Source organism: Ruegeria sp. K5 (assembly GCF_056531805.1).
The window spans coordinates 952,565-1,065,025 of record NZ_JBQFML010000001.1 but is presented as its reverse complement, the minus strand read 5'-3'; the positions used below and the strand labels follow the sequence as shown (position 1 = coordinate 1,065,025).

General features: G+C 59.7%; 113 protein-coding genes, 1 tRNA gene and 1 riboswitch (2 of these 115 only partly in view). Of the genes, 67 read left to right on the top strand and 47 right to left on the bottom strand.

Annotated features, from left to right (window positions below; genetic code table 11):
- The 5 genes from hflK to ACR0MO_RS05335 form a co-directional block, all read left to right on the top strand.
- Positions 1-353, top strand: the 3' end of a protein-coding gene (gene hflK / locus ACR0MO_RS05355) for an FtsH protease activity modulator HflK (RefSeq protein ID WP_170517826.1). It extends 790 nt beyond the left edge of the window; the window shows 353 of its 1,143 coding nt (coding positions 791-1,143); its start codon lies off the left edge, out of view; its stop codon occupies positions 351-353.
- Positions 353-1,231 (top strand): protease modulator HflC, encoded by an 879-nt coding sequence (hflC, locus tag ACR0MO_RS05350; protein WP_170451499.1) that lies wholly within the window; start codon positions 353-355, stop codon positions 1,229-1,231. Before hflK ends, hflC begins: the two co-directional genes overlap by 1 nt.
- Positions 1,231-1,425: a DUF2065 domain-containing protein gene (locus ACR0MO_RS05345; protein WP_170330952.1), complete on the top strand. Its 195-nt coding sequence runs from the start codon at positions 1,231-1,233 to the stop codon at positions 1,423-1,425. Before hflC ends, ACR0MO_RS05345 begins: the two co-directional genes overlap by 1 nt.
- Positions 1,426-1,557: 132 nt before the next feature.
- On the top strand, positions 1,558-3,054 hold the full coding sequence (locus ACR0MO_RS05340) for a Do family serine endopeptidase (protein ID WP_480581682.1): 1,497 nt from the start codon (positions 1,558-1,560) through the stop codon (positions 3,052-3,054).
- Positions 3,055-3,215: 161 nt separating this feature from the next.
- The gene (locus ACR0MO_RS05335; protein ID WP_480871676.1) at positions 3,216-4,202 is read left to right on the top strand and encodes a DMT family transporter; all 987 of its coding nucleotides are present in this window, start codon (positions 3,216-3,218) and stop codon (positions 4,200-4,202) included.
- A 191-nt stretch (positions 4,203-4,393) separates the two neighbouring features.
- Here the strand turns inward: ACR0MO_RS05335 and ACR0MO_RS05330 are convergent, their stop codons facing one another.
- The 5 genes from ACR0MO_RS05330 to ACR0MO_RS05310 form a co-directional block, all read right to left on the bottom strand.
- Entirely contained in the window at positions 4,394-5,062 is a 669-nt protein-coding gene (locus tag ACR0MO_RS05330) for a Crp/Fnr family transcriptional regulator (RefSeq protein ID WP_170451495.1), read from the bottom strand.
- A gap of 136 nt (positions 5,063-5,198) precedes the next feature.
- Entirely contained in the window at positions 5,199-5,804 is a 606-nt protein-coding gene (locus tag ACR0MO_RS05325; RefSeq protein WP_170517835.1) for an inner membrane-spanning protein YciB, read from the bottom strand.
- A gap of 16 nt (positions 5,805-5,820) precedes the next feature.
- Complete coding sequence (locus ACR0MO_RS05320; protein WP_170517838.1) at positions 5,821-6,723, bottom strand: DMT family transporter; 903 nt, start codon at positions 6,721-6,723, stop codon at positions 5,821-5,823.
- An 87-nt stretch (positions 6,724-6,810) separates the two neighbouring features.
- Positions 6,811-7,950, bottom strand: a complete 1,140-nt coding sequence (gene ftsY / locus ACR0MO_RS05315) for a signal recognition particle-docking protein FtsY (protein ID WP_170517841.1) — start codon at positions 7,948-7,950, stop codon at positions 6,811-6,813.
- Positions 7,951-8,009: 59 nt separating this feature from the next.
- Positions 8,010-8,645 carry a lysoplasmalogenase family protein gene (locus tag ACR0MO_RS05310; protein WP_480890041.1) on the bottom strand — a complete coding sequence of 212 codons (636 nt, stop codon included), beginning with the start codon at positions 8,643-8,645 and terminating at the stop codon, positions 8,010-8,012.
- 131 nt (positions 8,646-8,776) lie between these two features.
- On the opposite strand from ACR0MO_RS05310, the gene ACR0MO_RS05305 reads away from it, so the two are divergent.
- Positions 8,777-9,172: a hypothetical protein gene (locus ACR0MO_RS05305; RefSeq protein ID WP_170621598.1), complete on the top strand. Its 396-nt coding sequence runs from the start codon at positions 8,777-8,779 to the stop codon at positions 9,170-9,172.
- A gap of 2 nt (positions 9,173-9,174) precedes the next feature.
- Here the strand turns inward: ACR0MO_RS05305 and ACR0MO_RS05300 are convergent, their stop codons facing one another.
- Positions 9,175-9,816, bottom strand: a complete 642-nt coding sequence (locus tag ACR0MO_RS05300; protein WP_170621599.1) for a glutathione S-transferase family protein — start codon at positions 9,814-9,816, stop codon at positions 9,175-9,177.
- Positions 9,817-9,819: 3 nt separating this feature from the next.
- A complete protein-coding gene (gene xseA, locus ACR0MO_RS05295) occupies positions 9,820-11,304 on the bottom strand; it encodes an exodeoxyribonuclease VII large subunit (RefSeq protein ID WP_170621600.1) in 1,485 nt (494 codons plus the stop codon).
- A gap of 76 nt (positions 11,305-11,380) precedes the next feature.
- On the opposite strand from xseA, the gene purD reads away from it, so the two are divergent.
- Entirely contained in the window at positions 11,381-12,643 is a 1,263-nt protein-coding gene (gene purD, locus ACR0MO_RS05290) for a phosphoribosylamine--glycine ligase (protein WP_170517853.1), read from the top strand.
- A gap of 92 nt (positions 12,644-12,735) precedes the next feature.
- On the opposite strand, the gene ACR0MO_RS05285 is transcribed toward purD, so the two are convergent.
- Positions 12,736-13,404, bottom strand: a complete 669-nt coding sequence (locus ACR0MO_RS05285; RefSeq protein ID WP_480890038.1) for an FG-GAP repeat domain-containing protein — start codon at positions 13,402-13,404, stop codon at positions 12,736-12,738.
- Between the two features lie 95 nt (positions 13,405-13,499).
- Positions 13,500-13,823, bottom strand: coding sequence for a 2Fe-2S iron-sulfur cluster-binding protein (locus ACR0MO_RS05280; RefSeq protein WP_039534845.1), 324 nt, complete (start codon positions 13,821-13,823; stop codon positions 13,500-13,502).
- A gap of 127 nt (positions 13,824-13,950) precedes the next feature.
- On the opposite strand from ACR0MO_RS05280, the gene ACR0MO_RS05275 reads away from it, so the two are divergent.
- Together ACR0MO_RS05275 and ACR0MO_RS05270 are read left to right on the top strand one after the other, a co-directional pair.
- Positions 13,951-14,316 carry an OB-fold nucleic acid binding domain-containing protein gene (locus ACR0MO_RS05275; RefSeq protein ID WP_170451479.1) on the top strand — a complete coding sequence of 122 codons (366 nt, stop codon included), beginning with the start codon at positions 13,951-13,953 and terminating at the stop codon, positions 14,314-14,316.
- 84 nt (positions 14,317-14,400) lie between these two features.
- Entirely contained in the window at positions 14,401-15,429 is a 1,029-nt protein-coding gene (locus ACR0MO_RS05270) for a VOC family protein (protein ID WP_480890036.1), read from the top strand.
- A 31-nt stretch (positions 15,430-15,460) separates the two neighbouring features.
- Here the strand turns inward: ACR0MO_RS05270 and ACR0MO_RS05265 are convergent, their stop codons facing one another.
- Together ACR0MO_RS05265 and ACR0MO_RS05260 are read right to left on the bottom strand one after the other, a co-directional pair.
- Entirely contained in the window at positions 15,461-16,150 is a 690-nt protein-coding gene (locus ACR0MO_RS05265) for a glutathione S-transferase N-terminal domain-containing protein (protein WP_480890033.1), read from the bottom strand.
- A 23-nt stretch (positions 16,151-16,173) separates the two neighbouring features.
- Positions 16,174-17,109, bottom strand: a complete 936-nt coding sequence (locus ACR0MO_RS05260) for a DUF726 domain-containing protein (protein WP_480890031.1) — start codon at positions 17,107-17,109, stop codon at positions 16,174-16,176.
- Positions 17,110-17,242: 133 nt separating this feature from the next.
- Positions 17,243-17,320: riboswitch (SAM riboswitch) on the top strand.
- 65 nt (positions 17,321-17,385) lie between these two features.
- Between ACR0MO_RS05260 and metZ the strand changes: the two genes are divergently transcribed.
- The 5 genes from metZ (at position 17,386) to ACR0MO_RS05235 (ending at position 23,953) form a co-directional block, all read left to right on the top strand.
- On the top strand, positions 17,386-18,576 hold the full coding sequence (gene metZ / locus ACR0MO_RS05255; RefSeq protein ID WP_480890029.1) for an O-succinylhomoserine sulfhydrylase: 1,191 nt from the start codon (positions 17,386-17,388) through the stop codon (positions 18,574-18,576).
- 205 nt (positions 18,577-18,781) lie between these two features.
- Positions 18,782-19,882: a GTP cyclohydrolase FolE2 gene (gene folE2 / locus ACR0MO_RS05250; RefSeq protein ID WP_170451469.1), complete on the top strand. Its 1,101-nt coding sequence runs from the start codon at positions 18,782-18,784 to the stop codon at positions 19,880-19,882.
- Positions 19,883-20,167: 285 nt separating this feature from the next.
- Entirely contained in the window at positions 20,168-20,875 is a 708-nt protein-coding gene (locus ACR0MO_RS05245) for a hypothetical protein (protein WP_170451467.1), read from the top strand.
- A 52-nt stretch (positions 20,876-20,927) separates the two neighbouring features.
- A complete protein-coding gene (locus ACR0MO_RS05240; protein ID WP_170451465.1) occupies positions 20,928-22,376 on the top strand; it encodes a TrkH family potassium uptake protein in 1,449 nt (482 codons plus the stop codon).
- Positions 22,376-23,953: a 5-guanidino-2-oxopentanoate decarboxylase gene (locus ACR0MO_RS05235; RefSeq protein ID WP_480890026.1), complete on the top strand. Its 1,578-nt coding sequence runs from the start codon at positions 22,376-22,378 to the stop codon at positions 23,951-23,953. The genes ACR0MO_RS05240 and ACR0MO_RS05235 overlap by 1 nt, the downstream gene beginning before the upstream one ends.
- A 52-nt stretch (positions 23,954-24,005) precedes the next feature.
- Here the strand turns inward: ACR0MO_RS05235 and ACR0MO_RS05230 are convergent, their stop codons facing one another.
- On the bottom strand, positions 24,006-25,748 hold the full coding sequence (locus ACR0MO_RS05230) for a serine protease (RefSeq protein WP_480890024.1): 1,743 nt from the start codon (positions 25,746-25,748) through the stop codon (positions 24,006-24,008).
- 206 nt (positions 25,749-25,954) lie between these two features.
- Here ACR0MO_RS05230 and ACR0MO_RS05225 point away from each other — a divergent pair, with 206 nt between their 5' ends.
- The 10 genes from ACR0MO_RS05225 to glmM all read left to right on the top strand — a co-directional run bounded on the left by ACR0MO_RS05225 (position 25,955) and on the right by glmM (position 39,379).
- On the top strand, positions 25,955-26,884 hold the full coding sequence (locus ACR0MO_RS05225; RefSeq protein ID WP_480890021.1) for a glycine--tRNA ligase subunit alpha: 930 nt from the start codon (positions 25,955-25,957) through the stop codon (positions 26,882-26,884).
- A 155-nt stretch (positions 26,885-27,039) separates the two neighbouring features.
- Positions 27,040-27,564, top strand: coding sequence for a DUF6446 family protein (locus tag ACR0MO_RS05220; protein ID WP_170451459.1), 525 nt, complete (start codon positions 27,040-27,042; stop codon positions 27,562-27,564).
- 6 nt (positions 27,565-27,570) lie between these two features.
- Positions 27,571-28,785: a sodium/glutamate symporter gene (gene gltS / locus ACR0MO_RS05215; RefSeq protein WP_480890019.1), complete on the top strand. Its 1,215-nt coding sequence runs from the start codon at positions 27,571-27,573 to the stop codon at positions 28,783-28,785.
- A 9-nt stretch (positions 28,786-28,794) separates the two neighbouring features.
- Positions 28,795-31,080, top strand: coding sequence for a glycine--tRNA ligase subunit beta (glyS, locus tag ACR0MO_RS05210; RefSeq protein ID WP_480890016.1), 2,286 nt, complete (start codon positions 28,795-28,797; stop codon positions 31,078-31,080).
- A gap of 68 nt (positions 31,081-31,148) precedes the next feature.
- Positions 31,149-33,710, top strand: a complete 2,562-nt coding sequence (locus ACR0MO_RS05205; RefSeq protein WP_480890014.1) for a putative PEP-binding protein — start codon at positions 31,149-31,151, stop codon at positions 33,708-33,710.
- Between the two features lie 186 nt (positions 33,711-33,896).
- A complete protein-coding gene (locus ACR0MO_RS05200) occupies positions 33,897-34,538 on the top strand; it encodes a cell wall hydrolase (RefSeq protein ID WP_170621610.1) in 642 nt (213 codons plus the stop codon).
- Between the two features lie 73 nt (positions 34,539-34,611).
- Positions 34,612-35,985, top strand: coding sequence for a multicopper oxidase family protein (locus tag ACR0MO_RS05195; protein ID WP_480890010.1), 1,374 nt, complete (start codon positions 34,612-34,614; stop codon positions 35,983-35,985).
- A gap of 101 nt (positions 35,986-36,086) precedes the next feature.
- Entirely contained in the window at positions 36,087-37,007 is a 921-nt protein-coding gene (locus tag ACR0MO_RS05190) for a dihydroneopterin aldolase (protein WP_170517894.1), read from the top strand.
- On the top strand, positions 37,004-38,002 hold the full coding sequence (folP, locus tag ACR0MO_RS05185; protein ID WP_170451448.1) for a dihydropteroate synthase: 999 nt from the start codon (positions 37,004-37,006) through the stop codon (positions 38,000-38,002). The genes ACR0MO_RS05190 and folP overlap by 4 nt, the downstream gene beginning before the upstream one ends.
- A 33-nt stretch (positions 38,003-38,035) precedes the next feature.
- Positions 38,036-39,379 (top strand): phosphoglucosamine mutase, encoded by a 1,344-nt coding sequence (gene glmM, locus ACR0MO_RS05180; protein WP_170451446.1) that lies wholly within the window; start codon positions 38,036-38,038, stop codon positions 39,377-39,379.
- Here the strand turns inward: glmM and ACR0MO_RS05175 are convergent.
- A complete protein-coding gene (locus tag ACR0MO_RS05175; RefSeq protein WP_170621613.1) occupies positions 39,376-40,278 on the bottom strand; it encodes a DMT family transporter in 903 nt (300 codons plus the stop codon). The genes glmM and ACR0MO_RS05175 overlap by 4 nt on opposite strands.
- Before the next feature lie 79 nt (positions 40,279-40,357).
- Here ACR0MO_RS05175 and ACR0MO_RS05170 point away from each other — a divergent pair, with 79 nt between their 5' ends.
- Together ACR0MO_RS05170 and ACR0MO_RS05165 are read left to right on the top strand one after the other, a co-directional pair.
- The gene (locus ACR0MO_RS05170) at positions 40,358-40,669 is read left to right on the top strand and encodes a metalloregulator ArsR/SmtB family transcription factor (RefSeq protein ID WP_170451442.1); all 312 of its coding nucleotides are present in this window, start codon (positions 40,358-40,360) and stop codon (positions 40,667-40,669) included.
- Positions 40,666-41,121 carry an SRPBCC domain-containing protein gene (locus tag ACR0MO_RS05165; RefSeq protein WP_170451441.1) on the top strand — a complete coding sequence of 152 codons (456 nt, stop codon included), beginning with the start codon at positions 40,666-40,668 and terminating at the stop codon, positions 41,119-41,121. The genes ACR0MO_RS05170 and ACR0MO_RS05165 overlap by 4 nt, the downstream gene beginning before the upstream one ends.
- A 48-nt stretch (positions 41,122-41,169) precedes the next feature.
- Here ACR0MO_RS05165 and ilvC read toward each other — a convergent pair whose 3' ends face one another.
- On the bottom strand, positions 41,170-42,192 hold the full coding sequence (ilvC, locus tag ACR0MO_RS05160; protein WP_170451439.1) for a ketol-acid reductoisomerase: 1,023 nt from the start codon (positions 42,190-42,192) through the stop codon (positions 41,170-41,172).
- Between the two features lie 131 nt (positions 42,193-42,323).
- On the opposite strand from ilvC, the gene ACR0MO_RS05155 reads away from it, so the two are divergent.
- Together ACR0MO_RS05155 and ACR0MO_RS05150 are read left to right on the top strand one after the other, a co-directional pair.
- Positions 42,324-42,779, top strand: coding sequence for an Lrp/AsnC family transcriptional regulator (locus tag ACR0MO_RS05155; RefSeq protein ID WP_170517910.1), 456 nt, complete (start codon positions 42,324-42,326; stop codon positions 42,777-42,779).
- A complete protein-coding gene (locus ACR0MO_RS05150; protein ID WP_170621615.1) occupies positions 42,776-43,234 on the top strand; it encodes an Lrp/AsnC family transcriptional regulator in 459 nt (152 codons plus the stop codon). The genes ACR0MO_RS05155 and ACR0MO_RS05150 overlap by 4 nt, the downstream gene beginning before the upstream one ends.
- Before the next feature lie 6 nt (positions 43,235-43,240).
- Here the strand turns inward: ACR0MO_RS05150 and ACR0MO_RS05145 are convergent, their stop codons facing one another.
- Positions 43,241-43,942 (bottom strand): GntR family transcriptional regulator, encoded by a 702-nt coding sequence (locus ACR0MO_RS05145; RefSeq protein ID WP_480708042.1) that lies wholly within the window; start codon positions 43,940-43,942, stop codon positions 43,241-43,243.
- Positions 43,943-44,174: 232 nt separating this feature from the next.
- On the opposite strand from ACR0MO_RS05145, the gene ACR0MO_RS05140 reads away from it, so the two are divergent.
- Positions 44,175-45,302, top strand: coding sequence for an aminotransferase class V-fold PLP-dependent enzyme (locus ACR0MO_RS05140; protein WP_480625877.1), 1,128 nt, complete (start codon positions 44,175-44,177; stop codon positions 45,300-45,302).
- A gap of 31 nt (positions 45,303-45,333) precedes the next feature.
- On the opposite strand, the gene ACR0MO_RS05135 is transcribed toward ACR0MO_RS05140, so the two are convergent.
- From ACR0MO_RS05135 to ACR0MO_RS05125, 3 genes are all read right to left on the bottom strand, one after another.
- On the bottom strand, positions 45,334-46,530 hold the full coding sequence (locus ACR0MO_RS05135) for a UbiH/UbiF family hydroxylase (protein ID WP_480780443.1): 1,197 nt from the start codon (positions 46,528-46,530) through the stop codon (positions 45,334-45,336).
- 74 nt (positions 46,531-46,604) lie between these two features.
- Positions 46,605-46,853 carry a hypothetical protein gene (locus tag ACR0MO_RS05130; RefSeq protein ID WP_170451428.1) on the bottom strand — a complete coding sequence of 83 codons (249 nt, stop codon included), beginning with the start codon at positions 46,851-46,853 and terminating at the stop codon, positions 46,605-46,607.
- A gap of 86 nt (positions 46,854-46,939) precedes the next feature.
- Complete coding sequence (locus ACR0MO_RS05125; protein WP_480780444.1) at positions 46,940-47,584, bottom strand: pyrimidine 5'-nucleotidase; 645 nt, start codon at positions 47,582-47,584, stop codon at positions 46,940-46,942.
- 100 nt (positions 47,585-47,684) lie between these two features.
- Here ACR0MO_RS05125 and ACR0MO_RS05120 point away from each other — a divergent pair, with 100 nt between their 5' ends.
- Positions 47,685-48,332 carry a GntR family transcriptional regulator gene (locus ACR0MO_RS05120; RefSeq protein ID WP_170451424.1) on the top strand — a complete coding sequence of 216 codons (648 nt, stop codon included), beginning with the start codon at positions 47,685-47,687 and terminating at the stop codon, positions 48,330-48,332.
- A 3-nt stretch (positions 48,333-48,335) separates the two neighbouring features.
- Here ACR0MO_RS05120 and ACR0MO_RS05115 read toward each other — a convergent pair whose 3' ends face one another.
- Positions 48,336-50,216 (bottom strand): glycosyltransferase, encoded by a 1,881-nt coding sequence (locus ACR0MO_RS05115; protein ID WP_480890005.1) that lies wholly within the window; start codon positions 50,214-50,216, stop codon positions 48,336-48,338.
- 83 nt (positions 50,217-50,299) lie between these two features.
- Positions 50,300-51,466, bottom strand: a complete 1,167-nt coding sequence (carA, locus tag ACR0MO_RS05110; RefSeq protein ID WP_170517926.1) for a glutamine-hydrolyzing carbamoyl-phosphate synthase small subunit — start codon at positions 51,464-51,466, stop codon at positions 50,300-50,302.
- A 183-nt stretch (positions 51,467-51,649) separates the two neighbouring features.
- On the opposite strand from carA, the gene ACR0MO_RS05105 reads away from it, so the two are divergent.
- Positions 51,650-52,135 carry a GatB/YqeY domain-containing protein gene (locus ACR0MO_RS05105; protein WP_170517930.1) on the top strand — a complete coding sequence of 162 codons (486 nt, stop codon included), beginning with the start codon at positions 51,650-51,652 and terminating at the stop codon, positions 52,133-52,135.
- Positions 52,136-52,158: 23 nt separating this feature from the next.
- Here the strand turns inward: ACR0MO_RS05105 and ACR0MO_RS05100 are convergent, their stop codons facing one another.
- From ACR0MO_RS05100 to ctaD, 3 genes are all read right to left on the bottom strand, one after another.
- The gene (locus ACR0MO_RS05100; protein WP_170517933.1) at positions 52,159-52,650 is read right to left on the bottom strand and encodes a DUF2244 domain-containing protein; all 492 of its coding nucleotides are present in this window, start codon (positions 52,648-52,650) and stop codon (positions 52,159-52,161) included.
- 44 nt (positions 52,651-52,694) lie between these two features.
- Complete coding sequence (locus ACR0MO_RS05095; protein ID WP_170451414.1) at positions 52,695-53,294, bottom strand: 2-hydroxychromene-2-carboxylate isomerase; 600 nt, start codon at positions 53,292-53,294, stop codon at positions 52,695-52,697.
- A 143-nt stretch (positions 53,295-53,437) separates the two neighbouring features.
- Positions 53,438-55,096 (bottom strand): cytochrome c oxidase subunit I, encoded by a 1,659-nt coding sequence (gene ctaD, locus ACR0MO_RS05090; protein WP_170451412.1) that lies wholly within the window; start codon positions 55,094-55,096, stop codon positions 53,438-53,440.
- A gap of 294 nt (positions 55,097-55,390) precedes the next feature.
- Here ctaD and ACR0MO_RS05085 point away from each other — a divergent pair, with 294 nt between their 5' ends.
- Positions 55,391-55,807: an HIT family protein gene (locus ACR0MO_RS05085; RefSeq protein ID WP_170451410.1), complete on the top strand. Its 417-nt coding sequence runs from the start codon at positions 55,391-55,393 to the stop codon at positions 55,805-55,807.
- A gap of 459 nt (positions 55,808-56,266) precedes the next feature.
- Here ACR0MO_RS05085 and lipB read toward each other — a convergent pair whose 3' ends face one another.
- Together lipB and ACR0MO_RS05075 are read right to left on the bottom strand one after the other, a co-directional pair.
- A complete protein-coding gene (gene lipB / locus ACR0MO_RS05080; RefSeq protein ID WP_170451408.1) occupies positions 56,267-56,923 on the bottom strand; it encodes a lipoyl(octanoyl) transferase LipB in 657 nt (218 codons plus the stop codon).
- A gap of 39 nt (positions 56,924-56,962) precedes the next feature.
- Positions 56,963-57,622: a DsbA family oxidoreductase gene (locus ACR0MO_RS05075; RefSeq protein ID WP_480890000.1), complete on the bottom strand. Its 660-nt coding sequence runs from the start codon at positions 57,620-57,622 to the stop codon at positions 56,963-56,965.
- A gap of 141 nt (positions 57,623-57,763) precedes the next feature.
- Between ACR0MO_RS05075 and ACR0MO_RS05070 the strand changes: the two genes are divergently transcribed.
- Positions 57,764-57,850 (top strand) — tRNA-Leu (locus tag ACR0MO_RS05070).
- A gap of 126 nt (positions 57,851-57,976) precedes the next feature.
- On the opposite strand, the gene ACR0MO_RS05065 is transcribed toward ACR0MO_RS05070, so the two are convergent.
- On the bottom strand, positions 57,977-58,759 hold the full coding sequence (locus ACR0MO_RS05065; protein ID WP_170451405.1) for an FkbM family methyltransferase: 783 nt from the start codon (positions 58,757-58,759) through the stop codon (positions 57,977-57,979).
- Positions 58,746-59,852, bottom strand: a complete 1,107-nt coding sequence (locus ACR0MO_RS05060) for a glycosyltransferase family 4 protein (RefSeq protein ID WP_170621634.1) — start codon at positions 59,850-59,852, stop codon at positions 58,746-58,748. Before ACR0MO_RS05060 ends, ACR0MO_RS05065 begins: the two co-directional genes overlap by 14 nt.
- A 401-nt stretch (positions 59,853-60,253) precedes the next feature.
- On the opposite strand from ACR0MO_RS05060, the gene ACR0MO_RS05055 reads away from it, so the two are divergent.
- From ACR0MO_RS05055 to ACR0MO_RS05040, 4 genes are all read left to right on the top strand, one after another.
- A complete protein-coding gene (locus tag ACR0MO_RS05055; RefSeq protein ID WP_480708051.1) occupies positions 60,254-62,116 on the top strand; it encodes a glycosyltransferase family 2 protein in 1,863 nt (620 codons plus the stop codon).
- Between the two features lie 62 nt (positions 62,117-62,178).
- Entirely contained in the window at positions 62,179-62,874 is a 696-nt protein-coding gene (locus ACR0MO_RS05050) for a class I SAM-dependent methyltransferase (protein WP_480889996.1), read from the top strand.
- Between the two features lie 31 nt (positions 62,875-62,905).
- On the top strand, positions 62,906-63,961 hold the full coding sequence (locus ACR0MO_RS05045) for a glycosyltransferase family 2 protein (RefSeq protein WP_480889994.1): 1,056 nt from the start codon (positions 62,906-62,908) through the stop codon (positions 63,959-63,961).
- A gap of 58 nt (positions 63,962-64,019) precedes the next feature.
- The gene (locus tag ACR0MO_RS05040; protein WP_480889991.1) at positions 64,020-65,894 is read left to right on the top strand and encodes an ATP-grasp fold amidoligase family protein; all 1,875 of its coding nucleotides are present in this window, start codon (positions 64,020-64,022) and stop codon (positions 65,892-65,894) included.
- A 10-nt stretch (positions 65,895-65,904) separates the two neighbouring features.
- Here the strand turns inward: ACR0MO_RS05040 and ACR0MO_RS05035 are convergent, their stop codons facing one another.
- Positions 65,905-66,210, bottom strand: a complete 306-nt coding sequence (locus ACR0MO_RS05035; RefSeq protein WP_480889988.1) for a DUF6476 family protein — start codon at positions 66,208-66,210, stop codon at positions 65,905-65,907.
- On the opposite strand from ACR0MO_RS05035, the gene ACR0MO_RS05030 reads away from it, so the two are divergent.
- The 4 genes from ACR0MO_RS05030 to ACR0MO_RS05015 all read left to right on the top strand — a co-directional run bounded on the left by ACR0MO_RS05030 (position 66,209) and on the right by ACR0MO_RS05015 (position 69,744).
- Entirely contained in the window at positions 66,209-67,243 is a 1,035-nt protein-coding gene (locus tag ACR0MO_RS05030) for an RluA family pseudouridine synthase (RefSeq protein ID WP_480889985.1), read from the top strand. The genes ACR0MO_RS05035 and ACR0MO_RS05030 overlap by 2 nt on opposite strands.
- Before the next feature lie 146 nt (positions 67,244-67,389).
- Complete coding sequence (gene rpoH, locus ACR0MO_RS05025; protein WP_170451393.1) at positions 67,390-68,286, top strand: RNA polymerase sigma factor RpoH; 897 nt, start codon at positions 67,390-67,392, stop codon at positions 68,284-68,286.
- A 144-nt stretch (positions 68,287-68,430) separates the two neighbouring features.
- The gene (locus ACR0MO_RS05020; RefSeq protein WP_170621639.1) at positions 68,431-69,405 is read left to right on the top strand and encodes a Gfo/Idh/MocA family protein; all 975 of its coding nucleotides are present in this window, start codon (positions 68,431-68,433) and stop codon (positions 69,403-69,405) included.
- A gap of 69 nt (positions 69,406-69,474) precedes the next feature.
- Positions 69,475-69,744, top strand: a complete 270-nt coding sequence (locus tag ACR0MO_RS05015; RefSeq protein ID WP_170451390.1) for a DksA/TraR family C4-type zinc finger protein — start codon at positions 69,475-69,477, stop codon at positions 69,742-69,744.
- Between the two features lie 80 nt (positions 69,745-69,824).
- On the opposite strand, the gene ACR0MO_RS05010 is transcribed toward ACR0MO_RS05015, so the two are convergent.
- Positions 69,825-70,214 (bottom strand): ectoine synthase, encoded by a 390-nt coding sequence (locus ACR0MO_RS05010; protein WP_170451388.1) that lies wholly within the window; start codon positions 70,212-70,214, stop codon positions 69,825-69,827.
- Positions 70,215-70,231: 17 nt separating this feature from the next.
- Positions 70,232-70,981, bottom strand: coding sequence for an SDR family oxidoreductase (locus ACR0MO_RS05005; protein ID WP_170621640.1), 750 nt, complete (start codon positions 70,979-70,981; stop codon positions 70,232-70,234).
- A gap of 116 nt (positions 70,982-71,097) precedes the next feature.
- On the opposite strand from ACR0MO_RS05005, the gene ACR0MO_RS05000 reads away from it, so the two are divergent.
- A complete protein-coding gene (locus tag ACR0MO_RS05000; RefSeq protein WP_170451384.1) occupies positions 71,098-71,976 on the top strand; it encodes a LysR substrate-binding domain-containing protein in 879 nt (292 codons plus the stop codon).
- Positions 71,977-72,065: 89 nt separating this feature from the next.
- Here the strand turns inward: ACR0MO_RS05000 and ACR0MO_RS04995 are convergent, their stop codons facing one another.
- The 3 genes from ACR0MO_RS04995 to ACR0MO_RS04985 all read right to left on the bottom strand — a co-directional run bounded on the left by ACR0MO_RS04995 (position 72,066) and on the right by ACR0MO_RS04985 (position 75,234).
- On the bottom strand, positions 72,066-73,886 hold the full coding sequence (locus ACR0MO_RS04995; RefSeq protein ID WP_480889980.1) for a M3 family oligoendopeptidase: 1,821 nt from the start codon (positions 73,884-73,886) through the stop codon (positions 72,066-72,068).
- 98 nt (positions 73,887-73,984) lie between these two features.
- A complete protein-coding gene (locus ACR0MO_RS04990) occupies positions 73,985-74,944 on the bottom strand; it encodes an alpha/beta hydrolase (RefSeq protein WP_480889977.1) in 960 nt (319 codons plus the stop codon).
- The gene (locus ACR0MO_RS04985) at positions 74,944-75,234 is read right to left on the bottom strand and encodes an SCP2 sterol-binding domain-containing protein (RefSeq protein WP_170451378.1); all 291 of its coding nucleotides are present in this window, start codon (positions 75,232-75,234) and stop codon (positions 74,944-74,946) included. Before ACR0MO_RS04985 ends, ACR0MO_RS04990 begins: the two co-directional genes overlap by 1 nt.
- Before the next feature lie 30 nt (positions 75,235-75,264).
- Between ACR0MO_RS04985 and ACR0MO_RS04980 the strand changes: the two genes are divergently transcribed.
- The 8 genes from ACR0MO_RS04980 to ACR0MO_RS04945 all read left to right on the top strand — a co-directional run bounded on the left by ACR0MO_RS04980 (position 75,265) and on the right by ACR0MO_RS04945 (position 81,765).
- Positions 75,265-75,873: a tetratricopeptide repeat protein gene (locus ACR0MO_RS04980; protein WP_480889975.1), complete on the top strand. Its 609-nt coding sequence runs from the start codon at positions 75,265-75,267 to the stop codon at positions 75,871-75,873.
- 22 nt (positions 75,874-75,895) lie between these two features.
- Positions 75,896-78,709, top strand: a complete 2,814-nt coding sequence (locus ACR0MO_RS04975) for a helicase-related protein (RefSeq protein WP_480889973.1) — start codon at positions 75,896-75,898, stop codon at positions 78,707-78,709.
- 90 nt (positions 78,710-78,799) lie between these two features.
- Positions 78,800-78,991, top strand: coding sequence for a hypothetical protein (locus ACR0MO_RS04970; RefSeq protein WP_170451372.1), 192 nt, complete (start codon positions 78,800-78,802; stop codon positions 78,989-78,991).
- A 6-nt stretch (positions 78,992-78,997) separates the two neighbouring features.
- Positions 78,998-79,303 (top strand): hypothetical protein, encoded by a 306-nt coding sequence (locus ACR0MO_RS04965; RefSeq protein WP_170451370.1) that lies wholly within the window; start codon positions 78,998-79,000, stop codon positions 79,301-79,303.
- Between the two features lie 8 nt (positions 79,304-79,311).
- Positions 79,312-79,680 (top strand): RNA-binding S4 domain-containing protein, encoded by a 369-nt coding sequence (locus ACR0MO_RS04960; protein WP_170451368.1) that lies wholly within the window; start codon positions 79,312-79,314, stop codon positions 79,678-79,680.
- 66 nt (positions 79,681-79,746) lie between these two features.
- Positions 79,747-80,085 carry a ferredoxin FdxA gene (fdxA, locus tag ACR0MO_RS04955; RefSeq protein ID WP_480889970.1) on the top strand — a complete coding sequence of 113 codons (339 nt, stop codon included), beginning with the start codon at positions 79,747-79,749 and terminating at the stop codon, positions 80,083-80,085.
- A 284-nt stretch (positions 80,086-80,369) separates the two neighbouring features.
- Positions 80,370-80,885 (top strand): CarD family transcriptional regulator, encoded by a 516-nt coding sequence (locus ACR0MO_RS04950; protein WP_170451364.1) that lies wholly within the window; start codon positions 80,370-80,372, stop codon positions 80,883-80,885.
- A gap of 118 nt (positions 80,886-81,003) precedes the next feature.
- Positions 81,004-81,765: a potassium channel family protein gene (locus ACR0MO_RS04945; RefSeq protein WP_170451362.1), complete on the top strand. Its 762-nt coding sequence runs from the start codon at positions 81,004-81,006 to the stop codon at positions 81,763-81,765.
- Here the strand turns inward: ACR0MO_RS04945 and cobS are convergent.
- A complete protein-coding gene (cobS, locus tag ACR0MO_RS04940; RefSeq protein ID WP_480889967.1) occupies positions 81,762-82,526 on the bottom strand; it encodes an adenosylcobinamide-GDP ribazoletransferase in 765 nt (254 codons plus the stop codon). The genes ACR0MO_RS04945 and cobS overlap by 4 nt on opposite strands.
- Before the next feature lie 78 nt (positions 82,527-82,604).
- Between cobS and cobT the strand changes: the two genes are divergently transcribed.
- Complete coding sequence (gene cobT / locus ACR0MO_RS04935) at positions 82,605-83,615, top strand: nicotinate-nucleotide--dimethylbenzimidazole phosphoribosyltransferase (RefSeq protein WP_480889966.1); 1,011 nt, start codon at positions 82,605-82,607, stop codon at positions 83,613-83,615.
- Positions 83,616-83,646: 31 nt separating this feature from the next.
- Here the strand turns inward: cobT and ACR0MO_RS04930 are convergent, their stop codons facing one another.
- Positions 83,647-85,527: a monovalent cation:proton antiporter-2 (CPA2) family protein gene (locus tag ACR0MO_RS04930; protein WP_170451356.1), complete on the bottom strand. Its 1,881-nt coding sequence runs from the start codon at positions 85,525-85,527 to the stop codon at positions 83,647-83,649.
- A gap of 19 nt (positions 85,528-85,546) precedes the next feature.
- A complete protein-coding gene (locus tag ACR0MO_RS04925; RefSeq protein ID WP_170451354.1) occupies positions 85,547-86,002 on the bottom strand; it encodes an Lrp/AsnC family transcriptional regulator in 456 nt (151 codons plus the stop codon).
- A 147-nt stretch (positions 86,003-86,149) separates the two neighbouring features.
- On the opposite strand from ACR0MO_RS04925, the gene hppD reads away from it, so the two are divergent.
- Positions 86,150-87,247, top strand: coding sequence for a 4-hydroxyphenylpyruvate dioxygenase (gene hppD / locus ACR0MO_RS04920; protein ID WP_480889963.1), 1,098 nt, complete (start codon positions 86,150-86,152; stop codon positions 87,245-87,247).
- 23 nt (positions 87,248-87,270) lie between these two features.
- Here the strand turns inward: hppD and ACR0MO_RS04915 are convergent, their stop codons facing one another.
- Entirely contained in the window at positions 87,271-89,232 is a 1,962-nt protein-coding gene (locus tag ACR0MO_RS04915; protein ID WP_480889960.1) for a hypothetical protein, read from the bottom strand.
- A gap of 164 nt (positions 89,233-89,396) precedes the next feature.
- Between ACR0MO_RS04915 and ACR0MO_RS04910 the strand changes: the two genes are divergently transcribed.
- A complete protein-coding gene (locus ACR0MO_RS04910; RefSeq protein WP_170451348.1) occupies positions 89,397-90,092 on the top strand; it encodes an SIMPL domain-containing protein in 696 nt (231 codons plus the stop codon).
- Between the two features lie 2 nt (positions 90,093-90,094).
- Here ACR0MO_RS04910 and ACR0MO_RS04905 read toward each other — a convergent pair whose 3' ends face one another.
- From ACR0MO_RS04905 to ACR0MO_RS04895, 3 genes are all read right to left on the bottom strand, one after another.
- Positions 90,095-90,805: a GNAT family N-acetyltransferase gene (locus ACR0MO_RS04905; protein WP_170621648.1), complete on the bottom strand. Its 711-nt coding sequence runs from the start codon at positions 90,803-90,805 to the stop codon at positions 90,095-90,097.
- 3 nt (positions 90,806-90,808) lie between these two features.
- Positions 90,809-92,101 carry an O-acetylhomoserine aminocarboxypropyltransferase/cysteine synthase family protein gene (locus ACR0MO_RS04900; RefSeq protein ID WP_170451344.1) on the bottom strand — a complete coding sequence of 431 codons (1,293 nt, stop codon included), beginning with the start codon at positions 92,099-92,101 and terminating at the stop codon, positions 90,809-90,811.
- A gap of 71 nt (positions 92,102-92,172) precedes the next feature.
- The gene (locus ACR0MO_RS04895) at positions 92,173-93,168 is read right to left on the bottom strand and encodes a hypothetical protein (protein WP_480881172.1); all 996 of its coding nucleotides are present in this window, start codon (positions 93,166-93,168) and stop codon (positions 92,173-92,175) included.
- Between the two features lie 289 nt (positions 93,169-93,457).
- Here ACR0MO_RS04895 and ACR0MO_RS04890 point away from each other — a divergent pair, with 289 nt between their 5' ends.
- The 4 genes from ACR0MO_RS04890 to ACR0MO_RS04875 all read left to right on the top strand — a co-directional run bounded on the left by ACR0MO_RS04890 (position 93,458) and on the right by ACR0MO_RS04875 (position 97,550).
- On the top strand, positions 93,458-94,792 hold the full coding sequence (locus ACR0MO_RS04890) for an NAD(P)-dependent oxidoreductase (RefSeq protein ID WP_170451340.1): 1,335 nt from the start codon (positions 93,458-93,460) through the stop codon (positions 94,790-94,792).
- Between the two features lie 43 nt (positions 94,793-94,835).
- The gene (locus ACR0MO_RS04885; protein ID WP_480889955.1) at positions 94,836-95,672 is read left to right on the top strand and encodes a methyltransferase domain-containing protein; all 837 of its coding nucleotides are present in this window, start codon (positions 94,836-94,838) and stop codon (positions 95,670-95,672) included.
- Between the two features lie 20 nt (positions 95,673-95,692).
- Positions 95,693-96,997, top strand: a complete 1,305-nt coding sequence (gene preA / locus ACR0MO_RS04880) for an NAD-dependent dihydropyrimidine dehydrogenase subunit PreA (protein ID WP_170451336.1) — start codon at positions 95,693-95,695, stop codon at positions 96,995-96,997.
- A gap of 73 nt (positions 96,998-97,070) precedes the next feature.
- The gene (locus ACR0MO_RS04875) at positions 97,071-97,550 is read left to right on the top strand and encodes a hypothetical protein (protein WP_170451334.1); all 480 of its coding nucleotides are present in this window, start codon (positions 97,071-97,073) and stop codon (positions 97,548-97,550) included.
- Between the two features lie 3 nt (positions 97,551-97,553).
- Here ACR0MO_RS04875 and ACR0MO_RS04870 read toward each other — a convergent pair whose 3' ends face one another.
- The gene (locus ACR0MO_RS04870) at positions 97,554-98,162 is read right to left on the bottom strand and encodes a TetR family transcriptional regulator C-terminal domain-containing protein (protein WP_480889953.1); all 609 of its coding nucleotides are present in this window, start codon (positions 98,160-98,162) and stop codon (positions 97,554-97,556) included.
- A 170-nt stretch (positions 98,163-98,332) separates the two neighbouring features.
- Here ACR0MO_RS04870 and ACR0MO_RS04865 point away from each other — a divergent pair, with 170 nt between their 5' ends.
- From ACR0MO_RS04865 to ACR0MO_RS04820, 10 genes are all read left to right on the top strand, one after another.
- Positions 98,333-99,583, top strand: a complete 1,251-nt coding sequence (locus ACR0MO_RS04865) for a Zn-dependent hydrolase (RefSeq protein WP_170451330.1) — start codon at positions 98,333-98,335, stop codon at positions 99,581-99,583.
- Positions 99,584-99,674: 91 nt separating this feature from the next.
- Positions 99,675-101,129 (top strand): dihydropyrimidinase, encoded by a 1,455-nt coding sequence (gene hydA, locus ACR0MO_RS04860; RefSeq protein ID WP_480889950.1) that lies wholly within the window; start codon positions 99,675-99,677, stop codon positions 101,127-101,129.
- A 53-nt stretch (positions 101,130-101,182) separates the two neighbouring features.
- Positions 101,183-101,980, top strand: a complete 798-nt coding sequence (locus ACR0MO_RS04855) for an ABC transporter ATP-binding protein (protein ID WP_170451327.1) — start codon at positions 101,183-101,185, stop codon at positions 101,978-101,980.
- Complete coding sequence (locus tag ACR0MO_RS04850) at positions 101,970-102,407, top strand: GNAT family N-acetyltransferase (RefSeq protein ID WP_480889948.1); 438 nt, start codon at positions 101,970-101,972, stop codon at positions 102,405-102,407. The genes ACR0MO_RS04855 and ACR0MO_RS04850 overlap by 11 nt, the downstream gene beginning before the upstream one ends.
- Complete coding sequence (locus ACR0MO_RS04845) at positions 102,404-103,336, top strand: ABC transporter permease subunit (RefSeq protein ID WP_170451325.1); 933 nt, start codon at positions 102,404-102,406, stop codon at positions 103,334-103,336. Before ACR0MO_RS04850 ends, ACR0MO_RS04845 begins: the two co-directional genes overlap by 4 nt.
- Positions 103,333-104,178, top strand: a complete 846-nt coding sequence (locus ACR0MO_RS04840) for an ABC transporter permease (protein ID WP_170451324.1) — start codon at positions 103,333-103,335, stop codon at positions 104,176-104,178. The genes ACR0MO_RS04845 and ACR0MO_RS04840 overlap by 4 nt, the downstream gene beginning before the upstream one ends.
- A 62-nt stretch (positions 104,179-104,240) precedes the next feature.
- A complete protein-coding gene (locus ACR0MO_RS04835) occupies positions 104,241-105,230 on the top strand; it encodes an ABC transporter substrate-binding protein (protein ID WP_170451323.1) in 990 nt (329 codons plus the stop codon).
- 158 nt (positions 105,231-105,388) lie between these two features.
- The gene (locus tag ACR0MO_RS04830; RefSeq protein WP_170451322.1) at positions 105,389-106,102 is read left to right on the top strand and encodes an ABC transporter permease; all 714 of its coding nucleotides are present in this window, start codon (positions 105,389-105,391) and stop codon (positions 106,100-106,102) included.
- Positions 106,095-106,829, top strand: coding sequence for an ATP-binding cassette domain-containing protein (locus tag ACR0MO_RS04825; protein ID WP_170621656.1), 735 nt, complete (start codon positions 106,095-106,097; stop codon positions 106,827-106,829). Before ACR0MO_RS04830 ends, ACR0MO_RS04825 begins: the two co-directional genes overlap by 8 nt.
- A 20-nt stretch (positions 106,830-106,849) precedes the next feature.
- Positions 106,850-107,665, top strand: a complete 816-nt coding sequence (locus tag ACR0MO_RS04820) for an ABC transporter substrate-binding protein (RefSeq protein WP_480889943.1) — start codon at positions 106,850-106,852, stop codon at positions 107,663-107,665.
- A gap of 52 nt (positions 107,666-107,717) precedes the next feature.
- On the opposite strand, the gene ACR0MO_RS04815 is transcribed toward ACR0MO_RS04820, so the two are convergent.
- The 6 genes from ACR0MO_RS04815 to ACR0MO_RS04790 form a co-directional block, all read right to left on the bottom strand.
- Positions 107,718-108,590 (bottom strand): substrate-binding domain-containing protein, encoded by an 873-nt coding sequence (locus ACR0MO_RS04815; protein ID WP_480871631.1) that lies wholly within the window; start codon positions 108,588-108,590, stop codon positions 107,718-107,720.
- Positions 108,591-108,716 (bottom strand): hypothetical protein, encoded by a 126-nt coding sequence (locus ACR0MO_RS04810; protein WP_480581542.1) that lies wholly within the window; start codon positions 108,714-108,716, stop codon positions 108,591-108,593.
- A 14-nt stretch (positions 108,717-108,730) separates the two neighbouring features.
- Positions 108,731-109,993 carry a c-type cytochrome gene (locus tag ACR0MO_RS04805; RefSeq protein WP_480780484.1) on the bottom strand — a complete coding sequence of 421 codons (1,263 nt, stop codon included), beginning with the start codon at positions 109,991-109,993 and terminating at the stop codon, positions 108,731-108,733.
- Entirely contained in the window at positions 109,994-111,202 is a 1,209-nt protein-coding gene (locus ACR0MO_RS04800) for a formate dehydrogenase subunit gamma (protein ID WP_480780485.1), read from the bottom strand.
- Positions 111,203-111,272: 70 nt separating this feature from the next.
- Positions 111,273-111,869, bottom strand: coding sequence for a formate dehydrogenase FDH3 subunit beta (gene fdh3B / locus ACR0MO_RS04795; RefSeq protein WP_039530246.1), 597 nt, complete (start codon positions 111,867-111,869; stop codon positions 111,273-111,275).
- Between the two features lie 17 nt (positions 111,870-111,886).
- Positions 111,887-112,461, bottom strand: partial view of a formate dehydrogenase subunit alpha gene (locus tag ACR0MO_RS04790; RefSeq protein WP_480889940.1) — the 3' end only. Its footprint extends 2,320 nt past the window's final position; only the last 575 of its 2,895 coding nucleotides appear in the window; its start codon lies beyond the right edge, outside the window; it ends in the stop codon at positions 111,887-111,889.

The window sequence follows — 112,461 nt, the reverse complement described above, 5'->3', positions numbered from 1 at the left end:
CCGCTGCGCAGGAACGTGACCGGCTGCAGAACGTCGCCGACGCCTATGCCAACCGTGTTCTGGCGGAAGCCCGTGGTGAAGCCGCGCAGGTTCTGGAAGAAGCCGAAGCCTATCGCGCCCAGCAGATCAACAGCGCGCAAGGTGAGGCAAGCCGTTTCAGCGCGGTTCTCGAAGAATACACCAAAGCGCCTGATGTGACCCGCAAACGCCTGTATCTGGAACGGATGGAGCAGGTTCTGGGTGATGTCGACAAGATCATCCTCGACGAGAACTCGACCGGTCAGGGGCAGGGCGTTGTGCCATATCTGCCGCTGAACGAACTGCGTCGCACCCCAGCCGCGGAGAGCAACTGATGCGTAAGTCACCCATTATCCTGATCATCGTTGCAATTCTGGCCGTTGCCGGGTTGTCCTCGATCTTCATCGTGGACGAGCGTGAACGTGCGCTGGTTCTGCAATTCGGTCGCGTTGTCGCCGTGAAGGAAGAGCCCGGTCTGGCGTTCAAAATCCCGCTGATTCAGGAAGTCGTTCGGTACGACGATCGGATTCTGTCGATTGACGTGCAGCCATTGGAAGTCACCCCGCTGGATGATCGTCGTCTGGTGGTTGACGCATTCGCGCGTTACCGGATCTCCGATCTTGAACAGTTCCGTCAGGCCGTTGGTGTTGGCGGTGTACCGGTCGCCGAAGATCGCCTGGACCGCATCCTGCGCGCCGAAACGCGGGAAGTTCTGGGTTCGGTATCCTCGCGGGATATCCTGAGTTCCGACCGAGCGGCCCTGATGCTGCGCATCCGCAACAGCGCGATTGCCGAAGCGCGGGCGCTGGGCGTCAACGTGATCGACGTGCGCCTGAAAGCGACCGACCTGCCGCAGGCCAACCTCGAAGCCACCTTCGACCGGATGAAGGCAGAACGCGAGCGTGAAGCAACCGACGAACGTGCACGCGGTAACGAAGCCGCGCAGCGGGTTCGCGCGCAGGCCGACCGGACCGTGGTGGAACTGGTGTCCGACGCCAACCGTGAGGCAGAGATCATTCGCGGTGAAGCCGACGCCGAACGCAACGCGATCTTCGCCGAAGCCTTTGGCAAAGACCCGGAGTTCTTCGAATTCTATCGCTCGCTGTCGGCCTATGAACGCGCGCTGGGCGGTAGCAACAGCTCGATGGTGCTGAGCCCGGATTCCGAGTTCTTCAACTACCTTAAATCGCCCACCGGGCAGGCGACCCAGTAATGGGTATGATCCTTCTGGCCTTCGGGCTGGTTCTGATTGTCGAGGGGCTGGCCTATGCGCTGGCCCCTTCGCTTATTGAACGTATGCTCGAGGCGTTGCGATCATTGCCGGAACAGGCGCGACGACTTGCAGGGCTTTTGTGTGTTGTCAGCGGTCTGGTCCTGCTTTGGGGCGCGTATCAGGTCGGGTTTTAACCCATCTGTTTCACTTGGTGGTGATTTCCCCGCGATCCTGAGTTGCGAGTGGGAACAAACCGACTACATTGGTTGCCAAGAAAGGTCTGCCTGCGGGCGGACAACAAGGATTTGACGACAAGGAGTTCCCAAGTGCAGGCACAAGCACGCAGTATTTCCGTCCGGCGGGACGATGGTGTTGGTTTCATGCGGCTGATGTGGCTGGCATTTGCGGGGATGATCCTGATCGCGGCGCAAACCGTGGCGGCCTATGCGCGCGGGGAAAGCCTTGCGCCGCTGGCGGAGCAGATCAGCCCGGCGGTAGTGAACATCACCACATCCACGCTGATCGAAGGCCAGACCGGACCGCAGGGTATCGTGCCCGAAGGATCCCCGTTCGAGGATTTCTTTCGCGAGTTTCAGGACCGAAACGGGGACGACGACGATGACAATCGCCCCCGTCGCAGCAATGCGCTGGGGTCGGGGTTTGTGATCTCCGAGGACGGTTACATCGTGACCAACAATCACGTCATTGCCGAAGCGGACGAGATTCTGGTCGAGTTCTTCCCGGGCGACGGTCAGCCCAAGAAAGAACTGCCCGCCAAGGTGATCGGAACGGATGAGAAAACCGATATCGCGCTGCTCAAGGTCGAGGCCACGGGGCCGCTGCAATATGTGCAGTTCGGTGACAGCGACATTGCGCGCGTCGGCGATTGGGTGATCGCGATGGGCAACCCGCTGGGGCAGGGATTCTCGGTTTCTGCCGGGATCGTCTCGGCCCGGAACCGGGCGCTGAGCGGGTCATATGACGACTACATCCAGACCGACGCGGCGATCAACCGGGGCAACTCGGGCGGTCCTTTGTTCAACATGAATGGCGAGGTGATCGGCGTGAACACCGCGATCCTGTCGCCCAATGGCGGCTCGATCGGGATCGGCTTCTCGATGGCCTCGAACGTGGTTGTGAAAGTGGTCGACCAGCTGCGCGAGTTCGGAGAAACTCGCCGTGGCTGGCTGGGTGTACGCATTCAGGACGTGACCGAGGATATGGCCGAGGCGATGGGTCTGGAAAAACCCGGTGGCGCGTTGATCAGCGACGTGCCGGATGGTCCGGCCAAGGATGCGGGGCTGAAAGCGGGCGACGTGATCCTCAGCTTTGACGGGGTCGAGGTCGAGGATACCCGTGGTCTGGTGCGTCAGGTCGGCGAAACCACCGTGGGCAAATCTGTCCGCGTTGTGGTCAGCCGCGATGGTGCCACGCAGACCATTCTGGTCACTCTGGGTCGCCGTGAAGATGCCGAGCGGGCCGAGAACGGGGAAGAGGACACCCCGGACGCGCCAGCCGACGAAAACACCGACATTCTGGGCCTCACAATCTCGCCGCTCAGCGACACGCTGCGCGAGGATCTGGGGCTGGACGCGGATGCCGAAGGGCTGGTGGTGTCGGATGTGGACGAAGCATCCGAGGCCTATGCCAAGGGCCTGCGCGCTGGTGATCTGATCACAGAAGCCGGTCAGCAGAAGGTTGTGACGGTCGAGGACCTTGAAGCGCGCATGGAAGAAGCCCGGACTGCAGGGCGCAAATCCTTGCTGCTGCTGGTCCGTCGCGGCGGTGACCCACGCTTTGTGGCGCTGAGTCTGGAGGAATAACGGACCGGGCGCAGGAACGCGTCGTAAGGACATGAAAAGGGGCTCCGATCCGGGGCCTCTTTTTCTTTTGGAACGGCGGGGAATTGCGACCATCCATTATGTCGCAAACGGAAGTGACCTGACCCAAGGCCCGTGTTACTGGCCGGATGAAAGGGTATCCCGTGGCAGAACATCAGAAATTACAAAACCCTACCGTCGGCATCGCCTTCATCCTGTTCGGCATGTTGGCGATTTCGTTCAACGATATGATGATCAAGTTCCTGTCGGGCGGTTACCCTCTGCATCAGATGGTTTTCGCCCGGTCCTTTATCGGGATCGGCTTCAGTCTGGCTCTGGTTCAGTTGGAAGGCGGCTGGCGCATTCTGAAAACGGATCAACCCGGTCTGCACCTGCTACGGGCCATATTCATCGTGATCGCGAACCTCACTTTTTTCAGCGCCCTGGCCGTCATGCCATTGGCCGAGGCCACGGCTGTTTTCTTCGTGGCGCCATTGATGATCACGTTGCTGAGCATTCCGCTGCTGGGCGAAAAGGTCGGGCCGTTGCGCATCGGCGCGGTTTTGGTGGGGTTTGCCGGTGTGATCATCATGACGCGCCCGTGGGAAAGCGGGGCCGAGCGCTCAGTCAGCCTGTGGGTTTACGCACTGCCCGTGGCGGCGGCGTTCACCTATGCGCTGAACAACGTGATGACGCGGTTTCTGGGCGCGAAATCCAAGGCGTCTGCAATGGCGGTCTATGTCCAGTCCGCGTTCATCGCCATCAGCATCCTGTTCTGGGCCGTGGCCGGGGATGGGCGTTTTGCAGAGGGGCTGGAGAACGAAAGCCTTGTGTTTCTTCTGCGGGCCTGGGTCTGGCCCGAGGGGCGAGACGTCTGGCTTTTTGCGGGCCTCGGTCTGAATTCTGCCATCATCGGCTATTGTTTGGGGCAGGCGTATCGCATGGCCGACGCGGCCACTGTAGCGCCGTTCGAATATGTGGGGCTGCCTTTGGCGATCTTTTGGGGCTGGGCGATCTGGGGTGAATGGCCCGATCTGCCGGTCGTATGGGGGATCGTTTTGATTCTGGGATCCGGCCTGTTTGTGTTCCTTCGGGAAAAGCAAAAGAACCGAAAGGTGCTGCGCGGCAAGCGCGTGAACCGCCGGTACTGACACGTAAACCTGCCGTGCCACCCCCTTGAAGGTAAATGAGCCATATGCCGGGACAGCATATGGCTCAGGTACAGGGAGAGGTCAGTGGACAGATATCGGGGATGATTCTCTGACCTCCTACGGTAACAAGATCACGCTAGCTTGAACCTGGGTTCTGTTCTGTGAACCAGTTCACACGGGCGCATCTGTCGTCAGATCAAATCCGATTCGGCCAGCTCGCGCAGGGCTTCGAAATCCTGAATTTGCAGACCGCCACGGGAGGCCTCGACCACGTTGTCGCGTTTCCAGGTCGAGATGGTCTTGGACACGGCTTCGCGCGTTGCACCGACAAACTCGGCCAGTTCGCTTTGCGACAAGGTGATGCGTTCGTTGGGGTTGTCCTGCAGGTTGGACAGGTGCAGCAGCTTGCGGGCCAGTCGGATCGGCATCGGCAGAAAGACCTGCTCGTTCAATTGCGATCCCATCCAGCGCATGCGCAGACCGGCCAGACGCACCATATCAACGGCCAGATCGGGGTGTTGGCGGAGTTGGTTCATGACATCGCGCCGCCTAACGCGCAGGACACGTGTGGGCTCGGCCGCGGCAACCGTTGCGGTGCGCGGGCCGCTGTCGAACAGGGCGATCTCACCAAAGACTTCACCCGGGCGCATCAGGGTCAGCGACAGTTTGCGGCCGCTCATGGCGAGAAACGACACCTCAAGCGTCCCTTCGATGATCGCATAAAGCGCATCGCCTTCATCCCCTTGTTCAAACAAGGTTTCGTCCTGGTCCAGGGATATTTCGGAAGCAAGCGCCGAGAGCATATCTCGTAGCTCGTCTGAGGCTTCGGACAAAAAGCCACTATTGGGAAAGGCCGTCATGCGGGCGGTGAACTCCGGCTGTGAATGGTGAGTGGTGCCTTAACCTTTCACAGCTTGCCCGCTAAGCCAAGGTTTTTTGTATGGATTTGCTCTCTTTACGGTTGAACCCGACGGTATGTTCCACGGTGCGAACCGTTTATTGGCGGTCGGGGTCGTCCATGTAGTTTTGCAACAGGCTGAACTGCAGCATCAGGAACGCCATCAGGGCAATCGGAAAGCCGAAGGTTTCGATCTTGACCCACAGGTCGGTGGACATGGTCCGCCAGACAATTTCATTGGCGACAGCCAGCACAGCAAAACAGGCACACAGACGGCGCGTCAGGATCATCCAGCCTTCGTGTTTCATCGGCAGCATCTCGTCCAACACATAGGCCAGATAGGATTTCCCCTGCAGCAGTCCGATGCCCAGAATCGTCGAGAAAACGCCATAGACCAGCGTGGTTTTCATTTTGAAAAACCGCTCATCATTGAACCAGGCGGTCAGCCCGCCGAAAAAGATGACCATGAAGGCGGTGAAAATCTGCAATCGGCTGAGTTTCCCGGTCAGGAACCAAAGGATGCCCATCGCGGCCAGCATCAGCGGCACGAAGATGATGGTGGCGATTATGAACCCCGAATACTCGGTGCCGCCGATCAGGAAGCTGTCTTCGCGCAGGCGCAGGTAGATGAAGAAGAAGGCCAGCGGGGGCCCAAGCTCCAGCACCTGTTTCAGAAACGGGTTTATGTCTTTTTTGCCTGTCATCATGTCTTCCTGCTGCTTACCCGCCCATTTCAACTATTACGGCGCCCAATGCAATCAATGCCATCAGGGCAATGCGTCTGGGGCCGACGGTTTCTTTCAGAACCAGCCATCCGATCAGGGCGGCGAATACGGTGGAGGTTTCGCGCAAGACGGCGGCCTCGCCCACCTTGTCCAGCCGCGTGGCCAGCATAATGGACCCAAAAGACAAGGGCGCGATGATGCCGCCCGCAAGCCCGCGCAACATCAGGGGCCCGATAGCCGGGCGATTGACCATGGCGCGCCATCTGAGGAAGGCGTAGATCGGCATCGCGGCCCCGTCGATCATGAAGAACCACGCGAGGAAAGTGAACGGGTCCGCAGTGGCGCGGATGCCATAGGCGTCATAGGTAGTATAAAGCGCCACAAACAACCCGGTAGCCACGGCCAACGCCAGCGCGATGCCAAGCGTTTCCCGGTTGGTCTCAAGAAAGCGCAGGTTGTAGATCGCGAGGCCGAAAATCCCGGCCAGAAGGACCGCCACGCCCAACCATTGGGTACCTGTGAAGGTTTCCCCGAACAGCAGATAGGCTCCGATCACGGTGAACAGCGGGCCGGTGCCCCGGACGACAGGGTAGACGACCGTGTAGGAGCCTTTGGTATAGGCCATGGCTTGAAGCGTTTTGTAGGCGATGTGGATCAGCCAGACGACCCCAAAGATGGGCCACATATAGGGTTCAGGCCATGGTACGACGAAGAAGGCGAAGGGGGCGGCCATCAGGCAATAGCAAGCGTCGATGGCCCCCCGCGACAGCCACGGGTCGTGGCGGCCTTTTTGAAGTGCGCCGAACGCGGCGTGCAGGAAGGCTGCCATCACCGCCAGCCCAAGGGCAAGCTGGTGGCCCGCTTCGGTGCCTTCGAGTGAGATCAGCCAGTCGCTCAAGTATCAGATCTTTGTGCTGGAGGGAGAGGCTGGGGGCTGTCTGCCCCCAGACCCCCGAAGATATTTTTAGCCAGATGAAGAATCGGATCAGCTTTGGTCGAGGCCGGTGAGGGCGGCGGCGAATTCTTCGGGGTCAAAGGGGGCGAGATCGTCGATTTGTTCTCCGACGCCGATGGCGTGGATGGGCAGGCCGAACTTGTCTGCCAGCGCGACCAGCACGCCGCCCTTGGCGGTGCCGTCGAGTTTGGTCATCACCAGACCCGAGACGTCGGCCAGATTTCGGAAGGTTTCCACCTGGCTGAGCGCGTTTTGACCGGTGGTGGCGTCGAGCACGAGCAGGGTGTTGTGTGGGGCAGTATCGTCGACCTTGCGAATGACGCGTACGATTTTGGCCAGTTCCTCCATCAGGTCAGCGCGGTTTTGCAGGCGGCCCGCCGTGTCGATCATCAGCAGGTCTGCGCCGTCTTCTTGTGCTTTGGTCAACGCGTCGAAGGCGAGGCTGGCGGGGTCAGAGCCTTCCGGGGCGGTCAGAACCGGGACGCCTGCGCGTTCACCCCAGACTTGCAGCTGTTCGACGGCGGCGGCGCGGAACGTGTCCCCGGCGGCGATGACGACTTTTTTGCCTGCGGATTTGAACTGGCTGGCAAGCTTGCCGATGGTCGTGGTTTTACCCGAGCCGTTGACGCCGACGACCAGAACCACCTGTGGGCGTTTGGGGTAGATGGGCAGCGGGCGGGCAACGGGTTCCATCACGCGGGCGACTTCCTGCGCCAGCAACTGCTTGATTTCGCGGGCCGAGAGTTTGCGGCCAAAGCGTCCCTCGGCCATATTGGCAGTGACACGCAAGGCGGTGTCGACGCCCATGTCAGAGGCGATCAGCAGTTCTTCGAGCTGTTCCAGCATGTCGTCATCCAGCGTGCGGCGGATTTCGGTTTTGCTTTCAGAGCGACTGAACAGACGACCCAGAAGCCCCTTGTTTTCAGGGACTTCGGGCGGCGTCGGCGCCGGGGTCGGGTCTGCGGGCGTAGGCTCGGGCACCTCGACAGGCTCGGTGGCTGGTGCGGGCGTCGGAATCTCAGGCACCGGCTGCGGTTCGGGCTCGGGCTGTGGGATCACCGGATCAGCGGCGGTTTCCTCACCGCCGTCTTCGACAATGGCGTCCAGCCCCTGTTCCAGGCGTGAAGAGGATTTGAACAGCTTGTCCTTCAGCTTTGAAAAAAATGCCATCTTCGATCTCCGCAGGTGTTCCCCCCCACCTAATGCGGATTTACCCGAGTTGCAAAGGGTCAGGTAAAGGCAATCAGCAGCCCGGCCTGCGCCACCCAATAGAGCGGCCAGATCGCATAGGGTGTGAGTTTCAGGGCCGGGTGGTTTGGGGGCAGAAGGAACTTTTCGGTCGCCAGAACCAGATCCGAGGCAATGAATGCCAGCGCGGCCGGAAGGGCCCAGACCAGCATGCCGGTGGGCGGCAGGGACAGGACCGAAATTCCCATTCCGAGAATGATGGGGATATAGATCAGAACGGGGACCTTCAGCTCTCCGGCGCGGGGCGGGAGGATTGTAATGACGACGACACCCAGAAGGATCAGCGACCAGAATATCCCCGGTCGATCAAGGATGAGGTCGGCTGCGCTGGCAGGATGAGACAGGAACAGGGCAATATAGGCGATGTGGCCTGCCGCAAATGCGCCGATGCCTGCCATGAAGGTTGCCTCGGACTCGCGTGAGAGCAAGGCGTCCCCGACCGCGCAGAGCGCCAGCGCGAGGATCAGCAGCATCGCGCCGCCTTCAAGTGCTGCGATCAGGGCCAGCAACGCGACCGAGGCGGTTTTGAGCACCGTTCGCGCAGCACCTGCCGGGCGCGGTGCCAGCGGAAGATAGGCCAGCGCACATGCCGCTGCGATCCAGAACAGGACGGTCATGTCGTATCCTCTCGGTTGTTTCAGGCCCACTGTCCTTCCTGATCTGCAGCCCAGGCAACAGGTGACGTTGAGGCAGGCGAAACCGGGCAATGCGATTAGCCTTGGCTGCCGGTATCTGACACTATGGTCGCATGGTGAGGTATCTTGCGATTCTACTGGCCCTCTCGGCCCAAGCCGTTGGCGCGCAAACAGCGCTTTCCGGCGCGGAGTTCGATGAGTATACGCGCGGAAAAACCCTGTTTTATGGTTTCCAAGGGAAGGTTTATGGGGTTGAGCAGTATCTGCCCGATCGGCGTGTCATCTGGTCGTTTCTGGACGGGCAGTGCAAGAAAGGCGTCTGGTATCAGCGTGAGGAACAGATCTGTTTTGTCTACGAAGACAGGCTGGATCCGCAATGCTGGGTGTTCAAACGGTCCGGCGGTGGCCTGATCGCGCGGCCAGACGGCGATCCTCAGGCAACCGAGCTGTATGGGATCGAGGATCTGGGCCAGGACATGGTGTGCCTTGGTCCCGAGGTCGGGGTCTGATCCTAGTTTACGCGAAGGTCGTCGTAGCTGATCATGACGTGTTCCTGATACGCAGGTCGCTGGCTCAGCCTGTCAAAGTAACGTTGTAGATTTGGTAAAGGTGCCCTTGGGATGTCGATATCATAATATCGGTACAGGATGTGACCCAACTGGATGTCGGCCAAAGTCAGGTCAGCTCCGGCAATGAAGGCCCTTCCTACAAGCTGCGTGTCCGCAATTTCAAGTTTTCTTTCAAGGGCTTTTACGGCGGAGTTGATGGATTTTTCATCCTGCTCTGACTTGGCCGTTCGCACAACCTGCCAGAACACGGGAACGGTGAAGGCCATCGCAATGTTGATCTTGGCCCATTCGGCCCATTTGTCGACCTCGGCCCGATGAGCCGAGTCTTTGGGCCAAAAGGTGTCGGGCCCGTAGCGGTCGGCGAGATAGCGCAGGATTGCTCCGGTCTCCCAAAGGGGTGGGTTGGGGCCGTCCTGTATCACGGGGATGGTGCGGTTTTGGTTCAGGTTCGCGAAGTCCGGCGTGTCCAGACCGCCGAAACGATGACCGACATCGTGTCGTTCATAATCCAGGCCCAGTTCTTCGACGCACCACATCAGAGCCTGCACATTGGATGACGTTTTGCGGCCCCAGATCGTCAGCATGGCTTAGAACAGCGAGCCCTGATCCGGGGTATCCGCTTTGGCCTTTTTGGCAGGGGTTTTACCGGCCCCTCCGGTCGTCAGGCGACCATCGGCGAATTCGATCTCAAGAGCCGGGTGCTTGGCGGCCTGCGATTTGGTGGTGACCACATCGCCTTCGGCCCGGACAACCGCATAGCCGCGCGCCAGAGTGGCCTTGTAGCTGAGCGTTTCGCGCAACCGATCCGTGGCGTCCAGTTGCTGACGCAGGCGATCCAGCCGGGTATTTTGGGCTGCGTTCAGACGTTCGGCCAGTCGGGCGGTGGCCTGCCGCTGTTGGTCGATCTCGCGCTGAATGGGGCGCAGGGACAGGCGAGAGGACAGGTTGCGCAGGCTTTCCTGACGTGAGGAAACGACGTTGCGCAAGGTCGAGGGGCGCAGATGGGCGGACATTTCGACCAGTTGCAGGCGGCGGTTCTGAACACCTCGGTTCAAAGCAGGTGTCAGGCGTTCCGCAATCAGATCAAGGCGTTGCCGGGGGGAGTTCAACAAACTGTCCGGGCGCGGCAAGGCGCGGGCAACATCGCGCAAACGCTGGGCGCGGCGCTGGACCGCATCGCTGGCGGCGCGGGACAGACGTGCGCCTTGCTCGTTGGTCCAGGCCAGAAGTTCCATCCGTACGGGCACGGCCAGTTCGGCGGCTGCAGTTGGCGTGGGCGCGCGGCGGTCCGAGACGAAATCGATCAGCGTTGTGTCCGTCTCGTGGCCCACGGCTGAGATCAGCGGTATGTCCGAGGCCGCCGCCGCGCGGGCCACGCTTTCTTCGTTGAACCCCCACAGGTCTTCGATCGAGCCACCACCGCGTGCGACAATGATCAGATCGGGACGGGGCAGCGCGCCTCCGGGTGTGAGCGCGTTGAAACCTTCGATGGCGCGCGTGACCTCGGGGGCGCAGTTGGCGCCTTGCACAGCGACCGGCCAGATCAGAACCTTGCGGGGAAACCGATCCCGCAGGCGATGCAGAATGTCCCGGATTACCGCACCGGAGGGGGAGGTCACAACGCCGATGATTTGCGGCAGATAGGGCAGCGGCTTTTTGCGTTCAGGGGCAAACAGCCCTTCGGCTTCCAGCTGCTTCTTGCGCTTTTCCAGCAGCGCCATCAGCGCGCCTTGGCCTGCGACCGCGACCTCATCGACATTCATGTTGTATTTGGACTGTGCACCAAAGGCGGTCAGGCGACCGGTGACAACGACCTCCAACCCTTCTTCCGGAACCACCGACAAGCCCGAGATCTGGCCTTTCCATGTCGTACAGGCCAGCACGTTCCGGTCGTCTTTGATGTCATAGTACAGGTGACCCGAGCGCGCCTTGAACACCCGTCCGACCTCACCCCGAACACGGATTCGCCCAAACGATCCTTCGAGCGTGCGCTTCACCTCGCCGGATATCTCGGAAACCGAATATTCAGGGGTGTTTTGGCCAGGAATGGGGTCGTCTAGCAGGTCGGACATTTCAGCGCCTTGTGTCAAATGCCCGGCCAGCTTAGAACGCCGCGCAGGCGAGGCCAAGCAGATCGGAGACGACCCCATGAACATCCTTATTCTCGGCAGCGGCGGGCGCGAGCACAGCCTGGCCTGGGCGGTGATGCAGAACCCCAAATGCGACCGTCTGATTGTTGCGCCGGGCAATGCCGGGATCGCTCAGATCGCCGAATGCGCGTCTTTGGATATCGAAAATGGCGGCGCGGTGGTCAATTTCGCCGAAGCCAACGCGATCGATTTCGTGATCGTCGGCCCCGAAGCGCCTTTGGCCGCAGGCGTGGCGGATCGGCTGCGTGAGGCAGGCGTGCTGGTCTTTGGCCCGTCAGCCGAGGCGGCGCGGCTGGAAGCTTCGAAAAGCTTTACCAAAGAGATTTGCGATGCCTCTGGCGCGCCGACGGCGGCTTATGCGCGTTTTACCGAGGCGGAACCGGCCAAAGCCTATATCCGCGAGCAGGGCGCACCAATTGTTGTCAAGGCTGACGGTCTGGCGGCGGGCAAGGGCGTGATCGTGGCGATGGACGAACGCACCGCGCTGGAGGCTATCGACGACATGTTCGGCGGTGCGTTCGGTGGCGCCGGGGCCGAAGTGGTCATCGAAGAGTTCATGGACGGTGAAGAGGCTTCGCTGTTTGTTCTCTGTGACGGAGAAAACATTCTGTCTATCGGGACCGCTCAGGACCACAAGCGGGTTGGCGAAGGGGACACCGGGCTGAACACTGGCGGAATGGGGGCGTACTCTCCTGCACCGGTTCTCAGCGCCGAGGTCGAGGCCCGCGCGATGGACGAGATCATTCGTCCCACCATGGCCGAGATGAAACGCCGGGGCGCTCCGTTTCAGGGGGTGCTTTATGCCGGTCTGATGATCAAGGACGGGCAGCCGCGTCTTGTGGAATACAATGTCCGCTTCGGCGATCCCGAGTGTCAGGTTCTGATGATGCGTCTGGGCGCGCAGGTGATGGACCTGATGCATGCAGCAGCCGAGGGGCGGTTGGATGAGACCCGCGTCAACTGGGCGGATGATCATGCGATGACCGTGGTCATGGCCGCGCAAGGCTATCCCGGGGCGTATGAGAAAGGGTCGGTTATCAAAGGCTTGGATGGTCTGCCTGAAGACAGCAGCAATATGGTATTCCATGCGGGCACCAAGGCGGTTGAGGGGCAGGTGCAGGCCTCTGGCGGACGGGTGCTGAACGTCACGGCGCGCGGTGAGACACTGCAAGAGGCGCGGGATCGGGCCTATGCGATGGTGGATGGGGTTGACTGGCCCGAGGGGTTTTTCCGCCGCGATATCGGGTGGCGGGCGCTTTGATCTGATTGCCGGGCTGCGCCCGTCTCAATTTTCTGGGCGAGGGGCCAGCCCCTCGCGCTCCCCGAGATATTTTTGGCCAGATGAAGAATGGATCAGCAGTCCAGGGCTTGGGCGAGGCTTTCGGGGCCGGCGAATGGGCCGATATCTGTTTGGGTCCAATCGTTTTGGTACGTGATACTGATGATCCGGGTCCAATCGGCGCTGGCAACGATGAGTTCCGGACCGTTGGCGCATGTGCGCAGGCCGCCTGAGATGAAATCCTCTCCGATCTTGTGGTTGGTCAGACCGGGGAGCGAGGCGATTTCGGTCAGGGCATCGTCTTGGTAGCGCCAGATGCGCAGGGTTTTGGCAAGGTGAGGGCGGTCGATATAGGCAATCTCGATATGGCCATCGCCGTCCAGATCAGCCGTTGCGATGGGGGCGAGCCAGCGGAAGCGTGTACCGATATGCGGTGTCGCGGCAATCTTTTCCCCGCGTGCGTCATAGACGGCGAGCTGTGCCCCGGTGTTGGCCTGGCTTTCGACGACAATGGCTTCGGGTGAGCCGTCTTTGGTGACGTCCACCAGCCGCGGCGCGAGGTCTTCGAAAACGCGATCTTGCGGTAAACGTATCGTCAATATTGAAGGGCTGGCGCTTGCGTCAGCGGTCTGGATGGTGAGCTCCAGCGCGCCATATTCGATAGTGTCGCCCAGAACGCCATGCGGATAACGAGTGGTGGGTTCTGTGAATCGGGCAGAGGCTATGGTGTCGGCGGTTGCCATGGGTGCCCCCGCCAGCCACATGCATAAGGCTGTCAGCGCGCCGCGAGCCCATCCTTGCCACAGGCGGACGGGCAGGCGCGGCGCTTTGGGATGCATCAGATCTGCTTTTCCGGCATCTGCACGACCAGACCGTCCAGCGCATCGGTGACCTTGATCTGGCAGGTCAGGCGCGAGCGGGCCGGGTCGGGTTCATAGGCGAAGTCCAGCATATCCTCTTCCATGTCATCCTTGGCGGGGATTTTCTCGACCCAGTCGGGGTGGATATAGACATGGCAGGTAGAACAGGCACATGCGCCGCCGCAATCGGCCTCGATGCCGGGGATATTGTTGTCACGTGCCCCTTCCATGACGGTCAGTCCGTTGGCGACCTCGACTGTATGTTCGGTACCGCCATGCTCGACATAGGTGATCTTTGCCATTGCGTGCGTCTTCCTTTTGCGATGTTCGAATTCTTCCTTAGTGAAGGCATTTAGGTCTTTCCAGTACCATTTGCGACTCGTGACGCCGTGTCTGGACTTTCCGTGTATATGTTCTATTTTTGTTCTTATGCTTGTTCGCCCCGTGGTTTCAAAGCGGGACTGGCCGCGCCCGCCGTCCTGTTTGCCGTCAGATCAGTTGACCGCACCGCCCGAGGGCGCGCGCGTGGCCGTGGCCGGGTTGGTGATCCTGCGGCAGAGGCCGGGGACCGCCAAGGGGGTGATCTTCGTCACGCTCGAAGACGAGACGGGTATCGTGAACGTGGTGGTCTGGCGCAAGATTTACGAGCAGTTCCGCCGCGCGGTGATATCGGGTCGGTTGCTGCGGGTTACGGGGCGGATGCAGCGGGCGCATTCGGTGACCCATGTGATCGCGGAAGAGATCGAGGATATTTCAGACATGCTGGATGTGCTGGTGCGGGGCGAGGGGCAATAAAGCAATCTGCGTATAGTGCGACCTCTGGACAGCCCGAATTTCCGGTCATAGCTCGGGTAGGTACCGAAACGGGAAGAGGGCGCTATGGCACACGGGCATTTTCTATGGACCGACCTGTCCACCTACGACATGCAGGCGGCCAGAGCCGATTACAGCGACGTCTTCAACTGGTCTTTCGGCGGCGATGGCGCCTACGACTTTGCCAGCATCAGCGGGCAGCAGGTCGCGGCTATCTTCCCGATGCCTGAGCGGTTGGCGCAGATGAACATGCCGTCTTTCTGGATGTCCTATATCCATGTCGATGATCTGGATGCGAAGGTCGAACAGGCACGTCGGCACGAAGGGGTTATCATCGAAGTGGAACCTCAGCCGTTCAGCGATGAGGCGCGCATCGCTCTGGTCCGGGATCCATCAGGCGCGGGTTTCACAATGTATGAAAGGCCGGAGATCACCTCTGCAACGTCGGGGCCCGGCGCAGTTGTGGCCCGATTTCATCATGTCCCGGACATCGCCCTGATCGAACCGTTTTACGCGGATCTCTTCAACTGGCGCTTTGAGAAAAGCGTGGAAACCCCGTGGCCCCGATACGATATTCGCCACCCTGACGGCACTGTGGTTGCGCAGGCCGAAGAGGTGCCCGAGGCCATCCGGGGCAAGTTTCGGTATTGGATGCCATGTTTCGGCGTGAGATCGGTGGACGACACCGTTCAGCGCATCAAAGCGCGGGGCGGGTGCCATCACAATGACTTGCCGGACGAGCGTATATTGGTCTCGGACCGGCAGGGTGCCCATTTCATGATCCAGCCCGCGTTTGGTGACTCGGTCGATGTTACCCAGGGGCTAAACTCCGATGTCACGCGAAAGACCCACGTGTTGGCGTGGAAATCGCTGATCGCGGTGACATGCGTTTGGCTTGCCGTGTTTTTGGATTTGCAGGTTTTCTGGGGCGTGCTGTTTCTGATCTGGACCTGGCTTGCCCTCAGAACCGGGCGTGCTGATTTTGTCGAGCCGATCGACCGCGCAACACGGCCCGGGGTGTTCTGGTTGATCACCGGGACGTGGATTGTTCTCAGCTTGTGGGTGATATTGGCTGCGGTCGCGGGCGTTATTTGATCCTTCGATCAAGACGGAAGGTTAAAACGGCTCACCGCTTGAACAATACCCCCTGCGATTGCTTGTCGCGATGATCGCCGCGCAATTCGGCATGTAGCGCACGACCGGCCTGAACGCCGGGGCGGGCGCTGACCGTTTCAAGCCAGCGTGCAAAATGGGGTTTGTCGTCCAGCACTTGTTGCTGCCCTTCCCACAGGCTCGCCCAGCCCCAGATCGACATGTCCGCAATCGAGTAGAAATCGCCCGCGACAAACTCATTCTCCGCCAGTCGGCGGTCGAGAACGCCGTAAAGCCGGCCGACCTCGGCGCGGTAGCGGTCTTTGGGGTAGGGCAGGTCCTGTGGTGGGTCCAGTTGCGGGGCGTATTTCAGAAAGTGATGCGCTTGCCCCGCCATGGGGCCGACGCCACCCATCTGCCACATCAGCCATTCCTCGACCGCGATCCGGTCACGCTCGGTTTCGCCGTAAAAACGCCCGGTCTTGCGGGCCAGATACATCAGGATCGCGCCGCTTTCGAACACGGAAACGGGCGCGCCGCCGGGGCCGTCGGGATCGACAATCGCAGGCATGCGGTTGTTGGGTGCGATCTTCAGAAACGCGGGGTCGAACTGGTCGCCTTTGCCGATGTTGATCAGGTGAGTCGTATAGGGCAACTCCATCTCTTCCAGCGCGATGGACACTTTCCAGCCATTCGGCGTGGGCCAGAAATACAGATCGATCATGATGTCTCCTCAGGTTGAGGAAATCATGAGGATTTCTGCGCAAACGGCAAGAGGGCTTGCGGGCGAGGCACCGCAAAAAGCCGTGACCAACGGCGGTTCGGCTGTTCGGGCACACCGTGCCGCAATGCGGTCAGGCTAAGGCGCTCGGGATCGCGCAGCAAAGTGTTGTAGGTGCGCAGAACGCCGGGCCGGGTATAGCTGGACCAGTGACAGATGCGCCGCTGCGGTGCCGCGAGGGGGAAGGTCAGCGTGGACAAGTGATCCACGGTCGCAGGGCAGTCGATCTGTAGCGTGACGGCATTGGGTGCGCTCAGACCGGCCCCGATGCTGCGATCACCCGGTGCAGGCGGCTGGATCAGCGTTTCGTAGAGGAAGTCGAACAGGTCGTTTTCGCGGCTGGTGATGTTGATGAATTCCGCCCGACGACCTGCGGCAGTCTGCAAGGCTTCAACGGCGCGCGATTGGTAGACGGCCCCGGTCAGCGAGACAATTCGGTTCAGCGCCCCCGGCTGAATGTGATGCAGCGCTTCCAGCGCCAGTTCTGTGCCCATCGAGTGTCCGATGAAGTGGATGGGGCGGTCGGGGTTCAGCCTGTGCATCTGTTGAATGACATCGGCCAGAACGCGCCCGGCTTCGACCGCGCGTCGCCGCGCTGTCCACAGCGGGCCGCGCGCGTCCCAGCCGAAGGCGATGGCCAGCCCTTCATCCCGGAACCCTGCGCCAAAGCCCAGATGTTGCGGCCAGCTGGGGCTGTACCACGGCATTGCTTTGGGGCGCAGCGACAGCATGTGAAGGTGCGGGCAGGCGTTGGGGTCATCGGGCCGGTATTTGTAGCCATGGGTCATGATGATGACCGGGCCGCTGGTGTGACGCGTTTGGCGCAAGACCCCAGTTATGGGTCGGGGGCTGCCGTGCAACCGGGCGTGTCCGTCGACAGCATTGATCCTGATTACTGGCATTGGCTCTGCCTCATACAAGATGTTGTGGTGCTGCTTTGTCATGACGCTATGACGCTTCGATGAATGAACGATTACAGAACCGTGACGTTGCCCCGGTCGGGGTTGACGAATTCGCGACTGCGGCGTAAGGGCAACAGCATCACGTGGCGATTTGTTACCGGATTGCGGGCCACGCTAAACAACACCGCTAAAAGGTCAGGATGAAAGGCCCCTTTCGCTTGACCGCGTCTGGGGTTTTTTTGATGCGCCTTGGGGATCAAGGCCGAAAGGAATGACATGAGCGAGAGCTGGAACAAACGCACCCAAGCCGTCCATGGCGGCATCCGTCGCAGTCAGTATAATGAAGTCAGCGAGGCGATCTTTCTGACCCAGGGCTTCGTCTATGACACCGCCGAACAGGCCGAGGGCCGGTTCCTGGAATGTGGCCCGGACGAGTTCATCTACGCACGTTACGGCAACCCGACCGTCTCGATCTTTGAGCAGCGCATTGCGGCGCTGGAAGGCGCCGAGGACGCGTTTGCCACCGCCTCGGGCATGGCGGCGGTCAACGGCGCGCTGACCTCGATGCTGAAGGCCGGTGATCATATCGTTTCGGCCAAAGCCTTGTTCGGATCCTGTTTGTACATCGTCGAAAACATCCTGACGCGTTTTGGCGTTGACGTGAGCTTTGTGGACGGCACCGATCTGGACCAGTGGAAGGCCGCAATCCGGCCCGAAACCAAGGCCGTGTTCTTCGAGTCCATGTCGAACCCGACGCTGGAAGTGATCGATATCGAGGCCGTGGCCCAACTGGCCCATGCGGTGGGTGCTCTGGTCGTGGTGGACAACGTGTTCTCGACCCCGGTGTTCTCGCGCGCGATCGAACAGGGCGCGGATGTCGTGATCTATTCGGCCACCAAACATATCGACGGGCAGGGGCGCGCGCTGGGCGGTGTCATTCTTGGCACGAAGGACTTCATTCGCGGCACGGTCGAGCCGTATATGAAGCACACCGGCGGTGCGCTGAGCCCGTTCAGTGCCTGGATCATGCTGAAAGGTCTGGAAACCATGGCGCTGCGGGTCAACGCTCAGGCCGCGTCCGCGCAGCAGATTGCCGAGGCGCTGGAAGGGCACCCGGCCTTGGACCGGACCCTGTACCCGGGTCTGAAGACTCATGCGCAGAACGATCTGGTACAGCGGCAGTTGGGTGGCAAAGGCGGCACCGTCCTGTCGCTGGACATCAAGGGTGGCAAGGATGCGGCGTTTGCGTTCCTGAACGCGATGACGATCCCTGTGATTTCGAACAATCTGGGTGACGCCAAGTCCATCGCGACCCATCCGGCCACAACCACGCATCAACGTCTTAGCGATGAACAGAAGGATGAGTTGGGCATCACACCCGGTCTGATCCGTCTGTCGGTTGGGCTTGAGGATGCAGGCGATCTTCTGGCCGATATTCAGAACGCGCTGAAAGCCTCGCAAGGTTAACAAGGCGCTGCCCGGGGGCCTGTCAGCCCCCGGATTTACTCTGCTGAATGGTTGTCAGCTGCATTCGCGGGCGGTTTTTGACTGAAAATGCCGCAAACGCGTCACTCATTTCGATCCGGACTGCTATTGCACGCGTAGTAGGTTTATCTGGCAAATAACTTGCCGTGGTATATATCAATGACGACCAATCGAGGAACCTCAGTCCATGAATGTTCACCCGCGCGACATTGACACCCCGGATCGTGATGAAGCTGCTGCTGCCCTGAAGGTGTTGCGGAAATGGGCCGAGACTGCGTCGTCGCTGGAAATCTCGCAGCTTGATCCGGCGGTTGCGCGTCTATTGCCGGGGACGGGTGCGGTGAATTATCCGACCCTTGCGCGGGACTATCCCGATGGCTTTGCCGTGGACGCCGCCTATCGTGCATCGCTGCCCGATCTGCAAAACGGCCCGTCCAGTCTGATCCGTGGCGCAAAGCAACAGATTCAGCATGTGGGGATTTCCAATTTCCGACTGCCGATCCGGTTCCACCGCAAGGACGGTGATGTCCTGACGCTGGAAACCTCGATCACCGGCACGGTGAGCCTTGAGGCCGAGAAAAAGGGCATCAACATGTCCCGGATCATGCGGTCTTTCTACAAACATACCGAGCGGACGTTCAGTTTCGAAGTGATGGAATCGGCGCTGAGCGATTATCTGACCGATCTGGACAGCTTTGACGCGCGTATCCAGATGCGGTTCTCCTATCCGATCAAGGTGAAAAGCCTGCGGTCGGGGCTGGAAGGGTACCAGTATTACGACATTGCGCTGGAACTGGTGGAACAGAACGGCGTTCGCCAGAAGATCATGCATCTGGACTATGTCTATTCGTCCACGTGCCCCTGTTCGCTGGAGCTGAGTGAACATGCAAGGTCTCAGCGCGGGCAGCTTGCAACGCCACACTCGCAACGGTCGGTCGCCCGGATTTCGGTTGTCGTGGATCGTGACGCGGATTGCCTGTGGTTCGAAGACCTGATCGAACTGTGCCGCCGCGCGGTTCCGACCGAAACACAGGTCATGGTCAAACGCGAGGACGAGCAGGCGTTTGCCGAATTGAACGCCGCCAACCCGATTTTCGTCGAGGATGCCGCGCGTCTGTTCTGCGCCGAGCTGCTGGCAGATCACCACGTCGGCGATTTCCGCGTGATTGCCAGCCATCAGGAAAGCCTTCACAGCCACGATGCGGTATCGGTTCTGACCGAAGGGCCGACATTCGAATCGGCCAGCCTTGATCCCAGATTGTTTGCGACTCTGTTCCACGTGGGATGAACCGCGGCCGGTAAGCGGCTGAAAATTCATCGCATAGTGCGACTACCAGCGTTTTTTCGCCGCAATGCAGCAGAAATGCTGCAATTGCGCAGTCGTTTGAGGTATGGATGGTCCTGAATGCAGCTGCGGCACGCCTGCGTACTGTGTGCGTGCCGCCCCGGAGGGACACCGAGACGTGCCACGCCTTGGACTGCAATACCCAACCTGCCGCCCGAGCGATCGGAGCGGGGCGGGTCTTACACTCTCACAGACCTGGCTGCATCGCTACTACAGGAGAGACATGTAATGAATCCGATTACCCAACCGCTGGAACTTCAGGCAGCGGCGTTTCGCGTGGCAGGTTACGCCATGGTGAGCCAAATCAAGATCATGCAGATCATGGCGCGTTCGGCGTTGGAACTGCCCATGGCCCCGGTCCACGCGTTGCACAATACGGCATCCAAACCCGCTCCGGCAGAGGCCAAGCCCGTTGCGACCAAACCGGTTGCCAAGCGTGCAGCGGCGACCCCGGTCAAGAAACCTGCGGCGGCCAAGCCCAAATCGGCACCTGCGGCCAAGTTTACCGCGAAACCACGCGCTGTGGCCAAACCGGCTGTGAAGCCCGAAGCTGAGGCGAAAGCACCCGGCAAAGCCGCAGCGCCCGCGCCGAAACTTGCGGCACCTGTTGCAAAGACCACCGAGGCAAAGCCGGCACCCGCAAAGCAAGCTGCAGCGAAACCTACGCCGGAAAAAACGGTGGTGGTCAAAACTGCGCCCAAGACTCCGGCTGCCAAACCCGCCCCACGCAAAGCAGCGGTCGCAAAAACCGCGCCCAAGGCCAAAACTGCCCAAGCGCCGAAACCTGCGGCCAAGCCTGTTCAGGCGGCTCCGGCAAAAGCGCCCGAGACGGCAAAACCTGCCGCTTCCGAGGCGCCTAAGCCGCAGGCACGCCGCACCCGGGCGCCTTCAAAACCACCGGTGATGCCGCAACCTGTTGCAAAATCCGACGAGTAATCGCGGATCATCGGCTTGACACGGTCGGGCAGGCGCGCCAACGCTGCGCCTCATGATGGACATTCGCCCGGTCGGATATGTGATTGGCTTGCTGGTCGCCATTCTTGGGGCGACCATGCTGTTTCCTATGCTCGCGGACCTGATCGAAGGGCGCGGCGAATGGTATGTATTCCTGGAAAGCGCGATCATCACCATGCTGACCGGGTCGGTTCTGGCCATGAGCTGCTCGAACGGGGTGGGCGAGGGGCTGACCATCCGGCAGACCTTTGTGCTGACAACCGGCGTCTGGGTCGCGCTGCCGGTCTTTGGCGCGATCCCGTTTCTGTTCGGTGAAACGGAACTGCGCTTTGTCGACGCGTATTTCGAGGCGATGTCCGGCCTGACGACCACAGGCTCGACCGTAATATCCGGGCTGGATGATCTGCCACAGGGCCTTTTGTTGTGGCGCGGCATCCTGCAATGGTTGGGCGGCATCGGCATCATCGTTGTCGCCATGGTGTTCCTGCCCGAGCTGCGCGTGGGTGGGATGCAGATCTTCCGCTCGGAAGGGTTTGAAACCATGGGAAAAATCCTGCCGCGCGCGCAAGAGATTGCGGGCCAGATTTCCCTGATCTACGTGTTTCTGACACTGGCGTGCGGACTGGTGTACGCCAGCTTCGGGATGAGCTTCTTTGACGCCACAGTTCATTCCATGACCACCATCGCAACGGGTGGCTTTTCGAACTACGATTCCTCGTTCGCGACCTTCACCGGTCCGGCGGAATATGCGGCCTCGGTGTTCATGATCCTCGCCGCGCTGCCGTTTGTCCGCTATGTGCAATTGGCCAACGGCAAGACCAACTCACTTTGGCAGGACAGTCAGATCAAGGCGTTTCTGGCGACGATCTTCGTTCTGGTCGTTGTCATGGCCGTCTTCCTGATGTCCGTCTTTCCGCACCACTGGGAGCGCGCCTTCCGCGAGTCGCTGTTCAACATCACCTCGATCATCTCGGGCACCGGCTATGCCAGCGTCAACTACATGACCTGGGGCAGTTTCCCGGTGATGCTGTTTTTCCTGATCGGCCTGATCGGCGGCTGCGCGGGCTCGACCGCCTGTTCGATCAAGGTGTTCCGGTACCAGTTGCTGTTTGCATCGATCAAAACTCAGATCCGGCGCATCCGGTCCCCGCATGGGGTGTTCATGCCGCTTTACGACGGACGCCCTGTCAGCCGCGATGTCCTGACTTCGGTCATGAGTTTCTTCATGTTCTTCGTGTTGTCCATGGGCGTCCTGTCCTGGGCGCTGGCCCTGACCGGTTTGGATTTCATAACATCGGTCTCGGGGGCGGCGACAGCACTGGCCAACGTGGGGCCGGGGCTGGGCGATCAGATCGGTCCGGCGGGTAATTTTGCCGGGCTGAACGACTCGGCGAAATGGCTGCTGACCATCGGCATGCTGGTCGGACGGCTTGAGTTGCTGGCCGTTTACGCAATCTTCACCGTTCAATTTTGGAGAAGCTGATGAAAAGAGCTCTTGGCGCGCAGATCTCGCATATGCTCAGGGATCGTGGCGTTGACGTGATCTTTGGTATTCCCGGAGTTCACAATCAGGAAATGTACCGCGGCATCGAAGAGGCCGGGATCAACCATGTTCTGGCCCGGCACGAGCAGGGGGCAGGCTTCATGGCCGACGGATATGCGCGCGCGACGGGCAAGCCGGGCGTGGCTTATGTGATCACCGGGCCGGGTCTGTGCAATACCATGACGCCTATGGGGCAGGCCTATAGCGACTCGGTGCCCATGCTGGTTCTGTCCTCTTGTCTGGACGAGACACACGCGCAGCGGGGGCAATTGCATCAGATGAAGGATCAGCAAGGGGCGGCGGGTACAGTCGCCGATTGGTCCGCACAGGCGAATACCGCGCAGGCCGCCTATGGCTTGATCGAACGCGCATTTGAAGAATTCGAACTGTCGCGGCCCCGCCCCAAGCACATTCAGGTGCCGATCGTACAGCTTGAGGCGGATGCCGATCCGGCCCCGTTTCCGAACCAACCCGCGCTGCGGACCAAGGCTTTGCCGCCGGATGTGGCGCCGGTAGTGTCCTTGCTGAACATCGCGAAACGCCCCTTGTTCATTCTGGGTGGCGGATGCCGGTCGAATGACTGGCGGCAGATTTTGACGCAGGTGGGTGCGGCTTGTTTCACCACCTATGCCGGACGTGGCATGGTTGGCGCGAACTATCCCCTGGACTTCGGCTCGATGTTGCCGCGCCCCGGCAGCGCCGAGGTGATCGCCTCGGCCGATTTGGTCATCGCAGTGGGGGCTGAACTGGGTGAGGTTGATCTTTGGCGGAAAGAGCTGGGGCACTCGGCCACTTTGATCCGCGTCGATCTGGACCCCGAGGTGCTGTCAGACCATCACCGCGCTGCAATCAAGATTCAGGCGGATAGCACAAGCTTTGCCCGCGCCCTTTGGGTCGCCACCGAAGACGCGAATCCGGCCACGGGCTGGACGCAGGAAGAGGTGGCCGAGGCGCGCGCCCGTTGGCGGGCCGAGGTTGATGCCGAACGTCCGGGCATCGTACCGATCCTTGACGCTCTGCGCGCCACGATGCCCGCCGACACGATGATCTATTCCGATATGACCCAGTTTGCCTATGTCGCGAAAGAGGTCTGGGATATGGCCTATCCCCATCACTGGCACCACCCAACCGGCTTTGGCACCTTGGGCTATGGCCTGCCAGCGGGGATTGGCGGGGCTGTGGCGCGGCGAGGCAAACCAACCGCTGTGATCGCCGGGGATTACGGGTTTCACTATACGATGCAGGAACTGGGCGTCGCGGTCGAACTGGGCCTGTCGCTGCCGATCATCCTGTGGGACAACGGCAAGTTGAAAGAGATTGAGGACAGCATGGTCCGCAGTCAGATCGCGCCGAATGCGGTCGTGGCGCGCAATCCCGATTTCTGCAAACTGGCCGAGGCGTTTGGGGCACGGTCCGCCGCGCCCGGCACTCTGGCTGCACTGCAGGAGGCGGTGAAGGCCGCGTTCGATGCGCCGGTTCCAACGCTGATCCACGTCACGCCGGAGATCCTGAAATAAGAAAACGCCGCAGAAATCTGCGGCGTTTCTTTTTCTGCGGATAGGGCTGGGATCAGTCCCAGCAATGAACCAGAACAGTCATTCCCGTTGCGCGGCGGTTCAATTCGTTCGGCGAGATTTGCGTTGCCTCTTCAGGGCCGGACTGACCGGAAACGCCTGCCTGTGTCAGAACGTCCGTCAAACGGTCCGCGGTCGCCGCAAGGCTGACCGAGGCGGGCAGGGTGCGTCCTTCGGTGGGTGTCGGCAGCAACATGCCCACCACATTGCCGCTGTCGTTGAACACGGGGCCTCCGGCATCGCCGGGCTGGGCGTTCAGGGCCAGACGTTTGACCCCTTCTTCACCGTTCAGACCACGAACATCCGCGATTTGCCCATAGGTCAGGGTCGGGGCGCCCAGTGCGCCCTGATAGGAATACCCGGACACCGCCACTTCGGACTGAATGCGCGGTGTGCCTGCGCTGAAGGCGGCAACGCTCATCGGGGCCAGGCTTTGGTTGGGGCGCAAGACAGAAACACCCAGATCGGTATCGGTCCAGGCGACCTGAACCTCCTGATCGCCATCCAGTGTGATCCGGGTGCAATTGTCCGCTGCCTCGGACACGGTCAGCACCGCGCCGCTTGTGTCGGCAAAAAAGCCCGAGCGGGACAGGCGCGGTTTGCGCACTTGCAGGCCCGAAACCAGATCGATCCGCTGATCCAAATTGGCCCCGGCGGTTGCGTCCAGAACCGCGTCGGTGGTCGCAAAGCTGGACGCCATGGCCGCCAGAACGCGCAGGCGGCGCGCCTCATCGCCTTCGGGCCAGACCAGCGTGAATCCTTTGATCCGCCCGTCGTCCAGCTTGGCTTGCGTGAACGAAACAACGCCATTGCCGCGCCCTTCCAGCGAGAACCGGTCGCCGCGCAGCTCGCGCGGGCCATCCAGCGGTACGATTTCCAGCGATTGCATCACCTCATACAACGCGCGCAGCGTGGATCTGTCGCCTTCCTGAGAAATCAGCAGCGCCTTGGCTCCGATATCCGAACCAGACTTGAAATGGGCAAAGGGGGCTTCGTAGCGATCAAACGCCAATGCCTGCAAAGGCATGTCCATCGCAATACCGGCCTTATCGTCCACATATTGCGCCATGCCAACGCTGATCAGCGGCGCGTTGTAGTCATCAATCAGCGCCTTGCGCTGCAAGGTGGTCAGAACGCCTGTCGGCTCATAGCCGTTAAAGCGCTGCCAGTCGCCCATCGACCGGCGGGTGCCTTGCCCGAATGCTCCGTCGATGGTCGAGTTATAGAACCCTGCGGCCTGTAGCGCGGTTTGCAGGTCCTTCCGTTCCTGCGCGCTCAGCAGCCGTTCGGATTGCAGCGCCTGCGCGCGGGTTTCGTCGGACGCCTGCGGTGTCACCTCGGACAGGTTTTGTTCCGGCTGCGGTTCGGGCTCTACCGGTGGTGTGGCGATTCCACGGTCCAGCAGGTTGGCGCCGACCGGCCAGAACTGCTGACCAAAGGCGCTGGAGAATGCGATGAAGCTGTCGCGGGGGATTTCCCCTTCGGCGCGGTAGACGCGCAGAACCTGTTCGGCATCGCTGCGGGCGTAAGGCCCAATGACGATGGCGTACCAGCCGCTGTTCAGACGAAACCCGTTCACATCGGGCAGGGCGCTGGCGTAAACCTGCGCGCGCTCCTGCGCCTCGCGCAAGGAAGGCTGAGCCTCGACCTGTACCCAAACGCCCTGGTCTTGCTGAGCGGATGCGGCGTGCAGGCCGAATAGAAGAAACAAAAGAAATGCCGTTAAAACTCGTGTCATTGTCTGCCCGTTTATGCAGTGTTGGTGCTTTGGCGCAGAATACGCGATTTCGTCCTTCAAATGCCATGGCGGGAATACGGGGAATTTACGGTGTGGCCGTGCAGATACAGCATGGGGCCATTGGCCCGTTGACGCCCCTTGGCCCCTTGCATAGGAAGGGCAAAACCGACCGGAACAGGGCGCAAGCGACGCCCAAAGGGAATGTCATGACCGAACCGTCCAGCGCACCTCGTTCTTTTCAGGAAATTATCCTGCGGCTTCAGACCTATTGGGCGTCCAAGGGCTGTGCGATCCTGCAACCCTACGACATGGAGGTCGGGGCAGGGACCTTCCATCCGGCGACCACCTTGCGCGCGCTGGGATCCAAGGCCTGGGCCGCGGCCTATGTGCAGCCCTCGCGCCGCCCGACCGACGGGCGGTACGGTGAGAACCCGAACCGGTTGCAGCATTACTACCAGTATCAGGTGCTGATCAAACCCAGCCCGCCGGATCTGCAAGAGCTGTATCTGGGCTCGCTGCAGGCCATCGGCATCGATATGGACCTGCACGACATCCGGTTCGTCGAGGATGACTGGGAAAGCCCCACCCTGGGCGCCTGGGGGCTGGGATGGGAGGTCTGGTGCGACGGGATGGAGGTCAGCCAGTTCACCTATTTCCAACAGGTCGGCGGCCATGACTGCGCCCCGGTCTCGGGCGAGCTGACCTATGGGTTGGAACGTCTGGCGATGTATGTGCTGGGCATCGATCACGTGATGGACATGCCGTTCAACGACCCGCAATCCCCCAGTCCGCTGACCTATGGCGACATCTTCAAACAGACCGAAGAGGAATACGCCCGCTGGAATTTCGATGTCGCCAATATCGAGGTCCTGTTGCGCCATTTCGAAGAGGCCGAGGCCGAATGCGCCGCCATTCTGGCGCAGGAACATGACGATCCGAAAACCGGCAAGCGCATCATCATGGCGCATCCCGCCTATGATCAGTGCATCAAGGCGTCGCATATCTTCAACCTGCTGGACGCGCGCGGCGTAATCTCGGTGACCGAACGGCAGGCCTATATCGGGCGCGTGCGGGCCCTAGCCAAACAATGCGCGGATGCCTTTGTTCAGACCGAGGCCGCAGGGCACGCGGCCTGATGCGTCCAACGGGAAACACGACCTCAAGGGTCACAGGGATTTGGTGACCTTGGCCTGAGAGTTGGACAGCGGGCGACGGGCGGACTGTACTGTCCCGTAGCACGCGCTACCTCTGCAATACCTGAGAAAGACTGCGAACGAGGGACCTTCAAAACATGACTGGCAAATTGCTCGCCATCCTTCTTCTGGTGTCCGCCGCGCTTGCGGGCGGCGGGATGTATTATTTGCAGGTCTATGGGTTCTATTACGATGTCGCACCATCGCCAGGTGAGGACGTGGCGCTGCTGGTCGACGGGGCCGATGCACCGGTTGCGATCGAATATTCGGGTTTTCAGGCGATCGACGCCGACAGTTCTCCGATCCGGTTTCGGGCCTGTTTCGACACCGATCTGACGCTGGATGAGTTGCAATCGACGTACCAGTTGGCGGACGAGGCGACCCCCCTGACCGCGCCGGGCTGGTTTGATTGTTACGATGCGGTCGCTCTGGCAGATGCTCTGAAATCCGGTCAGGCGCAGGCATTCATCGGGCAGAAGAATATCCACTATGGTGTGGATCGGATCGTGGCTGTCACACAGGATGGCAAAGGTTACATCTGGCACGCGCTGAACAATTGTGGCGAAAAGGCCTATGACGGCACCGTTGTAGGCGAAGAATGCCCGCCCCGGCCTGAAAGTTAAAACGCCATGGACGCGCAGACCCTGCAGATCCCGGATTTTCTAACGGCGACGCTGGGCTTCGCGGTCTACCTGATCGGGGCCGAGGTCAACGCTCGGGTCGCGGCGCTGCGCCAGTTCAACATCCCCGAGCCGGTGACCGGAGGTCTGTTGGCGTCTCTTGTCGTTCTGGGGCTGTATCTTCTGTTCGATCTGGAACTCGGCTTCGGCCTCGCGGCCCGTGATTTCCTGTTGGTTGTGTTCTTTGCCGGGATCGGCCTGAATGCGCGGCTGTCTGATTTGATTGCAGGCGGCAAGCCACTGTTTTTGCTTCTTGTTCTGACGCTTGCGACCATCATCTTCCAGAACGTGATTGGTGCTGCCGGGGCGGTGACGTTCGGCTATCCCGCGCAGGCCGGGGTGCTGTTTGGCTCAGCCTCCCTGATCGGCGGGCACGGAACGGCGATTGCCTGGGCCCCGGATGTGGCCGAAGTGACTGGCCTGGACGGTGCGACCGAGTTGGGTGTCGCGGTGGCGACCCTTGGCCTTGTTCTTGCCGCGCTTGTCGGCGGGCCGATTGCGCGGGTTCTGGTCGAGGGCCGGAACCTGCAACCGGCGCGCCCGGATGAGGAACACACAATCGGCCTTCCCGATGATGCGGACGAGCGCAATTCCAAGATCGATCACCTGACGATCATGCGCGTCCTTCTGCACCTCAACCTCGCGATCATCTTCGGATATGTGCTGAGCGAGGCGATCACGGCCGCCGGGTTGAAACTACCGCTGTTTGTTCCGTGCCTGATCATGGGAATCGTGATCGTCAACCTACGCGACTGGATTGCCCCGAATGCACCGCAAGTGTCGCGCACACCTTCGCTGGCGTTGATCTCGGAATTCTCGCTGGGCGCGTTTCTGGCCATGTCGCTGATGAGCCTGCAGCTTTGGACAATCGCGGAACTGGGGCTGGCCATCGTCGTCATCATGACGGCGCAAACCCTGTTTGCCGTCGTCTTTGTGATCTGGGTTCTGTTCCCCGTCATGGGCTCGAACTACCGCGCCGCCGTGCTTGCAGCAGGGTTCGGGGGCTTCGCCCTTGGCGCAACCCCCACCGCGATTGCCAATATGACCGCCGTAACCAAGCGATATGGCCCGTCGCCTATTGCCTTTATCGTGCTGCCCCTTGTATCCGCATTCTTTGTGGATATCGCCAATGCCATCGTCATCCAGACGATCGTTTCATTCTAAGGACCGAAAATGCCCGACCTGCTGATCGAACTGTTTTCCGAGGAGATCCCCGCGCGTATGCAGACCCGCGCCGGTGAGGACCTGAAAAAGCGGATCACCGATGGTCTGGTCGAGGCCGGTCTGACCTATGCCGGGGCCGCCGCCCTGACCACGCCCCGCCGCCTGACACTGGCGGTCGAAGGGCTGCTGGCTGAAAGTCCGACGATCCGCGAGGAACGCAAAGGCCCCAAGGTAGGCGCGCCGGACAAAGCGATCGAGGGCTTCCTGCGTGGCGCGGGCCTGACCCGCGACCAGCTTGAGGAGCGTGACACGCCCAAGGGCGCAGTCTATTTCGCGACCATCGAAAAAGCCGGGCGTCCGGCGGCCGAAATCGTGGCCGAGGTGCTTGAGGCGACCATCCGCAACTTCCCCTGGCCCAAGTCGATGCGCTGGGGCAGTGGCCCGATGCGCTGGGTGCGGCCTTTGCACTCGATCCTCTGCATTCTAAATGATGAGACCGGCGCACAGGTCGTGCCGTTGGAGGTCGAAGGGATTACTTCCGGCGATACCACCGCCGGTCACCGTTTCATGGCTCCGGCCCGGTTCTCGGTTTCGTCTTTCGAAGACTACGCCGCTCAACTGAAACGCGCGTTCGTAGTCCTATCGCCCGGCGAGCGCGCCGAGCATATCTGGAACGACGCCCAGAACATGGCCTTTGCCGCCGGTCTGGAAGTGGTCGAGGATAAGGGCCTGCTGGCCGAGGTTGCCGGGCTGGTCGAATGGCCCGTGGTGCTGATGGGGCAGATCGACGAGGAATTCTTGGAGTTGCCGCCCGAAGTGCTGCAGACCTCGATGAAAGAGCATCAGAAGTTCTTTTCCGTGAGGAACCCCAAGACCGGTCGGATCGAACGTTTCATCACCGTCGCCAACCGCGAAACCGCCGACAATGGCGCGACCATTCTGGCGGGGAACCAGAAGGTGCTGTCGGCCCGTCTGGCCGATGCGAAATTCTTCTGGGAGAACGACCTGCGCGTCGCCAAATCGGACATCGCCCAATGGACCCGCGCGCTGGAGAATGTGACCTTCCACAACAAGCTGGGCACACAGGCCGAGCGCATCGACCGCATCGCCGCACTGGCCCGCGAACTGGCTCCGGTGACCGGAGCGGATGCCGATCAGGCCGAAAAAGCCGCACGTCTGGCCAAGGCCGATCTGAGTTCCGAGATGGTCTATGAATTCCCCGAGCTTCAGGGGCTTATGGGGCGGTATTACATCGAAGCCGCAGGCGAAGACGCCGCCGTGGCCGCTGTGGCGCAGGAACATTACTCACCGCTTGGCCCGTCAGATGACGTGCCGACCGCACCGCTCTCGGTGACCGTGGCGTTGGCCGATAAGCTGGACACGCTGTCCGGGTTCTGGGCGATTGATGAGAAGCCGACCGGTTCGAAAGACCCGTTTGCCCTGCGCCGTGCGGCGTTGGGGGTTATTCGGTTGGTTTTGGAGAACGAGCTTTCTTCGTCACTTCGGGGCGACCTTCGCTATAGTCTTTTTTCCGTTGCGGTTGTCAATGCAGAGAAATACCGGTTTGCTCACTCGGTTCAGCATCCGGACGATGAAGAGCAATTCATCTTCGTCCCTTTCTGGGATGATGCGGGGATAGAATTCGATGGGCGGGTGCCCGTTGACATTGCTTTTTCGAAGGGTGAAATTGTTGAAACTGAATGGTCTCGAAAATCGCAATCTTTCGACTATAGTGACTTTCGGCAACTTCCCCCAGTGGAAGAACTCGTCGATGACCTTCTCTCCTTCTTCCACGATCGCCTCAAAGTCTTCCTCCGCGACGAGGGCATCCGCCACGACATCATCGACGCCTGTATCGCGATGGAGGGGAATGACGACCTCAACCTGCTGGTCAAACGCGCCCGTGCTCTGAACGCGGTGATCGCGACCGAGGATGGGGAAAACCTCGTGCAGGGCTTCAAACGCGCCAACAATATTCTGACGCAAGCCGAGGAGAAGGACGGGGTGGAATACTCCTACGGTGCGGATGTGAAATTTGCCGAGACGGAGAGCGAAAAGGCGCTGTTTGCCGCGCTGGATCAGGCGCAGGCGCAGATTGATCCGGCGCTGAAGGCCGAGGATTTCCCGACCGCCATGGCCGCAATGGCCGCGCTGCGCGGGCCGGTCGATGCGTTCTTTGAGGATGTGCAGGTCAACACCGACAACGACAACCTGCGCCGCAACCGTTTGAACCTGCTCAGCCAGATCCGCACGATCTGTTCCAGCGTCGCCGACTTGACAAAGATCGAAGGCTAACACACCGGGCGCGCGGCCTTGCGCGCCCAAATCACCCTTGCGCAAGGGGTAAAGCTGCCTATGCTGCGGTGAAACCAAAAGGTGCCGCAGTGCAGAATAACCCGCATACCACGCTCATCACGCCCAAAGCGCCCATCGCTGCCAATACACATGGCGGCCGGGCGAAATGTCTGCAACGTCTGGTCCGGCTTGAGATGCCGGTGCCGCGCACGGTGGCGTTGTCTTTCGATGCAGTTCACCGCATTGCGGAAGGGCAGGTGCCGGATATCGCGGCCATTCTGGACCAGTTTGACGAAGACGCCCTGCTGTGCGTGCGGCCCAGTTCGGAAGATCCGGATTGGGGTGGTCCGGGGGCTATCCTGAATATTGGTATGAACGAAGCCCGATACGGCGATTTAGCGGAAAAGATGGGGTCCGAGGCCGCCGCAGCCTTGTCGCTGCGATTTGTGCAAAGCTATGCCATTCACGTGGCGCGTCTGGATGCCGACGTATTTGACGATATCGATACCGTCGGTATGGACGGATTGCGGGACAGTCTGCGCGCCTATGAAGATGAGACCGACGAGGCCTTTCCGCAGGATCGGGGCGAGCAGTTGGTGGGCGTCCTGCGCTCGATGGCGCGGGCATGGGACGGAACGTCGGCCCGGTTGCTGCGTCAGGCCAAAGGGGCCCCGGCAGATGCGGGGCTTGGGCTGGTCATTCAGGAAATGATCCCCGGCGTGGGGCAGGGTGAATGCGGCTCGGGCGTGTTGCAACTGGTTGATTCCACAACCGGAATGCCCCAGATCACGGGGCGGTATCTGAGCCAGAGTCAGGGGCGCGATGCGCTGGGCGAAGGTGTCTCGGCGCTGTATCTTGAGAAGGACCCGCGGGGGCAGTCGCTGGAAGAGGTGGCGCCTAAGGCTTTTGCCGACCTGAAGGCACAGGCCGCATTGATGCGCGGGAAGCTGCGCGAGGAAATGCAGGTCGAGTTCGTGATTGAAAACGGCCACGTGCACATTCTGGACGGTGTGCGTGTGCAGCGGTCCGCGCGTGCGGCGATGCGGATTGCCGTTCGGTTGGCCGAAGACGGGATCATCCCGCAGCAAGAGGCGGTAATGCGGGTTGATCCCCACGCGCTGAACGAGCTGCTGCACCGTCAGGTCCATCCCGAGGCCGAGCGTGATGTGCTGACTACGGCGATTGGCGCAAGTCCCGGAGCCTCGACCGGGAAGATCGTGTTTACCGCCGCCGAAGCGCAGGCCAGCGCGGCGCGGGGCGAGGCCTGTGTTCTGGTCCGCCGCGAAACCTCGCCCGAGGATGTGCGCGGGATGCACGCCGCCGTGGCCGTGCTGACCGAGAAGGGCGGCATGACCAGCCATGCGGCGGTGATCGGGCGTGGTCTGGGCCTGCCCTGTATCGTCGGCGCGTCCGACATCCGCTTTCAGACCAAGAAGAAAATGCTGACCGCCCCGGATGGGCGCGTGTTCAAAACCGGGGACGTGCTGACCATTGACGGAAGCTCGGGGCAGGTTCTGGCCGGGCAACCCGCGATGCTGGAAGCCGCTTTGGACGATTGTTTTCAAACGCTTATGGGCTGGGCCGACGCCGAGCGCGATATCGAGATACGCGCCAACGCCGATACGCCAGCCGATGCACAAACCGCCCGGAACTTTCAGGCGCAGGGCATTGGTCTGTGCCGGACCGAGCATATGTTCTTTGATCCCGGCCGTCTGATCGTGATGCGCGAGATGATCTTTGCGCAAACATCGTCCGGGCGTGAGGCTGTGCTGGAACGTCTGTTGCCCATGCAGCGCGAGGATTTCGTGCAACTGTTCCGCATCATGGAAGGTCAACCGGTCTGCATCCGCCTGTTCGACCCACCTTTGCACGAATTCCTGCCGACCACCCGCAGTGGCCAGCGCGAACTGGCCGAGGCGCTGGATTTGCCGGTCTCGGATGTGGAACGCCGGGTTGCTGCGATGACCGAATATAACCCGATGCTGGGCCTGCGCGGTGTGCGTCTGGGTGTGACCGTGCCCGAAATCTATGACATGCAGGCCCGCGCGATCTTTGAGGCGACGTTGGAGGCCAGCAAAAACGGCGCCCCCGTGGTGCCCGAGGTGATGATCCCATTGGTGTCGGCCAAGCGCGAGGTCGAACTGGTGAAATCCCGCATCGACTCGGTCGCGGCAGCGGTTGCGGCAGAGCAGGGGCAGGAGTTTGAATACCGTCTGGGCGTCATGGTGGAAACGCCGCGCGCCTGCCTGCGGGCCGAGGAAATCGCCCCCAGCACCGCCTTTTTGAGCTTCGGCACCAATGACTTGACCCAAATGACCTATGGACTGTCGCGTGACGACGCAGGGCGTTTCATGTCGGCTTATGTCCGTCAGGGTGTGTTCACCGAAGATCCGTTTCACGTGCTGGACCCCGATGGCGTGGGTGAATTGCTGAAACTCGGGGCCGAACGGGGGCGTCTGGCAAAACCCGATGTGACGCTTTCGGTGTGCGGCGAGCATGGCGGAAATCCCGAATCAATCGCGATTTGTCGGGACCTCGGCTTTGACTATGTGTCCTGTTCCCCCTTCCGAGTACCGGTCGCTCGGCTGGCTGCCGCTCAACTGGCGATTTCGTCCAGACTTGGGGGTTGACAGCGCCATTTAACCCAAGGATTAGTGGGTTTCAGGCGAACTTGTGGCGGAAAAAATCTTCCCCACGAGCGATTTTCCACTTGCTTTTCCTTCGGTTCTGGACGTTTGCGCCGGACTGCGCTAAATGCCTCGTCGCGCCCGCCGGGGGAGGGTTAGGCGCGAGAAGTGCCTGTGCGAGGTTATCTGATGCTACGTTACATAATGGCTGTTGCCACATTGGCAGCAACCGTGCTGCCAAGTGCGTCCTTCGCCGAGAGGGAAGCAACCGATTCCGCCAAGGAAGAACTTGTCGCCCGCAACGAATTGCCGGCGCAAAGTTTCCGTGACTATTTCAAACTGTTCCAGCCTCGGAAGCCGGCTGCGCCGGTCGAAGTTTCCTACTCGAAGGACTGGCTGGATCAGCAACCCAAAGCAACCGGGGACGAGAACTGGAAGTGTCTGTCCGAGGCGCTGTACTTCGAAGCCCGCGGTGAAAGCGTGCGGGGACAGTTTGCCGTGGCTGAAGTGATCCTGAACCGGGTCAAAAGCAGCCGTTTCCCTGACAGCCTGTGCGGTGTGATCCGTCAGGGCACCGGGAAGAAATACCAGTGCCAGTTCACCTATACCTGCGATGGCCGCAAAGAGGTGATCCACGAAAAGAAAGCCTTTGAGCGTGTGTCGAAAGTCGCGCGGGCCGCGATGGACGGGATTGCAAAGGAACTGACCGAAGGCGCGACCCATTATCACACGACCGCGGTGCGCCCATCCTGGTCACGCGTCTACAAGCAGACCGCGCGGATCGGTGTGCACATCTTCTACCGCCACAACTATCGGACGGCGAGCAACTGATTGACGCACCCGCGCTGGAAGCTTGATGGCGCGGGGCGAGTTGCAGTCTATATTGCGGGCCAGGAGGCCCGTAATGCCATTCAACAGAAGACGATTTTTGCAAACCGCTGCAGCGGCTTCGCTTTTGCCGGCTGCGGTCAGGGCGAACGTCCCACATCTTGAGGCGCGTGTTACAAGTCAACAGCTTGCGCCTGTCGGGTTTCCTGAAACCGAAGTCTGGAGCTATGGAGGCTCGGTTCCGGGCGAGACGCTCAGATACAATCGGGGAACGCGCGTCCAGCAACGCTTTGTGAACAGACTTCCGCAGCCGAGTTCGGTTCATTGGCACGGAATTCGAATAGACAACGCGATGGACGGTGTACCGGGTTTGACGCAAGACGTCGTCGAAGCTGACGGGGCTTTCAAGTATGAATTCGTCGTCCCCGATGCGGGCACATATTGGTACCACGCCCATAACCGGTCGATGGAGCAGGTTGCCCGCGGGCTATACGGTCCCTTGATCGTTGATGAGGTCGTACCACCCGATGTCGATCAGGATCTGATCCTGATGCTGGATGACTGGCGGCTCGACCCGGAAACGGCTCAGATTGCCGACGATTTCAACAACGGCCACGACCTAAGCCATGCCGGACGCCTTGGAAACATTGTCACTGTTAACGGCTCGTTCGATCCGGCCTTTCCGGTGCGTCGAAACGAACGGCTCAGGCTCCGGCTGATCAATGCCTCGAACGCTCGGATCTACGATCTGGACTTGGATGGCCTTACGGGCTGGATTGTCGCTCTGGACGGGATGCCGCTGGAAGTGCCGCTTGCCCTGAGCGGGTCCTTCCCACTGGCCCCGGCGCAAAGGGCGGATTTGATCGTTGACGTTGTGGCTGATGGGCCGACCGCAAGCCTTGTAAGTGTTGAACGCGACGGGGCATTTGGATTGGCGCGTTTCGACATCGGCGGTCTGTCCGCCAACGCTCAACGAACGGACATAGTCGCGCTACCGCCTAATCCCCTGCCGGAAATCGCTGGGATTGACGATGCCCCGCTGCATCGAATGCGTCTGCAGGGCGGGGCCATGAGGTGGTTGGAAAGCGCTCGGATTGGTGAGACCGACCTGTCAGGGCGCGAGTTGGCGCAGTTGGGGCGATTCTGGGCATTGAACGGATATGCCGAACGTCCGTCGGATCCTTTTCTCGATGCGTCTCTGGGTAGCCTTCACAGGATCGAGTTCGTGAACGAGACCGCATTCCCCCATGCGATGCACCTGCATGGCCACCACTTCCGGCTTGTTTTGGACGACGGCGCGCTGGGTCCGTGGCGCGATACGGTTCTGATCGAGAGGGGACAAACCCGTCAAATCGCGTTATTTGCCGATAATCCCGGTGATTGGCTGTTGCATTGCCATATGCTGGGACATGCCGCCGCGGGTATGATGAGTTGGTTTCGCGTCACCTGACGCCGCAATCAGCGGCTGGAATGGCGCTTGTGTGAGTGTTATAGCCCCTCGGACCGCCTAAATTAGGCGAACTGTTCTGCAAGCCCGAGAAGGCCTGACCCATGAGTTCTGAAATCCGCCTTGCCTTTGCGCACCCGTCCGAGCGGTCCGAGGCGACCTCGCCCCGGGGGCCGTTGGATCGCATCTCATTGCGTGACCACACTGTCGAGGTTGAAATTGGGGCCTTTCAGGCCGAGCGCGGCACGACGCAGCGCATCTGCTTTAACATCGTGGTCGAGGTGCGCCCGCTGACCTCGGATATTGACGACGATGTGGACCGTATCCTGTCCTATGACCGCGTGACCGAGGCCATCGCCTATGAACTGGCGGCTGAACGCCTGAACCTGCTTGAAACGCTCGCCGAGCGCGTGGCCGAGCGCATCCTGCTGGAACCTCAGGCCGTTCGGGTTTTCGTGCGGATCGAAAAGCTGGATCGGGGTCCCGGCGCGCTGGGGGTAGAGATCGTACGCGGCAAGGACGCCGTTCATCATGACGTTGTTGAAGAAGAACGCCCGCATCCGCGCCTTGTGTTCCTGTCCAATGACGCGATTGCGTCGGGCAATCTGAAAGGCTGGATCGATCAGCTGGAAAATCGTCAGCGCCCGCTGATCCTGTGCGTCGGGGCCTCGGATCTGGCTGCGCCGCAGACCGGCCATGCCATGACGCAGCGCCGGATCGATCTGCTGTCCATCGAACAAAACGCCTGGGTTCTGGCCGCGCGGGATCATCGCTGTGTCGTCGTCTCGACTCGGACCGAGCTGGATTGGGCCATGAAAAACGGCCAGATCTGCGTCTGGGCCCCGTCCAAGATCGTTCTGGATGCGGTGGACGGCCCATCCGCCGCGCCGTCGGACGCGGTTGCTCTGGCCGCGTGGTTTGCCGCGACGTTTGAAGCCAGTGAGATGATGGTGATCGGTGGCGAGCTGCCGAAAGAACCCAAGACGCCCCTGCGCGCCGTCGCCGTCGATCAGGCGCAGTTGTGAGCCATTATTACCGACCGCTGGTTCAGCACGGCCCGGCCCGCCCGGATGGTGCAGTGTCTTTGGCCGGTCAGGCGTTGTGGTTCACACATGCGGAAGCCCTGTCGCGGTTGGATGCGCCCAAGGTCGTCCCGGCGGCTGAAATTCCAGCCGATGTTTTGCAACGCCTCAGCCGCCAGCGTGCAGCAATATCCGGTCTGGACATGGCGCAGCCGCATATCATGGGCATCCTGAACGCGACACCTGACAGCTTTTCGGATGGCGGCGTTCACAGCTCGGTCGAGGGTGCGCGGGCAGGGGCCGCTGACATGGTGGCGCAAGGCGCGACCATTCTGGACATTGGCGGAGAATCGACCCGCCCCGGTGCAGATTTTGTCCCAGAAGCGGAAGAGATCGCCCGCACGCGCCCGCTGATCGAAGCGATTCGGGCGGAAACGGAAGCCTTGATCTCAATCGACACCCGCAAGGCCGCAGTGGCCAAGGCCGCCTGCGCCGCCGGGGCAGGTTTGGTCAACGATGTCTCGGGCTTTACCTTCGATCCGGACCTCGCGCCGTTTTGCGCTGAATTGGGCGCGCCGGTTTGTGTCATGCATATGCAAGGCGACCCGGCCACGATGCAGGACAATCCCGAATACGACAACGTTGTGCTGGATGTTTACGATTTCCTCGAAGGTCAGATCGCGCGGCTGGAAACACTGGGTCTGAGCCGCGATCTGATCATTGTCGACCCGGGTATCGGCTTTGGCAAAACCGAACAGCACAATCTGGACCTTCTGCGCAACCTCAGCCTGTTTCACGGGTTGGGCTGTCCGATCCTTCTGGGCGTGTCGCGCAAGGGGTTCATCGGGTCCATCGGGAAAGAGCCGCAAAAAACTGCGCGCGCTCCGGGATCAATTGCCCTTGCTCTGGACGGATTGTCCCAAGGTGTGCAGATCATTCGCGTGCATGACGTGGCCGAGACAGCTCAGGCCTTGCGTCTATGGGCTGCGGTCCGGTAATCCGGTCGCAAACATTTTTGTGAGGGGTAGAAGATGCGCAAGCTGTTCGGAACTGACGGTGTGCGGGGCACAGCCAATACACATCCGATGACAGCGGAAATGGCCTTGCGCATCGGGGCCGCCGTGGGGCGGTATTTCCGTCGCGATGCCTCGGGCGTGCACCGTGTGGTGATCGGTAAGGACACGCGCTTGTCGGGCTATATGCTGGAAAACGCGCTGACTGCTGGTTTGACCTCGACGGGGATGAACGTGCTGCTGCTGGGGCCGGTACCGACGCCTGCCGTTGGGCTGATGACCCAATCCATGCGCGCCGATCTGGGCGTGATGATCTCGGCCAGTCATAACCCGGCGGAAGATAACGGCATCAAGTTCTTTGGGCCCGATGGGTTTAAACTGTCCGATCAGGCCGAGTTGGAAATCGAACGGCTGATCGAGGAAGGCGTTAAACCCGCGCAGGCCCAGAATATCGGACGCGCGCGCCGCGTGGACGATGCCCGGTTTCGCTATGGCGAGCGGATCAAATCCTCGCTGCCCCGCGATGTGAAGCTGGATGGCTTGAAAGTCGTGATCGACTGCGCCAACGGCGCGGCGCACCGCACTGCGCCCGAGGTATTGTGGGAATTGGGCGCCGAGGTGATCCCGGTCGGTGTCGCGCCGAACGGCAAGAACATCAACCTCAATTGCGGATCGACCAAGCCTCAGCTTGCCGCCGAGACCGTGGTGGCGCATGGCGCGCATGTGGGGGTCTGTCTGGACGGGGATGCCGACCGCGTTGTGGTTATCGATGAAAACGGTGACGTGGCCGATGGCGATCAGCTGATGGCCTTGCTGGCCTCGGCTTGGGCTGCATCCGGTCAGTTGAAAGGCGACGCGCTGGTTGCGACTGTCATGTCCAATCTCGGATTGGAGCGTCACCTGCAATCGCAAGGCCTGCGTCTGGAACGCACGGCCGTCGGCGACCGCTATGTGGTCGAGCGGATGCGTGAAGGCGGTTTCAATCTGGGTGGTGAGCAATCGGGCCATATCGTCATGAGCGACTATGCCACCACAGGTGATGGTTTGATGGCCGGGCTGCACTTTTTGGCCGAGATGGTACTGTCCGGGCGATCAGCCTCGGATCTGGCGCAGCAATTCGAGACCGTGCCGCAATTGTTGAAGAATGTCCGCTATGGCGAGGGGCAAATGCCGCTTGAAGCGCAAAGCGTCAAAGCTGCCATTGCCGATGCCGAGGCGCGCCTGAACGGGCAGGGCCGCTTGCTGATCCGAAAATCCGGCACGGAACCGTTGATCCGGGTGATGGCCGAGTGCGAAGATGACGCGCTGTTGTCTCAGGTCGTCGACAGCATCGTGTCCGAGGTCGAAGCCGCAACAGGCTAGCGCCCGGTCAGCAGTTTTCGCAGACTGAACCACTGGCTGATGGCCAGTCCGGTCAGAATCATGGCCAGTGCGATGAAGAAACGCAGGGGCAAGGCCTCGGATAGGACCAATGCGCCGAACACCATCGACCAGATTGGCACCTGATAATTGACCAGTGTCAGAAAGACCGACCCTGCGCTGCGAATGATCGATACGCGCAGAAGCGTGGCAAAGGCGGTGGGCAAAAGGCCTAGGATGATGATCGCAAGGCCCGGGCGCGTGCCTTCCCATGTTGGGAGGCCTTCGGTCACCAACATCAGCGGCACCAGGCATACTGCGCCGACGACCAGCGTCAGCGCGGCCAGCGTGACAGGGTCAATGGGCGGGCAACGACGGGTGAAGATCGAAGCCACCGAGTAACACAGCGCCGCCCCGATACAGGCGAGTTGCGCCAACGGTTCGAACCCTTGGCCGATCTGGGTCAAGCCGGGGCCGATCAGAACCAGAGCCCCGGCAAAGCCGAGAGAGACCCCGAAAATGCGGCGCGCATTCATCGGCTCATCCGAAAAGAAATGCGCCAGCGGCAGCACCATCAGTGGGATCGCCGCCATGGACAGGCCTGCGAAGGCCGAGGGCACGTATTGCTGGCCCCAACTAAGCATCATGAACGGAATTGCGGTCGACAACAGCCCGATGATGACGATTGCGCCCCATAGGGCGCGGTCCGGTCCGGGTATCCTGCGACCAGTGGCTGCCATCAGGCCCAGCAGGGTGACCGCACCCAGCGTTGTGCGCGCCGTTGCCACTGTGACGGGCCCATAGCCTTCCAGCGCCATGGCCACGACCATGAACGTACCGCCCCATATGAGGCCGAGTGTCAGGACGCCGCTCCAGTCGCGGTAATCGGGTTCTTGCACCATAAACCCCCCATATCCTTTGATTTTGCCGATGTCACGCGCCCGAGATTGACAAAGCGTTAGTTTTTACTTACCGTAAGTAATGGCTTACCAAGATGCATTTACCGCTCTGGGCGACCCGACTCGTCGGAAAGTGTTCGAAGCAGTTGCAGCCCGGCCCTGCGCGGTTGGGGCTCTGGCTGACACGCTACCTGTCAGCCGCCCGGCGGTGTCGCAGCATCTGAAGGTTCTGTCGGATGCGGGATTGGTCGGGTGCCGGTCGGAAGGGACGCGCCGGATTTACTTTGCCCGGCCTGACGGCTTGGCAGAAATGCGCGCCTGGCTGGATCGATACTGGTCGGATGTGCTGGACAGTTTTGCGACAGAGATCAATCGGGAAGGGCGAGATACATGACTGATCCAATCGTCAAAACCGTGGTTGTGAACGCCGCGCCGGATCGCGCCTTTGAGGTCTTTGTGCATCGCATCGCAAGCTGGTGGCCGATGGATGGTCACGCGGTGTCGGCCTCGAAGGGACAACCGGCGCTGGCCGTCACGATCGAGCCTTGGGTTGGTGGCGCAGTGTTCGAAACGATGTATGACGGCGAAAGGGCCGATTGGGGCACGGTGTTGGAATATGAAGAGGGGCACCGCCTGGCCTTCACCTGGCATCCGGGCACCAACAAGGACACCCCCACGCGGGTTGATGTCGCGTTTGAAAGGGTCGGTGCGAACCAAACTCAAGTGACCCTGACCCATTCCGGCTGGGAGGTCTGGGCCGAAGCCGCCGCAGACAAGCGAGGCGGTTACGATTCGGGCTGGGATTTTGTGTTGGGCGAGTGCTTTGCGACAGCATGCGCTGCATAGAAAAGGGCGGCCCGTTAAAGGCCGCCCCAGTGCTGATGGATATCAGACTTAGTTCTTTTCCTGATCGACCAGTTTGCCAGCCGAAATCCACGGCATCATGCCGCGCAGCTTGGCGCCGGTTTCTTCGATCAGGTGCTCGTCATTGGCGCGACGCGAAGCTTTCAGGGTCGGCTGGCCGACCTGATTTTCCAGCATGAAGTCGCGGACAAACTTGCCCTGCTGGATGTCGTTCAGAACCTCTTTCATCGCTTTCTTGGTCTGCTCGTAGGGCAGGATGCGCGGGCCGGTGACGTACTGGCCGTACTCGGCAGTGTTCGAGATCGAGTAATCCATGTTAGCGATGCCGCCTTCGTAGATCAGGTCAACGATCAGCTTCACCTCGTGCAGACACTCGAAATAGGCCATCTCGGGCGCATAGCCTGCTTCGACCAGGGTTTCAAAGCCGCAGCGGATCAGCTCAACCAGACCGCCGCACAGAACGGCCTGCTCACCGAACAGGTCGGTTTCGCACTCTTCGCGAAAGTTGGTTTCGATGATGCCCGAACGGCCGCCACCAATGGCCGAGCAGTAGGACAGGCCGATTTCCAGCGCTTTGCCGGTTGCGTCGGTGTCAACGGCCACCAGACAGGGCACGCCGCCGCCTTTGACGTATTCGCCACGCACGGTGTGGCCGGGGCCTTTGGGGGCCATCATGATGACGTCAACGCCTTCTTTCGGCTCGATCAGGCCAAAGTGAACGTTCAGGCCGTGGGCAAATGCAATGGCCGAGCCGGGCTTGATGTTGTCATGCACGTATTTCTTGTAGGTCTCGGCCTGCAGTTCGTCGGGCATGGTGAACATGATGACGTCACACCAGGCTGCCGCCTCGGCGATGCCCATGACCTGCAAACCTTCGGCTTCGGCTTTCTTGGCCGAGGCAGAGCCTTCGCGCAGAGCGACGACCAGGTTTTTTGCGCCCGAGTCGCGCAGGTTCAGCGCGTGGGCGTGACCTTGCGAACCATAGCCCAGGATGGCCACTTTTTTGTCTTTGATCAGGTTGATGTCGCAATCGCGATCGTAATAGACGCGCATTTTGCCGGTCCTTTCTGTTTCGATTGCTGCGCTTTTACCCGGGTGTTTTGCGATTGGCGAGCGTATTGAAGTTGAGTATTTATAAAAAAGATGAAGAACTATTCTTCATTTGGCCGAATGATGAGAAATCTATGCTTGATGACCTCGACAGACGTATTCTGCGCCATTTTCAGGCTGATCCCAGCCTGTCCAACGCCGAACTGGCCGAGCGGTGCCGGATTACGCAAGGTGTTTGCTGGCGTCGTATCGAAAAGATGCAGGCCGCCGGGATCATCGAGGGGCAGGAGGCGGTGATCGACTGGGTTGCACTGGGTTATGCGGTCGAGGTGTCGCTGCGGGTCACTTTGGACAAGACGCAGGCGCGCGCGTTTGACGAATTCACCGCTGCAGCGCGGGAGGTGCCCGAGGTGATCGAGATACAGACCTTTCTGGGCCGCGTGGATGTGCGGCTGTCGGTTCTGGCGAAGAACATGGCGCATTACCAGCAACTCTATCGCGACCGCATTCTGACCTTGCCGCATATCGCCGATATCGAAGCGCTGATGCATATCGCACGGGTCAAACGAGATGAGGTGCTGCCGGTATGATCGAGCTGGACGAAACAGACCGAAAGATCCTGCAGGCCTTGCGGCAGGATGCAACGCAAAGCGCCGGAGCGTTGGGGCGCAGGCTGGGGCTGTCGCAACCCGCCACATGGCGGCGGATCCGCAGGCTGGAAGAGGCGGGGGTCATCAAAGGCCGCCGTCTGCGCCTGAATGCCGAGGCATTGGGCTTTGGCGTCACTGTCTTTCTGGGCGTGAAGCTGGCGCGCAAGGGACAGGTCAGTCTGGAAGACTTCGAACGCGCTGTCAGCGCCATTCCCGAAGTGCAGACCGTCGAGCATGTGCTGGGGCTGTATGACTACCGTCTGCGCGTAGTGGCGCGTGACCTGTCCGATTTCGAACGGGTCCTGCGCCGACGGATCATGACGTTGCCCGGCGCGGGGGATGTCGAGGCCAATGTCTTGCTGAGCGAAGAACGCCTGCCCGGTCCGATAGGCTGATCGCGCCTAGTATTTCGTGCGAACGCAATAGCCGGGATGGTGGGTCATGCGGGCGAAGGTGATCGGGTTTTCATCCTTCCACGTCGTCCGCTCCATCTGGATCATCGAGGTTCCGGCGGTGGTGCCCATGAACTCGGCCAGACGACTGTCAGCGGAAATCGCGCAAAAGGCGACCTCGGCCTCGGTGAAGGGGGCAGCGTTCAGCAGCCATTCGTGGGGGCCGTGCGCGCTCAGATCGGCCTCTTCCACCTCGGGAACGGCTGCGATGTTGATCCACCGTTCCTCAAGCTGAAAGGGGCGGTTGTCGGCATAGTGCATGCAGATCACGTGCAGCACACGGGCCTCGGGCGAAACGCTGAGTTGCGAGGCCAGCCAACCGGGGCTGGGCACAACATTACGCTCGACCAGTGCATAGCGGTATGCGGCGTTCTGGTTTTCAATCATCTGCCGGGCCAGCGACAGTTCCAGCCTGGCGTGTTTACTGGGCTCTTTCTTGACCCGCGTTCCACTTTTGCGCTTGCGCTCGACAAAGCCCTGGTCGGCCAGTTCCCGCAGCGCGCGGTTCACGGTGGCCCGCGCGCAGTTGAATTCTTCGGCCAGCTGCGTTTCCGTCGGCAAAAGCGAGCCTTGTGGCCACACACGGCTTTCGATCCGTCGTTTCACTTCGTCACGAACGACCTGGAAGCTGATCCGCTTTTGGTGAGTCACGGGTTGAGATTTCCCTTCAAGCATAAAGTGTATGCATCTGTTCAGAAGCAAGTAGAAGTGTAAAGGGGAGGTGACTCTAATTGGCGTCATTTTTGAGGTTTTCGAACCAGTTGGTCTAAATATTTCGGTTTTGTTTTTCGTGACGTAGGGTCACTTTCGTGGCAGTGTACGCCGGAATCAGACAGGGCAATTGGGCCTGGCTTTGGGGAACGACTTCTGGAAAGGAAACTGAATGCCTGCATTGCTGGAAACCGTGGACCGGGATGGTCTTGAAGAGTTCTCGGTTGTCTTCACCGACCGCTCTTTGAACCATATGTCGGCCAAGTTTCAAAAGGTTATGCGCGATGTCTCGAGCATGCTGCGCGAGGTCTATAATGCCGACGGTGTTGCCATCATTCCCGGCGGCGGAACTTACGGGATGGAGGCCGTGGCCCGTCAGTTCGCGCGTGGTGCCAACGTTCTGGTGGTGCGCAATGGGTGGTTCTCCTATCGCTGGAGCCAGATCATCGAAAGCGGCGCGCTGACCGGATCGGTTACCGTTCTGAAAGCGCGGGAAACCGGCAATACCAGCCCGTCCCCCTTTGCGCCCGCTCCGATTGAAGATGTGGTTGCTGCCATTCACGAGCAGCGCCCCAACGTGGTCTTCGCACCCCATGTCGAAACAGCGGCGGGCGTGATCCTGCCCGACGATTATGTGACCGCCATGGCAGCTGCCGCGCATGAGGTTGGTGCGTTGATGGTTCTGGATTGCATCGCATCAGGCTGCGCCTGGGTTGATATGAAGGCGACCGGCGTGGACGTGTTGATCTCGGCCCCGCAAAAGGGGTGGAGCGCGTCGCCCTGCGCGGGCCTCGTCATGCTGTCTGAGCGTGCCGAAGCGCGGTTGCAAGAGACCGAGTCCGACAGTTTTGCGGTCGATCTGAAGAAATGGCGTCAGATCATGCAGGCCTATGAGAACGGCGGCCATGCCTATCACGCGACCATGCCGACCGATGCCCTGACGGCGTTTCGCGACACGATGCTTGAGACGCAGGAATACGGGTTCGAGAAATTGCGCGACGCGCAATGGGCTTTGGGCAATGGCGTACGCGCGATGTTGAAGGAGAAGGGCGTTGTCTCGGTAGCCGCGGATGGTTTTGGCGCGCCGGGCGTTGTGGTCAGCTATACGGCTGATCCCGAGGTTCAGAATGGCAAGAAATTCGCCGCTTTGGGGATGCAGATCGCCGCTGGCGTGCCGTTGCAATGTGACGAACCTGCCGGGTTCAGCACGTTCCGCCTGGGGCTGTTCGGCCTCGACAAACTGTATGATGTGGACGGCACAATTGCGCGTCTGAAACGGGTGCTGGATCAGGTTCTGTGACCGGGTGGCGGGCTGAAGCCCGCCTTGCCGCTTAACGCACGCCGAGGCCCATTTGCATCAGCGTCTTGCGCACCGGTCCCATGGAGTAGAGCGCGTTCAGCCCCAAGGCGCGTGCATCGCGCAGCGGCCGCGCCTCAAGCATTGAGGTGCGGTTCAACAGGTCGATGCCTTTCACCCGCAGCTCGATCTCAGCATGGCGGGCCTTGTGGTAGGCATCCAGCATCTGTTCATCGCCCAACCCGTCAGGCCGGGCTTGTGCCAGGTCCAGAAGGGATCGCAGATCGCCCAAGGACATGTTCAGACCCTGCGCACCAATGGGCGGCACCACATGCGCGGCCTCGGCCATCAGGGCGATGCGTTCGCCTGACAGGCGCGCGGCCGATTGGCTGATGATCGGCCAGATCGTCCGGCGTGAGGCCAGTTTCAACGGCCCGAACAACCCGCAGGACCGCTCCGTCATCGCGGCCTCGAAGGCCTCGGTGTCGAGGTTCAGCAACTCCACCGCGCGCGGCCCGCGTTCCATCCACACGATGGCGGATGAGGGCTGACCCTGCCAGTCGGGCAGCGGTACCAATGTGAACGGCCCGCCAGACCGGTGGATCTCGGTCGAGACGTTTTCATGCGCAATTGGATGCGTTACCGCAAAAGCAAGCGCTTTCTGACCATAGCGCGTAGTGTGGACGGGTATCCCGGCAGCCTCGCGCATCGTAGAGTTTCGCCCATCGGCGGCGATGACCAGTTTGCACCGGATGCGGCTGCCGTCGCTTAGCCCAACGCGCGCCTCGGCGGTGCGGGTGAACAGGCTGACGGTGCCAGTGCCTGGGCGGAAATCGACATTGGGCAGCTCGGCCAGCCGCGCCACCATTTCGCGCCGCAGCAGCCAGTTGGGCAGGTTCCAGCCAAAGGGCTGTTCCGAAATGTCCGAGGCGTTGAAATCGCGCACAACGCGCGGTTCGGGGACGTCTCCGCCCGCATCGACGATGCGCATCACTTGCAGCGGGGCCGCGTGGGCATCAAGCCGGGCCCACAAACCACATTGGTCCAGCAACCCGCGTGAGGGTTGCAGGAAGGCGGTGGTCCGCAGGTCCGACCCATCGACGTCGCGTTCAGTGATCGGCGGGGTCGGATCAACGCAGATCACGTTGAACCCGGCGGTCCCAAAGGCGGCGGCGGCGGTCAGGCCAGCGATTCCGCCGCCGGAAATCAGGATGTCACAGCTGTCAGTCATGGCACTTGTCTCCGTTCCCGGCAGACCCTAGTGCGGTTCCCGCGCCTGCGCCAAGTGACATCCTGTCCCGTGTCCTATCCGCGTGAAATCAGGATCAGGATCAGAAACATCACCGGCACCATCATCACGGCAGGGATGTAGAGACCGGGCAGGCCGAACAGCAGGGCAGAACAGCCCCACATGCTGAAGATCGCGGCGGCCGTATAGCCTAAATCCTCGGGCTCGCCATCGGCCACGTCGCGGGCCATCCAGCCAAACAAGGGGATTGCATAAAGCAGGCGTTGCCAAATCGGCAGGCGCTGCGGCATCAGGGTCGCGCTCATTGGGGTCTCCGTTCTGTTCGTCGCAGACGGGCATATATGGATGATTGTGCAGCTGCAGAATATGCAGATCGTCGCAGTGTGACAGCCTACCGCAGGCGGGCCAGGAATGCCGTTAGGTCATCCGTATGGTGGTGGATGTGATCGGCCTCATGCGGGTCCGGCGCGACGTGAACCGTGCGCATTCCCATCTCATGCGGCGCTGCCAGATTGCGGGGATCGTCCTCGAACATGGCGGCCTTTTCGGTCTGAATACCATCTTGCAAAAAGATCGCCTGAAAGGCCGCTTTTTCCGGCTTGGGGCGATAACCTGCATGTTCGACACCATAGATGGCGTCAAACAGACCGGTTAGCCCGCGCGCCTCAAGCACCCGTTCCGCATAGGGGGCGCTGCCGTTGGTGTAGACGATGCGCCGACCGGGCAGGGCGCGGATATGGGCGGCAAGCTCGGCATCGGTGTCCATATGGCTCATGTCGACCTGATGGACCGCGTGCAGATAGGGGTCGGGGTCCAGATCATGTTCGGCCATCAGCCCGGCCAGAGTTGTACCGTATTCGCGCCAATAGTGGCTGCGCAGGCGGTCGGCCTCGGCCCGGTCCACGCCGATGGCCTGCACGACATAATCCGTCATCAGCACCTCGATCTGGTCGAACAGGCGCATATGCGGCGGATACAGGGTGTTGTCCAGATCGAACACCCATTGGGTGACGTGGCTAAAGGCAGGTTTGACCATGATGTCGGTGTAGGGCGCGACGGCTGGGTTTTCAATGCTACACTTGATTGCGGCCCCCGGACACGGATAGACATGGCCGAACGAGGAGAGACAACACCCCATGCCCCAATCCCGACAGTCCAACAAAGATGCCTACAGCCTGATTCTCGAAGCCATCGATGTGGGCGTCTACAAACCCGGTGACCGTCTGGTCGAAAGCGAACTGGCCGAGCGGTTCGGTGTCTCGCGCACCCCCATCCGCGAGGCGTTGCAGCGGCTGGAGACTCAGTCGCTGCTGGAGCGGGACGGGCGGTCGCTGATTGTGGCGTCTTTGGACCACAACCAGATGGCCGAACTGTATGTCGTGCGGCGCGAGCTTGAGGGGCTGGCCGCGCGCCTGGCCGCGAAACACGCGACCGAGGAAGAGATCCGCGTGCTGCAGGAAATGGTGGCCGAGGATGATGCACTGGTCGATGATCCCTCGGCCTTGTCACGGGCGAACCGGCGGTTTCATGAGCAGATCCATCTGGCCTCGCACAACCGCTATCTGGTTCAGCAATTGGATCTGGTACATCGTACCATGGCCCTGATGGCAACCACGTCGCTGGCGGCGCAGGGGCGCAGCGAAATTGCGCAGAGCGAGCATAAGGGGATCGTCGAAGCCATCGCTGCACGTGACGAAGAAGCAGCCGGGCGGGCGCTGAAGGACCATATCTCGATCGCCTTCATGACCCGTCTCAAGCAGGACGCGGTGCGGCGTGAGTCTTAACCTTCAGGCTTGCGGCAGGTCCTCTTCGGCCTGCCCATGCTGGGTTTTGTCCCAAAAGAACGGGCAGATTGCGAGCTCCCACAACGCCTTATATGCGGCGAGGACGCCCAGCGGGAAATAAAAGCACATCGTCGGCACAAACGGCAAAAGATGCCGACGTTCCCGGGCGGACACGGCCAGCATGGCGACGGCCATATTGATCAGCTCAGCCGCCAGAAACAGCCAGAGCAGCGTGGTCATCACCGGTGCTGTCAGCAGGGTTTGCATCGGGTTGGGCAGTTGCAGCGCGGACAGCCAGAACATCCACAGGATCGGGGCCAGCAGGAACTGACCCAGCGTACCCAAAAAGAACGCCTGCACGCCCGCGAACCTGAGCGCTCCCAGTTCGCGATACAGGCCTACCGGGTTCCGCATATGCACCAGATAGGTGACCATGAACCCTTTCAGCCAACGCGAGCGTTGTTTCACCCAAGGCCATGAGCGAAAGTTGGCCTCTTCATAGGTGGTGGTCTCGACCATCTCGGTCCGGTACCCCGCGCGGCTGAGGCGTACGCCCAGATCGGCGTCCTCGGTGACGTTATGCGCGTCCCATCCGCCCAGTTCGATCAGCTTGTCACGGCGGAAGAAAAAGGTTGTTCCGCCCAATGGCACGACCAGCCCAAGGCGCGCGATGCCCTGCAGGATCACCCGAAACCAAGAGTTGTATTCGATGGTGAAGCAGCGCGAACGCCAGTTGGTGCGCGGGTTGTAGTAATCCAGCATACCTTGCAGACAGACCACATCCGGCGTGGCCTGAGTGAAATGCTGCACCACCCGCTCAATCTGATCTGGTTCGGGCGCATCCTCGGCATCCCAGACCCCCAGAATATCGCCCCGGCAGAAATCCAGCGCATAGTTCATCGCACGCGGCTTGGTTGTCAGCCCGTTCAGTGCGGGCACCTCGACGGTGCGAACCCAGCTTGGCAGGTCGGCTTTCTCGACGGTTTCGCGGGTGACGTCATCGCGTTCCTCCAGCACCAAAATCACGTCCAGAAGGGCTTTGGGATAGGTCAGCCGTTGCAGCCGTTTGATCAGCGCGCCTGCGATCTCACGCTCTTTATACAAGGGCACCATGATCGACACGCAAGGCTGTCGCAGCGAAACGGGCGTGCAGCCGGGATCGGTTTTGGGTGGTTTGATTTTTCCCAGCACAAAGGCCAGCGCACCTGATATCCGCAAGGTCATGAACAGGATCAGGGTTGCGACGGCTGCGATAAGCAGGGCTGCAAGCCCAAGCTGGGGAAGGGCCGCAAAAAACGCCATTAGCCCCAGAACAAGAACCGCAGGGCCAATGCGCGACCGGGGTGTCCAGGTGCGGCAGCTTTGCGCCTTATCCACACGGGTCTCGGCGGCCTCGGCCAGAACCTGCGAGAATTGGTGGGCAATCGCGCGATCAATCTGATCTGGTGCGGCCAGAACCGGAAGGACGGCGTAGGGGCAATCCTTCATTTCGGCGGTGACGGTCGGGAAGCGATCAGGGCGTGCAGTGGCAACCAACAGCAGCGGGCCGACGCGCATCCATGGTATGACGTTATGGGCCAGCCAGAATTCAACCGGCTTGAAATCGCACAAGCCGGGTGCGGGCGGGATCTGGTCCAGATCGGCGATTTGCCATCCGCTTTGCGCGGACAGGGCGGTCAGGACATCCGCGCGGCTGACCCAGCCTTCGCCAACCAGAATTTCGCCCAGCGGGGCCTTTTGCTGGGATTGCAGATGCAGCGCCTTGTCCAACTGCTCCCACGAAATCGCACCTTGCTCGATCAGGCAGGTGCCCAACGGTTTGCGTTGCCCTTGAGGGGGGATCGGGGCGGCAGTGGTAAAATCCTGAAGATTCAACTCAACCATTAAAAAAAACCCTGACGCAGTGACCTGTCGTCAGGGTTGATCAATCTAGGTTAACAGCGGGTTAACCCCGGGCTTTGCGCCAGCTACGCCTGCGCTTTTCTGTCCGCCATGGCGGCTGCGAAGCGTTCAAACAGGTAGAAGCTGTCCTGTGGACCGGGTGAGGCCTCGGGGTGGTATTGCACCGAATAGACCGGTCGGTCCGTCATGCGGATACCGCAGTTCGAGCCGTCAAACAGCGAGCGATGGGTCTCGACCACACCGTCGGGCAGGGTCTCGGCATCGACGGCGAAACCGTGGTTCATCGAGGTGATCTCGACCTTGCCGGTTTCCAGATCTTTCACCGGGTGGTTTGCGCCGTGATGGCCATGGTTCATCTTGATGGTCTGACCACCCAGCGCCAGCGCCAGCATCTGGTGGCCGAGGCAAATACCAAACACGGGCAGTTCGGTGCTGTTCAGGATCTCTTTGATCATCGGTACGGCATATTCGCCGGTTGCCGCCGGGTCGCCGGGACCATTGGACAGGAACACGCCGTCAGGCTCGTGCGCCAGAACTTCGGCAGCGGTCGCGGTGGCTGGCAGAACGGTCACGTCACAACCAGCCGAGGCGAGGCAGCGCAGGATGTTGCGTTTCGCACCATAATCCAGCGCCACGACCTTGTGTTGAGGTGCCTTCTGCGGCGCGTATCCCTCGGGCCAGGCCCACCGCATCTCGTCCCAGCGGTAGCTTTGGGCGCAGGTGACGTCCTTGGCCAGATCCATGCCTTCCAGCCCGGCAAAGCCACGCGCGGCGGCGACCAGCGCGGCGATATCGAAATTGCCCTCGGGGTCATGCGCCAGCGCCACATGCGGTGCGCCCTGTTGACGAATGGCGCGGGTCAGGCGGCGGGTATCGATGCCGCCAATCGCGATACGACCGCGACGTTCCAGCCATGTTTTCAACTCTTCGGCCGAGCGCCAGTTCGACGGCTCGGTCGGGTCCCATTTGACCACCATGCCCGCAGCCACCGGATCACCGGTTTCGTCATCTTCGGGGTTCACGCCCACATTGCCGATATGGGGGAAGGTGAAGGTGACGATCTGCCCGGCATAAGAGGGGTCTGTCATGATTTCCTGATACCCGGTCATGGCGGTGTTAAAGCACAGCTCGGCCACTGTCTGGCCGGTTGCGCCGAAGCCTGTGCCGTAAAACAGCGTTCCGTCGGCCAATGCCAGACATGCGGTGGGCTTGGACGGGGCGTTCTGGGCCATGGCGCAACTCTCCTACAGGGTAAATCGGCGCATACCTAAGGGGGTTAACCGCTTTGGTCAAGTGTGTTCAAATTTTCGGCTATTGTTGTTTTTCAATGGGTTAGCTGTGTCCGTGCCCTGTTGTGTCACGCTTTTTGTTTAGATATGTTCGGGGTTCCGTTGTCATGGGGATGGACAAACCAAATGGACATGCGATCACGGGTGAACACCGCCCTGAAGCAAGCAATGAAAGACAAAGCGGCCGAGCGTCTGTCGACCTTGCGCCTGATCAACGCTGCGATCAAAGACCGGGATATTGCGTCCCGTGCTTCCGAGAACGAAGAGGCGAAAGGCTGTGGCGATGCTGAGGTTCTTGAAATCCTTGGCAAAATGACCAAGCAGCGCAAGGAAAGCGCGCGCGCCTACGAAGAGGGCGGACGCCTGGACTTGGCCGAGCGTGAAATGCGCGAAGTTGCTATCATCGAGGAATTCCTGCCCAAACAGCTGGACGACGATGAGGTGACGAAGGCGATTCAGACCGCGATCACAGCCACCGGCGCGGGTTCGATCCGTGATATGGGCAAGGTGATGGGCGAGTTGAAGACCCGCTATACCGGCCAGATGGATTTCGGCAAGGTTGGCCCGATGGTCAAAGACCATCTGTGCGCCGCATCGAACGGCGGCTGCTGAACTCATAATCAGAATTGAAACGCTTACTGCGCGGCGGGTCCGCGCAGTCGCTGAACCAGATCGTCATAGAGGGTGATGCGCTCATCCTCGGACAGGAACGCGCCAATCTCGACCTCGCGCCCGTCTCCGATCAGGGTGACGTAATGCGGCACAGGTCCGCCCTTTTCGTGCATCTCGGGCCGTGCCCAGTAACGATTGCAGGACCATTCCTGCGCTTGCCTGCCCGGTGTTTGGTGGATCAACCGGGCCTGGTTTCCGTCCAGCGTCAGAACCTCCCAAACACTGCGGGCGCGGTAGTTCGTTTGAATCGCCAGCCACAGGCCCAATACGGTCAGCAGCAAGAACGGCAGCAAACCCCACAGGACGACTGACCCCAGCATGGCCAGTATCGGGATTAGGCCGAACAGGAAGACGGACAGGATCACAATCATCGCCCCGCGCGGCGGCAATGAATTATGCGGCCACAGGCGCAGTTCCTGTTCGGTGTCCGAGGTTTGATTCCATTGATACGGCATGGCCGAAACCTAGCGCAGTCTGCGGTCGTGTCTAAGGTTTATTGTCACACAACATGCCCGACACGAGCCCAGGACAAGGCGTCATCCAACCTGTCGTCGCCCCAGAAAACCTCATCACTTACGACAAAGCTTGGGGCTCCAAAAACGCCCAGCCTTGTGGCCTGCTCGGTTTGCGCGTCCAGCGCGGCGATGCAGTCCGGGCTGCGGGCGCGGGACAGGATCAGGCGCGGGTCCTGCTGACAGCGCAGCAAGGCCTCGGACAATGCGGTTTCGCTGCCGCCCTCGACGCCTTCTTCAAACCAGATCCGATACAAGTTTTGCGTAAACTCCTTGCCCCAATCCTCTTGCATACCCAGCAAGGCCACCTGATTGGCCAACCCAAGGTTCGAGATCGGGTAAGGGGCTGGCAGGTTGGCGTGGATGCGGTACTTGGCCGCCCGGCGTTCAATGTCGCGCCACATATAGGCGGATTTGACCGGCTTGCCTGCAAAGGGAATGTTCTGTTGCGCCGACATGATCGTGCGCACGTTGAACGGACGCCAATTCACGGTCGCATTGGTTTCCGCGCACCAGTCGTCCAGCCTCATGACGGTGAGAAAGCTGTAGGTGCTGCCAATCGAGTACCAAAAGTCGATTTCGGGCATCTGAACCCCCAGGGTTGCCGGATCAGTTGCCCGAACCATTCTAGCGTATTTTTCGTGATCTGGCGATCTGTGCACCGCATTGGCGTAGGGCAAAGAAAAAACCCCGCCTGTTCGGGCGGGGTTTTCTTAGGTCTCTGACCGGATCAGTGCGCGTGGCCTTTGTCCCAGTCTTCCTGCTTTGGCAGCTGCTCGAACGTGTGTTCAGGCGGCGGTGTGGGCAGGGTCCATTCCAGCGTATCCGCGTACTCGTTCCACGGGTTCGGACGTGTTTCTTTCGCGCCGCGCAGCAGGGCGTAGATCACGATGCCGAAGAACAGCAGGAACGAAGCGAACGAAATGAACGCGCCGATAGACGATACAAAGTTCCACTGTGCGAAGGCTTCCGGATAGTCGATGTAGCGACGCGGCATGCCCTGACGGCCCAGGAAGTGCTGGGGGAAGAAGGTCAGGTTGGCGCCGATGAAGAACATCCAGAAATGAACCTTGCCCCAGAACTCGGAATACTGACGACCGGTCATCTTCGAGAAGTAGAAATACATGCCCGCGAAGATCGCAAAGACGGCACCCAAGCTCATCACATAGTGGAAGTGCGCCACGACGTAGTAGGTGTCGTGATAGGCGCGGTCGATACCAGCCTGCGACAGAACCACACCGGTCACACCGCCGACGGTGAACAGGAACAGGAAGCCGAAGGCGAAGAGCATCGGCGTCTTGAACTCGATGGAACCGCCCCACATCGTTGCGATCCACGAGAAGACCTTAACGCCGGTCGGAACCGCGATGACCATCGTGGCCAGCATGAAATAAGCCTGCTGACGCAGGGACATGCCAACGGTGTACATATGGTGCGCCCAAACGACGAAGCCCAGAACACCGATCGCGATGATTGCCCAGACCATCGGCAGGTAGCCGAAGATCGGCTTGCGCGAGAAGGTGGCGATCACGTGGCTGATGATGCCGAAGCCCGGCAGGATCACGATGTACACTTCGGGGTGGCCAAAGAACCACAGGATGTGCTGATACAGGATCGGGTCACCGCCACCGGCCGGATCAAAGAAGGTGAAGCCAAAGTTGCGATCCATCAGCAGCATGGTGATCGCGCCCGCCAGAACCGGCAGGGACAACAGAATCAGCCACGAGGTGATGAAGATCGACCAGCTGAACAGCGGCACCTTGAACAGGGTCATGCCCGGGGCACGCATGTTCAGGAAGGTGGTGATCATGTTGATCGCGCCGAGGATCGAGGAGGCGCCCGATACGTGCACGGCGAAGATCGCAAGGTCCATGGACATGCCGCCCTCGGTCGTGGACAGCGGCGGGTACAGAACCCAGCCCACACCCGAACCGAGTTGGTCATTACCACCAGGGCTCAGCAGCGAGGCGACGCCCAATGAGGTGCCAGCGACGTACAGCCAGAAGGACAGGTTGTTCATCCGCGGGAACGCCATATCCGGCGCACCGATCTGCAACGGCATGAAATAGTTTCCAAATCCGCCGAACAGCGCCGGGATGACCACGAAGAACATCATCAGAACACCGTGATAGGTGATCATCACGTTCCACAAGTGACCGTTGGGGGTGCAGGGGTCGGCCATGAAGCCTTCCATGCACATGTACTGAACACCGGGGTGCATCAGCTCAAGCCGCATGTAGATCGTCATCGCGACCGAGATAAACCCGGCCAGCGCCGAGAAGATCAGGTAGAGAATCCCGATGTCCTTGTGGTTGGTCGACATGAACCAACGCACGAAGAAACTGCGCTGGTCTTCATGATCGTGACCATGAATGGCTGCGTCTGCCATTATAGGTGCCTCCTGTTGCAAATGCACCGCGCAGTCGGACCTCTCCGGCGCGCGGGTTTCCTGCTGGTTTTAGAATGCGAAGTCAGCACCTTCAATGGCCGAGTTTGATCTGGATCAAGAATAATTGTCGCGGGCAGGGAGCTGCACCGCGATTTTGGGTCTGAAGCAGCCCCATATCTGGGTATGTCTTCGAATTGTTCAAGAGACCGGTACCATGCACGTGGCGGTTCCACCTTGACCACCTGCCGCCGGACCCGCAGAACGGTTGGAAACGCTCCAAACCAGAGGCCCGCCATGTCAGCTTACGACCCGGATAACATCTTCGCCAAGATTCTGCGCGGGGAAATCCCCTCGACCCGTGTGTATGAGGATGACGACACGCTGGCCTTCATGGATATCATGCCGCGTTCGGACGGGCATTTTCTGGTCATCCCGAAAACGCCCTGCCGCAATGTTCTGGACGCCACACCGGAACAGTTAAGCGCCGTGATGGCGACTGTTCAGAAACTGGCCGTCGCCGCGAAGACGGCCTTTGCTGCCGATGGCATCACGATCCAACAGTTCAACGAGGCCGCAGGCGGGCAAGAGGTGTTCCATCTGCATTTCCACGTTTTGCCCCGTCACGAGGGCGTGTCGATGCGCCCGCCCGGTAAAATGGGGGATTTCGATCTGATTGCCGAACATGCAGAGAAGATCAAAGCGGCTTTGTAATCCGAGGGCCTCAAAAACCTAGCGGGCGGTTCCCGGACCAAACGAACTGCCCTGATCCCGCGCCACTCTGCGTGGCAATGGCAAAGCCCAGAAGTTAAGCGGAGTCATTTTCGCGTTGCGATGCAGCAATTCAGATGGCTGGGAAGAGCGGGGCCTGAGAATTGCCGTTCCGATTTGGGGTCGGAACGGCAGACTCGTAACCAAACACTTATCGGATTTCTCGGGGGCAAGCCCCGGAGCACCGGTTAACATACCACTCACTCTAGACTGGTCGTTATATGTTACTCTTTAACGAGTCCCATGTATCCAGAAGAACTGAATTTTAGTTAAAGAAAACGATAATTCCGCCTAATTCTGCTGAAATTGCCCCTGTCTTGGGAAACAGAACAGCAGTTGCGAGGGCATTGTTGTTTCCCTTTACGTCACTTTTCGATTCGCCGACCGGGTGCCGTTGGGGCGCTAGACCTCTGCGTTCTCGAACACTTCGGCAAATGTCTTCTGCAGTGCGGCATCCATATCACCCATCGTCACCGGCAGACCAAGATCGACCAGCGAGGTCACGCCATATTCGGTGATGCCACAGGGAACGATCCCCGAGAAATGCTCAAGATCCGGTTCCACATTGACCGAGATGCCATGAAAGCTGACCCACTTGCGCAGGCGCAGGCCGATTGCCGCAATCTTGTCCTCGGCGGGTTTGCCGGTCACGGTCAGCGGCTTGTCATCGCGCCTGACCCAGACACCAACGCGCCCGTCGCGAATCTCGCCCTGAACGTTGAATTCCGCCAGCGCGGAAATCACCCAGGTCTCCAGCTGTTTCACGAACCGCCGCACATCGCGGCCGCGCGTGTTGAGGTCCAGCATCACGTAAGCCACGCGCTGTCCGGGTCCATGATAAGTGTATTCCCCGCCACGTTTGCTTTCGTAGACAGGGAACCGGTCCGGATCCGTCAGATCCTCGATCCTGGCAGAGGTCCCGGCCGTATACAGCGGCGGGTGCTCCAACAGCCAGACACATTCATCCGCCTCGCCCGCGGCGATGGCGGCCACGCGCGCCTCCATAAAGGCAACGGCGTCCTCGTACCGGGTCAAACCATCGGTGATTTTCCATTCCATGCTGGCCTCATATCGCGCATGCGGGGCAGGGGGAAGGGCCTATGCCGCCTCGGCCAGACAGCGCTGCAGAACCTGCGCGTAGGTGTCTGTGCCCTGCGCGCCGGTCAACAGGTACTTGCCGCCAAACACCATCGACGGCACGCCCGAGATACCACGGCTGGTCCAGAATTGCTGTTTCTCGCGCACAGGCGCACCATGCGCGCCCGATTCCAGCGCAATGCGCGCGGCCTGAGGGTCCAGACCAACGGTCCCTACCGCATCCATCAGGACGTCAATGTCCGAGACATCCCGTTGCTGCGTGAAACAGGCATCGAACAGCGCCAGCTTCAGCGGATGCTGGCGCCCCTGACCCTCGGCCCAATCTAACAACTGATGCGCAGAAAACGTGTTAACAATCCGGCTTTCATCATTGAAATTGAACGAAAACCCAAGTTCCGCACCCAATGAGGTCAACCTGTCGCGGGCTTGCTGGCTTTGCTCGGGCGTGGACCCGTATTTCTCGGCAATATACTCGCGCAGATTCTGGCCCTCGGGCGGCATATTGGGGTTCAGTTCAAACGGATGCCACCTGAGACGCGCCAGAATGCCCAGCTGCTGCAAGGCCAGATCGAGCTGTCGAAAGCCAATGATACACCAGGGGCACACAACATCCGAAACAATATCAACCTGAACAATCGGGCGCGGGTCAGTGCTGGTCATATCAGTTTCCTGTCAGATCGAATTCTTTGGCTTCCTTGCGATAGATAAGCTTGGCCTGAGCGAATTTAAACCAAGACATTTTTGCCTCTTCACATCGCCAGCATCAGCGTCTATACGCCCCTCTACCAAGTCACTGGCAGTGCGGTCGTGGCGGAATTGGTAGACGCGCAGCGTTGAGGTCGCTGTGGGGTAACTCCCGTGGAAGTTCGAGTCTTCTCGACCGCACCAAATTTTCAAGAAAACATGCAGTTTAGGGCGTTAATCCGAAGCATTGGACTTTCGGTGTGGTGCCGCGCTGCGTTGGTTCCTTCAGCTCGTCAACTGGTTTACCAAAGCTGCTTTGTGAACCAACGGCTACTCCAAATCGAACCACTTTGAGTCCCACCGAACGAACAGCAAATCACAATCGGGCGCGTCCCTGTCGACGGGGCGCAGAGCCTCTATCAATTCAAAGCCGTGTTTGCCCATCTCTGCCACAAAATCGCTGAACCGGTACCCGTCCTTGAAACGCCGTTTTACCGAGACCTCTGCAATGACGAAATCGGTCCGCTTCAAGGTTTCTTCGGCCCCTCGGATAACGGCGAGTTCATTGCCTTCCGTATCGATCTTCAGACCAAATCGGCCAAGAATGTCGGAGGTGTAGGAATCAAGGCGCCGTTTGTCCACGATGCGCTTTTCCATCTTCACGATGCGATTTTCATATTCCTCAGAGAAACCCGCGACACTCGCCAAAGATCGCCGTTTGCGATCCGTGGTGGGGATGATCAGTTCGGCCTGGCCTTCATCTGCGTCCAGCGCCACGATGTTGAGGTCATAATCGATACGCTCGCGCCATGGTGCAACCCGTTGGGCTGTTTCTTCAATCGGATCGAACAGGACGAACTTCTTGTCGGGGAAAGCCTCGTACAGGAAAGGGGTTCCGGCGTCCACGCCGACATCAAGGATCGTGTCCACATCAAAGCCGAAACTGCCAAGGTTCTTCGCAGTCACACCCCCGCTGATCACGGACAGACCCGCGCTGTTGAGCCTGCGCATGACGGGTCGGGGGCCGATAAAGTCGCCACTTTCAAATTCGACAACTTTCAGGCCGACAGACCGCAACAATCTACGAAACGAAAAAGCATCAATCTTTGGCATTCAGCAGCCCCATGGGTTTGGAAGTGGCCTGAGAAGCGGAAGCCTCATCTTCGATCATCGCGTCCCGTAACGCCCGGCTTTGCAATTCCGGCCGAATTGATACCGCATGATCCATACAGACCGCACGGATTTTCAGCAGGTCTTCGGGATCAAAATCGATCAGTTTACGCATTTGGAACATCATGCCGCGCGGATTTCCGTCTGCGTATAGGAACTCGTGCGCGGCGTCCGGAAGGTGGTCTCTAAGCGGTCTGACGTTCGGCCCGACAATGGGTAGGCCATAGGTCAGCGCCAGATTCACCGAACCCGACGTCAGAATTCGGCTGAATGGCGCGACGCAGGCATGGCTACCTGCAATAACATCGCGCAGGTCTTGGTCTGGCAGATACCTGTCGTGAAACCTGACATTGGGCATTTCCCGGATCGGTTGCTGTCCCTTGCGCTCGCCCGCGATAACGGCCCCTGCAATGTCCAGCTCCCACGCTTGATCCCGGATATAGAGCGATTTCAGCGCTTGCCACATAAACTGCCCGCCGCGATTTTCCTGCACTTTTCCGATATGAACAAACCTGCGGTGCTGGGATGGTGCGAGAGCGCCACGCCGCGCCAAAGTGTCTTCGGCCGGCTCGTAGACCCCCAGATAGCTTGGATGCGCGACCAGTAGGATTTTTTCCCAGGGTATTCCGTAAGTTTCGGTCATCAGCTCAACTGCATAAGGCGTATGCAAGTGAATTTTGTCTGCTTGCCGAACCAGCAGGGCGCGCCCTTCGTGGATGGTGTCCATGTCCCTCGCAGAATTGTGCGGGTGGAAGTTGTGAACGGTCCAAACGATCTTTACGCCTTTTTCTCTCAACGCCGCCAAACCTGCTTCGATCTTTGCAAAACGATCTTGAGCCGGGATGTCATTCCTGCTGCCGAACTCAACTGTCTCCCAATGTATCCAGTATATGTCACCCTTTTGCATAGGGGGCAGTTCACCAGCATAAAACGCCCTGAGCCGCACAACCCGGACATCGTAGCCTGAGAAACTGCTGTAAATCATGCTCTGATACGGATTGTTCCCCAGCGGCGCGTTGGAAAAAATCGTCGGCATTAACTCAATCCCTATTCAGGCCCTTAAAGCGCAACGCAAAGTCGTCGTCGCATTTACCTGTATCAACAATCCGCCTGCCGACCTCAACCAGTAAGGTCTGTGTGGTCGCATATCGGTTGCGCAAGGCAATGGACTGATCAGTTGCTGTGTACGATCACGTTGTTCGTGGTGCATGACGCGCCGGTCAAGTGGCAAGGCGCTTATTTGGAAAAGGGACAATTGTCGGGGCATCGTGTCCGTGCGATCACGTCTGCTCGCTTGCAAAGCCCCGTGCGGAACCGTAACAAAGCTGGGCGTTCAAGTTTGTCTGCAAGCGCCCGGCAAGGCCTGATATTGCAGGAACTCCAACGGTTCGGAATGAAGGTCACTGGTGATAGTTGATGAGACTTGTCGTATCCACGATGAAAGACGAAGGGCCGTTCATCCTGGAGTGGATAGCCTACTATATTTCAATCGGGTTCACGCATTTCATTGTCAACTCGAATGACTGTTCGGACGGTACGGACGCCATCCTGAAACGGTGTGAAGAGCTTGGGTTTCTGGCGCACATAGACAATCCGGGCCCGTGGGAGTTCGGGCCGCAGGCGTCGGCCTATTCAAATGCGATGCAGCATCCCTGGTACAAGGAAGCCGAGTGGATCATGGTGTGCGATGTGGATGAGTTTTTTGACATCCGCGTCGGCGACGGAACGTTGGATGACCTGTTTCAGGCGCAGCCGCATGCCGACGGGTTCGCGGCGCTTTGGCAGCTGTTTGGTCACAATGGGATCGTGGATTTTGAAGATCGCTTCATAACCGAACAGTTCACCAAAGCAGGCGAGCTGGGTGCGGTGCTGCCACAAAATCTGCGCGCGTTCAAATCTCTGATCCGAAACAACGGATCGTATTATGCGCTCAATACGCACCGTCCTCGTGGACCTGTTCGTGGCAAGGCAGAGCGCTTTGCCTGGATTGACGGGGACGGGGATCCTTTGCCGCCCGCGATGCGGCGCAGGGGCTGGGCCTTTTCCACCACCGGTGCAGGGTTCGGGGGCAACTTGTTCCGCATGAACCACTATGCGGTGCGGTCCATTGAAAGCTACCTGATGAAGCGCGTACGGGGTGACGTGAATACCACGGCCTTTCATCCGAAGATGGAGGCGACCGGGCAGGCGTATTGGCATTTGCACTGCTATAACGAGGTTGAAGAAACCTCGATCCTGTCAAAGGTTGCGCGTCTTCGTGAAACCTTTGATCGGCTGCGGTCGGACACTGTTCTGGATGAATTGCACCAGCAAGCGGTGGCATTCCACAAGGATCGGATCTCGGTCATTCGGGAAACCGAAGCTGCAAGCAGTTTTATAAAGAAATACAGGAACTTCAAAGGCGGGCAGAATGTGAAAGCGCTGGATCTGGGGGTTATTGAAGAGGCCAATATTTCCTTTGATCCTACGATGTACAAAGATCCAAACGTTACATTTGCTCAGGTCGCCAAGTGGAACCGCATTGGGCAAATGGCGAAAGCGCAGAACTCGAAACCAAAGAATTATCCGTGGTTTGTGCGACTGGATGCTCTGGAGACGCCGCTACAGTATGAAGAGGCTGCCGCGCAGCACGCGATCATCACCGAACCAACACAGGTTTCTGTGCCCTTTGATCCCAAGGATTCCTGCCATCTGCCTATTGCTTCGCCCGAAATCGCAAGAACGGCAGAGCAGCGGCGAGATTTCTTGCAGTCAATTAGTGGGAAGAAAAATTGGGTTCTCATTGGGCAGGTTGAAACTGAAATCGTTGAAGAGATTCTTGCCTTACAGTCGGTTGCAAGGCTGACGATCCTGGCACCTTGGGGGTTGTCGTGGGACGGCTACGCTTGTGATGACACAACGCAGAACCCGGACCTTCAGGCAATGGACCGCGCGTTCTACGCATTTTTGGAGTTTTTTCGTGAACCAATTCTAGCAGGGCGATTGCGTATCTACCGTGCGATGCCACAACTGATGCTTAAATTCTTCAAAAATGAATCTGTTGGTGTTGCGATCATTAGGGGTGTGCGCTCTGAACGTATCACGAACCAATTGTTACGCCGGATTGACCGCGTCCTCGCCCCCGGTGGAAGCATCGCTTTCACGACCTATCGGCGCCGTGGGGGTGGGTCCTATGCTGGGATGAACGCGGCCATCAACAGCTTTTTGGGGCAGAATGCGACCCGTTATAGGGTGACCAGTCTGCAACCACCGTGGCTTGGGATCGACAAGTTACCGCCACTTAACGCAGAAGAGACTTAGCTTCTGGCTCTTGTCTTGTTGGCGTGGTAGCCATTGCTCAATGAACAAAACGGGTTCTGTGTGTGACTGAAACCCGTCTGCCAAGCGAGGTCGAGATGTCAAACGAACCCAAGGTCATAGGTGCAGCACCCGGAAGCCCGCTGAAACCGAAGGCGGACAAGGCGACCAAGCGCAAGAATTCGAAAGAGGCCATCCGACGGACCTTTCTTTCAAGGCTGCCCAAGGGTGGCGTCGCGGTTGAGATTGGCGTCTGGCAGGGCGAGTTTTCTCCGACCATTCTGAAACTGATCGAGCCAAGTCAGTTGTTCCTGATCGACCCGTGGAAGCACATTGGCGAAGAATCCCATACCACCGCGTTTGTTGGCCGGACCGAAGACGAGAAGATGGAAGCGATCTTCCAAAAGGTCGTGAAGGCGTTCGAGGCCGAGATCGAAGAGGGCAAGGTTGGCATCATTCGCGATTTCTCGGTTCCCGCGCTGGAACTGTTTGACGAAAAGAGTATCTCGTTCGCCTATGTCGACGGCGATCATTCCTACGAGGGGGTCTCGGCAGATCTGGCCGCGCTGTTCCCCAAGATGAAGATCGGCGGGATCATGGCGTTTGATGACTATCACCGCCGTGGCTGGTGGGGGGACGGGGTGATCCGTGCCGTGAACGAATTCCTGGGCCAGTATCCGCGCCACTTGCGTATCCGGGCCATCGCAGGCGCACAGATCGCGATCGAGAAGATCGAGCCTCAGGATGACAGCAAAGGCTGATCTGACCCAGTTTTGAGACCGAGCGCATCAGATGCAAAACCCTGAAAAAATCGTCATCACCGCCATGAAGAATGAGGGGCCTTACATTCTTGAATGGGTGGCCCATCACAAAGTGCTCGGCTTTGACAAGATCATCGTCTACACCAACGATTGCTCGGACGGGACAAATCGCATCCTGCGACGGCTGCAAGAGCTCGGGCATGTCGAGTTTCGCCGCAACCGGGTCGGCGTCGGAGGGATTCACCGGTCTGCCCTTCGGCAGGCGCGTCGATTGCCGGTGGTGAAAGAGGCAAAGTGGATCTATGTCTGCGATGCTGACGAGTTTCTGAATATACATGTCGGTAACCACAAGGTCGACGACCTGATCGAGGCGACCCCGGATGTGGATGTTATCTCGATCCCGTGGAAGATATTCTCGAACAATGGTCGTCATGTGTTGCGGGATTCTCCGGTTACGGCACAGTTTCTTGACGGCGAACTGGATTTTGAACAGGGCGGGGCCGGGCGGCGATTTGTAAAGTCGATCTTCCGGCAGGGGGAGTTTTATAACCGCTTCGGTCTGCACAACCCACATCCCAGGCCCGAGTTCCAGTCCAGCGTGTTCCGCTCTGTGCCGGGGGGGCATGCCAGGGAACCCGCGCCCTTCGGAAACCACGTCTCGCCGCCGTTTGGCTTTGAGGTCGCGCAGATCAACCACTATGCCGTGCGCTCGACCCAAGCATATCTGGCAAAACGCAGCCGCGGCCGGGCGAACCATTCGTCTCAGACCCTTGGAACCGAATACTGGGATCGCTGGAACCGAGGTGGATCGCGCGATGAAGCCATTCTTCGCTATCAGGATGAAACGGCGGAGATGCTTAAGCAGTTCAAATCGGACGAGGTGCTGCAGCGGTTGCATCGCAGGGCGTTTCGTTGGCACAAAGACCTTATTTCCGACCTTATGAAGGTTCTGGATTATAATGAACTGTATCAACGGCTTGTGGAGCGACCCGCAGCCAGCTTTGTTGAACAGGATCGTGGCGTGCGCGAACGCGTCAGAAGCGAACCTTTGCCGCGCCCGTCTGATCAAAATCAACCGGATATGTGATTAAAGACCCCGGAGTATCGAATTAATGGTTGTCGACAACAAGCTCCCGACGGTTGGAATGCTCTGGCTGGAAGGACCGCTGAGTTTTCTCGAGCAGATGTGTCTGCTGTCCTTTGTGGCGAATGGGCACAAAGTGGTGCTGTTCCACTATGGCGAGGTCGAAAACGTACCCGAAGGTATCGAGCTGGTGTCGGCGAATGAAATTCACGAGCCGCAGCAATTCATAATGAACAACCAGTTCAAAACTCCGGTTCCGCAGTCGGATATCTTCCGGCTGCAACTTATGAAGAAAACCGATTTTCTGTGGTGCGATACGGATGTAATCTCGCTGGCCCCGATCCCGAAAGCGGATCATATTTTTGGGTATTTCAACAATACCACGATCTGCAACGCGATCATGCGGTTGCCATCTGGCAGTCCGGCATTGCGGGGTTACACTGAATACAGCCTTGATCCGTTCCCGATCCGCCCGTGGATCGAGGGTGAAGAGCGGGAAGAGCTGGAACGCCAGAAACGCACCGGTGAGCTGCCTCATGCGTCGGAACAAGCGCACAGTGTGTATGGGCCAGGCGTGCTGACATGGTTCCTGAGACATCATGGTGAGATTGAACACGCGAGCCCTGTTTCGGTGTTCTATCCCCTTCCGTTCCGGCACACGGGGCAGGCGAACGATATTTCCGCGCGCGACTTCCGACGGAAGTATCTAACGGACGAAACCCTTGCTATACATCTTTGGGGCCGTCGGATGCGGTGGTGGATCGCCAAAGGAATTAACCGTCATTCATTTTTGGATCGGCGATTGCGGGGATTGGGCATCCGCCCGGCGGATGCGCCGTTGCCGAGAAAGGGCAAGGGCGCTCCGAAGAAGATCGTGTTTCCGGGTGACCTGCCTGAATTGCGCATCAGCAAGGAAGAGATCAGTGCATCCACCAAAGGTGTTATGTCCGTTGCGCAGGTTTCCAATTCGGAACAATACCTTAAGGTCGCTCAGCTTGAACTGGACAAGATCAGAGAACGCGGTCTCTACGGTGTGAACAGCGAACCGCGCGCAGGACATCGACGGGGCTGGGATCATTATCAAAGCGACGTGTCCCGCATGCATGCCTTGTCGATGTCCTTATCGCGCTTTGCCAACAACCAGCGCTATTTGCCGGACTTGTCCAACCCGAAGACCGTGACGGAAAAACTATTGGTCATGAAGCTGTTTGCCGAGATGCCGGTTGTCTCTGCCGCGGATAAGCTGACTGCTGAAGGATATGTGCCGGACACGGCCAGACATCTTCTAACCCCTGTCAAACGGTACTGGAATTCACCAACGCCAGAGTTGCCGGCGGATATTGATCTGGAACCGGGTAGCTATTGGCTTAAGTGCAACAATGGTCAGGGTCAAAATCATCGTATGACCTGGCCCATGACCGCCGAAGAACATGATCTGGCCAACGAAAAGCTTGTCAACTGGAGCAAAAAGCCGGTCCCGCACGGATATTGGGCGGCCGAATGGTGGTATTCGACCATCGACACGCAATACTTCATCGAAGAAGACCTTGCCACCGAAGGCGAGGACATCATCGACTGGAAATTCTGGGTTGTCGCCGGGCGGGTGCAGCTTGTTCAGGTCGACCGGGATCGGTCTCGCGGGCATGTGCAGATGATCCACGACCGGGATTTCAACTTCATTCCCAAAGAGTTGTATTTCAAAACCAGTGAAGACACCGAGCCAAGGCCCGAACGGTTTGATGACATGGTTCAGATCGCCGAAGCGATTGGTCAGCGGGTCGAATTTGCGCGGGTGGATCTCTATGCGATTGGCGACAAGATTTACCTTGGTGAAATCACGCTCTGCCCCTTTGGCGGCAAGCGGCAGATGCGCACGCCCGAGTTGGACACGCAATTGGGGGAGGCTTGGACGGGCACGCGTTTGTTCCCGAACTAAAGTCGCGGGGCTATTCGACGGGGATGTCCTGACGCAACCGGCCAGTTGTCTTGTCGAAAATCAGAATGCGGTTGTCATCGGTCACCACCGCGTACCAGTTGTTGCCAATCGTGACCGCTTGCGCCTGTGTCCCATCGGGCAATTCGACCTGATCGGGCAGGGTGGGGGTGCGGTCCGTTAAGCGGATGACAATCAGTGCGAATGTCACTAGAACCCCGCCAATCATCACCGCGGTCAGCAGCATGACCATGCGCCGCAGCAATCGCAGTTGCGGCGTCTCTTGCGGTTCGTCTTGGGGGTCGGAAGGAACAGTCATGGGCACCCGCCAGATAGAGTTTCAGATCGCGGCCGATCCGCCGCCTCGTCTTGATAAGGCGCTTTCGCGGGATGTGCCAGCCGATGAGAACCTGTCGCGCACCCGATTGGCGCGTTTGATCGAAGAGGGCGCGGTGTCCATTGACGGGGTCACGATTCTCGATCCGAAATACAAAGTACCCGAAGGTGCTGCGGTGGCCATCACCGTCGCCGAAGCCGAAGACAGCCATATCGGCCCCGAGGATATTCCGCTGCAGGTTGTCTATGAGGACGCAGACCTGATCGTGATCAACAAACCGGCCGGAATGGTGGTGCATCCTGCGCCGGGCTCGCCCAATGGAACGCTGGTCAACGCTCTGTTGCACCATTGCGGCGAGGATCTTTCCGGGGTTGGTGGCGTCAAACGCCCTGGCATCGTTCATAGAATAGATAAAGAAACCAGTGGCTTGCTGGTCGTCGCTAAATCAGATGCAGCACATCACGGGCTGGCCGCTCAGTTCGAGGCGCACAGCGTCGAGCGTTATTATCGCGCCATCTGCTACGGGGTGCCCGATGCCAATGATCCGCGTTTGCGTGGGGTGAAGGGGGTCAGCTTCGAACCCGGCAATATCATGCGTTTGACGACTCAGTTGGCGCGGCACAAGACGGATCGGCAAAGACAGGCTGTGCTGTTCCATGGCGGGCGGCACGCCGTTACGCGGGCACGGGTCGTCGAGACGTTTGGCGCTCCTGCAGGGTTGGCACTGATCGAATGCTGGCTGGAAACCGGTCGGACACATCAGATCAGGGTTCACATGGCCCATGCCGGGCACGGGCTGGTCGGAGACCCGGTCTATGGCGGCAAGCGCAAGCTGGCGGCCAAAGCCTTTAACCCGATGACTGCCGAAGCCGTGCGCGCCTTTCCGCGACAGGCGCTTCATGCCGCTGTTTTGGGCTTTGAACACCCTGTAACGGGCGAAAACCTGCGGTTTGAGGCCGAATTACCAGAAGATATGCAGAATTTGATCGACACCCTGCGCACACCGCTGACATAATCCGCAAACTGTCGTGAGTAAGGCTTTCTTATCTTTCCTTTACCTAAGCTTAATTCCAAACTGTTAACGGTACCTCTTGAAAGGGGTGGGTTCCTTACCTATCTCCTATGTTAAAGACTTAAACATTTGTCGGAGGGACATCATACATGGCCAATTACGCAAATCTCCCCGCACCGACGCCCGAGGGCGGCTTGAACCGCTATATGCAGGAAATCCGCAAGTTTCCTCTGCTTGAGCCGGAAGAAGAATACATGCTGGCCAAGCGTTGGGTCGAAGAGCAGGACACTGAATCCGCGCATAAAATGGTGACATCGCACCTGCGCCTGGCGGCCAAAATCGCCATGGGCTATCGCGGCTATGGCCTGCCGCAGGCCGAAGTGATTTCCGAAGCGAACGTGGGCCTGATGCAGGCCGTCAAACGGTTCGACCCGGAAAAGGGTTTCCGCCTTGCCACGTATGCAATGTGGTGGATCCGCGCCTCGATCCAGGAATACATCCTGCGGTCCTGGTCGCTGGTCAAGCTGGGCACGACCTCGGCGCAGAAAAAGCTGTTCTTCAACCTGCGCAAGGCCAAGGCCCGCATTGGTGCGCTGGAAGAGGGCGATCTGCGCCCCGAGAATGTCGCGCAGATTGCCAATGATCTGGGCGTGACCGAAGAAGAAGTGATCAGCATGAACCGCCGGATGTCGGGCGGCGATGCCTCGCTGAACGCGACCGTCGGATCCGAAGGCGAAGGTACCATGCAATGGCAGGACTGGCTTGAGGATGAAGACGCAGATCAGGCCGGTGATTATGAGGCGCGCGATGAACTGGACGCGCGGCGCGAGTTGCTGGCAGCCGCTTTGGAAGTTCTGAATGATCGCGAGAAGGACATTCTGACTCAACGCCGGTTGATGGATCAGCCCGTTACATTGGAAGAGCTGAGCACACAGTACAATGTCAGCCGCGAACGCATCCGCCAGATCGAGGTGCGCGCCTTTGAAAAGCTGCAGAAGAAGATGCGCGATTTGGCGCGCGAGAAGGGTATGCTCGGCACTGTCTGAACGGGCTGCTTGTGAACAGGATGACCGGCTCAACCCTGTTGGGCCGGTTTTCTTTTGGCTGATCCCGGCGAAACCTGCATGACAGCGCAACCTTCTGCCGTTAAGTAGAACCCAACTTTGGTTGCGCTAACGGCGGAGGGGGAAATGCAGAAACCGGTTCGATGGGGCGTTCTTGGGGCCTCGAAATTTGCGCGTCAGTATCTGGCCCCGGCGATCCACGCGGCGGACGGTGCGCAGCTTTACGGGCTGGCGACCTCGGATCCTGCGAAGGCCACTCCGTTTCAGGCGTTCTGTCCGGATCTGAACGTTTATGACAGCTACGAGGCGATACTGGCGGACCCGCAGATCGATGCGGTTTATATCCCTCTGCCAAACCACCTGCATGTAGAATGGAGCCTGAAGGCGCTGGATGCGGGCAAGCATGTGCTGTGCGAAAAGCCCATGACCATGCGCGCTGATGAGTTCGACGCTTTGATTGACAAGCGCGACCAGACCGGTCTGCTGGCGGCTGAGGCTTATATGGTCGTCCACCACCCGCAGTGGCAGTTGACCCGCAAGCTGATCGCCGACGGGGCCATTGGCAAACTGGCGCATGTGACCGGCGCGTTCAGCTTTGATAACCGCGCGGACACTGGAAACATCCGCAACAAGGCGGAAACGGGCGGGGGTGGCCTGCGGGATATCGGCGTTTACGTGATCGGCTCGACGCGCTTCGCGACAGGGCAGGAGCCGGGCAGCGTTCAATCTGCGATCCGTTGGGAAAACGGGATTGATGCCTTCACTGAGATTCGGGCGCAATTCCCCGACTTCACCTATTCGGCCTATGTCTCGATCCGGATGCACCCGCATCAGGAGATGGTGTTTCACGGCGAAGGCGGCGTGATCCGCCTGACCGCCCCGTTCAACGCGCGGGTCTTTGGCGAGGCGCGGGTTGAACTGCACCGCCCCGGGCTTGAGGTGCAGGTCACGCGTTTTCCGGGCGACGATCACTACAAACTGCAGATCGAGGCGTTTTGTCGATCCGTGCGCGAGGGTGTCGATTACCCTTGCCCGCTGGAATTCTCGCACGGGACGCAACAGATGATCGATCAGGTGTTTGACGGGGCAGTGGCCCTGTAACTTGCCTCCATAACTTGCCATAGGCGCTGGCTCGGTTATCCTGTCACCCTTCGGAACAGGAGAGGACCCATGGCAGGCGGCTGGGCACGCGACGGTGCGGTAAGCGAACAGATCGAGGCGTCGATTTCTGACGAACTGGCCCGGATGCAGGCGCAAAAGCGACCCGAGGGCGAAAGCCTGACCCATTGCGCGGAGTGCGAGGAACCGATCCCCGAGAAACGTCGCGCCGCGCTGCCGGGTGTGAAGCTGTGTCTGGAGTGCCAGCAGGAGCGGGACAGCAGTTTCAAGTCGCGCGGCGGGATCAATCGGCGGGGGTCCAAGGATAGCCAGTTAAAGTGACCTGTGTTGTGGCTGCTTTGACCCCATCTCAGCCGATGTTGCAATTTGCATAAATCGCGGACCTGCCCGAAACATTGCTGTCAGGATTCATCTAACGCATAACTGCCGTCTTCGCGGTGCACTTCTCGCCCGCTGAGGGGCGGGGTAAAGACGCAGACCAGTCGCAGATCACCATCTGTGGCGCGCACGATGTGCCGGTCATGCTGATCCAGGGCATATAGGGTAAATGGTTCAAGCGGATGCCAGGTTTCGTCGTTGAACGCCCTGATCTGGCCCCTGCCTTCGATGCAATAACACGCCTCCAGATGATGGGTGTATTCAAGCTCAAGCTCGGCACCCTTCTTGATAATCGTATCCGTCAGCGTAAATCCCATGCCGTCAGATGCCAGCAATAGCCGCCGGCTTTTCCACCCCGGGCCGGAAACGTCCCGATCTGTGCCAAGGATATCTTTGAGCGTCTTTACAATCATCTTTCGCCGCCTCGTTGTTATCGTACCGCGCGGTTCATCCCGCCGTCGGACAGTATACTCTGACCATTAATGTATCTGGCCCCCTCGCTGGCGAGAAATACGCAGGCCTGTCCAATCTCCTCGAATGTCGCGGGACGCTGCGCGGGGATTTCCCGGCGGGCCCGTTCGGACAGGTTCACGTTCTCGCAGAATCCCGGCAGCAGATTGTTCATGCGAATGTTGTGCCGTGCATAGCGGTCGCCGTAAAGCTTTGAGAAACTGTGCAGAGCACCGCGCAGCATGCTCATGGGGTAGGGCGCACGCGGCTCGATCGTGTTCATGGAAGAGATGTTCACGAATGCACCGCCGCCCTGTTCGATCAGGATGGGCGTGACGATGCGGGCGATCTTGACGACGTTCAGCACATACATGTCCAGACTTTCGTGCCAAAGCTCATCGCTCAGCTCCAACAGTGGCCCGTCAAAATCAGGATCGAAGCCCACGGTTTTGATGGCTTCCGGAACCGTCCCGCCATGACCCATATTGCTGACGATGGCATCGATCCTGCCATACTTGCTCATGGTTGTGTCGATCATTGCCTGCAGATCATCGATATCCAGCACCGAGCCTCGGCGGCCAATGCCGCCAAGTTCTTCGGCCAATTCCACAGACCGATTGGATGGGGACATCAGCGAGACCTTGTAGCCTGCCTTTGCCATTTCGATGGCACAGCCCCGGCCAATGCCTTGTCCGGTCCCTGTCATAAGTGCAACTTTGACGTCAGCCATAGTGTGTCCTTCCCGTGCGAAAGTTGTGTGAGGTTTTTTGAGTTAACGGCAGAATAACCCTGCAGGTTTAAGCGGACCTATCGAGTTTATCGGGCATAGCTGTTAGGTTTCCTCACATGACGGAAAACCTCAGACACCTGCGCGCGCTTCAGGCCTTTGACGAAACCGCAACCCATTCGAGCCTGTCCAAGGCCGCAGATGCGCTGAACGTCACGCACGGGGCGATCAGTCGGCAGATCAAACTGCTGGAACTGCATCTGGGTGTGACGCTCTTTCACCGTCGCCCGAATGGCGTTGAACTGACCAAGGCCGGGGAACGCCTGTATCACTCGACACGCGGCGCCTTTTCGGCCTTGCAACTGGGCGTGGCCGAGGTGAAGCGGCTGCATCACCGCCAGTCGATCACTGTGTCTTTGTCCACATCTCTGGCGCTCAAATGGCTTGTGCCGCTGCTGGGTTCGTTTCAACAGGAACATCCGGGGATCGCATTGTTGCTGGATACAAACGATGCCTTTGCGGATTTCGATGCGTCCGAGGTCGATGTCGCCCTGCGGTTTGGGGAGCCGGGTTGGGACGGGCTGTATCACGAGCAAATCAGACAAGAAGACCTGATTGTCGTGGCCGCGCCGTCCCTTGTTGGGAAAACGCGCTTGCCGATGCGGCCCGAGGATGTGGCGGACCTGCCTTTATTGCACGATGCCTTCAATGTCGGCTGGGAAAGCTGGGCCGCACAAGTCGGGTTGAACCCTGATCGGATCAACGCGCAGAGCATCAAATACGTGGACAGTGCTGTTTTGTTAGAGGCGGCGATAGACGGACAAGGTGTGGCGCTGGCCAGACATCTTTTAGCGGAAAGGGATTTGAACCTTGGCCGATTGATCCGCCTTGATGAAAGCCGTGTTCCTCTGGATCGTGGGCTCTACTTTGTCTGCCGCCCCGGCGATCAGGAGAGGGTCACGGTGAGAATATTCAAGAAGTGGCTCATGTCCCTTTGATCACCGGGCTCCCATCGAAGCCCGGCGAATGCGGTCAAAAGCCCGGTTTGTTGCGCAAAGCGTGGTCGTCAATCCTTTGAAGGGCCGCTTTAGCCCTCCATCGCCTCCAATTCATCGATGAAGCCCGAGATCATCGACAGGCCCTTGTCCCAGAACTTCGGATCGCTCGCGTCCAGCCCAAACGGGGCCAGCAGTTCCTTGTGATGTTTCGACCCACCAGCGCGCAGCATCTCGAAATACTTGTCTTCGAACCCCTCGGCACCGCTTTCGTAAACGGAATAGAGCGCGTTCACGAGGCCGTCGCCAAAGGCATAGGCGTAGACGTAGAAGGGCGAGTGGACGAAGTGGGGGATATAGGCCCAGAAGGTCTCGTACCCTTCCATGAATTCAAATGCCGGACCAAGGCTTTCGGCCTGAACGCTCATCCACAGGGCGTTGATGTCATCCGGGGTCAACTCGCCTTCGCGGCGTGCGGCGTGCAGTTTGCATTCGAAATCGTAGAAGGCGATCTGGCGGACCACCGTGTTGATCATATCCTCGACCTTGCCGGCCAGCAGCACCTTGCGTTGCTCGGGCGTTTCGGCCTGATCCAGCATCTTGCGGAAGGTCAGCATTTCGCCAAACACCGACGCCGTTTCAGCCAATGTCAGCGGCGTGGATGACAGCATCTCACCCTGATCCGCGGCCAGAACCTGATGCACGCCGTGGCCCAGCTCATGCGCCAGGGTCATCACGTCGCGCGGTTTGCCCAGATAGTTCAGCATCACATAAGGATGCACGTCAGTCACGGTTGGATGCGCAAAGGCGCCGGGCGCCTTACCCGGTTTCACCGCTGCATCGATCCAGCCTTTCGAAAAGAAGGGCGAGGCGATCTCTCCCATACGCGGATCAAACGCGTTGTATGCGTCCATCACCGTCTTTTCGGCCTCATCCCATCCAACGATGCGGGTGTCTTCCATCGGCAGGGGCGCGTTGCGATCCCAGACCTGCATGACGTCCAGATCCAGCCATTTGCGTTTCAACTCATAGTAGCGATGGCTGAGTTTGGGGTAGGCGGCCACGACGGCCTCACGCAGGGCCTCGACCACTTCGGGTTCGACATCGTTCGACAGGTGGCGGCCGGTTTGAGCTGTCGGCATGTTGCGCCGGCGGTCTAGGATCTCTTTCTCCTTGGCCTGCGTGTTGTGCACACGGGCGAAGGTTTTGATGTTGTCCTGAAATACGCTAGCCAGCTCGCGCGCTGCAGCCTCGCGTTTGCTGCGGTCCTGCTCGGTCAGCAGGTTCAGGGTGCCTTCGATGTTCAGTTTTTCACCATCGACGGTAAAGGTCAGCCCGGCGATGGTTTCATCGAACAGGCGTTCCCATGCGTCACCGACGACGCCCAGATCGTGCAGAAACTTTTCCAACTCGTCGGACAGTTGATAGGGTTTCATCGCGCGGATGCGGCGGAAGACCGGCTCGTACCGGGCCAGATCGGCATTGGCGTCGAAATGCCCCTTCAGCACATCGTCGTCGATGCGGTTAAGTTCCAGCGTGAAGAAGACCAGCGGAGTGGTGAAGATCGTGATCTTCTCCTGCATGTCCGACAGGAATTTGGCGCGGTCGGCATCGGTGGTCAGCTGGTAATAGCGCAAGCCCGCGAAGGACATGATCCGCCCGGCGATCGCGTTGATCTTTTCGTTGCGCAGCACGCAGGTCAGCAGGCCGTTGGCGTCCAGTTCGGCCAGCTTGCCTTCGTAGTCCGCAGCAAAAGACGCACATTCGCCTTCCAGCCATCCCAGATCGCGATCCAGCTCGGGCGCGTCTTCTGCGGTGTAGAGATCGCTCAGATCCCATTCCGGCAAGTTGCCCAGATTGTCGGCACCGCCGACGGCATTCGCATCACGGACGGGAAAGGGAAGGTCGCGCATAGATCACCTTTTGAAGACTGCTTTGGCAAACATCTAGGGCTGGCGCGCGGGGATCACAAGCGGCCAGTTTGCACACAGGTAATCAATACAAGTGGGGGCTAGGGTGTACCGTTGGATTGATTGGCCAGAAAATGCGCCGCGAGTTGGTCCAGAACCGGTCCGCGCACGTCGGGGGCCTCCATCAGAACCTCGTGTTCGCCATCCGGTATCTCGACCAGCTTCCCGTTGGGCCAGTTGGCCATACGCGCACGGATTGCCTTGCGATCCACGATCTGTTCGTGACTGCCCAAAAAAGTCAGGCAGGCTGTGTCCGGGGCAGGCTGATCCATCAACCAGGCGCATTCGTCCAGTGACTCGCGCAGCCACAGGTTTGACGGTGCGCCAAGCGACAGTTCGGGATGCGCCTCTAGCTGATCCTGCATCATCTTGTACATGACCGGATCGCGGGTCAGGACGTTGCCCTCGAACGGTTGCGTCAACACATAGCTGTCCAGCGAAGTTGTCGGCGGCGTCCGTTCGCCCAACCCAAGGGCCGTTCCCCAATACGCGGTGACACGGCTGAGCGGTTTCATGATCGGCGTGAAGAAAATGCCCCACATCGGCCCCGTGAAGGCGCACGCGGCAAAGCAATTCTTCTCGATCACCGCACGCAGGCCAATGGCACCGCCCATCGAGTGGCCGATGACATACCAGGGTTTCGGCAGGTCAAGCTGTGTCGCCAGATCCAAAACCGCATTCACATCGTGCTGATAGTCCGGGAAGTGGTCGACGTGACCCACACGCGGGTTGTCCAGCAGGCGATCCGCCAGACCCTGGCCGCGCCAGTCGACGGCAAGCATGGCAAAACCGCGTTCTGCGAACTCACCCGCTGTGCTGCCGTATTTCTCGATATATTCCGTTCGGCCCGGAAACATGAAGACCGTGCCGTGCGTATTGCCTTCGGGCCGCCAATGGCCCACGCGGATACGCTTTTGATCTGCGGTGTGCAGCCAATGGGCCGCACCACCAGCAGGACCGCCGGCCACATCTTCGAACAAGGGGGCCGGCGACAATTCCATCAGGCCAGCACCGAGGCAAGTTTCATGGCAATGCCCATGTCACCGTCCACGCTCAGTTTGCCCGACATGAACGCGCCCGTCGGGTTCAATTCACCGCTGAGGATTTGTTCGAACGTATCAGCATCGGCGGTCAGGGTCACATCTGCGTCTTCATCGCTGACGCGTGCGCCGTCTGCATCCAGAACGATGGCGCCGTGCTCGGCAATCGCAAACTTGGCCGAGGCGTCAAACGCGCCACCCGACAGTTTTTCGTTTAGTGCGGCTGCCGCCTTTTCAAGAATCTCGCTCATGGTGTTCCTCATTTAGTTAGTGCGCCGTGAATGGACATCCGCGGTCGCAACGCTACACTGACGATTGTTATGGGCATTGCAATGATCAATCTCAAAGGTACCGTTGCGGCACTTGCCGTACTAGTCATGTTTTCCGGAGTTTCTGCCGCTCAGCAGGCCGATTCCCGGGATGAGTCGCAGTTGCTGCAACAATTGGCGCAATCAACGCCCGAGCAGGCCATTGGCCTTGATCGGCAGTTGCAGGCGCTGTGGTCGCAATCGGGGTCGGCCTCGGCGGATCTGCTGTTGGAACGCGGGCGCGACGCGTTGGATGAGGGCGACGTTGACGCAGCTATCGAGCATCTGACCGCTCTGACGGATCACGCGCCCAATTTCGCGGAAGGCTGGCATCTGCGCGCCTCGGCGTTTTTTGGGCTAGAACGGTTCGGTATGGCTGCGGCCGATCTGGAATATGCCCTGACCCTGAACCCCAACAATTACGAAGCGATCTATGGTCTGGGTCTGATTTTCGAGGTCGTTGGAAAGCCCGAACAGGCATTCGATGCCTATTCGCGCGCGCTGGCTATACATCCGCACCACGAAGAAGTAACCAATGCCGTGAATCGACTGAAGCCTCAGGTCGAGGGCTCAGCGCTCTGACGAACCGGGGCAGGGGGCAAAGGTGAGCGGGTCATCCCGAATAGTGGCCGTACTTGGCCCGACAAACACAGGCAAAACCCATTACGCGATCGAACGCATGCTGGGGCACCGCACCGGTGTCATCGGCCTGCCGCTGCGCCTGCTGGCGCGCGAGGTCTACGACAAGATCGTCGCCATTCGTGGCCCCTCGGTCGTGGCGCTGGTCACGGGCGAGGAACGGATCGTGCCGCCGCGCGCGCAGTACTGGGTCTGCACGGTCGAGGCGATGCCCGAAGGCATGGGCGCCGATTTCGTGGCCATCGATGAAATCCAGCTTTGCGCCGACCCCGAACGCGGCCATGTGTTCACCGACCGCCTGCTGCGCGCGCGTGGCACCAATGAGACGCTGTTTCTGGGCTCGGACACCATGCGCGGGCCAATTGCAGCGCTGGTCCCAGAGGCGCAGTTCGTTCGCCGCGAACGCATGTCGCAGCTGGTCTATGCCGGATCCAAGAAAATCAGCCGGATGCCCGCGCGCAGCGCCATCGTCGGCTTTTCGGTCGATAACGTCTATGCCATCGCCGAGCTTTTGCGCCGCCAAAAGGGCGGGGCTGCTGTGGTCATGGGCGCGCTCAGCCCGCGCACGCGGAACGCACAGGTTGAACTCTATCAAAATGGCGAGGTTGATTATCTGGTCGCAACTGACGCCATTGGCATGGGCCTCAATCTGGACGTGAACCATGTGGCGTTTTCGTCCCTGACCAAATTCGACGGCCGCCGGATGCGCCCCCTTGCGCCCAACGAGTTGGCGCAGATCGCAGGTCGGGCAGGGCGCGGCATGTCCGATGGCACCTTTGGCGTGACCGGAGAGGCCCCGCCGCTGGACGAAGGCGTTGCGCAGGCGATCATGGACAGCCGTTTCACGCCGATGAAAAAGCTGAACTGGCGGAATGCCGCTTTGCGGTTCGGCTCAGTTGACGCGCTGATCGACTCGCTTGAGGTCAGCCCGAATGACGAACACCTGATCAAGGCGCGGCCTGCCGACGACCTGAACGTGGTCAAGTCGCTGTCGCAAGTGACCGAAGTGGCGGCCCGCGCCAGTGATGGTCCGTCGATCCGCCTGCTGTGGGATGTCTGCCGAATCCCCGATTTCCGCGGCATCAGCCATGCCGAACATGCTAGCCTGCTCGAGGTGATCTATGGCCACCTGCACGAACGCGGAGGCATCCCCGACGACTTCATGGCGCGGCAAATCCGCCGGATTGACCGGACCGACGGCGATATCGATGCATTGTCCAAAAGGTTGGCATATATTCGCACCTGGACATATGTTGCGCAACGAAACAACTGGGTACGCGACGAATCGCATTGGCGTGATGAGACGCGCACTGTAGAAGACAGGCTGTCGGACGCTCTGCATGACCGTCTGACCCAACGATTTGTGGACCGGCGTACATCCGTATTGCTGCGCCGGCTCAAACAGAAGGAGGCCCTTTTGGCCGAAGTAAATGACAAGGGTGAAGTGACCGTCGAAGGCGAATTCGTCGGTCGTCTGGAAGGGTTCCGGTTCTCGCCGGACAAAAGCGCGCAAGGGACCGAGGCGAAAGCTTTGAAATCGGCGTCCTTGCAAGCACTCGCGCCGCAATTCCATCTGCGTGCCGACCGCTTCTACAACGCGCCCGATACCGAAATTGATTTCACCGATCAGGGTGGCCTGATGTGGGGCGAATATGCTGTCGGCAAACTGGTTGCCGGGGCTGACCCCCTGAAACCCGTGGTCGAGGTTTTTGTGGATGAGGCCGCAGGCCCCGATGTGGAACAGAAGGTTCAGCGCCGCCTGCAGCATTTCATCGACCGCAAGGTTGCCGCGCTGTTCGAGCCGCTGCTGAACCTGTCGCGGGACGAGGAACTGAGCGGTCTGGCCAAGGGCTTTGCCTTCCGCATGGTCGAGGCGCTGGGCGTGCTGCCCCGCGCGCAGGTCGCGCAAGAGGTCAAGGATCTGGATCAGGACGCCCGTGGCGCGCTGCGCAAGCATGGCATCCGTTTTGGTCAGTTCACCATCTTCATGCCGCTCTTGCTGAAACCCGCACCGACGCGCCTGCGTCTGGTTCTGTGGGCGTTGGCACAAGGCCTGCAGGAGTTTCCGGATGCACCGCCTCCGGGTCTGGTCACCGTGCCGGTCGCCAAGGATGCGCCGCAGGGCTATGACACCATGTGCGGCTACCGCGACGCGGGCGAACGCTCGATCCGGATCGACATGCTGGAACGTCTGGCCGACATGCTGCGTGCCGAGGACAGCCGGGGCGGGTTCGAAGCCAAGCCCGACATGCTGTCGATTACCGGCATGACGCTGGAGCAGTTTGCCGACCTGATGCAGGGGCTGGGCTACAAGGCTGAACGTGGCGAGCGCGAGAAAGTCAAACCTGCGCCCGTCGAACAGCCTGCTGAACAGCCTGCGGCAGAAACGACCGAGCAACCCGCCACCGAAGAAACCCCGGCAGCCGAAGCCGTTGCGGAAGAGGTCGCCGCACCCGCCGAGGCGTCAGCCGAGGCCACCGACAGCACCGAGGCGGCAGCCGAGGCACCCGCATCAGATGAACCCGAGGTCGAGGTCTTCTACACCTTCACCTGGGGTCGCCAGCGCCAGCAATCCCGTGGCCCGCGCCGCGAGCAGGGGCAGGGCAAGGGCAAACCGCGCGGCAAGCCTCAGGACGGACGCGGCAAACCGCAGGGCAAGAAAGGTGGCAAGCCGCAAGGCTCCAAGACCTTCTCGTCGCGGCCTCCGAAAAAGGAAAAGGCCATCGATCCCGATAACCCGTTCGCTGCCGCGCTGATGGGCCTGAAGGACGGTAACTGATCGTTATCCAGCCTTTGGCGTTTTTTCTTGCAGGTTTCCAGAGGGTTCCTATATCATAAAGGCCAGATGGATTTGAGGTGGAATAGCGATATGCCCGCTCAAAGTAAGAAAGTTAAAAAGAAGTTCTCCTCCCGCGACATGATCGTTAACGGGGGGGTTCCCGCTTTGGGCGCGTGTGCGGCAGTTTTGGCTGTTTCCGGCCCGATGGCGCTGGCGGTTTTACTGGGTGCGGCTGCCGGTGTGTCAGGTGTTGTCCTGACAAATGAAATTCCTCAAAAGTAAGACAAAATGCCAAAATCCCTGACGATTTCCCTGGCGGCCGCCTTGATAGGAGTGGCCGTCTACTACTTTTGGACATTCGGGAACGGCGTCACGGAAACCCAAAATGACTTCATTGCCGTCGCGGTGAATTTCTTCAATATATCGGCGATCATTTGTCTGTTTTTCATTTTGGCAACCTGCGAAAAATCTTCAGCCGAAGAATTTGGCGGGGTCATGCGGGACAATATTTCCACAATCGTTGTGGCATTGTTCATAAATGTGATCATGACCGGCTATGATCTGCTGTTGAAATTCAACTTACTTACACCCTGAAGGTCATCATGACCACTGATACCAAGCTCCGGATCGACAAATGGTTGTGGCAGGCGCGGTTCTTCAAGACCCGCAGCCTGGCCGCCAAACAGGTCAGCGGCGGTCACGTGCGTTTGAACGGAAACCGGGTGCTGAAACCGGCGCAAGCGGTGGCGCCCGGTGATGTTCTGACCTTCCCGCAGGGGCGTATCGTCCGGGTTGTACGCGTCGAAAAGCTGGGCGAACGCCGCGGTCCGGCCCCCGAGGCGCAAACGCTTTACTTCGATATGACGGAAAAACGGGAAAGCCCTCCTGAAAATCCGGGATATGAGGGAAAAGGTCGTCCAACCAAGAAAGAACGCCGCGCGCTTGATCTTTCTCGCACCCACAAAGGGTGATCCTCTCTTGAAGAGGCGCGCAGACTGAATTAGCTAGACGCCCAAACCGCTAATGGGAATCCCACCATGACCTATGTCGTCACCGAAAACTGCATCGCCTGCAAATACACCGACTGTGTCGAAGTATGCCCGGTGGACTGTTTCTACGAGGGTGAGAATACGCTGGTCATCCACCCCGATGAATGTATCGATTGCGGCGTGTGCGAACCCGAATGCCCCGCCGATGCCATCCGCCCCGATACCGAGCCGGGGATGGAGCAGTGGGTCGAGTTCAACCGCAAGTTCTCGGAACAATGGCCGGTTATCGTGACCAAGAAAGACCCTCTGCCCGGCGCGGAAGAACGGGATGGCGAAGAAGGCAAGATGGAGAAGTATTTCTCTGAAGCTCCTGGCGACGGCGGCTAAGCGATTCGCCTGAACCGCGTTGATGTGATTTCAGCGCCAACGCGGGTTAGCCTGTTGAAAACAGGCCGAATAATGAAATTTTACCTTAGGTAAACTTTCGGGTGTCGCATTTTTGTGATATACTCCGATCCTACATGATGACTGAGATTGGGATGTACTCCGTAAGTATGCTCGCTTTGGAGTTCTGATTTTGTGACGAATATGCCGCCAGACGGGGCTGAACCAGACCCCGCTTGTGGCGTTTTGTCGTCTGCGTCCCGGTCCGTAACCAAGGAATAAACTGAATGACAAAGTCGAAAAAGCTTGAGTTCCGCCCCAACGACTATGTTGTCTACCCCGCCCATGGAGTGGGCCAGATCATCTCGATCGAGGAGCAGGACGTCGCGGGTTTCTCGCTCGAGCTGTTTGTCATCTCATTTGAGAAAGACAAGATGACACTGCGGGTGCCGACCAACAAGGTCACCGAATCCGGTCTGCGGTCGCTCAGCTCGCCTGACGTGATCAGTCAGGCGATGAAGACGCTGAAGGGCAAGGCCAAGGTGAAACGCGCCATGTGGTCGCGTCGGGCGCAGGAATATGAACAAAAGATCAACTCGGGCGATCTGATTTCAATCGCCGAGGTGGTCCGCGACCTGCACCGCACCGACGATCAGCGCGAGCAGAGCTATTCCGAGCGTCAGCTGTACGAAGCCGCGCTTGAGCGTCTGACCCGCGAAGTCGCCGCCGTTTCCGGTGCCGGAGAGATTTCGGCTGCCAAGCAGGTGGATGACGTTTTGACCTCGCGCGCTGCCGCTGCCTAAGTTTGCGACGCTTGAATTGGAAAGGCCGCCCTGGCACCGGGGCGGCCTTTTTCGTTGCTTGGTGGATTTCTGAAAACCGGCTAGTTTTGCTGTAGATGCAAGCAGATACAGGCTCGGGATGAAGCAGACGGTCAAGTTTCTTTACATTGGCAAGGACCCGGTTTCGGTCTGGTTCCGATATGGGCTGATCCTGTTCGACGTGGCGACAATCGTGTTTTTTGTCGCCACGGCCCATTTCCCGCATGGGCCATGGGTGACGGCGATCAGCATCATACTTGGCTTGCTGATCATGCTGGATTTTTCAGCCCGGATGTGGATATCAAAGGACCGGTGGAAGCTGCTGCGCCAGATTTACACGCTGGCCGATATTGTTGTGATCGTATCGCTTGTGCTTGATCCGTTTCTGACAGGCAATCTGGCATTCCTTCGTATCCTCAGGGCCCTGCGTCTGATCCATTCCTATCATCTGCTGCGCGATTTGCGGCGCGACAGCAACTTTTTCCGCACGCATGAAGACGCTGTTATCGCAGCTATCAACCTGCTGGTTTTCGTCTTTGCAACCTCGACCGCTGTGCTGGTGTTCTTCATCCCCGAGAACACGCCAAACCCCTATATTGATGCGCTGTATTTCACGATGGCGACCCTGACCACGACAGGGTTTGGCGACATCACGCTGTCCACGCCGTGGGGCAAGCTGTTTTCGGTTTTTATCATGGTGGTTGGCGTGGCATTGTTTGTGCGGCTGGCGCAGGCGATCTTCATGCCGCAGAAAGTGCGCCACAAATGCCCCAGCTGTGGCCTGTACCGGCACGACCCGGACGCGGTGCATTGCAAACATTGCGGTTGCACCCTGCACATCAAGACGGGCGGCGTTTCCTAGATCAAAGCGGTCAGGGCGATCAGGAAAGTGATCTCGGCCAGTTGCTGGGACGCGCCCAGAATATCCCCGGTCTGCCCGCCGATCTTGGCTTTGGCGACAAGCGCCAACCCCGCGACACCCAACGCCGCGCACAGGGCAGGCAGTAGGAATTGCGCACCGATCAGCAGCAGACCGATAGCAAGAGCCAAACCCAAGGAAATTACAACGGCCATAAAGGTCGGCGCGCCAACAGAATGGCTTAGCCCCGATTGCCGTGCGTTCGGCAGCCCGGCCATCAGAACGGGCATGACAGCGCGCGAAAACACGCAGGCCGCCAAAATACCCCAGACCGCGCCGGCAGCCAGAAGGCTTGCGATTGCCGAAATGCGGATCAGTTGCGAACCAATCATGGACAACACGCCATAGGTCCCGATTTGGCTGTCCTTCATGATCTCCAGCCGCCGTTCGCGCGTGAACCCGCCCCACAGCCCGTCGAACGTGTCGGCCAACCCGTCCTCGTGCATCGCTCCGGTCGTCATGATCAGGGTTGCCACCAGCAACGCGGCGCAAATGAATGGCGGCACCGAAAGCGTCAGCGCGATCCAGCCGACAAAGCAGGCCAATGCGCCGATCACCAGCCCGACGATGGGAAAGGCCCAAACCGCCTGTGCCTGACGGGCAAATACATGCTTAGGCAAGCGGGGAAGGGGCAGGCGAGTCAGCAGGACCAGCGCCAGCGGTATATCCCGTACGGAAACCGGATTGGTGTCGTTTTTATGCACCCTCGCGCCTTTCGGGGTCTTGTTGGTATCTCAGCTTCGGTTAAACACACAGGACCACTCTGATGCAATGAGGCTTTGATGCTGCCCGAACTGAATGATTTGAACACGTTCCGCGAAGCGTTGACCAACGCGCCGGAACCGGACACCGCCGCGGCGACCGGAGCAGCCGAGCGTAATGGTCAGTTGACCAAACCCCCCGGCGCGCTGGGGCGGCTTGAGGATTTGGCGATCTGGTACGCGTCCTGGCGCGGGGATGCACGGCCACAAATTGAAGCCCCTCAGGTCATCGTATTTGCGGGCAACCACGGGGTGACGGCGCAGGGCGTTTCGGCCTTTCCGCCCGAGGTCACCGTTCAGATGGTGATGAATTTCGAACATGGCGGCGCGGCGATCAATCAGTTGGCCAAGGCAGCGGGGGCCAAGATGGACGTCCACGCGCTGGAACTGGATCGCCCCACGGCGGATTTCACGCAAGAGCCTGCCATGACCGAGGCCGAACTGCTCAGCGCTCTGCAAACCGGTTGGAATGCCGTGGACCCGCAATCCGATCTGCTGGTGGTCGGCGAGATGGGGATCGGCAACACCACCCCCGCAGCGGCCATTGCCTGTGCGCTATTCGGCGGGGATGCCTCGGACTGGACCGGGCGCGGGACCGGTGTTGACGATGCGGGCCTTGCCAACAAAACCCGCGTTGTGGCCGAAGGCGTGGCACGCCATGCCGGCGAGGATGGGCTGGAAGTTCTGCGCTGCCTCGGCGGGCGCGAGATAGCGGCAATGGCAGGCGCTATCGCCGCTGCGCGCGTCCTGCGTATTCCGGTCATCCTGGACGGATTTATCTGCACCTCAGCCGCCGCGTGCTTGGCGCGTGTGTCCGCCTCGGCGCTGGATCACGCGGTTGCCGGTCACCAAAGCGCAGAGGGCGCGCATGGGGCCATGCTGTCGAAGCTGGGCAAGGATCCCCTGCTGAGCCTTGGTCTGCGGTTGGGCGAAGGCTCGGGCGGAGCCCTGGCGATCAACATCCTCAAAAGCGCGGTTGCCTGCCATTCGGGCATGGCAACCTTTGCCGAGGCAGGCGTTTCGGACGGATAAACAAAGCGCCTGACCCGGGCTGCGGCCCCGGTCAGGCGGATTTCTTGGCGTGTTCTTCAGCCAGTTCCAGAAGCGCCGTTTCCAGATCCTTTTCCAGTTTCTGCGCACGCTCGATGTACTTTTTGTTCTCGGCCGTCGGCATGCCCGGAATCCACAACTCGGCCAGTTCGCGCACTGACGTCCGGTCGTGGTGATAAAAGGTCTGCTCGGCCTGCGCGGCCTCGTATTCGCTGAGGCCGATATTCTCCAGAACATAGCGCCCGGCACGCAAGGAACTGTCGAACATCTCGCGGACAATGTCGTTGGCTCCGGCCTGATACAGCTCATATACATGGGTTCTGTCATGGGCGCGCGCGATGATGTGCAGGTCCGGGCGCTGTCTTCTGGCAAAACCGACCAGCCGCGTCACCGTTTTCCGATCATCCATTGCGGCGACAAGAACCGAGGCTTTCTCGAGCCCCGCTGCGCGCAAAAGTTCGGGCCGTGTCGGATCCCCCAGAAAACCTTTGACGCCGAAACGCCGCATCAACTGGATGGTTTCGATATCGTGGTCCAGAACGATGGTCTTGAAGCCGCTGGCCACCACAAGGCGGTTGACGATCTGACCGAACCGCCCGATGCCAGCGATGATCACCGGGCCTCTCTCGTCGATCTCATCCGGTTCCATCGTGGTGGTGGGTTCGCCGATTTTGCGCGACAGCACGTCATAGATGATGAACAGCAGGGGCGTGATCAGCATCGTCAGGGCAATGATCATCAGCAGTTTCTGGGCCAGATCCTGCGGGATGACGTTCTGCTGCCGCGAAAAGGCCAGAAGCACAAAGCCAAATTCGCCTGCCTGCGCCAGACCTAGGGTGAACAGCCAATGATCGCGGCCTTTCAGTTTGAAGGCCTTGCCGACGATATACAGGATGATCCCCTTGGCAAGGATCACCAGCAGGGCCAAGCCAATCAGGTCCAGCGGGTCGTTGAAGAAATAGGCAACGTCAATCCCGGCCCCGACGGTGATGAAGAACAGCCCCAGAAACAGCCCTTTGAAGGGTTCAAGGTCGCTTTCCATCTCGTGCCGGAATTCCGAGCTGGCCAGCACAACGCCCGCCAGAAAGGCACCCAAAGCGGGCGACAGGCCGACAAGGGTCATCAGGAAGGAAATGCCCACCACGATCATCAGCGCCAGCGCCGTATACATCTCGCGCAGGCGGGTGGCGTGGATAAAGCGGAACAGCGGGCGGGTCAGGTAGACGCCTGCCAGAATGACAAAAGCGATTGCGCCTAACGTCACCAGCGTAACCGCCCAGCCCGGCAGTCCTTCGACCAGAGACAGGCTGTGATGCCCGGCGTCATGCAGATGCTCGGCGCCGCGATCGATCGAACCGTCAGCCTCGATATGAGGGATGGCGGGCAGGGCAAGCAGGGGCAGCATGGCCAGAATCGGGATGACCGCAATGTCCTGCGTCAGCAGTACCGAGAAGGTGGCCCGCCCGCCATTTGTCTGCATCAGGCCCTTTTCCGAAAGGGTTTGCAGCACAATCGCCGTCGAGGACAGGCATAAGGTTAACCCCACGGCCAAGGCGACGGACCAAGGGTGATTTGCATAAAAGGCAACGCCCGCGATGACGGCAGTTGACAACAAGACTTGCAGCCCGCCCAGCCCCAGCAGCCTGTCCCGCATGTCCCACAAGGCCCGTGGCTCCAGCTCAAGACCGATCAGGAACAGCATCATGACGACGCCGAACTCGGCCACGTGCTGCAAGTCTTCGGTCTCCGCGCCGACCAGGCCAAGAATGGGGCCGATGATGATGCCGGCGGCCAGGTATCCAAGCACTGACCCCAGCCCCAGACGTGCCGACAGGGGCACGGCAATCACGGCGGCAGCCAGATAAATTGAAGCCTGGTAAAGGAAATCGTCCATATGTGTCCTCGTTGTCCGCTCAGGTCGGCAGGGGGGCGTCGCGTTTCAGTTGGTCCATCACGATCTGGCTTTGAACCCGTGCTACAGCAGGATGCGGCAGGATCACCTGATGAAGCAAGCTGTTGAGCGCGGAAAGATCGTCGCAATAGACATGCAGCAGGTAATCTGCCTCACCCGTCATCGTCCAGGCGCTGGTGATCTCGGGGCGGGCGTCGACCATTCGGGCAAAGCTGGCGGATTGTTCGGGGCCATGGGTGCCCAGATGAACCTGGATGAACCCCTGAACATGTAGCCCAAGCTTCAGCGGGTCCAGCCGGGCGGCGTACCCTGTGATATAACCCTCGGCCTCAAGCCGCTGACGGCGGCGACCCGCCTGACTGGCCGACAGGTTCAGCACCTCGCCCAACTGTTGCGCCGTCAGATGCGCGTCCCGCTGCAAAGCTGCAAGCAATCCGATATCGATATGATCAAGCATGTGCGGCGTTTTCTCAATTTTCTTTTCACAGATGCGAGTTTTGCGCGTCTTTCTTTATTTTACATGAAAACAATGCGCAGAAACAGCGTTGGTTAAGGCGTATTTTAGAATCAGCAAAGAATTACCGGCTTCCCAAGGAGACGCGCCATGGGTCCTTTCCCGCACAACGCCCCGAAATCCGTTATCAGTTCAGAAAACCCCGCAGGCACCGACGGGTTTGAATTCGTCGAATTTGCCCATCCGAACCCGCAAGAGCTGCGCGATCTGTTCGCCAAGATGGGCTTTGATCTGGTCGCCCGTCACAAGGGTAAACCCCTGGTCGAGCTGTGGCAGCAGGGCGATGTCACCTATATCCTGAACGCCGACCCGGACAGCTTCGCCGACAAGTTCGTGGCCGAGCACGGGCCCTGTGCCCCTGCGATGGGCTGGCGCGTGGTGGATGCGCAAAAGGCGTATGAGCACGCGGTGTCCAAAGGGGCCGAACCCTATGACGAGGCGGACAAAACCATGGACGTGCCTGCCATCAAGGGCATTGGTGGATCGTTGCTGTATTTCATCGATCAGTATTACGACACGTCGCCCTACAATCAGGAATTCGAGTGGATCAAGGAATCCAAGCCGCGGGGCGAGGGGTTCTATTACCTCGATCACCTGACCCACAATGTCTACAAGGGCAACATGGACAAGTGGTTCAGGTTTTACGGCGATCTGTTCAACTTCCGCGAAATCCGGTTCTTCGACATTCAGGGCAAGTTCACCGGGCTTTACAGCCGCGCCTTGACCTCACCCTGTGGCCGCATTCGTATCCCGATCAATGAGGATCGCGGCGAGACCGGGCAGATCGTGTCTTACCTCAAGAAATACAAGGGCGAAGGCATCCAGCATATCGCAGTGGGCAGCGAGGATATCTATGCCTCGACCGATGCCATCGCCGAGAACGGTCTGAAATTCATGCCCGGCCCGAACCGCGCCTATTACGACATGTCGAAAGAGCGTGTGACGGATCATGACGAGCCGTTGGACCGGATGATGAAACACGGCATCCTGATCGATGGCGAAGGCGTTGTGGACGGGGGTGAGACGCGGATTTTGCTGCAAATCTTCTCAAAAACCGTGATCGGGCCGATCTTCTTCGAATTCATCCAGCGCAAGGGCGATGACGGATTTGGCGAGGGTAACTTTCAGGCCCTGTTCGAATCCATCGAGCGTGAGCAGATCGAAAGCGGCGAGATTTCGGCGGCTTGACGCGCGCCTGATAGGCAAAGTGATCATCCACGCGGCATCGACAGGGTCACGTTGCGGCCCTTTTTCTGATACCGCAACTCACTGTCGCTGATGGCGATGACCTTGCCGCCGTCAACCCGGTCACCGACCTTCAGTTTCTTGTACCGACCGCTGGGCAAGCGGACCAAAGCGCGCCGGTTAGCGGGCGTACCATAGACCCCGATCAGATTCAGCCTGCGCAGGTTGATGGCGTTGTCGATGGTCGCCTGCCGCGCAACAGACGCGGTGGACGGGATTTTGGGGGCGACGGCCTTGGGCTGGAACGATCCGGCCTCGTCACTGTTTTGGTCGACAGCAGCGGTTGAGCCCAGATTGGATGCGGCAGGGGCTGCTGCCGCGACGCGCACAAGACCTGCAGGCCGTGTTTTGGGGCGCGGCACGCGCACAACGGCCAGGGCGGTGGGCGTGTCATCCACCTCGGGCGCGGCTTGCAGAGATTCGGGCCGGAGTTTTGGCCGCATCACCGCCAGTTCTTCCAGGGACCGACCGCCCAACTGCTGACGCTCGAACCGTTCGTCCAGATTGTCCGGGCGGGGTTTCGGGCGGAACCCGGCAAGGCGTGTGTCGGTTTCCTCGACCACGGGTTCCTCTTCGAAACGCGTGGGAACATCCGGCGGAACCGAGGAGGGGCGACCGAGATAGACCATAATGCCGTCAGGGTTCAGGGTGCCGTCCGGGGAAGGTACCACAAGCCCACGCTCATCCAGATCGAAACCCGCCACGGCTGCGCGCGTCAGGGCAGGGGCGTCAAACGGCAGATCCGTTTCGAAGCTTTCGGCAGGTGCCAGCGCCACCGCGTCGTTCGAGAAGTCGGACTTGTCGATTGAGGCAAGATACAGATCGTCCGGCTCGATCAGAGATGGTTCGCTGGGGCGGTCGGGTGCGAGATCAACAACCACGACGCCCGGTTCAACGTCTTGCGCGGTGTCGGAGTCCCGTTCGATCTCTTCCACCGGGGTTGGCTGCACCTTCAACGCCTCCAGAATCGCCGCGTCTGTTGGCGATAAGGCGGGCTGGTCGTCGGGCGCCTGCGGTTGTGGCGCCGAAGGCTCGGCCGAGGCCAAGGTATCTTCATCCGGCACAAGGTCGGTCGCTGGCGCACCTGCTACTTCGGTTTCAGTAGGCGGTGTTTCGGCAAGGTCTTGGGCGGCTTCTTCATCCGGTGTCGCGGTCAGAAGGTCTGGCTCGCCTTCGGCCAGAACATCCTCATCCTGCACGCCCATCAGGGACCATGCGCCGATTGCCACCGCCAACACAGCAGCCGCTGCGATGGCTGGAACGGTCAGACGTTTGGGATCAAAACCATTGCCACCCAAAGGCACATCAGTATCCGGCGGAACAGGAGAGCGGAAGGCATCGGGTGCTGCCGTTTCGGCAATGGCGTGGACCGTTGGCTCTGGTTCTTCCTCGACCTCGGGCTCTACCCGTGCAGCGGGATGTTCGATTTCGGGCACTGCAACGGGCGCAATCGGCGCAGGCTCCAGATCAAATATCGGCTTGCCGGGAAATGTGTCTTCGTCGGGGTCTGCCGTGTAGGCAACGGGGACAAACCCGTGCTCGGCAGTAAAGCTCTGCGCTTCGTTCAGCGTTTGCAGCGACACAGCCGCGCCAAATGTCGTTCCGTCCTGACGGACAGTGGCGAAACTCAGTTCCGATTGCTTATAAGGCGTTGCTGCAACCAGCTCATCGCGAACCTTCTGTGCGCTGTCTTCAGGCGACAGATCACCCGTTTCAACCGAGAGATAGCGAATCTGATCCGCCGGAATCACCACATTGCAGCTTAGGTCATTTTCCAGCGCAAAGGCCTGATCCCGCAACGCATGGATCTGCGCGTTCAGATCATCCGCATCCAGAGAAACGGTTCCAATACTGTACCACTCGCCCTCGGACAGGTGGTGCAGCGAAATTCCGGTTGTAGAAAATGACAGCGCAAAGGCGGGTTTCATAATCCCGTGGAACCATAACTCATATCATCAGCGCAAACGATAACACGCCTGCAGACCGACCCTAAAGCAGGAAGCCGCCGAGGGAAAGAAAAAGCCAAGCACCCCCCTTGTATGGCAAAGCCCTGCCAACCCATGTTGAAGGCAATTAGTTTGGAGGGATGACCTTGAAGACATTCGCTTTTCTGGCCGCCATGATGGCCGCAACAACCGCCGGGCTGGCACATGCGGAAGAACGTCGCATCAATGTGGACGCCACGGGAACCGTGCAGGTCGCGCCCGATATGGCGACGATCACGCTGGGCGTGACAAACGAAAACGCCGAAGCCTCTGTGGCGATGCAGGCGACATCGGACGCTGTGGCGCAGGTTCTGGCCCGTCTGACCGACATGGGGATCGAGGATCGGGATGTGCAAACGCGCGACCTGTCCCTGTCGCCGGTCTGGTCGAATCGAAATCAGCGGGACGGCAGCGCGCCCGAGATCACAGGCTTTGTTGCGTCGAACCGGGTATTTGTGCGGGTGCGAGATCTGAGCCAGTTGGGACAGATCATGGATGCCGTCATTCAGGACGGGGCCAATGATTTCGGCGGCCTCAGCTTTGGTTTGCAGGACCCCAAACCGATTGAGGTGCAGGCCCGCGCCAAGGCGGTGGGCGAAGCTACAGCCAAGGCCGAGCAACTGGCGCAAGCGGCAAATGTCACTTTGGGTCCGGTCCAGACAATCTCGGAACGCGGTGGCGGTGTGCGCCCTATGGCCGAGATGCGCGCTTTCAGCGCGGCGGATGCCGGTAGTGTACCCGTGGCCAGCGGAGAGATTTCGGTTTCGGTCAGCGTCTCGATGGAATTCGAGATTTCCGAGTAAGACTACGCCTCGGCGCGGGTCATCAGCGGTTTTCGTTGCTGGCCCGCCGCGTCGAAATTGTCGGGCGACAGCCATTCTTCGAACGCGGCCTTGATACGGGGCCAGTCACTGTCGATGATCGCGTACCACGCCGTATCCCGATTGCGGCCCTTGTAATGGGTCGCCTGCCGGAAGATGCCCTCGAACGTGAAACCCAATCGCTGCGCCGCCCGGCACGAGGCGGCATTGAGCGCGTCGCATTTCCATTCATACCGGCGATAGCCCAACTCGTCGAAGACACGTTTCATCATCAGGTACATAACTTCGGTCGATTGCGGCTTGCGCTGCAACAGGGGGGAGAAGTGGATGTGCCCCACCTCAATTGCCCCGGCCGCAGGCGCAATCCGCAGGTACGAGGCCATGCCCACCGGCACCTCATCCGCATCCAAGACTGTGTGAAACATCGGATCCGCATCCATACAGTTGGCGCGGGCCCAGGTTTCAAAATCCGGCTCGGACTCAAACGGGCCGTAGGGCAGGTAGGTCCAGTTCCGATGATCGGCGTCATTGGCAAACGCCCGGAACAATCCGGGCGCATGTCTGTTCACGTCCAGCGGCACGACCGAGCAATACTGGCCCATCATCGGCGTATAAGGCGGTGTCGGGCGCGGGAAATCGCCTGTGACCGGCAGACCGATGGGTTGACCCAGCGCGTTGGTGTCGTGCCCGCTCATGGCTTAGTTACTGGCTTTGGCCAGGGCCTGATCCAGATCGGCGATCAGGTCATTGGCATCCTCGATCCCGATGGATACACGCACCACGTTGGGGCTTGCGCCCGCAGCCTCTTGCTGTTCCGGTGTCAACTGACGGTGCGTGGTCGAGGCCGAGTGGATGATCAGCGACCGGGCATCACCCAGATTGGCGACATGGCTGAAAATCTCCAGCGCGTTGACCAGCTTGATACAGGCGTCATAGCCACCTTTGACGGCAAAGGTGAACAGCGCACCCGCGCCGCGAGGGTACTGCGCCTTGACCCGGTCGTGATAGGGCGACGAGGGCAGGCCCGCATAGGTCACGTAGTCCACGCGATCATCGGCTTCGAGCCATGCTGCGATCTTTTGCGCGTTCTCGACATGACGCTCCATCCGCAGCGACAGGGTCTCGATCCCCATCAGCGTGTAATGCGCGGCTTGCGGGTTCATGGTCATGCCCAGATCGCGCAACCCGATGGCGATGCCATGGAAGGTGAAGGCCAGTGGCCCAAAGGTCTCGTGGAATTTCAGCCCGTGATACGCCTGTTCCGGTTCGCTGAGTGAGGGGAACTTGTCATTCGCCGACCAGTCGAACTTGCCCGAATCCACGATGCAACCGCCGGTGACAGTGCCATTGCCGGTCAAATACTTGGTGGTCGAATGCACCACCAGCGTCGCCCCGTGTTCGATCGGGCGGCACAGGTAGGGCGTGGCCGAGGTGTTGTCGACGATCAGCGGAATGCCTGCCTCGTCAGCCACATCCGCCAGCGCGCGGATGTCGGTGACATAGCCGCCCGGGTTGGCGATGGATTCGCAGAACACCGCGCGGGTGTTTTCGTCGATGGCAGCCTTCACCGCGTCCAGATCATCGGTGTCCACAAACGTGGCCGACCAGCCAAAGCGTTTGATCGTCTGGCTGAACTGGGTGACGGTGCCGCCATACAAACGGGTCGAGGCCACCACATTGCAGCCCGGTCCCATCAGCGGGAACAGCGCCATGATCTGTGCCGCGTGGCCCGACGAACAGCAGACCGCGCCAACGCCGCCTTCCAGGGTCGCCACACGCTCTTGCAGCACGGCCACCGTCGGGTTGGTCAGGCGCGAGTAGATGAACCCAACCTCTTGCAGGTTGAACAGGGCTGCAGCGTGGTCGGCATCGCGGAACACATAGGCCGTGGATTGGTAGATCGGTGTCTGCCGCGCGCCGGTTGCCGGGTCCGGGCGTGCGCCCGCGTGAATTTGCAGCGTGTCGAAACCGTAGGTGGGGCCGTCAGACATCAAAAAATCTCCTGTTGGAATGTGTGTTGCCGAATCTGTAGGACATTGCCCGCCGTCACACAACGCTGCTGTCAGCGCATCCAAAGCCCTTGCGCTTTGATCCGGTTGCGAATGGCCTGTTCGCGGCTGGGCAGCGCGTTGCGGTCGAACAGGTCCCGGATTTTCTGACCCTTGCCCTGAACCACCAGCTTTTTGATCGGGTCATACTGTTTCAGGACCTTCTTGACCTTGTTCGGGGCCGTAACGGTTTCCAGAACATCGATCACATGGTCGCTTTCGCGGGCATAAAGCATCGGAAACAAGCGGTAGTGACAACTGACCGAGCCGTCCAGAAGCCCCTCGGGCAGGGCATCGCGTCCGCCGCCGAAGGAATGGATCACAAGGGGCAGGGCGGCCTGATCCAGCCAGGGATCGAGGTTCTGTCCGACCAGTTCCGGAAAATGCTCATCCCGGATGGTGCGCGCGTAGTCCAGGAACCGCTCACCGAACTGGCGCGGACATTTGTAGAAGAAATAGCCCGCGTTGAAATACAGATACCGCCGCCAGTGTTCGTGCGGTTGGCTTGTGTCAATCGAGCTGTCGAAGTCCAGACCAAATCGCTGATACAGCGCCGACCAGATGCCGTCAAAACCTGGCCCGTACAGCGTGGGCTTGGGCCAGGTGCCTTCGACCTTCAAGGATGCGCTTGGCCGGTCGAAATCAAACGGAACGCTGCCCAGATCGCCCGTGATCAGCGTGTCTGTGTCAAAGAAAACAAAGGGTTCGCCCTCGGGCAGGGCCAGAAGCGCCTCGATCTTGTTGCCATAGGGATAGCTTTCACCAAAGACATGGCTGTCGAAGGGCAGGATCTCGGCACCCAGATGTTTCAGCGCATTCAGAACGTCTTCGTCCTGAATGGCGGGGTTCTGAGGCCAACGCGGGCCGGGATTGGGCGTGGCGACAAACAGACGACCTTTAAAATCGGGCGAGGAATGGCGCAGCGAGGCTGCGAACAGCACGGCCTCGTATTGCAGGCGGTTGTTCTGACCGATGATGACGATGTTGAAATCTTGCGAAGCTGCCCGCATCTGTGCCCGTCCCAAACATGCGCGTTGTCTCACGCACCTGCCTTCGGGCTTACAGCAAGCCGGATGGGGCGTCAAAAGACAGTTGAGGTCCGGCGACCCGACTTGAACGGGTTATCCCGACACGCCGCCCTGCAAAATGCTTAGAAAGTGAGCAAAACGGGGCCAAATCCGGTCTGTATCGGCTGCCGGATTCAAATTTTTTTACCATTTGGCAAATTTTACCAATTGATAAAAAATCAAAATGTGGCAAGCTGAGGCCATAACAAACATATCTACAGGGAGTAGAGTGATGGCACAGGGCCAGATGGCACCCGGGATCGTCTCCGGGCGGCTTTCCAGCGATGAGCTGACCTCGAATTTCACCGATCTGCATCCGCCACTGGCCCCGCATGAGGCTGCCGTGGCCGCAGACCGCTGCTATTTCTGCTATGACGCGCCATGCGTGACGGCCTGTCCGACGGATATCGATATTCCGTTGTTCATTCGCCAGATTCAGGCAGGTCAGCCGCAATCGGCGGGGCGGACTATTCTGGACCAGAATATTCTGGGCGGTATGTGCGCCCGCGTCTGTCCGACCGAAACTCTGTGCGAAGAAGCCTGTGTGCGCGAAACAGCCGAAGGCAAACCGGTTGAGATCGGGCGTCTGCAACGCTTTGCGACTGATGATGTGATGGCCTCGGGCGTTCATCCGTTCGAACGTGCCGCCGCGACGGGCAAAACCATCGCTGTGATCGGGGCAGGGCCTGCCGGTCTGGCCTGCGCGCATCGGCTGGCAATGCTGGGCCATGATGTGGTGATCCATGAAGGCAAACCTAAGCCCGGCGGTCTGAACGAATACGGGATTGCCGCTTACAAATCGACCAATGACTTCGCGCAGGCCGAGGTGGATTGGCTGCTGAAGATCGGCGGTATTTCCATCGAAACGGGGTCGCTGTTGGGCGAGGGCCTCTCGCTTGAAGGCCTGATCGAGAATTACGACGCCGTGTTCCTGTCCATCGGTCTTGCTGGCGTGAACGCGCTGCGGGCGCAAGGGGTAGACAAGGACGGCGTGCGCGCTGCGGTCGATTTCATCTCGGACGTGCGGCAAGCGTCGGATCTGGCCGATTTGCCAGTGGGGCGCAATGTCGTTGTGATCGGGGGCGGCATGACTGCTGTTGACGCGGCGGTGAAGTCGAAACTGCTGGGTGCCGAGCATGTCACGATTGCCTACCGCCGTGGGCGGGACGCAATGGGTGCCAGCCGGTATGAGCAGGATCTCGCGGCATCGCACGGGGTTCGGATCATGACTAATGTTCAGCCTGTTGCGGTTCATGGCAACGGTGCGGCGGTCGAGGTCGAGTTGGAATATACCTCAAGCCAGAATGGTCAGCTGACTGGAACCGGCGAGACCATTCGCCTGCCTGCAGATCAGGTGCTGAAAGCGATTGGTCAAACGCTGGACGGCGCGCCCGAAGGTCTGGAACTGGACGGCAACAAGATCGCCGTCAGCGGGGCCGGACGCACCTCGATGGCTGGTGTCTGGGCGGGCGGCGACTGCGCCGCGGGCGGGGAAGACCTGACTGTGACCGCCGTTGCCGAAGGCCGGGACGCGGCGATGGACATCCACGCGAGCCTTGTTTCGTGATAGGGTGAGGCATTCAACTCATCCCATTCGCTGAGGTACCGTTATGTCCCAGATCGAAAACGCAGTTGCCCAACACTACACTACCGGCGCTCTGACGGATCGCGTGCGCGATGCCCTGAAAACCAGTGGCGTTGACCCCGACGCGGCCACGGTCGCGGACCTGAAAGCCGGTGACGAGTTTCACACTGGCGGGGTTCTCGCCACGGATCATCTGTTTGCCCAGCTGTCGCCCACCCATGCGACGCGGGTGCTGGATGTGGGCTGCGGGATCGGCGGGACATCGCGTTATGTCGTGGACCGGTACGACTCGAGGGTGACAGGGGTCGACCTGACACCTGAGTTTGTCGAAACGGCAACGGCACTCAGCGAGATCGTGGGGCATTCCGACAAGGTCGAGTTCCACGTCGGCAGTGCTTTGGACATGCCAGTACCGGATGCCGGGTTCGATCTGGCGGTGATGCTGCATGTCGGCATGAACATCGAAGACAAGGCCGGGCTGTTTGCCGAGGTGTCGCGCGCACTTGCCACGGGTGGCAGCTTTGCCCTGTTCGACGTGATGGCTGGTGCAACAGACGAACCGTTGGCTTTCCCCTTGCCTTGGTCGACTGTGGCCGAGACTTCGTTTGTGCACGCGCCAGAGGTCTATAAGGACGCAGCCGCATCGGCGGGGCTTGAATTGGTGACCGAGACGGATCGTACCGAATTCGCCATCAAGTTCTTCGAGGAAGTCTTTGCAAAGATTGCCGAAACCGGCCCCGCGCCGTTGGGCATCCACCTGATGATGGGTGATACGGCACCAGAGAAGTTTCAAAACTACGTCGCAAACCTGCATGCCGGGCGGATTCGCCCGACCGAGATGATTTTCAAGAAAACCGGCTGAGGAGCCGGAAAGGAGTACCCATGGCTGACCTGACGACAGACTTTCTGGGCATTTCCAGCCCCAACCCCTACTGGCTGGCCTCGGCCCCGCCGACCGACAAGGAATACAACGTCCGCCGCGCCTTCGAGGCCGGATGGGGTGGTGTGGTCTGGAAGACACTGGGGGCCGAGGGCCCTCCGGTCGTGAACGTCAACGGCCCGCGTTACGGGGCCATATATGGCGCGGATCGGCGGTTGCTGGGGCTCAACAATATCGAACTGATCACTGACCGGCCCTTGGAAGTGAACCTTGAAGAAATGGCGCGGGTCAAGGCGGATTACCCGGACCGCGCGCTGATCGCCTCGATCATGGTGCCGTGCGAGGAAGAAGCGTGGAAAGCCATCCTTCCGCGTGTTGCCGAAACGGGCGCGGACGGCATCGAACTGAACTTCGGCTGCCCGCACGGGATGAGCGAGCGGGGAATGGGGTCTGCCGTAGGGCAGGTGCCGGAATATATCGAGATGGTCACCCGTTGGTGCAAGATGTACTATGACCGCCCGGTGATCGTGAAGCTGACGCCGAACATCACGGATATCCGCAAACCCGCGGCTGCGGCGCGGAATGGCGGGGCCGATGCGGTCTCGCTGATCAACACGATCAACTCGATCACCAGCGTGAACCTGGACACGTTCAGCCCCGAACCCTCGATTGACGGCAAAGGCAGCCATGGCGGTTACTGCGGCCCTGCAGTCAAGCCAATTGCGTTGTCGATGGTCTCGGAAATCGCACGGGCCGAGGCGACGCACGGCATGCCGATTTCCGGCATTGGCGGCGTCACCACGTGGCGTGACGCGGCAGAGTTCATCTCATTGGGTTGTGGCAATGTGCAGGTCTGCACGGCGGCCATGACCTATGGGTTCAAGATCATCGACGAACTGACGGCGGGCCTGTCCGAATGGATGGATGAGAAAGGCTATACCAGTGTTTCCGAAGTTGTTGGGCGGGCGGTGCCCAATGTGACCGACTGGCAGTATCTGAACCTGAACTACATCGCCAAGGCCAAGATCGATCAGGACCAGTGCATCAAATGCGGTCGCTGCTACGCCGCCTGTGAAGACACCAGTCATCAGGCAATTTCGATGTCGCCAGATCGCGTGTTCGAGGTGATCGACGAGGAATGCGTCGCCTGCAACCTCTGCGTGGATGTCTGCCCGGTCGAAGGCTGCATCTCGATGGAGCCAATGGCAGCGGGCGCGGTCGATCCGCGCACCGGCAAGGTCGTGCAGAAGGAATATGCCAACTGGACGTCCCACCCGAACAACCCGATGGCGAAAGCCGCCGAGTAAGAGATACCGGTATCCCGCAAAAACCGGTTCGGTGATACAGTACCGCTGACGGACAGGATCAAAGGAGAATGTCATGCCAGCGGCACCACCGGGCCGGAACAAGGGTGGCAACCGGGTCACAAAGCTTGACCGGGACACATCCAAAAAGAACGTCGCCCTGTCCAAAGCCAAACAGCGCGATGCGCTGGCGGCAAAGAACTTCGTGCTGCACCAGAAGCAGGTCAAAAAGGACTTGGATCAGATGATCAAGCTGCGCCGCTCGATCGAAGAGATGCTGAAAAAGCTGAAAGAGGACCGTCAGCTGGATCAGCGCTTTCTGGGGCAGGTCAAGAAAAAGGTCAAAGCTTTACAGGATTTTGACAAATTCATCAAAGCGTCCGAGCGTGAGCATTCCATCGGCGTCCAGCAGCCCAAGATGTATACCGCCATCGTACGGGATGCCGGGAAAGTGCCCAAGATCAACACGGTTAACACAATGGGCGATCTGACCATATTGCTGGCCATGGCCATCGTGATTTTGAAACGAATACTGGCTCTGAAACCCGCGAAATAAACCTTAGGGTGTCAGCAGTTTGCGATAGAGCATCTCGACAAACGGCTCGGCCCCTTCGAACGGGTCTTCCTCGCCCAGAATGGCGCGGACCTGCACGTCAAAATCGGCGTAATGCTGGGTCAAGGCCCAGATCGAAAAGAACAGATGATAGGGGTGCACGCGGGCAATTTCACCGTCATCCATCCATCTGGTCAGGATCTCGGATTTCGAGTCGACCAGGGCCTTGAGGTCGGTGGACAGGGCATCATGTATGCGCGGCGCGCCCTGTACCAGTTCATTGGCAAACAGGCGGCTTTCGCGCGGTAATTCGCGGCTCATCTGCAGTTTGCGCCGGATGTAGGACAGGATTTCCTGCATCGGATCGCCGTTTTCGTCCAGATCGTGCAATGGGGCCAGCCAAACGTCCAGCAAACCGGACAAAAGCGCGGTGTGGATCGCCTCTTTCGAGGGGAAATAATACAGCAGGTTGGGCTTGCTCAGACCGGCCTCGGCCGCGATCTGATCGACGGTCGCCCCGCGAAACCCATGCGCCGAGAACACGTTCAAAGCGGCTTCGAGAATCGCGGCGCGGTTCTTTTTCTGAATTCGGGTTGGTGCGCGGTCTTTGGGCATGGTTCCTGCGTGTCTCTTTTTAGCCAAGTGAGTGTGAATTATGCGGAAAAATTCCGCTGTGTTTCGCAATTTCTTGACTGATGTCGAACCCGTGATAGCGTGAGTTTGACCAGATGGTCAAATCAAGACACCAAAAGCGAGCCAAATCGCAAGCGACAGGGAAAAAGACAATGGCAGCTCCGGCGCAGAATCTCAGGATCAATGGCGACAGGTTGTGGGACAGCCTGATGGAAATGGCCAAGATTGGGCCCGGCGTCGCGGGCGGTAACAACCGCCAGACATTGACCGATGAAGACGCCGAAGGCCGCGCCCTGTTCCAGACATGGTGCGAGGATGCGGGCTGTTCCATGGGGCTGGACCAGATGGGTAACATGTTTGCCCGGCGCGAGGGCACGGACCCGGATGCGCTGCCGGTCTATGTGGGCTCGCATCTTGATACGCAGCCGACGGGGGGCAAATATGATGGCGTTCTGGGCGTGCTTGGGGGATTGGAGATCATCCGGACCCTGAATGATCTTGGGATCAAGACCAAACACCCTATCGTGGCGACGAACTGGACCAATGAAGAAGGCACGCGATACGCGCCTGCCATGCTGTCCTCGGGCGTGTTTGCCGGGATGCACACGCAGGATTGGGCCTACGGTCGCGAAGATGCTGAGGGCAAGAAATTTGGCGACGAGTTGCAGCGTATCGGCTGGCGCGGCGATGAAGAGGTCGGCGCGCGCAAGATGCATGCGTTCTTTGAGTTGCACATTGAACAGGGGCCGATTTTGGAGGCCGAAGGCAAGGATATCGGGGTCGTCACCCATGGTCAGGGGTTGAGTTGGACTCAGATAACCGTGACCGGCAAGGATGCGCATACCGGATCGACCCCAATGCCGATGCGCAAGAATGCCGGGCTGGCGATGGCGCGCATTCTTGAGAAGGTGGATGAGATCGCCTGGTCCCATGCACCCCATGCCGTTGGGGCGGCGGGACATATCGACATCTATCCGAACTCACGCAATGTGATCCCGGGCAAGGCGGTGTTCACGGTCGATTTCCGCTCGCCCGAGTTGGATGTGATCACCGATATGGAGAACCGGTTGCGCGTCGCGGCCGAGGACATTGTCAATGAGATGGGCCTTGAGATCGAATTCGAGAAGGTCGGCGGATTTGATCCGGTCAAATTCGATGATGGATGTGTTGCTGCCGTGCGCGATGCGGCGGAACGGTTGGGTTATTCGCACACGGACATCATCTCGGGCGCCGGGCATGATGCCTGCTGGATCAACCGGGTTGCACCGACCGCGATGGTGATGTGCCCGTGTGTGGATGGGCTGAGCCATAACGAGGCCGAAGAGATCAGCAAGGACTGGGCTGCGGCCGGGGCCGATGTTCTGTTTCATGCGGTCGTCGAGACGGCGGAAATCGTGGAATAGGGGGCGCTGCCCCCGTCGCCCAAGGGCGACTCCCCCGAGGTATTTTTGAACAGAAGAAGCAAGTGGCGCAGACCACATCAGGGAGTTTAACATGAGCACAGTCATCAAGAACGGAACCGTTGTTACGGCAGATTTGTCTTACAAGGCGGATGTGCTGGTCGAAGGCGGCGTGATCATTGAGATCGGGATGGGCCTGAAGGGCGATACCGAGCTGGACGCGACCGGATGTTACGTCATGCCGGGCGGCATCGATCCGCATACGCATCTGGAGATGCCGTTCATGGGGACCTATTCCAGCGACGATTTCGAAAGCGGCACGCGGGCGGCTTTGGCGGGTGGGACGACCATGGTGGTCGATTTTGCGCTGCCAAACCCGGGCGAGAGCCTGCTGGATGCGTTGAAGCGCTGGGACAACAAGTCGACGCGTGCGAATTGCGATTACTCGTTTCACATGGCGGTGACCTGGTGGGGCGAGCAGGTGTTCAATGACCTCAAGACGGTGATTGAGACGCGGGGCATCAACACGTTCAAGCATTTCATGGCCTATAAAGGCGCGTTGATGGTGAATGATGACGAATTGTTCGCCTCGTTCAAGCGTCTGGCCGAGCTGGGCGGCACCGCGATGGTCCATGCCGAGAATGGCGATGTGGTGGCGGAACTGAGCGCCAAACTGCTGGCCGAGGGTAATACCGGCCCCGAGGCGCATGCCTATTCCCGCCCGCCGCAGGTGGAAGGCGAGGCGACCAACCGGGCGATCATGATCGCGGATATGGCGGGCGTGCCGCTTTATGTCGTGCATACCTCGTGCGAAGAGGCGCATGAGGCCATTCGGCGGGCCAAGATGCAGGGTAAGCGGGTGTGGGGAGAGCCTTTGATCCAGCATCTGACCCTGGATGAACGCGAATATTTCAATCAGGATTGGGATCACGCGGCGCGGCGGGTCATGAGCCCCCCGTTCCGGAACAAGCAGCATCAGGACAGCCTGTGGAACGGGTTGCAATCCGGGACGCTGAGCGTTGTGGCCACGGACCATTGTGCCTTTACCACGGAACAGAAACGCTATGGCGTGGGGGATTTCACCAAGATCCCGAACGGGACCGGAGGGCTTGAAGACCGGATGCCGATGTTGTGGACGCATGGGGTGAATACCGGGCGCCTGACCATGAACGAGTTCGTAGCGGTAACTTCAACAAACATCGCCAAGATATTGAATTGCTACCCGAAAAAGGGCGCTGTTCTGGTCGGCGCGGATGCCGATTTGGTGGTTTGGGATCCTGAGAAATCCAAGACCATCAGCGCGGGCACTCAGCAATCGGCCATCGACTACAACGTCTTTGAAGGCAAAGAGGTCAAGGGCCTGCCACGCTTTACCCTGACACGTGGTCAGGTCGCTGTGCATGATGGAGAGATCCGCACGCAGGAAGGCCACGGTGACTTTGTAGCGCGTGAGGCGAATACGACCGTGAACAAGGCGTTGAGCACATGGAAAGAGCTGACCGCGCCGAGGCCGGTCGAGCGGACGGGTATTCCGGCAACGGGCGTATGACGTAGATGAGCCGTCTTGCGGCGGCTCAAATCCACTCTTTTCAAGGCAATGGAATGAATACTGAAAGTAAGACCCCGTCCGTGATCGAAGCCAGGCAACTTGACCTGACCTTCCAAACCAATGACGGGCCGGTTCATGCCCTCAAGGATGTGAACCTGACAATCGACAAGGGCGATTTTGTCAGCTTCATCGGCCCTTCGGGCTGCGGTAAAACCACGTTCCTGCGCTGCGTTGCTGCGTTGGAGACCCCGACCGGGGGAACGTTGACCGTGAATGGCATGACCCCGGATGAGGCGCGGCGCAAGCGGGCTTATGGGTATGTGTTTCAAGCGGCAGGCCTGTATCCGTGGCGGACCATTGCCAAGAACATCAAACTGCCGCTTGAGATTATGGGTTATTCCTCGGCGGAACAGGATGAGCGTGTTAGGAACGTACTGGAACTTGTTGATCTTGAAGGGTTTGGTGGGAAATTTCCATGGCAGTTGTCTGGCGGAATGCAGCAACGGGCCAGCATCGCGCGAGCCCTGGCCTTTGATGCCGATATCCTGCTGATGGATGAACCGTTCGGGGCTTTGGATGAGATTGTGCGCGACCACCTGAATGAGCAGCTTTTGGCACTTTGGGCACGGACCGAGAAGACGATTGGCTTTGTGACCCACTCGATCCCCGAGGCGGTGTATCTGAGCACCAAGATCGTGGTCATGAGCCCCCGACCCGGGCGGATTACGGATGTGATCGACAGCCCCTTACCCAAGGAGCGGCCGTTGGACATTCGTGACACGCCGGAATTCATCGAGGTCGCGCATCGGGTGCGCGACGGGCTGCGGGCGGGGCATTCCTATGATGACTGACGCCGTCCAAATCAGACGCGCAAGGCCCGAGGATGTGGAGGCATGCGCGCGGGTGGTTCATGACTGGGCCAGCCAAACCGACTGGATGTCGGACGAACTGCCCGTAGGTCAAATCGCCGACATGATCCGCAAGGCGTTTGATGCGCGCGAAATCTGGGTCACCGGAGACCCGATTGATTGCTATATGTCGGTCGATCCAAAGGAAAACAAAATCGGTGGGCTCTATTGCAGCCGAACCGGACAGGGGATCGGCAAGAGATTTGTCGATCAGGCCAAAGAGGGGCGGGACTTTCTTTGGTTGACCACCCATACCCCCAACACGGCGGCGCAGCGATTTTACCGGCGCGAAGGGTTTGAGGTGACGGCCGAGGAACCGCCGGTGCCTCCGGACACCGTTCCTGTCCTGCGGATGGAGTGGCGGGCATGAAACAGTTCTTTGCAGTCATGACCGTTCTGCTGGCCATTGTTGTGCTGTGGTATCTGGCGGTTGCACCGATGAATATCCGTGTCTCGCTGGATCAGGCCGAACGCGCAGGCGAAACCGTCACGCCCGAGGCGTCACGGGACCGTCAGCAGGTCTCGGTCTGGGTTCTGATGACGCAGAATTCAGCGCATATCGTTCGCGGCTACGAACTCGACCGTCCGCGCCTGCCGACCCCGATTCAGGTGGGGCAGGAGCTGTGGAAAACCACTGGTGAGATGGCGATGCGCGGGCGGGCCATGTCAAAGAGGTCGTTGATCTACCACGGCTGGATCACGCTGCAATCCACCCTTTGGGGTTTCGTGCTGGGCACTGCCGTGGGCATTCTGGGGGCCGTCGCCATTGTCTATTCGCGTGTCGTCGATATGAGCCTGATGCCATGGGCCATTATCAGCCAGACGGTGCCGATTGTGGCCTTGGCCCCGATGATCATTGTCCTGAGTTCACAATTGGGGATCGAGGGGCGCGGGGTGCCGAAGGCGATTATCTCGGCCTATTTGTGTTACTTCCCGGTTCTGGTCGGGATGGTCAAAGGGCTGCGGTCGCCTGCCGTATCACAACTGGATTTGCTCAGAACCTACAATGCAAATGGACTGCAGGCGTTTCTGAAACTGCGCCTGCCGTCCTCGGTGCCGTATCTGTTTACCTCGCTGAAGGTGGGGATCGCGGCGGCCTTGGTGGGGACGATTGTGGGCGAGTTGCCGACGGGTGCAATCTCGGGCCTGGGTGCGCGGATATTGATCGGGGATCAGTTCGGCACGCCGCTGGCGATCTGGGCGGCGCTGTTTGCGGCGGCGATTCTGGCCGGCATCCTGGTGACGTTGCTGGACGTGCTGCAACGGGTGACCCTAAAACGCATGGGGATGGGCGCATGAACTGGCTGATCTTTTCCCTGATCTTCTGGGCCGGTGCGTGGTGGCTGAATGCCTGGCTGGCGCGGTCGATCTATCGCGACTCGAAGGGTATTCGGGTCTTTGTGCCGGTGCTGTTTGGTGTCACGCTGCTGATCCTGTGGGAAGGGCTGGTGCGGGGCCTCAACGTCTCACCCGTGATCCTGCCGCCGCCGTCAATGGTGGCGCAGACCTTTGCGAATTCGACGGATATTCTGTGGCAGGATTTTACCCAGACGGTCTTTAAAGGGGCGTTCACCGGCTTTGCCATCGGCAGCAGCGCGGCTTTCGTGACTGCAATCCTGATCGACCGGTCGGTGTTCCTGACACGCGGGCTGCTGCCCATCGGGAATTTTGTCGCGGCCCTGCCCATCGTGGGGATTGCCCCCATTCTGGTCAGTTGGTTCGGGTTTGACTGGCAATCCAAGGCGGCTGTTGTCGTCGTGATGGTGTTCTTCCCGATCCTCGTGAATACGGTGCAGGGCCTGCGCGAGGCGGGCGCCATGCAGCGCGATCTGATGCGCACCTATGCGGCCAGTTACATGCAAACGCTGATCAAGCTGCGCCTGCCTGCGGCGATGCCGTTTGTTTTCAACGGCCTCAAGATCGCCACAACGCTGGCGCTGATCGGGGCTATCGTGGCCGAATATTTCGGATCGCCGACGCGCGGCATGGGCTTTCGGATTTCGACCGGGGTGGGCAGCCTGTCCATCGATCTGGTCTGGGCCGAGATTGCTGTGGCGGCCATGGCGGGGACGGTGTTCTATACATTGGTGGCAGGGCTCGAAAAGGTGGTAACCTTCTGGCACCCCTCACAACGCGGATAACAAAAAGAAGACTTAACAGACCCCGAAAACGGGGCACAACACGCAACTAGGAGAAGATGAAGATGAAAAAGCTACTCAGCGGGGCGGTTGCCGCCTTTAGCCTGGCCGCCAGTTCAGCACTGGCCGCAGATGAGGTGACCTTGCAGCTTAAGTGGGTCACGCAGGCTCAGTTCGCTGGCTACTATGTGGCAAAGGACAAGGGGTTTTATGAGGAAGAAGATCTGGACGTGACCATACTGCCGGGTGGTCCTGACATTGCGCCGACGCAGGTCATTGCCGGTGGCGGGGCCGATGTGACCGTCGAATGGATGCCTGCCGCATTGGCTGCCCGCGAAAAGGGCCTGCCTTTGGTCAATATCGCGCAGCCATTCAAAAGCTCGGGCATGATGCTGACGTGCTGGAAGGATGCCGGGATCGCCGCGCCGGAGGATCTGAAAAACCGCACCCTGGGTGTTTGGTTCTTTGGCAACGAGTTCCCGTTCATGAGCTGGATGAGCCAGCTTGGCATCGATACCGGCGGCAAAAGCGAGAGCGGGGTTGAGGTTCTGAAACAGGGTTTCAACGTCGATCCGCTGTTGCAGCGTCAGGCCGATTGCATCAGCACCATGACCTATAACGAATACTGGCAGGTCATCGATGCAGGCGTCAGCCCGGACGAGCTGGTGACATTTAAGTACGAAGATCAGGGCGTCGCGACGCTGGAAGACGGTCTTTATGTACTGGAAGAGAACCTGAGCGATGAGGCTTTCGTGGACAAGATGCAGCGCTTCGTCCGTGCCTCGATGAAAGGCTGGAAATATGCCGAGGAGAACCCGGAAGAGGCCGCTCTGATCGTTCTGGACAATGATGCGACCGGTGCGCAGACCGAAGAGCATCAAAAGCGCATGATGGGTGAGATCGCCAAGTTGACCGCAGGCTCGAACGGCGCGCTTGACCCGGCGGATTTCGAGCGGACCGTTGGCACCCTGCTGGCCGGTGGCTCTGACCCGGTTATCACCAAACAGCCCGAAGGTGCCTGGACGCATCAGATCACCGATGCGGCATTGAACTAAACCAAACAGGCATTTCGCACGTCACGACGCGGTCCCAAACGGGGCCGCGTTTTTCATTCCAACTGTCGGAATTGTGTATGTACTTGGGGTCAAACCGGGTTAGTATTTCTTTGTAATTTATCGCATTTCATCCGATTTGCGTTGCAACTGGGAAAATAATGCAGGGATTTGCATCAGAATTCAGCGGCGCGCTGTCTTTGATCCTCAATGGGGATGCAGAGCTGTGGGCCATTGTGCTTCTGTCCCTGAAAGTTTCCCTGTTTGCGGTACTGATTTCTGCGCTGATCGGGATGCCGGTTGGGGCAGCTCTGGCTGTTGCCCGGTTCCCCGGACGGCGGGTTCTGATCGTGCTGATGAACGCGCTGATGGGCTTTCCGCCGGTGGTGGTGGGGCTGTTGGTGTATCTGATGCTGTCCCGTTCGGGGCCGCTGGGCGTGCTTGAACTGCTTTATACGCCCACCGCAATGATCATCGCTCAGGTCGTGCTGGTGACGCCCATCGTGGCCGCGCTGACCCGACAAGTGGTTGAGATGCTGGCCGAGGAGTATTCGGAACAACTCCGGTCGCTTGGGGTGTCGCGTCTGGCCTCGGTTCCGGTGCTGCTGTGGGATGCGCGGCTTGCTCTGATCACAGCATTGCTGGCCGGGTTTGGCCGCGCGATTGCCGAGGTCGGGGCGGTGATCATCGTGGGCGGCAATATCAACCACGTGACGCGGGTGATGACCACGACGATCGCGCTGGAAACCTCGAAAGGCAATCTGGCGCTGGCGCTGGCTTTGGGTGCGATCCTGATCGGGATTGCGGTGGCCGTGAATGCGATGGTCAGCGCCGCCAGCCTGCGGGCCGAGCAGGAGGGATTGCGCCATGCGTGATCTGGTCTCGGATATGACAAATCGCCTTCATGTCCGCGACGTGCAGATCCGCCGCAACGGGAAAGCTCTGCTGGACGTTGCTGATCTGACGTTGGACGGGCCGGGGCCGACCCTTTTGCTGGGACCGAACGGAGCGGGTAAAAGCCTGTTGCTGCGCTGTTTGCACGGGTTGATTGTGCCGGATCAGGGGCGGGTGATGCAGGACGACACACCGCTGAACGCCGATCACCTGTCGCGGCAGGCGATGGTGTTTCAGCAGCCGGTTCTGCTGCGACGCTCGGTCTCCGCCAATCTGGATTTTGTGTTGAAACGTCAGGGGCTGGCACGCGCCGCGCGCAAAGCCCGGATCGTTGAATTGCTGGCCGAGGGTGGGCTTGAGGACAAAGCCCGGCAATCCGCGCGTTCACTGTCAGGGGGTGAGGCGCAGCGGCTGGCGATCCTGCGCGCGCTGGCGGTGAACCCCGAGACTTTGTTTCTGGACGAACCCACAAGCGCGCTTGACCCAAGTGCCACGCAGATGATCGAACGTATGATCCTGCGCGCGTCGTCTCGGGGTGTGCGGATTGTGATGGTCACCCACGACATCGGGCAGGCGCGGCGGCTTGCGGCGGATATTGTCATGATGCAGGGCGGCCATGTGGTTGAACATGGTTCCGCAAAGCAGGTTCTGGATGCCCCGCAAAGCGAGGCATCCCGGCGCTACCTGGCAGGCGGTTTGGTCACTTAGCAGGAAACTTGGAGGTCGCGATGGTTCGGGCAGTTTTGCGCGCAGCACTGGTGGGTCTTGGCCTGATGGCAGGGACTGCTTTGGCAGAGGAGCCGTTCATTGTCGTGCAATCCACCACGTCTACCCAGAACTCGGGCCTGTTGGACTATATCCTGCCGGGGTTTGAGGCGGAGAGCGGGATCGATGTGCGCGTCGTGGCTGTTGGAACCGGTCAGGCCATTCGCAACGCGATCAATGGGGACGGGGATGTGCTGCTGGTGCATTCTAAGCCGGCCGAGGAGCAGTTCGTGGCCGATGGCTGGGGCGTTGAGCGATTTGACCTGATGTATAACGATTTTGTTCTGGTCGGACCGAAATCGGACCCGGCTGGCGTCAAGGGCGGGTCGGATATTCTGTCTGCATTGGCGGCGATTGAGGCGGTAGAGGCCGTTTTTGTCTCGCGCGGGGATGACAGCGGTACGCACAAGGCCGAGCTCGGCCATTGGGCGGAGGCCGGTATTGATCCGACCGAGGCGTCCGGGACGTGGTATCGCGAAACCGGCTCGGGCATGGGGGCGACGTTGAACGTGGCCAGCGGCATGGGGGCCTATACGCTGACCGACCGGGCAACCTGGCTGTCCTTTGGCAACCGGGGCGATCTTGAAATACTGGTCGAGGGCGACCCGCGTTTGTTCAACCAATATGGCGTGATCCTTGTGAACCCCGGCAAACACCCCACAGTGCGCGCCAACGCAGGGCAGAGGTTTATCGACTGGCTGCTGGGGCCGGACGGTCAGGCGGCCATCGAGTCATTCCGGCTGCAGGGGCAGCAGGTGTTCTTTCCCAACGCGCAGTGAATTGGCCTGCGGCCAATGCCTTCGGCGAGAGTATTTTTAAAAAGATGAAGTTTTACCCGCTGGCGCCATTATGGTGGATCTGTCCCAATCCGTTCAGATCGTAGCCGCCGAATTCGGAGGCCCGGGCGTGGAATTGGTCGGAACGCAAGAAGCGCAGCAATTTCTGCATCGGTGGGTCGAAATAGGCGCGTCGCCAGATGGCCAGATCCAGTCTTTCGGAATGGGTCGGGGCAAAGCCAAGATTGTAGAGGCTGGCTAGCGCACCCAGACCGAACCCGGCCTCGGCTTTTGTGTCGTACAAGGTGATGGCCAGTTCCTCTTCGGTGCGGGCGCAGTTTGGCAGGGCGTTCAGATCATCCCGTGTCATGCCATGCGCTTCGAGCTGCGCGTCAAACAGGCGCTGGCTTGCGGCACTGTTCTGGCGCAGGATGACGCGCCGATTTCTAAGGTCGGCAAACCCGCTAATGTCGGTGACACCGGGGGCGAGCAATAACCCGCGCTGCCGCTGGGCAATTTCGACCAGAACCATGGGCGCTTCGCCCAACGCATCGCGCAGGGAGGTTGTGTTGAACCCATCTTCTTCGTGGATGTGCAAGACCGCGGCTTGCGCGCTGCGATCTGCAAGGCGGGTCAGCCCGTCGAAAGAGCCGTCATAATAAGTCGCCAACCCCGATCCGCTTTCCCGCAGCGCCCAATCCAGCAGAGGATCATGGCTGCCCGCGACGATGGCGGGCAGGGGTGGTTCGGCCACCTGCGGACCGGATCGAGAGGCGTTGAGCCATGCGATCACCTCGGCGCGGGGGAACAGCAGTTTTCCCATGGCGCGGACGCAGGGCACCTCGCCCGAGGAGGCCAGATCGTAGGCCTTTCGCTCGCCGATCCGCAGCAGGTCGGCCAGTTCTTTGGTGGTCAGGTAGTCGGACATTCAGTCAAGGCGCACGGCTGAGCCGGAAGTGGCCTCTTCGGCGCTAAAGCCCATCTGCTCCAGCGTGTAAGGGGCTGCAACGGTGATGACGACCATCGCGGCCAGGGCGGCAAAAAAGGCTTTCATGGTCTCCTCCGGGTTCAGTCCTGGTCAACCGTTGCGCGGCGTAGAAAGGCGATCAAATCGTCCCGGTCCTGTGCTTGGGTAATCCGCTGCATCGGCATCTTTGACCCTGGAATGTAGTGATCCGGCCCTTCTTCGAAAAGGGCATTTATCGTCTCATCATTCCAAATGATATCAGTGTCTTGTAAGGTTTCCGAGTAGAAATAGCCCGGCAAGGTTCCGGCCGGGCGACCGAACAGTCCATACAGCGTTGGACCGGCGCGTCGTTGCCCATCAGGTGTCAGGCTGTGGCAGATCGAGCATTTGCGGGCGAATTGGCGCTCGCCATTGCTCATTTCGTCTGGGTTTTTCAGAAAGCTTGGCTCGACAGCGGCCATTTGGTCTTGATCGCCAAGGGCTGAAACCGGCCAGCTATACATGGCGTCGTCGATGCCGCCCGCGTGGATGTTCTGCCCGTCGGCGGAAAAGGCCAGCGCCCAGACCGGCCCGCGCAGGGTGGCGCGGAAATCCTGCGCGATGCGCCATTCGGTCGTGTCGATCACCATGATGTAGCCTTCGCCATCACCAACCGCCAGCAAGCTGCGGTCGGGGCTGAGGGCAAGCGCAAGGATCGGGCGGCGGTCGAGGGTGAAGTCTCGTTCTTCCCGCGTGGACAGGTCCAGAATGCGCGTGACGCCGTCAACCGCGCCATAGGCGATCCAGTTGTCCTGCGTGTTCAGGATCAATTCGTTGATGCCAAAGCCATGCTCGACCAACCGATCTGTTTCCTGACCGGTGGCAACATCCCAAAGCCGCAGAGCGCCATCGACCCCCGCAGAATAAAGATGCGCGCCATCTGGCGAAAAGGCCACTGCGTTCACACCGCTGCCGGTTGGTCCAAGCAAAACAGGGTCTGACCCGTCGACCGGCCAAAGCCCGATGGTGCCATCCCAACTGGCTGTGGCAACGTGGGTTTTCGAAGCTGCAAGCCCGACGATCTTGCCTTTGTGCTGGCCGACAATTGCACCGCCGGGCCAGCGACGCAGGGTGAAATCGTCCCCGGCGGAATAGATCGCGGTTCCGTTGAACACGACGCTGTTGACGGCGGCTTCGTGGCCTTCAAGCCATTCGGGGGATTTGCCCGACCATAGACCCACGGAATTGTCGAAACTGGCCGTCGCAATGCGCCCGTCCGGCGCGGTGGCGATCCCCATGATCGGGCCGCCATGACCCTTGAGCGTGAAGAACTCGGACCAGGCGGGCAGGGGGACCAGCGCCAGGGCCAGGATCAGCCCGCGCATCTATTCTGCGGGTGAAGCCGCTGCTTTACCGGCCTCTTTTTCCTGCACCTCTTCCAGCCACAGCGAGTGGTGCTCGCGCGCCCATTGCTCTTCGACCTCACCGGTTCCCATGGCATCGAATGCGCCCTCCATCCCGACCGAGCCGAGGTAGATATGGGCGATGATGATGGCAATGAAGACATAAGCCACCATAACGTGCCAGACCTGCGCATACTGCATCTCTTCCTGCGGTGCCATTTGTGTCGGCAGGTTCAGGCCCAATGCTTGCGGAATGCCGGTGGCGTTTGCGACCGAGAAAGTCTTGGCAAACATCGGCAATTCAAACGGGAACAGCAGCGACAGGCCCGACAGGCTGATCGAGACGCCCAGCAGGATGCAGGCCCAGAAGATGATCTTTTGACCGGCGTTGAACTTTTTGGCGGGCGGGTGAGAGCCTTTGGTGAAAAGCCCCCCTCCGGCAGCCAGCCATTTCAGGTCCGTGCGGTTTGGTATGTTGTGGGCGATCCAGTTCACGGTGACGATGATGAGCCCCAGCATAAAGGCCCAGGCCAGGTTGTTGTGCAGCCATTTGCAGCCCTGGGCGATGGTCGCGAAGCCTTCCTTGCCGAAGATCGGGATCAGGAAGTCGCGCCCATAAAGCGTCAGCAGGCCGGTAAGGCCGAGGATCAGGAAGGACCCGGCAAACAGCCAATGCCCGAAGCGTTCAAAACTGGTAAAGCGCAGGACAGTCCGGCCGGTTTTCTCGCCATCAATACGGATTTTTCCGCGGATCAGGAAGAACAAGACGATGATCGCAAGCATTCCTGCGACGATATAGCCGCCGTATTCGCGCAACGGTCCGGTGCGGAATTCCCACCACCACATGCCGCCGTCCTGTATCAGAACACTGTCGGCAGGCCCACGAGATGAGACGGTGACGACTGCCGAACCAAAGCGCAACGCACGGTAGACATCGCTGTCCGATGACACGCCGCTTGGGCCAAACTGGCCCAGCAGACCCTCGACATTGCCCTGGCCGGTGTTTTCCGAACGATAGGCGTTATCCACCTGTTCGCCGCGCTGTCGGGCCAGAATATCCTCAAGCGTCGTCGCGCCGCCGGTCGAACTGCGCTCGGTCGTGGGGGCAGGTGCTTCGGTCTCGTCGGATTGCGCAAGTGCGGCCTGCGCCAGTCCAATCGTAAGCGATAGTGCGAAGAATAAGCGGAACATCTGAACCTCGGTCAAAATTCCAAAGCAGGCGACCCGCACGGGCGGGTCACCTGAGTTTGATGCAGACGGTTTATCCGTCTTTCTGGTCGTAGGCCGTGCCCCAACCCCACGCGCCCGAACCAAACCCGCGCGCGACGACGCGCTCGCGGTAGATGGCCGAGACCACGTCGCCGTCACCGGCAAGCAGGGCCTTGGTGGAACACATCTCGGCGCAGATGGGCAGTTTGCCCTCGGCGATCCGGTTGCGACCGTATTTGGCGAACTCTGCGGTCGAGTGCGTTTCCTCGGGACCGCCGGCGCAGAAGGTACATTTGTCCATCTTGCCGCGCGATCCGAAGTTGCCCGCCTGCGGGTATTGCGGCGCGCCGAACGGGCACGCGTAGAAGCAATAACCACAGCCAATGCACAGGTCCTTGGAGTGCAGGACAACCCCTTCTTCGTTCTGATAGAAGCAGTCGACCGGGCACACCGCCATGCAGGGCGCATCCGAGCAATGCATACAGGCCACCGAGATCGAGCGTTCGCCCGGGTCACCGTCATTGATCGTCACCACCCTGCGGCGGTTCACGCCCCACGGCACCTCGTGTTCGTTCTTACAAGCGGTGACGCAGGCATTGCACTCGATGCAGCGTTCGGCGTCGCAGAGAAATTTTGCTCTTGCTGCCATTTTTCTCTTCTCCTCCCTTACGCTGACCAGATTTTGCAGAGAGTCGCTTTGGTCTCCTGCATCTGGGTCACTGAATCGTAGCCATAGGTCTGGGCGGTGTTGGTACTTTCACCCAGCACATATGGGTCTGCACCGGCGGGGTATTTGTGCCGCTGGTCCTCGCCCTGGAAATGGCCACCAAAGTGGAACGGCATGAAGGCCACACCGGCACCGACCCTGTTGGTCAGCATCGCCATCACCTTGACCTTGCCACCCTCAGGACCTTCGACCCAGACCTGTGATCCGTCACGAATGCCCAGGTTGTTGGCATCGCGGGGATTGATCTCGACGAACATGTCCTGCTGAAGCTCGGCCAGCCACGGGTTCGACCGTGTCTCATCACCGCCGCCTTCATATTCGACCAGACGACCTGACGTTAGGATTATCGGGTAATCCTTTGAAAAGTCGTTCTTTTGGATCGAAGCATAAAGGGTGGGCAGGCGATACGCGTGCCGGTCTTCGTAGGTCGGATAATCCTCCACCAGATCGCGCCGGTTGGTATAGAGCGGTTCGCGATGCAGCGGGATCGGATCCGGGAAGGTCCAGACAATCG

Coding starts and splice junctions, on each gene's coding strand:
- ACR0MO_RS04810 (WP_480581542.1), bottom strand. CDS start 108,716: ATGAAAGCCTTTTTTGCCGCCCTGGCCGCGATGGTCGTCATCACCGTT.
- ACR0MO_RS05100 (WP_170517933.1), bottom strand. CDS start 52,650: ATGCCGTATCAATGGAATCAAACCTCGGACACCGAACAGGAACTGCGC.
- ACR0MO_RS05040 (WP_480889991.1), top strand. CDS start 64,020: ATGCTCTGGCTGGAAGGACCGCTGAGTTTTCTCGAGCAGATGTGTCTG.
- xseA (WP_170621600.1), bottom strand. CDS start 11,304: ATGTCCGACCTGCTAGACGACCCCATTCCTGGCCAAAACACCCCTGAA.
- ACR0MO_RS05265 (WP_480890033.1), bottom strand. CDS start 16,150: ATGATCGATCTGTATTTCTGGCCCACGCCGAATGGCTGGAAAGTGTCC.
- ACR0MO_RS05330 (WP_170451495.1), bottom strand. CDS start 5,062: ATGACGGCCTTTCCCAATAGTGGCTTTTTGTCCGAAGCCTCAGACGAG.
- ACR0MO_RS04900 (WP_170451344.1), bottom strand. CDS start 92,101: ATGTCTGACGGCCCCACCTACGGTTTCGACACGCTGCAAATTCACGCG.
- ACR0MO_RS05195 (WP_480890010.1), top strand. CDS start 34,612: ATGCCATTCAACAGAAGACGATTTTTGCAAACCGCTGCAGCGGCTTCG.
- ACR0MO_RS05045 (WP_480889994.1), top strand. CDS start 62,906: ATGCAAAACCCTGAAAAAATCGTCATCACCGCCATGAAGAATGAGGGG.
- carA (WP_170517926.1), bottom strand. CDS start 51,466: ATGGCCCAGAACGCCCCGTCCAAGCCCACCGCATGTCTGGCATTGGCC.
- ilvC (WP_170451439.1), bottom strand. CDS start 42,192: ATGCGCGTCTATTACGATCGCGATTGCGACATCAACCTGATCAAAGAC.
- ACR0MO_RS04825 (WP_170621656.1), top strand. CDS start 106,095: ATGCGTGATCTGGTCTCGGATATGACAAATCGCCTTCATGTCCGCGAC.
- ACR0MO_RS05130 (WP_170451428.1), bottom strand. CDS start 46,853: ATGAGCGCGACCCTGATGCCGCAGCGCCTGCCGATTTGGCAACGCCTG.
- lipB (WP_170451408.1), bottom strand. CDS start 56,923: ATGGAATGGAAAATCACCGATGGTTTGACCCGGTACGAGGACGCCGTT.
- ACR0MO_RS04815 (WP_480871631.1), bottom strand. CDS start 108,590: ATGTCCGACTACCTGACCACCAAAGAACTGGCCGACCTGCTGCGGATC.
- ACR0MO_RS05105 (WP_170517930.1), top strand. CDS start 51,650: ATGGACATGCGATCACGGGTGAACACCGCCCTGAAGCAAGCAATGAAA.
- ACR0MO_RS05275 (WP_170451479.1), top strand. CDS start 13,951: ATGCTTGTTCGCCCCGTGGTTTCAAAGCGGGACTGGCCGCGCCCGCCG.
- ACR0MO_RS05055 (WP_480708051.1), top strand. CDS start 60,254: ATGAAAGACGAAGGGCCGTTCATCCTGGAGTGGATAGCCTACTATATT.
- ACR0MO_RS05115 (WP_480890005.1), bottom strand. CDS start 50,216: ATGGTTGAGTTGAATCTTCAGGATTTTACCACTGCCGCCCCGATCCCC.
- gltS (WP_480890019.1), top strand. CDS start 27,571: ATGGACGCGCAGACCCTGCAGATCCCGGATTTTCTAACGGCGACGCTG.
- ACR0MO_RS04995 (WP_480889980.1), bottom strand. CDS start 73,886: ATGCGCGACCTTCCCTTTCCCGTCCGTGATGCGAATGCCGTCGGCGGT.
- ACR0MO_RS05305 (WP_170621598.1), top strand. CDS start 8,777: ATGGTGAGGTATCTTGCGATTCTACTGGCCCTCTCGGCCCAAGCCGTT.
- ACR0MO_RS05170 (WP_170451442.1), top strand. CDS start 40,358: ATGGCTTACCAAGATGCATTTACCGCTCTGGGCGACCCGACTCGTCGG.
- ACR0MO_RS05200 (WP_170621610.1), top strand. CDS start 33,897: ATGCTACGTTACATAATGGCTGTTGCCACATTGGCAGCAACCGTGCTG.
- folE2 (WP_170451469.1), top strand. CDS start 18,782: ATGAATGTTCACCCGCGCGACATTGACACCCCGGATCGTGATGAAGCT.
- ACR0MO_RS05015 (WP_170451390.1), top strand. CDS start 69,475: ATGGCAGGCGGCTGGGCACGCGACGGTGCGGTAAGCGAACAGATCGAG.
- ACR0MO_RS04905 (WP_170621648.1), bottom strand. CDS start 90,805: ATGAGCGGGCACGACACCAACGCGCTGGGTCAACCCATCGGTCTGCCG.
- cobT (WP_480889966.1), top strand. CDS start 82,605: ATGCTGCCCGAACTGAATGATTTGAACACGTTCCGCGAAGCGTTGACC.
- ACR0MO_RS05005 (WP_170621640.1), bottom strand. CDS start 70,981: ATGGCTGACGTCAAAGTTGCACTTATGACAGGGACCGGACAAGGCATT.
- ACR0MO_RS05240 (WP_170451465.1), top strand. CDS start 20,928: ATGATGGACATTCGCCCGGTCGGATATGTGATTGGCTTGCTGGTCGCC.
- ACR0MO_RS05095 (WP_170451414.1), bottom strand. CDS start 53,294: ATGCCCGAAATCGACTTTTGGTACTCGATTGGCAGCACCTACAGCTTT.
- ACR0MO_RS05075 (WP_480890000.1), bottom strand. CDS start 57,622: ATGACCAGCACTGACCCGCGCCCGATTGTTCAGGTTGATATTGTTTCG.
- ACR0MO_RS04925 (WP_170451354.1), bottom strand. CDS start 86,002: ATGCTTGATCATATCGATATCGGATTGCTTGCAGCTTTGCAGCGGGAC.
- ACR0MO_RS05190 (WP_170517894.1), top strand. CDS start 36,087: ATGAGTTCTGAAATCCGCCTTGCCTTTGCGCACCCGTCCGAGCGGTCC.
- ACR0MO_RS04870 (WP_480889953.1), bottom strand. CDS start 98,162: ATGCCCAAAGACCGCGCACCAACCCGAATTCAGAAAAAGAACCGCGCC.
- ACR0MO_RS05345 (WP_170330952.1), top strand. CDS start 1,231: ATGGGTATGATCCTTCTGGCCTTCGGGCTGGTTCTGATTGTCGAGGGG.
- ACR0MO_RS04855 (WP_170451327.1), top strand. CDS start 101,183: ATGAATACTGAAAGTAAGACCCCGTCCGTGATCGAAGCCAGGCAACTT.
- ACR0MO_RS04845 (WP_170451325.1), top strand. CDS start 102,404: ATGAAACAGTTCTTTGCAGTCATGACCGTTCTGCTGGCCATTGTTGTG.
- fdh3B (WP_039530246.1), bottom strand. CDS start 111,869: ATGGCAGCAAGAGCAAAATTTCTCTGCGACGCCGAACGCTGCATCGAG.
- ACR0MO_RS05030 (WP_480889985.1), top strand. CDS start 66,209: ATGGGCACCCGCCAGATAGAGTTTCAGATCGCGGCCGATCCGCCGCCT.
- ACR0MO_RS04885 (WP_480889955.1), top strand. CDS start 94,836: ATGTCCCAGATCGAAAACGCAGTTGCCCAACACTACACTACCGGCGCT.
- purD (WP_170517853.1), top strand. CDS start 11,381: ATGAACATCCTTATTCTCGGCAGCGGCGGGCGCGAGCACAGCCTGGCC.
- ACR0MO_RS05060 (WP_170621634.1), bottom strand. CDS start 59,852: ATGCCGACGATTTTTTCCAACGCGCCGCTGGGGAACAATCCGTATCAG.
- ACR0MO_RS04840 (WP_170451324.1), top strand. CDS start 103,333: ATGAACTGGCTGATCTTTTCCCTGATCTTCTGGGCCGGTGCGTGGTGG.
- ACR0MO_RS05085 (WP_170451410.1), top strand. CDS start 55,391: ATGTCAGCTTACGACCCGGATAACATCTTCGCCAAGATTCTGCGCGGG.
- ACR0MO_RS04945 (WP_170451362.1), top strand. CDS start 81,004: ATGAAGCAGACGGTCAAGTTTCTTTACATTGGCAAGGACCCGGTTTCG.
- rpoH (WP_170451393.1), top strand. CDS start 67,390: ATGGCCAATTACGCAAATCTCCCCGCACCGACGCCCGAGGGCGGCTTG.
- ACR0MO_RS05000 (WP_170451384.1), top strand. CDS start 71,098: ATGACGGAAAACCTCAGACACCTGCGCGCGCTTCAGGCCTTTGACGAA.
- ctaD (WP_170451412.1), bottom strand. CDS start 55,096: ATGGCAGACGCAGCCATTCATGGTCACGATCATGAAGACCAGCGCAGT.
- ACR0MO_RS04875 (WP_170451334.1), top strand. CDS start 97,071: ATGCCAGCGGCACCACCGGGCCGGAACAAGGGTGGCAACCGGGTCACA.
- ACR0MO_RS04915 (WP_480889960.1), bottom strand. CDS start 89,232: ATGAAACCCGCCTTTGCGCTGTCATTTTCTACAACCGGAATTTCGCTG.
- ACR0MO_RS04850 (WP_480889948.1), top strand. CDS start 101,970: ATGATGACTGACGCCGTCCAAATCAGACGCGCAAGGCCCGAGGATGTG.
- ACR0MO_RS04805 (WP_480780484.1), bottom strand. CDS start 109,993: ATGCGCGGGCTGATCCTGGCCCTGGCGCTGGTCCCCCTGCCCGCCTGG.
- ACR0MO_RS04960 (WP_170451368.1), top strand. CDS start 79,312: ATGACCACTGATACCAAGCTCCGGATCGACAAATGGTTGTGGCAGGCG.
- ACR0MO_RS05225 (WP_480890021.1), top strand. CDS start 25,955: ATGACCGAACCGTCCAGCGCACCTCGTTCTTTTCAGGAAATTATCCTG.
- preA (WP_170451336.1), top strand. CDS start 95,693: ATGGCTGACCTGACGACAGACTTTCTGGGCATTTCCAGCCCCAACCCC.
- ACR0MO_RS04990 (WP_480889977.1), bottom strand. CDS start 74,944: ATGGAATTGTCGCCGGCCCCCTTGTTCGAAGATGTGGCCGGCGGTCCT.
- ACR0MO_RS05175 (WP_170621613.1), bottom strand. CDS start 40,278: ATGGTGCAAGAACCCGATTACCGCGACTGGAGCGGCGTCCTGACACTC.
- ACR0MO_RS04830 (WP_170451322.1), top strand. CDS start 105,389: ATGCAGGGATTTGCATCAGAATTCAGCGGCGCGCTGTCTTTGATCCTC.
- ACR0MO_RS05300 (WP_170621599.1), bottom strand. CDS start 9,816: ATGCTGACGATCTGGGGCCGCAAAACGTCATCCAATGTGCAGGCTCTG.
- ACR0MO_RS04895 (WP_480881172.1), bottom strand. CDS start 93,168: ATGCGGGCAGCTTCGCAAGATTTCAACATCGTCATCATCGGTCAGAAC.
- ACR0MO_RS04950 (WP_170451364.1), top strand. CDS start 80,370: ATGACAAAGTCGAAAAAGCTTGAGTTCCGCCCCAACGACTATGTTGTC.
- glmM (WP_170451446.1), top strand. CDS start 38,036: ATGCGCAAGCTGTTCGGAACTGACGGTGTGCGGGGCACAGCCAATACA.
- ACR0MO_RS04800 (WP_480780485.1), bottom strand. CDS start 111,202: ATGTTCCGCTTATTCTTCGCACTATCGCTTACGATTGGACTGGCGCAG.
- ACR0MO_RS05150 (WP_170621615.1), top strand. CDS start 42,776: ATGATCGAGCTGGACGAAACAGACCGAAAGATCCTGCAGGCCTTGCGG.
- hydA (WP_480889950.1), top strand. CDS start 99,675: ATGAGCACAGTCATCAAGAACGGAACCGTTGTTACGGCAGATTTGTCT.
- ACR0MO_RS04970 (WP_170451372.1), top strand. CDS start 78,800: ATGCCCGCTCAAAGTAAGAAAGTTAAAAAGAAGTTCTCCTCCCGCGAC.
- ACR0MO_RS05010 (WP_170451388.1), bottom strand. CDS start 70,214: ATGATTGTAAAGACGCTCAAAGATATCCTTGGCACAGATCGGGACGTT.
- ACR0MO_RS05310 (WP_480890041.1), bottom strand. CDS start 8,645: ATGACCGTCCTGTTCTGGATCGCAGCGGCATGTGCGCTGGCCTATCTT.
- ACR0MO_RS05325 (WP_170517835.1), bottom strand. CDS start 5,804: ATGACAGGCAAAAAAGACATAAACCCGTTTCTGAAACAGGTGCTGGAG.
- ACR0MO_RS05155 (WP_170517910.1), top strand. CDS start 42,324: ATGCTTGATGACCTCGACAGACGTATTCTGCGCCATTTTCAGGCTGAT.
- ACR0MO_RS04985 (WP_170451378.1), bottom strand. CDS start 75,234: ATGAGCGAGATTCTTGAAAAGGCGGCAGCCGCACTAAACGAAAAACTG.
- ACR0MO_RS05230 (WP_480890024.1), bottom strand. CDS start 25,748: ATGACACGAGTTTTAACGGCATTTCTTTTGTTTCTTCTATTCGGCCTG.
- ACR0MO_RS05220 (WP_170451459.1), top strand. CDS start 27,040: ATGACTGGCAAATTGCTCGCCATCCTTCTTCTGGTGTCCGCCGCGCTT.
- ACR0MO_RS04890 (WP_170451340.1), top strand. CDS start 93,458: ATGGCACAGGGCCAGATGGCACCCGGGATCGTCTCCGGGCGGCTTTCC.
- hppD (WP_480889963.1), top strand. CDS start 86,150: ATGGGTCCTTTCCCGCACAACGCCCCGAAATCCGTTATCAGTTCAGAA.
- ACR0MO_RS05245 (WP_170451467.1), top strand. CDS start 20,168: ATGAATCCGATTACCCAACCGCTGGAACTTCAGGCAGCGGCGTTTCGC.
- ACR0MO_RS05270 (WP_480890036.1), top strand. CDS start 14,401: ATGGCACACGGGCATTTTCTATGGACCGACCTGTCCACCTACGACATG.
- ACR0MO_RS05235 (WP_480890026.1), top strand. CDS start 22,376: ATGAAAAGAGCTCTTGGCGCGCAGATCTCGCATATGCTCAGGGATCGT.
- ACR0MO_RS05140 (WP_480625877.1), top strand. CDS start 44,175: ATGCCTGCATTGCTGGAAACCGTGGACCGGGATGGTCTTGAAGAGTTC.
- ACR0MO_RS05135 (WP_480780443.1), bottom strand. CDS start 46,530: ATGACTGACAGCTGTGACATCCTGATTTCCGGCGGCGGAATCGCTGGC.
- ACR0MO_RS04865 (WP_170451330.1), top strand. CDS start 98,333: ATGGCAGCTCCGGCGCAGAATCTCAGGATCAATGGCGACAGGTTGTGG.
- metZ (WP_480890029.1), top strand. CDS start 17,386: ATGAGCGAGAGCTGGAACAAACGCACCCAAGCCGTCCATGGCGGCATC.
- ACR0MO_RS05065 (WP_170451405.1), bottom strand. CDS start 58,759: ATGCCAAAGATTGATGCTTTTTCGTTTCGTAGATTGTTGCGGTCTGTC.
- glyS (WP_480890016.1), top strand. CDS start 28,795: ATGCCCGACCTGCTGATCGAACTGTTTTCCGAGGAGATCCCCGCGCGT.
- ACR0MO_RS05280 (WP_039534845.1), bottom strand. CDS start 13,823: ATGGCAAAGATCACCTATGTCGAGCATGGCGGTACCGAACATACAGTC.
- ACR0MO_RS04965 (WP_170451370.1), top strand. CDS start 78,998: ATGCCAAAATCCCTGACGATTTCCCTGGCGGCCGCCTTGATAGGAGTG.
- ACR0MO_RS05125 (WP_480780444.1), bottom strand. CDS start 47,584: ATGGTCAAACCTGCCTTTAGCCACGTCACCCAATGGGTGTTCGATCTG.
- ACR0MO_RS05020 (WP_170621639.1), top strand. CDS start 68,431: ATGCAGAAACCGGTTCGATGGGGCGTTCTTGGGGCCTCGAAATTTGCG.
- ACR0MO_RS04820 (WP_480889943.1), top strand. CDS start 106,850: ATGGTTCGGGCAGTTTTGCGCGCAGCACTGGTGGGTCTTGGCCTGATG.
- ACR0MO_RS04980 (WP_480889975.1), top strand. CDS start 75,265: ATGGACATCCGCGGTCGCAACGCTACACTGACGATTGTTATGGGCATT.
- hflC (WP_170451499.1), top strand. CDS start 353: ATGCGTAAGTCACCCATTATCCTGATCATCGTTGCAATTCTGGCCGTT.
- ACR0MO_RS04930 (WP_170451356.1), bottom strand. CDS start 85,527: ATGGACGATTTCCTTTACCAGGCTTCAATTTATCTGGCTGCCGCCGTG.
- ACR0MO_RS05035 (WP_480889988.1), bottom strand. CDS start 66,210: ATGACTGTTCCTTCCGACCCCCAAGACGAACCGCAAGAGACGCCGCAA.
- ACR0MO_RS05285 (WP_480890038.1), bottom strand. CDS start 13,404: ATGGCAACCGCCGACACCATAGCCTCTGCCCGATTCACAGAACCCACC.
- ACR0MO_RS05260 (WP_480890031.1), bottom strand. CDS start 17,109: ATGCCAGTAATCAGGATCAATGCTGTCGACGGACACGCCCGGTTGCAC.
- ACR0MO_RS05165 (WP_170451441.1), top strand. CDS start 40,666: ATGACTGATCCAATCGTCAAAACCGTGGTTGTGAACGCCGCGCCGGAT.
- ACR0MO_RS04835 (WP_170451323.1), top strand. CDS start 104,241: ATGAAAAAGCTACTCAGCGGGGCGGTTGCCGCCTTTAGCCTGGCCGCC.
- ftsY (WP_170517841.1), bottom strand. CDS start 7,950: ATGGCATTTTTTTCAAAGCTGAAGGACAAGCTGTTCAAATCCTCTTCA.
- ACR0MO_RS05120 (WP_170451424.1), top strand. CDS start 47,685: ATGCCCCAATCCCGACAGTCCAACAAAGATGCCTACAGCCTGATTCTC.
- fdxA (WP_480889970.1), top strand. CDS start 79,747: ATGACCTATGTCGTCACCGAAAACTGCATCGCCTGCAAATACACCGAC.